Source organism: Streptomyces sp. NPDC020801 (genome assembly GCF_044334385.1).
Lineage (GTDB): Bacteria > Actinomycetota > Actinomycetes > Streptomycetales > Streptomycetaceae > Streptomyces.
In genome coordinates, this window is record NZ_JBIRST010000013.1 from 1 (window position 1) to 115343 (window position 115343).

Genomic DNA, 115343 nt, shown 5'->3' on the forward strand with positions numbered 1-115343 from the left:
CGTGGTGGCGACGGTTTCTTCGGTGGTACCGGTGGTCAGGGAGGTAACGGCTTCTTCGGCGGCACGGGTGGTCAGGGAGGTAACGGCTTCTTCGGCGGCACGGGTGGCCAGGGCGGTAACGGCTTCTGATGCCCAACGGGGGCGGGGGAGGTTTCACGACCTCCCCCGCCCCCCTTCACATGGATCGGTCATCACGACCGTCGCCCGGCCGCCGCAGCCGTTGACCCGACATACGACACCCGCAGATGAACCCCCAAGAACCTGACACACGACACCCGCAGACGAACCCCCAAGAAACGGAGTCCCCCATGACCAGAAGTCTCTGGCAGCGCCCCCTCACCCTGGCGCTGGCCGCGGCAGCCCTCGCCGCCGGCACCGCGTGCGCCGCACCCGCAATGCACGGCGCCGGCACTCACGGCGCCGACACGCATCGCGCCGACACACATCGCACCGCGGGCGCCGGCAGCCACACCGGCTCCGGCGACAGCCACTGCTGGCGAGCGGAAGGCGGCCGTGGTGGCTCACCGGGCCAGCCCGGCCGGCCCGGTGAGCCGGGCAAGCCCGGGCAGGGTGGCCGTGGCGGTGACGGCGGCCGTGGCGGTGACGGATTCTCGGGCGGCACCGGCGGACGCGGTGGTGACGGCGGCTGGGGCGGCACGCCCGGCCGGCCCGGTGAGCCGGGCAAGCCGGGGCAGGGTGGCCGTGGTGGTGACGGTGGCCGTGGCGGTGACGGATTCCTCGGTGGTACCGGTGGCCGTGGTGGTGACGGCGGCCCGGCGGGCTGTCTGCGCTTCAGCGATCTGCCGGACAAGCCGAAGAACGATCTCACCGTGGCTGACAAGGTGCGGATCGTGATGGTCATGCTGTACGGCGACACCTCGAGCGCCGACGTCGCCAGGAAATACCGGATCCCGCAACACGAGGTCGACACCTGGAAGCGACAGGTCGTCGACGGTGACTGGCTGGCGCTGACGGGAGTGGACCTTCCTTCGCTGGACGACTCCTGGCCCGGACCCAGCGGCTGAGGAACCCCGCTGCGTCCGGGTGTCCCGGCCCGATGGGGGCCGGGACACCCGGGCGCGCACGGCGGGTCCGGCCGCTGCACCGTCACGCACCATCCGCCGAGCCCGGCCTGCCGGCGAGGCCGAGGCCCCGCGGGCGCGGGCGCGGGGGAGCGGGGCGCGGGGAGCGGCAGTGCGCTGCCGGTGTGTTCCAGGCGTTGTCAGTGCTGTGCTGAACAATGCGCGAAGATGCGAGATCGACATCGCCCGCGCTGGGTACACGGTCTCGAGTCCCCTGCACCAGGAAGGCCACCGCTGATGCAACCCCTGCCCGGCCCGGCACAGAATCTCGTCGTCCTTCCGGCCGCGCGCGGGCAGCAGCAGGCCGAAGGCACGCCGTCCCCTGTCACAGCCGATGCCGACGGCGATGCGGATGCCCATGCCAAGGCCCGTACCGATGTCGTGCCCGCACCGCACCCGAGCCGCGGATCCGCCCTGCCGGCCCGGAGCGTCTTGCGCGCTCCTCAGCCACCGCCGGGCCCGGCACGCCCCGACGGGCGCTCCTGCGGAAGACGCGGAAGACACCGACAGGTGACGCCCGCCCCCCGTGGGTCCCGGCCGGGGAGGACCGCACGATGATCCTGCCCCACCGCACCCGTGCCGCCGCGCCGATCAGCTCCACGGCCGCCGACGTCCTGCGCATCGTCTCCGACCCCGCGACCCCCGTTTTCCTCACCGTGCACGCGGGCGGACGCCGCAGATACGGCTACTGGCAGCCGCTCGACGCCAGCACCGGCCGCGGGGGCTGCTACGTCGCCCTTCCCACGGCGGCATGCGATGCCCTCCACTCCGCCGGGCGGGTCGTGCTCGGCGAACCCCTCGTCGACCCCACCAGGACGACTTACCGCATCCAGCCGGCGCACACCCGGGCCGGATCCCGGAGCCCGTCCCGCGCGGCATGACCTGGTCCCGGGCGGTCAGTCGTGGCACCCCGGCGCGGACGGTGTGTCACGGCACACCGCGTCTTCGTGGGATTGCACCGCGGCCCCGCCGAAGAGGAGAACGCAGATCAGGGCGGCCATGACGCCCTGGCCGACGACGGTGACGACGGCCCCGGCGCGGGCGGCGATCGCGGCCGCCACGACGGTGAGGGCGCCCACCGCGCCGGCGCCGGCCAGGTAGGCCCACAACGAGTCGGCCTCGACGGTCTTGGCCGGATCGAGGTTGAACCCGGAGAGGAACCAGAGCCCGAAGATCACCACCAGGGCGATCAGCTCCAGGAACACCAGACCGCACCCGGCTCCGATGTCGGCACCCCGGTCGGCGCGGCGGGGCTGCTCGGGGCCGTCGGTGGCGTCGAAGGCGGGTGGGGCAACGGGCAGGTTCATGCCCGCCACCTTGCCCGTGTGGGCGAGGCGGGCGCATGAGTACGGGTACTCAGCTCCGCCGGCAGAGCGGCGGAGGACCACCGGACCACATCCGTGGCATGCGTCAGGGAAGCGTCAAATGACTGCTCGGAAGCCATACTTGAGCAGCGGGCGCATGTCCCGCGAGGGCTTGGTGCGGGAGAGGGAGTGTCGGGTGAGCGGCATGGGCGAGGGGCTCGGCAAGGTCGAAGTCAGGCTCAAGTGGGACCCGAGTCCCTACGGCGAGCCGCCCCGGCATCTCGACGTCATCGCCGCGACGTACGCGGCAGACGACCCTTACGGGCGGCCGGTCTACGTCGTGCACCACGACAGCCGGTCGCCGGACGGCACGATCAACATGAGCCGGCACAGCGAGACCGGAATGGGGTTCGGATTCGTCGAGGTGATGGTCCTGGAGTTCGACCGGCTGGCGTCCTCCTTCGGACGGGTGGTCGTGGGGGTGGCCATCCATCAAAATCATGGCGTCCGGACCTTCGGCGACATGTCGAACGCCGGGGTGGCCGTCGTGGAGAGATACACGGAGCTGCTGGCGGACGACTTCGCAGAGGTTGCCGACGCCACGGCCGCCACGGTCGCGGAGTTCACCAGGGATGCTTCCGGAGCCTGGCGGTTCGGCAGGATGATCCGGGGGTTCGACAGCGACCCCGTGGGCTTCACGGCGGAGATGGGCCACGCCCAGCAGGTCTGAGCCGCCTGCACGACACCGACGGCCGGGGCACCACTCTGGAACGGCGCGGCAGGGACCGGTCACAACCGGACGTGTCTCCTTCACAGTACTTAAGCTGTTTCGTACCGATGAAGGCATTCATCCAAGAAGATGAGATCGCGGTGACACGTAGAGAGTGGCAGGTGCCCGATGTGCCTGGCACCCCCCTGGCGGTGCAGGCCGAGGGTCTGCCGTTCCAGAAGTCCGCCCTGGACGCCGCCCGTGCCGCAGCGCAAGGGGCGGCCCTGGTGGCCGCCGCGCTCGGCATGCTGGGCCTGTCCGGCTGGATCCTGCGCAATGACTTCCTGGAGAGCCTGCAGCCCGGTGTCGCCGGGGCCATGAAGCCGAACACCGCCGTGGCCCTGCTGGCGCTGAGCCTCTCCTTGTTCCTCGCGGCCCGCAGACCCCGCAGCGCGTCGGGGGCGGCTGTGGGCCGCGCTGCCGCTGCCCTGGCCGCCCTGATCAGCGGGCTCACCATCGTGGAGTACTTGGCCGGGGTGAACCTCGGCATCGACGAGCTTCTCTTCAAGGACATCGCGCCGGAGGTGGCAACGGCGCCCGGACGGATGGCACCCAACACGGCCGCGGCACTGGCGCTGGGCAGCGTGGCGTCGCTGTGCGCGAGCACGCCCCGGCTGCCCGCCTGGACGAGCCAGGTCCCGGGCCTGGCCGTGTTCGCCCTGGGCATGCTCCGGCTCTACGGGTTCGTCTACGACGTACCCGAGCTGGAACGGTTCGGCGGCTATACGGGCATGGCCCTGCACACCGCGCTCGCCCTCGTACTGCTGGGCATCGCGGCCTTCCTGGCCCGGCCGGACGAAGGCCCGGCGGGGCTGCTGATGAACGCGGGCACCACGGGCGCCCTGGGGCGCCGGCTGCTGGCCACCACCCTGGTCGCGCCGCTGCTGCTGGGCTGGGTCGTCCTGGCCGGTGAGGACGCGGGGCTCTACGGGGGACGCCTGGGCACCGCGTTGCTGGTGTGCGGCCACGTGGCCGTGTTCACCGTGGTCCTCTTCAGCGCCCTGATCGTGGGCCGCCGCATCGAGGTGGCACACGCCCGCGCCGAATGGCGGGTGAGGCAGAACGAACTGCTGCAGGCGTTCATGGACCACACGCCCGCAGTGGTGTTCGTCAAGGATCTGGAAGGCCGCTACCTGGCAGTCAACACGCGGTTCGAGGAGAGCCTGGGTGTGCGCCGTGACCGGGTCCTGGGCCGCCGCGACCGGGAGGTGATGCCGCCGGACTTCGCGCGTCAGGCCCGGGCAGCCGACCTCGAGATGCTGGCCCGGCGCACCGCCGTGCAACGGCAGGAGCATCTCGTCCTGCCCGAGGGCCCCCGCGACTTCCTCACCAGCCTTTTCCCACTCAAGGACCGGACCGGCAAGCCGTACGCGGTGTGCGGCGTGGTCACGGACATCACCGCAAGGGTCGCGGCCCAGCGCGAGATCCAGCGGGCCAACCGGCGCTTCTCGGCGCTGCTGGAGTCCGCACCCGACGCCACCTTGATCACGGACGGGGACGGCGTCATCATCATGGCCAACGCCCAGGTGGAGTCGGTCTTCGGCCACGCGCCGGCCGACCTCGTCGGCACCAGGGTCGACGATCTGGTGCCCGGCCCGCGGCGCCCCCGGCACAGCGCCCTCCTGCGCCGTTACCTCCGGTTGCGCGATCCGAAGCCGATGGTCCTGGACAGCGGTTTGTACGGACTGCACGGCAATGGCAGTGAGTTCCCCGTCGAGGTGAGCGTCAGCGCCTTCCAGGCCGAGCAGGAAACGCTGGTGTTCCTGACGGTACGGGACATCACCGAACGCCGACAGGCCGAGGCACTCCGCGCGGAGCGCTACGAGGAGCAACGGCACATCGCCTACACCCTGCAGCACAGTCTGATGGGTGAGCCGCCCCGCCTGGCGTACCTGCCCAGTGCCCACCGTTACCTGGCGTCCGTCCAGGATCCCGGCGTCGGCGGCGACTGGTTCGACATCATTCCCCTGGACAAGGGCCGTACCGGCGTCGTCATCGGCGACGTGATGGGCCGGGGCCTGGAGGCGGCTGCCGTCATGGGTCAGCTGCGAGCCGCCTCCCACGCGCTGGCCCGCACCGGCGTACCACCGTGCCGGCTCATGACCGGGCTGGACGCGTTCGTCGGCGATCTGGCGGACCAGCTCGTCACCTGCGTCTACCTGGTGATAGACCAGGACGCCCGCGAGGTCACCCTGTGCTCGGCCGGACATCTGCCGGTCATCGCACTTCTCCCCGACGAGCCCGCCCGCCGGTTGCCGGCACCGGTCGGCGTCCCGCTGGGCGTCAACGATCCCGACGGCAGCGGGGCGTCGTACCAGCCGTACCGGGAGACGACCCACCCGCTGCCGCCGGGCAGCACCCTCGTCCTCTACACCGACGGACTGGTCGAGAGGCCCGGTGCCGACATCGACGTCCGGATCGACGCCCTCACCCACACCCTCGATGGCGTGCTGATGGGTGCACCCCCGGACGAGGAGGTCCTCGACCGGGCCGCGGCCGGGCTGGTGCGGACCCTCATCCCGGACACGGCCGCCCATGACGACGATGTGACGCTGCTCCTCGTCGGTCTGCCCGAGCCCGACGCCGCCGGGGGCCCGACCTGAGCGGTGCCCAGACCTCCGTCCCCCGAGGCCGAGCCGCAGGGCAGCGTACGAGGAAGCAGCGTACGAGGGGGCAGCGTACGAGGGGGGCCGAAGCAGCCGGCCGCTTCAGTGACCGTTCGGCGTCTTCACGCCGCGTGGCCGGCTCACCGGTGCTCGGGGTTCTCGTAGTCGTGGCGGCACCCGGCGTCCCAGGCGGCGCGCTGGTTGCCGTAGGCGGGGACGCCGCCGGCGTCCTTCAGCATCCTGGCCAGGTGCAGAAGGTTCCAGGTCATGAACGTGGTGTTGCGGTTGGTGAAGTCGTTTTCCGGGCCCCCGGAGCCCGGGTCCAGGTAGGAGGGGCCGGGGCCTGCTTCGCCGATCCAGCCGGCGTCGGCCTGCGGGGGGATGGTGTAGCCGAGGTGCTGGAGGCTGTAGAGGACGTTCATGGCGCAGTGCTTGACGCCGTCCTCGTTGCCGGTGATCAGGCAGCCGCCGACCCGCCCGTAGTAGGCGTACTGACCCGCGTCGTTGAGGAGGCTGGAACAGGCGTAGAGGCGCTCGATCACCTGCTTCGTCACCGAGCTGTTGTCGCCCAGCCAGATCGGCCCGGCCAGCACGAGGATGTCCGCCGCGAGGACCTTCTCGTACAGTGCCGGCCACGCATCACTCTTCCAGCCGTGCTCGGTCATGTCCGGCCAGACGCCCGTGGCGATGTCCTGGTCGACGGCGCGTACCACCTCGACCCGGACCCCCTGCGCCTCCATGATCGCCGTGCTGCGGTCGATGAGTCCCTGCGTGTTGCTCGGCTCCGGTGACCGCTTGAGCGTGCAGTTGAAGACGAGCGCGCGCAGGTCGTCGTAGCGCGCGGGCGGCGTGTCGGCGGTCGGCGGCTGGGCGGTCACGGGCCCTCCCGGAGTTCAGGTCACCGTGGCCTTCACGGTGGCGCAACGCCGACATCCTGCTGGTCGGGCAGCGGTCACGGCGGCTGCGGCACAGCCGGCCGCCGACAACCACCCCGACAGCCGAACCGTCCGAGGACAGGCAGGGACCTGGCACGCGGCTGCCACCCGGCCGGGCCGGGCGAAGTGCCGGAAACCGAAGCGGAGCCTACGTTCGGACCATGGACAGCCAGCGCGGTGACGGCCGCCGCAACGAGAGCCCCGCGACGGACGACGTCGCCCACCTGATCGTCCAATGCCTCAAGGCCGAGGGGGTGGAGTACGTCTTCGGGATCCCCGGTGAGGAGAACATCCGCCTGGTCGACGCTCTGAACGGCTCGGGCATCCGGTATGTGCTGGTACGCCATGAGCAGGGCGCGTCGTTCATGGCGGAGATCTACGGGCGGCTGACCGGCCGGGCCGGGGTGTGCTCGGCCACGCTCGGCCCCGGCGCCATCAACCTGCTGCTGGGCACCGCCGACGCGCACACCAACAGCACGCCCCTGGTGGCCCTGGCGGCGCAGGGGGCGCTGAGCCGTGTGCACAAGGAGTCCCACCAGGTGATCGACCTGGTGTCGATGTTCGCTCCGGTCACGCAGTGGGCGGCCCGCATCCAGGGCTCCGACGCGGTGCCGGAGATGGTGCGCAAGGCGTTCAAGACCGCGCAGAGCGAGCGTCCCGGAGCCGTTTTTCTGGCGGTCCCGGAGGACATCGAGGCGGCACGGACGACCGTGCCCCTGGCGCCCCTGCAGGTCGACACGGTGCGCGCCGATGCTCCCTCGCCCTCCCAGATCGCGCGGGCGGCCGAGGTACTGGCGCAGGCCCGCAGACCCGTCGTGCTCGCCGGCCACGGCGCCGCCCGGGCACGGGCCAGTGGGGCCCTGGTGCGCTTCGCCGAGCAGCTGAACGTGCCCGTGGCCACCACCTTCCACGGCAAGGGCGTCTTCCCGGACGACCACCCGAACGCACTCGGCGCGGTCGGCTTCATGCGGCACGACTACGGCAACTTCGGCTTCGACGCCGCCGACGTCCTGGTCTGCGTGGGCTACGAGCTGCAGGAGTTCGACCCGGTGAAGATCAACCCGGACGGCGACAAGCGCATCGTGCATCTGCACCGATTCCCGGCCGAGGTGGACGCCCACTACCCGGTCACGGTCGGGGTGCAGGGCGATCTGTCCCAGGCCCTCGACGCGCTCGCGGCCGCCGTGCCCGGCAGGTTCACATGCGAGGCCGGCGCCGGAGGGCGTATCCGGGCCCTGCTCGCGGAGGAACTGGAGTACGGGCGCGGCAACGGCGCGTATCCGTTGGTGCCGCAGCGCGTGGTGGCCGACGTGCGCGCCGCACTGGACCGCGGTGACATCGTGCTCGCCGACACCGGGGCGGGGAAGATGTGGATGGCACGCCTGTATCCCGCGTACGAGGCGGACACCTGCCTGGTCTCCAACGGCCTGTCCACCATGGGGTTCGCGTTGCCGGGGGCCATCGCCGCCAAGCTCGCCCGCCCGGAGCGGCGGGTGCTGGCGATGATGGGCGACGGCGCGTTCCTGATGAACTCCCAGGAGCTGGAGACCGCCGTGCGCGAAGGCGTCCCCCTGGTGGTCCTGGTCCTGGTGGACGAGGAGTACGGCCTGATCACATGGAAGATGGAGCTGGAGCTCGGCCGCCACAGCCACACCCGCTTCACCAATCCCGACCTCGTCGCCTACGCCGAGAGCTTCGGCGCGCGCGGTCACCGGATCGAGGCGGCGGACGAGCTGCTGCCGACGCTGCGCCGCGCCCTGGAGGAGGACGCCGTGTCCGTCATCGCCTGCCCCGTCGACTACTCCGAGAACCTTCGGCTGACCGACCGCCTCGGCGCACTCCACGACCCGTTCTGACCGGCGGTCCCGCGATTCCCGCCGAGACCGGCCGGCACGGCGGCCGGGCCGCCCACCGGGCAGGGCCGGGGCTGCTGAGCGGTGCCGGCCGGCCGAGCCGTGCGCCCGGCCGGGGACACGGAAGGTCCGCCGGTACCAGGACAGCCAGTTCCCCACGACGGCGCCCGTCGTCTCGAGGGCGCCGATCTGCGCCGGGGTGAAGCCGGCCAGCGGGCGCGCGTGGTGGGAGGAGACCACGCCCGCCAGGCCGTGGCGGGTCACCAGCGGAACGCTGTGGCACGCGCGGCTCCCGGCGTGCAGGATGACCCGCCGGGAGTCCTCGTCGAACACCGTTGCCGTGGCCACGTCCTCCACGGTGACCTGCCGGCGCTGCTCGGCGGACTGCGCGCAGGATGTGGTCGAGGACTCGACGAAGGCGAAGAAGTCGGTGAACTGCCGGTTCAGTCCGTTGTGTTTCTCCAGCCTGAGCAGGCCGCTCTCGGCGAGCTGGACATTGCCCATGTCCGTCTGCGTGATCTCCAGCACGCGGTCGAGCGCTGCCCGGAGAACCGAGGACTGCACCGTGTGCTGGTCCGCGGCCAGGCGAAGGTGCGGCAGGGCGGGCGGAGCGCTCTGCCGGAGTCCCGGGAACCATTCGGCCGCGCCCCGGTCGGGACCGGGCACGCGCACCACGGCGTCGGCGATGGTGTGCAGCTTGACGTTACGGCGTTGCGATGTGTCGCGCAGCAGGTCGAACGCCACCCGCAGGGAGGGGAGACGGTACCGTTCGAGCAGAACGCCCTGTGCCACCGACACCGCGGTGCGCGACAGCAGGCGGTTGCGCAGTTCCACGTTCCGCTCTTCGAGTCGCCCGATCGCCTGCTTAGCCCCGGCCTCGAGGCCGGGGCCGGGGCCGGGGCGGTGATGGATCTCCTGGCGCACGGTGCGGTACCTCCACGAACATGAGACAGCTGGGGCCCCGCGGCCGCGGCCGGTTTACGGCCGGCCGCGGAAGGGCCTGCTTCCCAAGCACCTCGTGCGACCCTATCCGACCGCCACCGTGCACACCCCGGAGGAGCCGGACCCCTGCGGGGGAGCGGTCCGCGGGCCTCCAACGCGACGGCATGAGCACGTTGCCGAGGTCGGCCTTGATACGACCGTTGCGCCGGCGGTTCGCGATCTACGGCGGGCTGCGGCCCGCGCCGTCCCTCTGGGTCGGCCCGGCTCAGGCCGGGTTGTCGATGCCGGTGACCGTGGTCGGGCCGAGCCGGGCGTCGTCCTCGCCGAAGCCCGTCTCCCGCAGTGCGGACGCGGCCGTCTGCCTGGCTCGGCGTTCAGCCGTGCTGCGGTCACCGGCCTGCACTCCCAGGCGAATGCTGAACGTGTTGTCGTCGTTGACGGTGAGCAGGTCGAGGTCCTCCTCCCGTCCCAGTGAGGTGTGGTGCGGATCGGCTCCGCGCAGTCTCCGCGCGAGGTCGGCTCGCACATCCTCGTCGAGCCGGCACAGGAATGTGCCCGGGATGGTAATGACGTAGGTGGTCATGTGATCGCTCCTCCTCGGCATCGGACCGGCTCCCGGCCCCCGACGCGGGAGCCCGGCCATGCGCATGCCCCCGCACGCGGACCGTCGAACCGGCCAGGGGGGAGACAGCACCCGGGTGGCCCAGTCCTGTGCCGGCTTCGCTGGACGGGAGGGGACAGGACGAGGCAGGACAGGACGAGGCAGGACAGGATGGGGCAGGACGGGGGTGAAACGCGGCCCCGGCCGCACGCACGCCCCGTGCGCAGTCACCGATTTCCGCGCTCGATGCCGATGTTCAACGCCGTGGCGAAGGCGCACCACGCGGCATAGGGGGCGAGCGCGGTCGCCGCGGCGGCATCGATGCGGGCCGTACGCCGGATCAGCTCGGCGTTGCTGAGATTCAGCAGCAGGATGCCGGCCGCTCCGGCCCGGGGATCGCGCAGGCCGAAGAACAGCCAGCTCCACGCCGTGTTCAGGCCCAGGTTCACGCCCAGGCTGACGGTCAGCGCCCGTCGTTCACCCTCCTGCGCCTTGCCCAGTGCATGACCTCCCGCCCAGGCGATCGAGGCGTACAGCGGAGTCCAAACGGCCCCGAACGCCCAAGCCGGTGGCTGCCAGGAAGGCTTGGCCAGGGAGCGGTACCAGGTACTGTCCGGGTCCACCGCTCTCGCCCCTGCGGCCGCGCTCACCGCCACAGCCGCGGCCATACCGGCATACCTCGCGCACCGGCCGCCGCCTTCGCCCTGCCGTGTGCCCATGAATCTCACGCAACCTCGTCTTCCCCGACTCGGTCCGTCCGAACCGACGACCTCACCTTCACCACTGAGCCATTCGGCCGGTTCCCCCGGTACGCCGGGTGCCGATCCCGGCGTACGGTCCGCCATGGCCTCTCAGGGCTGCTCGGGCCGCTCGAAGAGCTGAAGCACACCGCCGAGGGAGAAGCACACAGCGCCCGTGAGGGTGCCCCAGTTGGCGATGGTGACGTTCACGAGGCTTCCGGTCTCGGGGCGGGTGAACGCGGCCAGCGCCGAGATCAGGAACAGGGTGGACCCGACCTGGTTGATCGCGACGATCCACCAGCCAAGACTCCCGGCGTGGAGGCATGGCCGGCCGTGGCAGACCTCGACGAGTGCGAGATGTCCCGAGGCCAGGAAGAGGAAGCACCCCACCATGTCGGGTGCCCAGATCAACCTGTTCATCTGCGCGACAGTGAGTCCCTGCAGGAACGAGTCCAGCAGATTGACACCGAACACGAGTGTGCCCGCGAACAGCGTGAAGGTACTCAGCCAGTCGATCCGGCCGGGCTCGTAGCTCCACCACCTCCAGCGTCCCGCGGTCAGCGCTCCGGCCCTGCTGTCGCGTTGCGGACTGTTGATCGCCTGCAGCAGTGACGCGTATCCGCCGGTGTTGAAGAACAGGCCTCCGGCGAAGTAGATGTAGGCGCTCGTCGGCGCACCCGCCCCGAACTGGGCGATGGCGGCCCCGAGCGCGAAAAGGGCGCCCCCGACGGTGAAGGCAACGCCGGCGATGGCGTTGAGCCTTCGCAGCCGCCGCACCGACACACCGTCCGCCCTGCGCCACCGGGACTCCGTCTCGTCGGCGGCACGGACGGTGAGCACCCCGCGCTTGCGGGCCGGACGGGACTCCCAGACAGCGATGCGACCGTCGGCCGCGCGCCAGGTCAGCCGCGTCGTGAACGGTCCTGCTCCTTCGGCGTGCTCCTCGAATTCGCTCACTGGCCAACTCTAGCTTTACGTATGGAAAGTTGAGGAAATGGGATGATTGCCCCAAGCGTGTCGGCGGCGCCACGCCGGCGTTCCGTGCTGCCGGGGTGCGTTCGTGGAGGCCCAGTGCCTGCTGGGGCACCTGGGCTTCGATCCCGGGCGGGCCCGCACCGCGGCGCGGGCCGCGACCCCGGCAGCGGCGCCGGTGGGCGGTGACCGGTCCACCGCCGGTGACCCACCCACGGATCTGGCCGAGAAGAGCACCCGGGGCGGCAGGCGCACCGCGCGGGTCGAGCTCAGATACAGCGCGAGCTGCGGCGCCGCATGGGCGCGGATGTGGCGCTCGCGCGTCGGGGACCACGTGCAGGTGTGGGTCCCGGGTAGCGCGCCGCAACGGGTCGGGACCGCCGACGGCTACGACGAGGAGGGCTACCTCTTCACCCCCGTGATCGACGGCACGGATCTCACCGGTGTTCGGATTCGGATCTGCTTCGAACCGGCGCGCGGCACCGGCCAGGAGTGCTTCCGGCGCTGACCGGGCGACGCCCGCGTGCCGGTTGCGGCCGGCGGCCGGCCCCCCGACCTTGTCAGCGCCGCCCGAGAGGGACGAGGGCACGCAACCGCGGCGCCACGGGCGGGAGGCCGCAGCCGCTCCGTGCGTGACTACTGGCAGAGGGCAAGGACATCCGCGTGCCCGTGCTGCCCCAGGTACCCCTCACCGACAGTGGTGGTCTCACCGGGCGGCAGGGTGTAGCAGAGGCCCTCGGCGCCGTCCACATAGACGACCTTCACGGTCATCGTGGTGGCGCAGTTGTTCCCGGCGGCCGTGTACCGCCAGCTCTCGTACAGGGCGACGCAGGGCGGGGCGGGAACGACGGCGGCCGGAGCCGCACGGGCTGATCCTGTCAGGGAGGGCGAGAGGATCAGCGCCGCTGTGGATCCTGCGCACGCGATGAGGCGGATGAGGTGTGCCCGCATTGCCTGTCTCCTTCACCTTGTGAATGGTCTCTCCGGCTGGACGCCTTGCCGTCATTGAGCCGAGACGCAGGCCGATGACGGCTGAAGCAGGGAGTTTTGCCGACGATCGCGTGGATGCATCGGGGGCGGCGTCCCGGGGTTGGCGTTCAAGAGTCGAAGTATTCAGTGCGGCGGGCCGAACGCAATGTGGGGCACTCGGTTCCGGTCGGGTGGGTGCTTTCAACGCTGTGCCGCCGAGACCAGGACGGATGCGTCGCGACCGGCGTTCGGGCGAAGGTGACGGTTCAACGATTTCACCGGCTGGCCTAGGGGCGCTTCCCCCTCGGCAGGCGGATGGCGGGCTCCCGCCGAGGTCACGGCACGTGGGCGGCTGCAAGGCGCGCCGCCGTGCATCGTTCCGGTTCTCGCCTCCCTTGCGGGTCACCAGGCCGCGGTCACCAGGCCGGGGACGCGCTGGACCGGCTGGGCTGGAAGCGGGAGCCCGGCTCACCGGCGCTGGAGCGCTTCCACGCCGCCGAGGTCATTGCGGGGGCCCGGGCGGGGGCCCGCGCGGGGTCAGTCCGCGAGTTCGGCCTTGCCGAACAGCACGGCGTAACCGGACGGGAGCTGGCTGATGATCTGGTTCAGTTCACCGCCGGAGATGGCCTCGCCGACCGTGGTCAGGACCGCGCTGGCGTCCCACTCGGCGGTGCGCGGGCGGGGCCTCGTGCCCTGGGAGACCCGGCGGTAGAACTCCTCGACCCCGAAGCTCTCGGCCTGCTCGTGCCGCATACCGGCCACGGTCTGTCCGAGCGGCGGGGGCAACTCGGACGCCAGTTCCTGAACCTCTCCTGGGCTGATTCGCTCTGCCAGCACGCCAAGGACCGTCTCGCTGACCGACGCGGCTTCGTTCGGTGTCTTGAATTCACCACGCTCACGTACTCGGGCGAGAAACTCGTCGTACTTCATCGTCGCCTCCGCTGCTTGGCGCTGCTGCCTCGGCCCACAGGCCCCCGTAGAGCCGCTTTGTTCCCAGTACCCCTATTGCGGCCCACGGCCCCTGTCGAGGGCCACGGCCACGGGTATTCGATTCGCCGTGAGGAATCGCTGACGACCGGCGATCGCCCGTCCGGTGGGTTGGCTTCCACGTGCGCAGGAAGGACGCGACCCGGGCAGCGGTGCAGCGCGGGTCGTTCAGCTCGTGCACGAGAGCGGTGAGCTGCTCACGGGTGGGATCGACGGGGATGTTCGCGGCCTCGAGGTACATGACGGCGACCGCGCAGGCGACCGTGAGGTTGGAGCGCTCCAGCCGGCGGCAGCGGCCCAGGGTATGCACCAGGGCGGCGGCGCGTGCGTAGGGGCCGTCGTGGACGGGTTGGCCGAGGAGTTCGCCGCGATGGCGTGCGACCGCGGCGACGGGCACCAGCCGGGTTCCGTTCGGAACAGCACGAGGGCCGCCCGAAGAGCGGGCGGCCCTCGCAAGGTCCGAATTCCGGTGCGCTGTTCGATCAAGGACGTGCGGGCGAGCCGGACGGCCGCGGTGCCGGGACCCGCTCCAGGACGCCGCCTGCGAACACGTCGTACAGCGGCAGCGTCTCCAGGTGGACGTAGCCGATGTGGCAGTCGCATTCGGTGCGGGGGCAGGGGCGCGGGCGCAGGGCCCGGCGGTAGGTGCCGTCGTAGAGGTTGCCCAGTTCGGCGCGGACGAAGTGGCAGCGGCGGACCGTGCCGTCGCCGTCGACGGAGATCACGGACTCGCCGGTGCGGCAGGGCAGGCCGGCGCTCGTGTGAGGGTGCCGGCTGTAGGGGAAGAGCGGGTCCAGGGCGGTCCACCGGCCGGCCTGAGCGTCGTCGTAGCCGTGCCCTTCGGCGGCGTTGACCCAGAGGTACACGTGCTCCGGCAGGTCGACGCGCAGGCGCCGGGCCACTTCGAGGTGTTCGGGCAGGCCGACGATGCCGACACTGAAGCGGACCCGGCGGTCGGCCAGCTCCCGGCACTTGGCCAGGAAGCGGTCGTACGGGGTCTGCCCCGGGTGGTACGTGCACCACAGGGCGAGGGTGTCGAGGTCGGCGTCGGCGAGCCAGTCGGTGCGGCAGCTGAGGTTGGTCTGTATCGCGACGCGGCGTATGTGGGAGTGGTGGGACAGCCCGGCCAGGGTGTCCCGGTACCACGAACGCACCAGGCCCTCGCCCCAGGGGGTGAAGAGGATCGAGAGGCGGTCGGTGGTCTGAGCCGCTGCCCACTGCGCGAATCTCTCCAGGCAGGCGCGGTCCGCGCGGAGTTGCTCCCGGCTGTCGCGGCGCTTGGCGAAGGGGCAGTAGGGGCAGTCGTAGTCGCACGAGGCCAGCGGACCCCGGTAGAGGAGGGTCAGGTCCATGGGATGGGCCCTCACTTCCGGTCGTAGGCGGCCATGGCCGCCCGCACGGCCGGCGAGAACAGCTCCGGGCCGATGGCGTCGGAGTGGGCCAGTCCCTCGGGGGTCAGCCGGAGGGCCGGTGCCCGCGGGTCCCCACCTTCCAGCCAGCCCCGGTGGGCGAATCGGGTCAGTTCGTGTCCGAAGTCGTCCGCCGGTGTCCGGCCGCCGAAACGGGCACGGTAGCCGCTGACGTCGAGCCCGTCCGACTGGAGGAGCGACTGCAGCAGGTGGCGGCGCCGGGCCTCGTCCGTGTCGATGCGCCGTCCGTACTCGGCGTGCGCGAAGTCCCGGGCCGGGCGGGAGACGTAGTCGTCGATGATGGCGCGGATCTCGTGCATGCCGACGGCGTAGTCGAAGGAGTAGTGCAGGCCCGCGGTGTAGGAGCGGGCGCCGCAGCCCAGGCCGATCATCCCGTCGGTCTGGCAGGCGTAGTCGTCCGCCGTCTGCGGCGGTGCGTCCGTGCGGCGGAACATGCGCATGGACTGCTGTGCGTATCCATGGGCGAGGAGGTGGTCGCGGCCCAGGCGGTACAGGCGCAGCCGCTGCTCGTCCCAGGCCGGGTCGGTGTCCGCGGCGCGGCGGCCGAGGCCGGTCAGGGGACGGATGTAGAGGGGGTAGAGATACAGCTCCTCTGGCTGCCAGGCCAGGGCCGCGTCCAGCGAGCGCAGCCAGCTCTCCTCGGTCTGCCCGTCTATGCCGTAGATCAGGTCGATGTTGAGGACGGGGATACGTGCGTCACGGACACGGCCGAGTGCCGCTTCGACTTCGGCGCGGCGCTGCGGCCGTACGGCGGCGCGGGCCTCGGTGTCGTCGAAGCTCTGCACGCCGAGGCTCAGGCGGGTGGTTCCGCGTGCGGCCAGGACCTCCAGCCGGTCGGCGGTGGCAGTGGCGGGGGAGGCCTCCACCGACAGGGGGACGGCCCGCAGGTCGGCGCCCATGCGGTGCTCCGAGATGTCGCACAGCCGCTCGAGTTCGCCGGCCGTGAGGAAGGTGGGCGTGCCGCCGCCGAAGGCCGCCGTGGCGAACCGCACCGGTTCCCGTTCCGCCAGTGCCTCCCGTACGGCCCTCGCCTGCCGGTCCAGGGCGTCCAGGTAGGCGCCGGTCAGTCCGTCGGGGGCGCCGATGCGGGTGAACAGGTTGCAGAATCCGCAGCGGACCTCACAGAACGGAATGTGCAGGTAGAGGGAGAGCGCGTCCTTGGGTTCGGCGGCCCACAGCGCGCTCAGCAGCGGACGGTCCGGCAGCCTCCGGTAGGAGGTCTTGTGCGGGTAGGCGTAGACGTAGCTCTGGTACGGGCTCACGGGCCGCGGGCGGTCGCCGCGCGGGTGCCGGCTGGTCGCGGTGGTCATCGGGCGGCCTCGGTGGCGGGGACGGGGGTGCGGTCCAGGAAGAAGTGGGCGTAGGGCACGGTCCACACGGACTCGTGGCCGATGCGGTGACCGGTGTAGCCGTCGTCGCCGTAGGCGGTGCCGTGGTCGGAGCAGACGATGGCGAAGCAGCGGCGCCTGCTGCTCACGGCGGCGAACAGGCGGCCGATGTGCCGGTCGACGTACTCGAGTGCCGCGGCGTGCGTCACGCGCGAGTCGCCGTCCTCGGGTATCGCGCCGGGCAGGTGGAACCAGTTGGGCTGGTGCAGGGCGGCGACGTTGACGAAGAGGAACAGGCGCTGCTCGTGGGGCAGTCGGCGCACCACTTGCTCCGCGCAGGCCACCTGCGACTCGAACGACGTGCGCGAGGCGACCCCGAACTCCGGCTCCCAGTGGGACTCCTGGAACAGCCCGGGGAGCGCCGAGCCGAGGGCGCCCTGCTTGTTGAAGAAGCCGACCCCGCCGATGCACACGGTGTGGTAGCCCGCCTTCGCGAGGCCGGAGACCAGGTCCGGGGTGTCGTACACGTAGGTACGATCCGCCGTGGTCTCGCTGCCCGCGAAGGCGGCCGCGAACAGGCGCGGGTGCGGGCCGGGCGCGGCGGGCGTGGGCAGGAAGCCGGCGAAGATCGCCTGGTGGGAGGCGTAGGTGAAACTGCCGGGGGCGTGCCGCTTCTCCCAGTGGCCGCCGGGCAGATGGCGGGCCAGGTGGGGGGTGCGACCGGCCGCGGCCAGTTCGGCGGCGACGTCGTGGCGCAGTGTGTCGAGCGTGATGAAGAGGATGTCGTGGCTGCCGACGATCTCGTTCATGTCGGGTTCGCCCGCCGCGGGGGAGGGGACGGGCGCACCGAGCCCGCCGCGCGGGTGATGCGGCAGGGGCGTCGGTTCAGGCGCTGACACGATGGTTTCCCGTTCTGTGCTGGTGGTGCGGGGCGGTACGGCGCGGGTCCGGGCGGGTGCCGTGCGAGGCGGCGGCGGTGGTGGTGCGGTGCAGGACGGCGGACACCTGGGCCGCGTAGGTGTCGAGGCCTTCCGCTCCGCTGCCCGGCAGTCCTGTCAGCCGGGGCAGCAGGTCGCCGAAGGCGTTGACCTCGCCGACCGCGACCCGGCGCCAGCCGACGGCGGGCAGCAGGTCGACGCCGACGCACAACGTGCGCGGGAAGCAGGTCGCCGCCCGCTCGCAGACGGCGAGGACGTCGGCCCAGCGGCCGCCCGCCGCCTCGACGGCCTCCCGCGCCGCACCGAGGTCGCCCCGGCTGCCGCCGAGGTGGAGGTTGGTCAGGGGCGAGGCACTGGTGCGCACGACCGCGTGGGTGGCCCGGCCGTCCACGACGACGACCCGCAGGTCTGCCGCGCGGCCCTGCTGGGAGGCCTTGGGCAGCCAGCGCTCCAGGTGCAGGCCATCGGGGGCCAGCGCGTCCACGATCGCCGCGACGTCCTCCTCCCTCTCGTAGCGGCGCACCTTGAGGGAATTGAACAACCGGCCGTCCGGGGCGAGTTCGACGGAGGTGGTGGCCCGGACACCGCCGCTGCCCGACGACTCGACGGCCAGCACCCCGGACGCCGACGAGCCGTGCGCGAGCTTGACGAAGAGCCGCGGCATCCGGTGTTCGCGCATCAGCGCGCGTACGTCGTTCCAGCCGCCCACTGCCGCCACGCCGGACCCCGAGGTGGGGGATGCGGGTACCGGTACCCCTGCCGCGGTGAGGACGGCGTGGCACAGGCGCTTGTCGAACAGGACCGCCAGGTCGTCCGGGTCATCGAGGCGGACGCCTCCCCGCAGGCTGCGCATCGCCTTCATGAGACGCGCGTACCAGCGAGCCGACCCCTCGACCCTGGTGGGGTCCTGCGCACCGCGCAGCAACTGGTCGACGCGGGGGTTCTCGCCGGGCGAGTCGACCCGGACGACCTCCCCGTCGGCGAAGTCGGCTCCGCCCGAGCGCAGCACCCGCTCCCACGAAACGACACGGGGCGCGGGCAGGCCGGCCGCGCGCACGGCCTCCCCGAACAGAGCCGTCCGGCGGTTCTCCGGGTTGCCGACCACCGCGAAGCGCACCCGGGCCTCGCTCGCCTCCGCGCTGCCGAGTCGCCCGGCGGCGGCCGGCGTGGCACCGGGCCTCGTGTCACTCGCCGACGGCGACATGACGCGTCTCCGGGCGGTGCTTCTGGCGCCGGGCCGGCGTGAGGTCGAGGCTCACTCCGTGCGGCTCCAGCGTGTCACGCAGGCGGTGGGCCAGTCGATCGCTCATGAAGTGGTGCGCGAGGTTCAGCGAGCCCAGGTGCGTCAACGGCCGGCCCGACAGGAGCGCGGTCCCTCCCTCGTCGCTCAAAGCGCCCATGCTCAGGTCGAGGGACTCCAGGCCCGCGACGACGGGGGCGGCGGCCACCGCCCCGGCGATGTCGTCCTGGATGTCGCTGTTGCGCAGGCCCAGGTACCGCAGGCCGCCCCAGTTCCCCGCCGCGGTCAGCAGCGGTTCGACGTCGTCCGCCGTGCAGTCGCCGCCGTACCAGGTGGTGCCCAGCCACAGTTCCAGGTGGCGCAGGGCGGGGAACTCGCAGGCGCCCAGGGCACGTACGGGCTCCGGAGGCAGGCCACCGGACTCGACCCGCAGCGTACGCAGCCCGTCGTGGCGCAACGGCTCGATCAGCAGATCCTCGGAGCCGCGCACGCCCAACTCCCGCAGCCGGGGCCAGGCCCGCAGCACGCGAGTGACGTCGCCCTGCTTGATCCATGAGAGCTCCGACTCCTCGGACTCGACGTCCCCGAGGAACACGGCGGCCAGCCGTGGCAACCGATGCGCTTCGGACGTGAGCAGATCCAGGACCGGGCCGATGCCGTCCTCGTCCCACTCCTGCCACCAGGCCCCGACGACGAGCGCGGTGACCTCCTCGGTACGGACCTCGTCGAGGAACCGGCGCCAGAGCCCTTCGAAGGACTGCTCCCAGTCGGCGGTCAGCTTCCAGGCGGCCGCTGCCGGTGCGGGTTCCGGCTGACGCCGCTCCCCGGCGCGACCGGGGAAGGAGTGCACGGGCAGGCCGTGAAAGCGCGTCAGGTGCGCGGGGTAGTAGCCCATGAGGTGCTCACTCGCCCACGGCGACGTAGCGCTGGACCGAGCCGTCGTCGTCCTGGTCCTCGTCGGCGTCGTCCCGGTCGAGGTCCACTGCGACGCCCCCGGGTTCGAGTGTCTCGCGTATGCGCTGCTGCAGGGGCTCGCTGATGTAGTGGTGGTGCAGGTCGAGCGACTTCAGATGCGTCAGCGGCTGGCCCGCGAGCAGCGCGGCGGCGCCCTCGTCGCTCAGGGTGCCCATGGACAGGTCCAGCACCTCCAGGCGGGCGACCACGGGGGCGGACGCGACGGCCGCGGCGATGTCGTCCTGGATCTCGCTGTTGCGCAGGGCGAGGTGACGCAGGCGCGGAAGCCGCGCACCGGACAGGATCGGTTCCAGGTCGGACGCCTCACTGTCGGCGCCGTACCACGAGGTGCCCAGCCACAGGTCGAGGTGTTCCAGCGCGGGCAGCTCGCTGCCGCCGATGCCGCGCACGACGTCGACGGGCAGACCGCCGCTCTCCACCGTCAGTTTGCGCAGCCCGTCGTGGCGCAGCGCGGGGAAACGCAGTCCCGTTCCCCCGCGCACACCGAACTCCTCCAACTCGGGGAAGCCGGCCGGCAGTCCGGTGACGTCCGTCTGATGGATCCAGGAGATCTCGCACTCCTCGTAGACCATGTCGCCGAGGAACAGCGCCCGCAGGGCGGGCAACCGGTCACGGGCGGCCAGCAGTGCCTCGATCACGGCGGACGGGTCCGTGTCGTACGCCTCCTGCCAGGCGCCGACGATCAGGGCACGCACCCGCGAGGTGTCGACCGCGGAGCAGAAACGGGCGAAGGCCTCCTCCCAATCCTCGTCGGCGTCGTACACGTCGCTGGTGATCCGCCAGGCGACGGCGTCGGCCTCGGGCAGCTCGGTCGTCACGTCGGGCCCGGGGAAGGTGAAGGCGGGCAGGCCGTACAGCTCCTGCAGGTGGCTACCGATGGTCATGCGGGCTGCTCCTGACGTGCAACGGGTGCGGTTCGGTGGGGCGTCGAGCACGGCGATCCCAGGCGCCACGTGCGGCGCGGGTTCGGCCGCGTGCAGCAGTTCTAGCAAGAGCCACTGACAACGCCCGCCGGCGGGGCATGGTCCCGGCCCGATGTCAGTGGCGGTTCCTACTGGCCGGACGCCAAGAAGGGCATCTCGGGGTCGTCCCCGCGCCCGCGGGGGTAGCTCCCCGGACCCCGACTTCCGCGAGACCCTCGCCGGGTCGTCCTCGCGCCCGCGGGGGGTAGCTCCCGCTTCCGGCGCGGGTTTTCCTCGTCGCAGAAGTCGTCCCCGCGCCCGCGGGCGGCCTCTATGTCCTTCGTCAAGCCTGAGTGGCTCATGCGAGGGCCGGTTCGGGGACTCGTGGTTCGTAGAAGGTGCCGTCGCGGAGCATGGCGAAGAGCACTCTGATGCGGTGGCGGGCGAGGCGGAGGAGGGCTTGGGTGCGTCTTTCCCCGGGCCCGGCATTTGTCGTAGTAGGTGCGGGAGGCGGGATCGTGCAGGGCAGCGAACGCGACCAGGAACATGGCCGTTTGAGCTGCCGGTTTCCGCCTCGTGGTGCGTGTTCGCCGTGGATCGAGGTCCCCGAGGACTTCGTTGTCGGGGCCAGGCCGGCGTATGAGGCAAGGTGGGCGGCGTTGGGGAAACTGGTGCCGTTGCCGACGGTGACCAGCAGGACCGCGGCGGTCCTGACCGCGATCCCCGGCATCGAGACATCCGATGCGAAAGAACTGTCAAGCGGCCTCGACGGGTTGAGTGTCTCGTGGGGCGGGGAAGACGATTGTTTGGCGGCCTGGGTGCGGTCCCATACGGCGTCCTGCTGGGCGCGGGCGAGGACCGCGATGGCCTGGGCGAGCTCGGAGTCGGCCGGCAGCTTGCGGTGGGCGGCGGCGTCGGTGCGCAGGATGTTCGCGAGCACCATGGCGTCGAGGTGGTCGGACTTCTCGCGTGAGACCGCATGCCGGTCGCGGTAGCGGGCGGCGGCCATCGGGTTGATCGCGTAGATGGGGCGGCCGGTCGCGCGCAGGCAGGCGACCAGCAGGCCGCGGGAGGTCTCGATGGCCACCGGGATGGGGTCTTCTGCGGTGTCGCCGTGCTTGGTGAGCATGTGCAGGAGGTGGGCCACGCCGTTGGCGTTGTCGTCGATGCGGGCCTTGTCCAGTAAGGATCCGGTGTTGTCGACCAGGACGACGTCGTGGTGGTCGATGGCCCAGTCGATGCAGCAGAACACGTCCAATACGGTTCACGTCCTCTCGGGTGAGTCGCGTATTTCGACCTGGTCACAGCCGCGCGGGGGCACGCGTCTCCCTAATGGCAGGGCTCGATGGCCCGTCATCCGATTAGCCGTTCGTGACCCCAGCGACCCTCAGGGCCTCAGTCTTGAGAAGAGCTCGGTGGCTCTCGAACAGGTCAGAGGTGATCCCTGCGAGCGGCTTGGACCATGAACATCAACGGTCCGATCATGTGATCGGTCACGCTGCCGACCACGAGCGCCAGCACCCGTCAGTCTTCTCTGAGGGCTCAGGCCCTGATCGTGGGCGGGCGTCGTACTGACGCCGGTGCTCGGCAACGTGACCGGGACGGCGGGAGAGATAGCGGGTTCCCAGACGGCGCAGCGCGAGTGTTCTGTGCCTGTCGTATGCCGGGGGGGCGTAGCGCAGAACGGCGATTCGAGCACCGGGACGCTAACGGCGGCGACCCCCTCGGTGCGCTTTGGCTTCACGCGGAGATGAGTGCGCAGCGCTACGAGCCGACTTGGTTCGAGCTGAACAACCCTAACGACCTGCTCAGTTGTGTGCACGTAGACTGCGCGTCAAGACTGCCAAGTCCACAGAACGGGGGTTCGGGGTTGCTGGCCTGGGACGAGTGGGAGCAGCTAAAGGGCCGGGCTGCTCACAGGAACACGGCACATCTGCAACTGAACCATGCAGCGGATACCGCTGCCGGTGCGGGCGGCGCGGATCTCGTCGTCCATCAGGACGACCTGGGCGCCGTTGGCCACGAGGCTTTCCAGCTTCACGCTCGCCTCCACGACCAGGTCGACATCGCTGGAGCCGGAGCCGACGACCAGGGTGCCGGGATGACAATGCAGGCTGCCGCCGAACTGAAGAGTCACCAATTCGCGATGGGAGCAGGGCTGGAGACGACTGTTTCCGTCTGGACATCTCAGGTCAAGGTGGTCCTGCAGGCGCTCGCCCATATCTCGAACCACCTGGACTACTCCAAGAAGCTGCATGCGCGCGACGACGAGACGATCGCCGCCGAGATGCGCAGCCGGGACGGATCCGCGGTTCGGGTTTCCGTTTTGAACAGCTACTTCAAGTGACAGGGGCGGCACCGTGAACTACCGCGATCTGCTGGACGTGGACCTGGGCAAACTCGGTACGGCAGCAGGCACCTGGGAACAGGCCGTCAAACACCTCCAGACGCTGTCCAAGGATGCCCACGACGGGTTGAAGACCAAGGCTGACACAGCCCGTTGGGCCGGGGTCAACGCGACCGTGACCCGTGAATTCGTGGACAAGACGGCCAAGGAGTGCGCTGACCTGCACAGCGAGGGGGCGTCCTGGACGACGCCCACCAGGAGCTCGTCGGCCTGCAGCGCAGGGCAAAAAGTCTCGAAGCGCAGGCCCGTGAACACGGCTACCTGGTCGTCGCCGGCGAGAACGGCTCGGTGAAGGTCATGCCCAGCATGTGCACCGTCGATGGGAAGGAGGAAGATGAGAGAGCCAAGGAACTGATGCAGTGGTACGCCAACACTCTCACCGACCTCGTTCGTCACGCTGAAGAGATCGACGCCGCCGTCGTGCGCTCGCTTACCCGCAGCCACGGCAACGACCCCTACAACGCAGGCCATGCCACGTACACCTCCCTCGACGAGGACATGCTGCCGCGGGCCCAAAGGCTCGCGGAACTCGGCGATGGTGCCAACCCGCAGCAGAGAGCAGAACTGCGGCGGCTGTGGGAGTCGCTGAGTCCCCAGGCACGAGGCGAACTCTGGTCCCTTCAGAAGGACGACCTGATCTCTGCCGGGATCCTCAGCGTTACGGTCAAGCAGATATCACCCGACGATGGCTCCGGACCGTACAACGTCGAAGACCCGACCGCGCACGATTACTGGATCCTGTCCGAGGCCAAAGCCATGTCGACCGGAGGCGACTTCATCAGCTACACCGACGCCGCCCACAACATGGACCACTACCTCCGAGGCACCGGGACGACGCTCGACCTCGACGTGGACAGGATGATGCGCGACGATTCCACGCTCCATAACGTGGCTGACAAGTCGATCACGGATCATCAGGACGAATGGCAGCAGGAAGCGCTGGACGCTTACCGGAAGTCGGGCGGGAAGCCTGTGACGATTCCCGTGGAGACCCAAGGCGTTGGGTACACGCATACCGACCAGAATTGGTTCTTCGCAGTCGGCAGCGCCGTCACCAACACCACGGGCGCGGTCACCGTGGTGCCAGGAGCCGATGGAAAGCCGAAGATCAGTCTCGACTACCAGGTCAACGTCTGGGACCGGTACAACTGGGATCCCGGCAAATCAACCCATGTTGGACCCACAACCATGACCGACGCGGACATGGCCCGTCTTCACAGGACAGGCCTGGCCAAGGAGTACGACATGAGAGGCAGCGGGACAATGCGGCACTACGACCTTGGAACCAGCTCCGGCTCCCTGCCTTCCCCAGCCGACCCCGGACGGGACGGTACGCGTACGGACATCGGACGCGACGGAGACGCCCGGTGATGTATGCACGCACCCCCAGGTCAGCACGCCTTCGTACTAGCCTCCTGAGCGCCCTGTGCGTCGCCCTGGTCTGCTCGCTGGCCGCCTGCTCGTCTCCTGCTCCAAGCTCGTCGGCGCGCGAAGGATCAGGAAAGCGGATCCCGTATTGGGTCGAGGCGACCACTCCGGCACAGGTCGCCCGAGACATGAACCTGAAGGTCCCGGCAGAGGCCACCGATCTCAGGGCCGCTTACCAGAGGAGGTTCCAAGACGACGGAGTGCTACTCGCCTTCACGCTGCCCACAACCGACGTCAAAGGGTTCATCCGAAAGCTGGATCCCGAAAACCCCCTGTCACACCGAGCGCACCCCCTTCCCTCGGCGAACAAGGGCAAGCCGCCCATCACACCGTTCGCCCACCTTGGCCTGAAGGAACCAGAAGCGCTTGCCGACGTCACCGAAGGGCCGGTCTGCTTGCCCTGTGACGGGGAGCTCAACTGGCTGAACATTGCTGTGCATCCTCTCGATGCACAGCACAGCCGGGTATACCTCAGTGGCGCCGTCTGACCGCACCAGCTCTCCCACCTGGAGCTCTGCCGGATCGCGATGAGTGGTGCCAATGGCTCGGCCCACAGCCGATCGATCGCGAGGCGATTCGGCAAGTTCAAGCATCATTTGAGCCAGGCGAGGTGGGAGCACGACGGGTTTATGAGGAACTGTCAAGACTTGTGGATGAGGAGTGGTTGCCTGCTGGCAGGCGAAGGGACTTGAGTCTCCAGTAGGGGGAGACACGAAGGTGGGGTCATGGATGGCAACACGCTCTACTCGATCGGCGAACTCGCTCGACGGACCGGTCTCACGGTCAAGACCATTCGGTTCTACTCCGATCGCGGAATCGTGGCGCCGACGGACCGCAGCCCGGCCGGCTACCGCCTCTACAGCATCGACGCCGTCGCACGCCTGGACCTCGTGCGGACCCTGCGCGATCTGGGACTGGACCTTCCCACGATCCGCAAGGTCGTGGACCGCGAGCTCTCGCTTCCCGAGGTCGCCGCGGCGCACGCCGAAGCACTGACAGCGCAGATCCGCGTCCTGCGCCTGCGGCGCGCGGTGCTGATGACGGTGGCCGAGCGCGGGTCCACACCTGAGGAGACGGAACTCATACACCGGCTGGCACAGCTTTCCGAGGACGAACGCAGACGTCTGATCGGCGATTTCCTCGACGCCGTCTTCGGCGGTCTTGACGCCGCCCCCGCATTCGCGGGGGCCATGCGCTCGATGACCCCCGAGTTGCCCGACAACCCGGAGGCAGAGCAGGTCCAGACGTGGGTGGAGTTGGCCGAAATGTCCCTAGACCCGGGTTTCCGCACCATGGTGCGGCGGATGGCCGAGGACCAGGCAGCCGAGCAGACCCGAAGCGACATGATGGGCCCGCGCCGCGACATTGCCGCAGCCGTCCGTGACCAGGCCGGGCCGGCCCTGACCGCCGGCATCGACCCGGCCTCGCCCCAGGCCGATCCGATCGTCGCGGCGTTCACGGCGCACTGCGCGCACATCCTCGGCCGCCCCGACGACGTCGAGCTTCGCCGCCGGCTGGCGACTCGGCTGGAGAGCGTGAATGACCCCCGCAGGGAGCGGTACCTCCAGCTGCTCGCAGTGGTCAACGGCTGGCCGGCCCCGGAGAGTCTGGCTCCAGTGTTCGATTGGTCCGTCCAGGCTCTGCGCCTCCGGACACAGCAATGACGGGGCGGTCGCAAGGCGGCATGGGGCGGACGCGGCTGGCGTCGGGTGAAAACGCCGCCGCATATGACCAGTTGATGAGTGCCCCGGTCGTACTTCAGGTGGCCGCGTCGCCGGTCTCTCCCGCTCTCGTTCTTCGCCCCTGGCGCATGGAGGACGTTGCCGCATTGGTCGAGGTGAGCCGGGATCCCGCACTGCGCCAGTGGGCGAGCTCTGTCGTGGACGACGATGCCGACGGGGCACGCTGGGTGCAGGCTCAGCCGCAGGGCTGGGCAGCGGGGGACCGGTTCGGCTTCGCCGTCCTTGAGACACAACCCGGTTCAGTTCGCGAACGGTTGGTGGGCAACGTGGTCCTCAAGGAAGTCACCTCCGGCAAACCGGCGGCCGAAGTGGGCTACTGGACCGCGGCGCACGCTCGCGGGCGGGGAGTGGCCTCCCGCGCTCTGGAGGCACTCACCAGCGGGGCCTTCGACACCTTCGAAGCCGACGGGCTGGAGCGTCTCGAACTCCTGCACCAGGTGGACAACCTGGCATCGTGCCGGGTTGCACAGAAGAGCCGCTACGACTTCGACACCATCCTGCCCCCGGCACCGCCCTCCTTCCCCCGCGATGGCCACCTGCACATACGGCGCACGAGTGCCTGAGATCCTCCCGGCTTCTACGGAACGGCTGGGGCTGCTCACGCCGAGAGGATCTCGGAGCGTTCGACGAGGTGGCCGCGTTCGAAGCGAGCCCCGGCACGGACCAGAGCGACGAGGTGGGGTGCGTTCACAGCCCGCCAGCGGGCCTGGGCTGACTCGACCAGCTTGAAAACCATTCGCCAGCCCGGCGGCCCGGCTGCCGGCACCCTTCGTCACCTTGGTCCGCAGCCGCACGGTGGCGAACGTCGACTCGATGGGATTCGTGGTCCGCAGATGGATCCAGTGCTCGGCGGGGAAGTCGTAGAACGCCAGCAGCTCGTCCTCATCGTCCACGATCTTCTTGACCGCCTTGGGGTACTTCGCGTTGTACTGCTTGGCGAATATGGCGACAGCTTTGCGGGCCTGTTCCTTGTTCTCGGCGTTGTAGATGTCCTGGATGGCGCGCTTGGCCGCGGGCTGGGCCGACTTCGGCAGGGAATCGAGAACATTTGCGGTTTTGTGAACCCAGCATCTTTGTTCGCGGGTGTCGGGGAACACCTCGGCCAGGGCCTTCCAGAAGCCGAGCGCGCCGTCCCCGACGGCCAGCACCGGGGCGCGCATGCCCCGGCGGGCACAGTCGCGTAGCAGGCCCGCCCACGCCTCCGTCGACTCGCGATAACCGTCGGCCAGCGCGCTCAGGGTGACCAGGATGTCGGCGAACCGCTGGCGGCGCGCGTGGCTTCGGGCGGCCGGCAGGCCCTGGCCTCCAAAGGGCCCGGCGGTGCCCGATGCAAGCTCGATGCGAGTCAACTGAGTGTGCTGGAGGCGGTATTGGATGCCGGACCGGCCGAGGCCATCATGCGGGTGCCCATGCCTCTACCTCGGCGTCGTCCAGGAGGAGGTGCTGGACGGCGGTGCCGAGGGTGGGGTGTTCGATCCCTGAACCAGCTCAGTAAGCAGCGACCCGTAGCCAGAACGGTGCCGGATCGTGAACGACAGAACCCCCTACTGACTTCAGCTCGTCAGGGTGAGGGTGGGTCGTCGAAGGTCAGGCCGGTGCCCGCTATGAAGCCGTCGAGAGTGTGGGGCCTGTACTGCAGGCGCTTGAGCCGGTTGCGGACGAGGACTTCGAGCCGGTCGAGGGCCATGACGGCGAGGTTGGCCAGGCTGCGTTTGACGTGTGCCCACACGCCCTCGACGGGGTTGAGGTCGGGTGAGTAGGCGGGCAGCAGGAACACCGTCCATTCACGTTGGGCGATCAGTTCGCGCATGGCGTGGGAGAGGTGCGTGTTGAGCCGGTCCCACACGAGGACGATCGGAGCCTTGAGGAGCTGGTGGACGCCGTCGATCAGCTACGAAACAGCCACAACACCGCCGAGGGCCCTGACAGCTTTGTCTGCACCGGCTGCCTACCGCTGTCCACCGCCACCCTGAATTAGCTCGCGGACCTGCCGCGCGGGTATCTGAAGAGGCAGAGTCAGGCAGAGCGCCCAGACACCTCTCCACCACCGTGGCGAACTCAACCGCCATGCGGGGACGCTGGGCCCGGGAGCGACGCGAACGAGTTATCGGCACCTCCAGCCAACGAGCCACATACGCTGAGGCGTTGGCGGCCCAGCGGCGCCCGCCCTGGTGGCCCCGGCTGCGCGTGGGAGGCGCAAAGAAGCGGTCGAAGAGCAAGGTTGCCTCCTGCTCCTGACCCTGGACTGCCGGCTGCTCGACGGGTGTCTCCCCCGCACGGGTGAGGTGAGGATTCCCCTGGTGGGAGGGATCCGGAGGCGTGGTTCTGAGCGGCAAGCTCTGTGGTGTCAAAGACAAGCGTCGGCAGAGCAGATGTGAGGAACAGAAGATGCGCGCGATGAACCGCCTGGTGATCACCGTTGCTGCCTGCGGTCTGGCGGTGGCGGGACTGTCAGCCTGCTCCTCCACGAAGCCGCACAAGAACAAGACGGTGAGCTACCAGGAGAACGCGCCGGTGCGCACGCTGGTGATCAAGGGAGACGTCGGCGACATCGAGGTGAGCGGTGGAGGGACCTCGGTGAGCGTCACCGAGAAGCATCGCTTCCAGAAGGTGGAGCCGGTCACGTCCCACACGGTGGCCAACGGCACGCTCACCTTGGGCTATAGCTGCAACGATCCACAGTGCGGAGTGGACTACATGGTGAAGGTGCCGGCAGGTACGGCAGTACAGATCAGCGACAGTACCGGGGACATCAAGCTCTCCCAGCTGTCCGGAGCGGTCGAGGCGACCACCGGCTCCGGCAAGATCGCCGCAGATGGCCTGTCGTCGCCACAGGCCCAGTTCACCACTGACACCGGCGATGTCGAGGCCGGCTTCGCCAAGAGCCCGTGGGCGGCGAGCGTCAAGGTGTCGACCGGCGACGTTACGTTCACCCTGCCCACCTCGACCAAGTATGCGGTGGACGCGCACTCCACCACGGGTGAGGTGCACGTGGAGGTGCCTCAGGACGCTGACGCCGCCAACCGCATCACCGCGAAGGTCGGGACCGGTAATGTGACGGTCTCGCATGCCTGAGCAGGCGGATGATCCAGGATTTCGGGGGTCCTTGAGCCGTCCGGCGGGCTATCAGCCGCACGGGGAAACCAGGGACATGATCGATTCTGTGGAGAGCCTGTCGAGCCTTCAGGCACGCGCCGTGGCGTTTGGCGACTCGTTGCAGAGTCGCTTTGTGGGAGTGGACCCCCGAATACTGGACACTCTGCTCGCCATGATCTCCGCCGCGTACTCGATATGGTTCGTTGCGGCGGACGGGGTGCTGTGGAACTGGTGGGTCTACGTGCTGGCGATTGCCACCAGCCTTCCACTCGTCTGGCGCCGTCGGCTGCCGTTCACCACCTTCCTGCTGTCCGGTGAGCCCTCGTTGCTGATGGCGCTGGTGCCGACCGCAAGGACAAACTCGCCCAGACCCACACCGCGCAGATGCAACGCCTCCTCAACGAGGCCGACGGCATCGCAGCCTCCGCGCGCAAGGACAGCTGGCTGGCGGCCAAGGCCGCCGCGACCGCCAAGAACGCCAAGGACGAGGCGAACAAGGCAGCCGCCCAGGCGCAGAAGAGCGCCGACCAGGCAGGCAAGTACGCCGCCGACGCCAAGAAGTCCGCCGACCAGGCACAGGACAGCGCCAACCAGGCGGCCACCTCGGCGAAGACCGCCCGCAACGCCTCCGACCGAGCCGACCAGGACGCCGCCGACGCCGACGAATCGGCATCCCAGGCGGAATGGTCCGCAACCTATGCGCGGGACTCTGCCCATGCCGCCGACGATGCCGCCGACGACGCCCAGAATGAGGCCGTCGCCGCAGGTAAGAGCGCCGAAGAGGCCAAAACCGAGGCGTCCAAGGCCTGGTCGGACGCGGTGACCAAGCGCCGGGCCGAAGAGGCTGCGGCTCGCAGGCAGGCCGAGGAGCAGCGCAAGCAGCAGCGCGAGAAGGAGCAGCAGGCAAAGAACAAGAAGCGCTGCGTCGCCTACATGACCCGTGACAACCTGCCGCCCTGCGCGCTGGCCGGCCAGCGCCTCGAATTGCCCGAGACATCACCGGACCTGGCCAAGCTGTTGCTCCAAGGCGGCATGGAAGTCCTCGGCATCACCGACCTCCTGGACTGCGCCAAGAACCCCACACTCGGCAAGCGTATCCTCGCGGTCGCCGCCGTCCTCCCGATCGGCAAGCTGAGGCTGCTCAAGAAGGCCGCCGATGGTGTCGAGGACATTGCCGAGGCCTCCCGCGCCGCGAAGGCCGCGGAGGCCGCGGAGAAGTGCCTCAAGTGCTTCCTCGCCGGGACCAAGGTGCTCATGGCCGACGGCTCGACCAAGAACATCGAGTCCGTCAAGGTCGGCGACTCTGTCACCGCCACCGACCCCCTGACCGGAGTTACCGGGCCGCGGGCGGTGACCGACACAATCGTCACCGAGCACGACAAGCAGTTCGACGAACTGACCCTGCACACCCGACACGGCACGGAACACCTCACCGCCACCAGCCAACACCCGTTCTGGTCACCCTCCTCCCGAAACTGGGTGAAAGCCGGGGACTTGTCCGCGGGAGCAGCACTTCGAACTGTGGACGGCACTCAAGTCACCGTTCAGAGCAACCGCTTCTTCGAGGAGACGGCCCGGACGTTCAACCTCTCTGTTGCCGGCCTGCACACGTACTATGTACTTGCGGGCGAGACGCCGGTCCTCGTTCACAACAGCGGCGGATGCCTGGTCGTTCTGCGAAACTGGCAAAGTCAGCGATTCCAGTTCGGCAGTGAAACTTTCTTGCTGGACAAGAAGGGTTTCGAACACATCCTCACTCGCCATCACCCGAAGTACTGGGACGGTTCAGTGAAGCAGGCACAGTCCTTCTTCGATCCAAACATGAGCGTCGAGGACGTCCAGAATGCGATCGGAGAAGTCATGAAGCAGAACCGCGATGTGCTTATGCAGCGAGGCAGTAAGGGCATGTATCAGATCAGTGGCGAGGTGAACGGTGTTGAGTACGTACTCGGCATGAACAGAGGCCGGGTGGGCCAGCTCTACCCGAAAAGTTCATAGCGAGAGGGACTGTGACATGGTTGTAGTGGAGACGTTTCTGAAGGGGTCGGACGGCGAGTTCGTGCCACTGGAAGCCTGCCGCACCCAACCGAACGATCTCGATTACATCGAGGGTGCCATCCGGGTGTCCATCGACGGGCTGCCGATCATAGGCCTTGAAGAATGGGATTATGTTGACCAGCTCTGGTGCTACGTCGCCGACATGGTGACGCAACTGACTGCGACAGGCTACGCCGAGACGTATTTCCCGGACCAGCCCATCAAACTTCTCTTCCGGTCCGCGGGGAAGCGCGTCTTGGTAGCCGCCGAAATCGGCCATGAAGTCAGGCAGGCGAGCACTTCGACTGTCGACTTCCTGGAGGCTGTCAAAACGGCCGGGACGCGATTCTTCGATAGAATGTTCGAACTGGCCCCAGGTAATTCTTACGCCGAGGCACGTCGGGAGCTGTCGAACTGAAGCGATGAGACTTTGCCGATCGTACTCAGCGGAGCCTCGAAGAATCGCATGCTTGGTGCGACGGGGTCATCTTCGACGGATCCCCTCAGAGGGTGCGTGAAACATTTCGTGTCTCCTGTTCATGTTTGCGGTGGTCGGCATGCAAAGAAGGGAAACGGAGTGCCAAGGCGCTTGTCTCAGACGCCATCCGCTTACCGCTCGGCGGGCTTGATCAGAGTTCCTGTTCGGGTGATCTGACGGTGGTCGGGGCATAACAGGAGGGCCCCTTGGCAGCTCGTGGTCGCGATCCCAACCGAGCTGCACCAGGGGCCCTGTTGTCACAGTTTTTCGTACTTGGTGCATGGAGTCCAACGCGCCGTCTGCGTCGTGTGACTGCCTCGCGTACACCGCAGCGCTCCGGGCGCGAGCCGCTTCTTCCTGCCCGGCAAGGCCCTCGCTTCCACCGGCGTCGCCGTCCGCCGGGCGGGGTCGGCCTGCGGGGCGGGGGCGTCCTCGGCGTCTGCGACGTCGTTGTTCTGCGTGTGATGCGGGTCCTCGTCTCCGCTGCCGCCGTCATCGCTCTGCTTGGCGTCCGGCGCAGGAGCGTCCGGGGATGCGTCCGCTACCGGCGCGCCGGTAGTTTCCGTCCTGTCGTCGACCGTCGCGGCGGAGGTGTTCGGCGTGGCCTCGTCGGCCGGGGTGTTCTCGCTGTCCGTGTTGTCGGCGCTCGACTCCGGGGCGTTGGCGGTGCAGCCGGTCGGCTCCGCGTTCACGGGTTCCTGGCCGTTCTTGGCGGCGTCCTCGGGGGTGTTCTCGCCGGTGGGTGCGGCGCGCCAGCGGTCGGGGGTGCGGCGGGGGCCGTCGTGGCGGCCGGGGGTGCGGACGGCCAAGCCGTGTTCCTCCAGAGTGACCAGGCCCTTGCCGGTGGTGGAGCGGCCCAGGCCCGCGACGAAGGCGAGTTCGGCGACCGTGGCCCCGTCGTCGCCGGTGTGGTTGCAGTTCGGCGTAGATGGCGGCCGACGTGCCGGTTAGAGCGGCCAGAGGCTCGGGGCTGGGCACGGCGCGCAGCGTACGAGTGTCGTTCGTCGTGGTGCCGGACATGAGGGGAACCTCGATTCCGTCGGATGTCGGTGGGTGAGGTCCCCGGCCGGGGCCGAACCGCACGGGTGCGGGTCGCGGGTACCCCCGGGCGCGTGCGCATCGCGTATCTCCCGGGCGGTCATAGCCGTGGCGCGGGCGTCCACGGATCCCCCGTCGATCCGCCGTGTGCGTCGGCCACGACCATGGACGCTCCGCTCCGCCGGGAAGTCAAGCGGGACGATCATTCCCGGATCGATCCAGCTCGGAGCGGTGATACGACCGTCGGACGCATACGGTGTGCCCCACACCAGCCGAAATCCGTCGTCTGCTGGCAACTGAACACTGTCGCCATGCTGCACGCCGCGACCACGCGGTGAACTGGTCCCGATGGAGGCGCCGCCACCAAGCACGTGCCCGACGCTGCCACTACATGCGGCGCGGGCACTCGTTGGTGGGACGGTCAGCCCAAGACCGCCCCACCCATACTGAGCCCCCGCTACACTCCCCACCGCCAGGCCGTTGACCAGGAGAAATACAGAAGTCCGGCTGGAGTACTAGGCCGCGACGGGCGTCGTCCGCTCGCGGTGCTGCTTGAGCTGATCGCGTGCTGATGTCTTCGGCCGCGATGTTCTTCCAGAAGCAATGGCCGACGATCAGAGCGGCGAGTTCGACTTCCCGCGCTCGTAGCGTGCCGATGCGCTGCTGGTCGGCAGACTCCCAGCCGGGGGAATCGGGGCGGGAGGAAGCCCGCCAGGCGTTCTCGTGGGTCGTCCACGCAGGCAGCTTGTCATGGGCTGCGGTGCAGGGTGCACCGCGGCGGAGGGGAGATCCATGTACCGGCAGGGAGACGTGCTGATCGTGCCCGTCGCGGACGAGGCGGTGCCGCCGCACGTCCCGCATGCGCCGAAGGAGACCCGTGACGCGCGGGGCCGGCTCGTGCTGGCCCTGGGCGAGGTCACCGGCCATGCCCACGCGGTCGTCGGTCCGGGTGAACTGGTGCGTGAGCCGGGACCGTTCGGTCCGCTGCTGCTGCACCTGCCCGAGGGCGGGCGGGTCGTCCACGAGGAGCACGCGGCGATCCCTCTGACCAAGGGGTGGTACCGCGTGATCCGGCAGCGGGAGTACGTCCCCGGGTCCGTGCGGATCGTGGCGGACTGACGAGCGTGGTGACCGGGACGAGTGACGAAACGGACCAGAGGGAAGGAACCTCGGCGATGTACACGGCTCAGCAGATGACCGGAGCGGCGAGGGCCGGCGGACTCCGCGCCGAGGAGGGCGGAGCCCGTGCGGACGTGGTCCAGCGCTGGCGGGAGTGCGCGGTGGCTGCCCTGCCGGCCGACCGCGCCGAGGCGGAGGCCGGCATCCGGCTGGCGTACCGACGCGCCGGGCTCGCCGAGCCGGAACGCATGGTCTGGGCCGGGTCGCCGCGGGAGGGCGTGACGCTGGTGCGGGGTCTGGCGGACGCGGGGCCGAGCGTGCGTGAGGCGGTGCGGACCGAGCCGTGGGCAGCCGAACGCCGCCGCTTCCACGAGGAGTTGGGTGCGGCAGGCTGGTCGGGGCACTGGTCGTCGACCGGTGGTCGTCTGTGGGACACCACGCAGGCGCTGGTCGACCGGATCCGCCAGGGCGTGCTCGACGACCTTGCCGCCGACGACCGGAGCGCCGCGACCGAGGTCCGGCTGGTCCTGCTGGACGCGGTGCTCGGACAGCACGACGCGCCGTGGCTGGCGGCCCTGGCCACCAGTCGGTCCCCGCTCGACGGGCTGGCGCAGGTGTGCCGCAGCGCCGGCTGGTGGTGGCCGTTCGAGAAGGCGGCGGTGGTGTGCGAACGTCCCCTCGCCCTGCACCGAGACGAGGCCGGCCGGCTCGGCCACGGCGACGGCCCCGCCCTGGCCTTCCCCGACGGATTCGCCCTGTACGCCTGGCGCGGTATGCCGGTGCCGAGCGCTTTTCTCGAAGAACTGCGCACGCTGACCCCGGAGCGGATCCGGGCCGAGGAGAACGCCGAACTGCGGCGCGTCATGCTCGAGCACTACGGCTACGACCGCTACTTGACCGAATCCGGCGCCCGGCCCGTCCACCGGGACGAGTCCGGCATCCTCTGGCGCATCGAACTGGCCGGTGACGAGCCGGTCGTGATGGTGGAGGTCCTCAACTCGACTCCGGAGCCCGACGGCACCCACCGCACCTACTGGCTGCGAGTACCGCCGACGACCCGGGAAGCCAGAGAGGGAGTCGCCTGGACGTTCGGACTGAGCTCCGGGACGTACGCACCGGTGCGGGAAACATGAACCGGCCGCAGCGTCCCGGCGCGCTGCTGTGGGACGGCGTTGCGCACACCCCGGGCCGGTCCGCCGCCTCGGAGGTGGCAGAGCCGTACATACGGTAGGGAGGCCCTGTTAGCCCACCTGGCCGCACGTGACGGTGCAGATCACCGATCCGCGCAACCTCCCGTGCTTCCATCGCGCCAGGAGGCATACGAAATGGCTGACGACCGACAGCAGGAAACCCACTCCCCACCCGCCACGCCGCGGCGCCGTCTGCTGGCCGCGGCGGCCCTGGCGCCCGTACTCACCGGGGTGCCGACCGACGCCCACGCCCGGTCCGCCGGAACGGGACACCGCGCACTGGTCCAGCCGGTGCTGACGACGCTGGCGGACTGGACGGACGTGGGCCAGGCCCTCGGTCGGCAAGGTGACATGAAGCGGTTCATGTACCACACGGGCCTGCCGCGCCGGGACCTCAGGGTCTTCTCCCACGGCGTCCGGATCAAGCCCGAGCTGGCCCTGGGCACGCACGTGTCCTTCGTCCGGTACGCCGACAGCAGCACGCTCCTGATGGGCGACGCCGTGGTCACCGAGCGCGAACTGCAGCGTTTCATCGACGTCCTGCAGGAGCACGGGATCATGCAGACCGCCATCCACAAGCACCTGCTCGCCCACGAGCCGGACGTCTGGTGGGTCCATCTGCACGCCCATGGCCACGACCCGGTCGCCGTCGCCCGCGGTCTGCGTGCCGCGTTCGACTGCACCGGCACCCCGCCCGCCGAACCCGCCGTCCCCGCGCCGCCCGTCGATCTGGACACCGCCGCGATCGACGCGGCGCTGGGTGTCAAGGGCTCCGCCGACGGCGAGATCTACAAGTCCACCTTCAACCGCCGCGAGACCATCGCCGACGGTCCTGTCATCCTGCCCCCCGGACTGGGCTCCACCACCTCCGTCAACTTCCAGCCGCTCGGTGGCGGAAGGGCCGCGCTCAGCGGCGACCTGGTGATGATCGCCGAGGAGGTTCAGCCCGCTCTCGTGGCCCTGCGCCGCAGCGGATTCGAACTCGTCGAGGTGCACCACCACAACCTGACCGACGAACCCCGCCTGTTCTTCGTCCACTACTGGGCCGTCGGCGACGCCGTGCGGCTCGCCGCGGGCCTTCGCCACGCCGTGGACGCCACCAACGTCGTACCCATGCCCGGAGGACCCGGCTCATGACCGGTGACAATGAAACGATCACCTGCCCGTTCGACTTCAGCGAAGCCCTGGAGTTCGATCCCGTGCTCGCGGAACTGATGTGCCGCGACACCCCCTCACGGATCCGGCTCCCCTACGGCGACGCCGACGCCTGGCTGGTCACCGGCTTCGACTCCGTCAAGCAGGTGACCACCGACAACCGCCTCAGCAGGGCGGGCATCATCGGCCACGACTATCCCCGGATGACGCCCGAACCCATCGTCTCGCCCGAGTCGATCAACGTGATGGACCCGCCGCACAGCAGCCGCGTCCGCCACCTGGCCTCACAGGCCTTCACCCAGCAGCAGGTCGAGAGGATGCGGCAGCGGATCGTCCGGCTCGCGGATCTCCTGCTGGACGAGATGGAGAAGAAGGGGCCGTCGGCGGACCTGGTCCAGCACCTCGCCGACCCGCTTCCCCAGCACACCGTCCTGGACCTCCTCGGCATCGATCAAGAGGAATGGCCCCGGATCCAGTACTCCGTGCACCAACTGCTCGTCGTCGGTGCGGACAACAAGGAGGCCGCCGCGAACGCGAAGGCCGAGTTGACGGACTACTTCGGCGAACTCGTCAAACAGCGGCGGCACTCGCCCGGCACGGACCTCATCAGCGCGATGGCCGCGGCGCGGGACGGTGAGGAGCAGCTGGACGACAGGGAACTCGCCGTCATGACGCTGATGCTGGCGCTCAGCGGCCAGGACACCGCGACGTGCCAGATCAGCAACATCGTCTATCTGCTCCTGACCCGTCCCGAGCTGGCGGACCACCTCCGGAGCCGGCCCGAGACCCTGACCGACACCCTGCACGAGATGCTCCGCTACATCCCGTTCCGCAAGGGGGTCGGAATCCCCCGGGTGGCTGTTGAGGACATGGAGCTGGACGGCGTGCGGATCCGGGCGGGTGACTTCGTCCACGTGTCGTACCTGACGGCCAACCGTGACCCGGAGCGCTACCCGGACCCGCACCTCATCGCCCCGGACCGGCCCAACCGCCCGCACATGACGTTCGGCTGGGGCGGCCACCGGTGCATCGCCGTGCCCTTGGCCATGGCGGAACTCGAAGTGGCCATCGGACGGCTTCTGGAGCGCTTCCCCGGGCTGCGGCTCGCGGTGCCACCGGAGGAGGTGCGGTGGGACACCAAGACGATCCGGCGGTTCCCGCTGGAGCTGCCGGTGGCTTGGTAGAACGCCTGACATGCCATGGCCGGTGAGCGGACCGGTGCGAGTCCCGGGGCCACGGACCTGTCCCGGCCCCGCTGCGCCGACCGGCCGCCGCCCGGCCCGGAGCCGCCGCCGACCTCCGGCGGCGGCTCCCGGCCGCCCGTGCCGTGCCGCTGCGCCGCTGCCGGGACGGACTGAGCACGCGCCTGCCCCCTTGATGCGCCGCGGCGTTCCCATGCCCGCAGAACGCGGGGGAATCCCCCTGGGCCGCCTCCGGGCGGCCGTCCGCCCATGCAGGTAACTGCGTGCGTCTGCACGGAAGTTGATGTGGGAAGCTGTCACCGTTCGTCCAGGGGCAAGAGACCCTGCCGGGCAGCGGGAGGAGCAGAGCGTGATACAGGACGGCCACCGTGCCGAGGAGATCGACACCAGCAGGCCGCACCCTGCGCGGATCTACGACTACCTGCTGGGCGGCAAGGACAACTACGCGGTGGACCAACGGGCCGGCGACGAACTCGCGGCTGTGGCACCCGAGGTGCGGATCGGTCTGCGGGCCAACCGCGCCTTCCTGCAGCGCGCCGTACGTCACGTCGTCAACGGCGGCGTCCGCCAGATCCTCGACATCGGCACCGGACTTCCCACCTCACCGAACGTGCACGAGATCGCCCACGAGGTGGCGCCGGAGGTACGCGTCGCATACGTCGACAACGATCCGATCGTGAAGGTGCACGCCGACGCGCTGCTGAGCCGTTCCGGCACGACCGGCGTCGTGCTCGCCGACCTGCGTGACCCGCAGGCCCTCCTGGACCACCCCGACGTCCGCCGGGTCATCGACTTCCAGGAGCCTGTGGCCGTGCTCCTTGCCGCCGTCCTCCACTTCCTCACCGACGCGGAGGAGCCCGAGCGGGTCGTCGCAACCCTGCGCGACGCCCTGCCGGCCGGCTCCTTCCTGGTGCTGTCGCACGCCACGGGCGACTTCGCCGACCGCAGTGACGCCCAGGCCGTCTACAACAGAGCCACCGCCACCCTGAACCTGCGGTCCCGCACCGAGGTCGAGCGCTTCTTCTCCGGCCTGGAGCTGGTCGAGCCCGGCCTGGCCCAGGTGCCGTTCTGGCGCCCGGACACTGCGCCTGCGGCCGGATCCGAGGAGATCGGTATCTACGCGGGTGTGGCCCGCAAGAGCGGCTGAACAGCCGCTGGAAGCGTGCGCGTCACGCAGCACGGGGCCCGCCGGGCAGTGCGCCGCGTACGGGCGACCTGCCCAGTACAGCCGGTGACGGGTCCGTCCGTTCTCGTCGACTCCGCTGACGTGCTACTGCACCTGGGCTCCGGCGGCGCGCAGCAGCTGGTGCCAGGCGCGCATCCGGCCTGCCGCGCCCCCGTTGAACAACTGGTCCACCGCGCCGCCAGCCACGGCCGGAACACAAGGGCCGCGGCGCTGCGCGAAGTCGGCCAGGGCCTGCTCCTGTCCGGCGCTCGGGCCGGGGGAGGCGGAACTGCCCCTGCCGACGAGATCGTACCTTCGCCCGTCCACGGTCAGCAGGAGTGTGCCCAACCTGGTCAGCCGGCCGGTGACGGTTCGCGGGTCCGCCTCGAAGACCACCGCCAAGGCGCGATCGCCGGCCCACAGGGCGCCGGGGACCAGGGAAACCAGCACGGGCTCGCACCGGGCGCCGTTCCACCGGCTGCGCCGCCAGTAGACGATGCCGGTGTGTTCCGCGTCGGTGTTCATGGAGCCGATCATGGCATGGACGCGGCCAACCGGGAGTCTCGATGCCTCTCGCCCGGGCGGCCGGGACGGTGGTCCGCGCGGCCCGGGGGTGTTGGCCGCCCACAGCCAGCTGCCGTCGTGCCAAGGGCCTCGCTCCGGGCGGAGGCTCAGGACCCGATGTGCGTACTCGACGGCTAGTGCGTCCGGCGGGTGGTTGCACCGCCCATGCCGGGGAGAGAGAGCTCGGTGGGCGGGATGCCGGGCAGCGCCTCATCGCAAGCAGTCGCGAACCGGCCGCGCCCCGGCCGATCACCTCAGGCTCTCGATTCGACACGGCTCTATGTTGACGTTCTTCGATTCAGGGCGCAAGGTTGTATCAACGAATATCAATGCAGGCCGCTCCGGGCATGTAGCCATGCCCCGTCATCCAGGAGTCCGATATGAGCCAGCAGCCCACCGACCTGCGTGAGAGTGTCCGCCGGCGATACGCCGCCGCAGCCGTGAAGGTCACCGAGGGCGGCACCGCCTGTTGCGGGCCGCGGCCGGTCGAGGTCGACGAGAACTTCGGCTCCGCCCTCTACGCCGCCGACGAACGCGACGCCCTGCCGGCCGAGGCGGTCGCCGCCTCTCTCGGCTGCGGCAACCCGATCGCCGTAGCCGACCTGCGCGAGGGCGAACGCGTCCTGGACCTCGGCTCCGGTGGCGGCATCGACGTCCTGCTCTCGGCCCGCCGCGTCGGCCCCACCGGCAAGGCGTACGGGCTCGACATGACCGACGAGATGCTCGAACTGTCCCTGGCCAACGCGCGCAAGGCGGGCGCGACGAACGTGGAGTTCCTCAAGGGCACCATCGAGGCCGTGCCGCTGCCCGCGAACACCATCGACGTCGTCATCTCCAACTGCGTCATCAACCTGTCCACCGACAAGCCGGCAGTCTTCGCCGAGACCTTCCGCGTACTCAGGCCCGGCGGCCGGTTCGGCGTCTCGGACGTCGTCGCCGACGACACCCTCACCGCCGAGCAGCGGGCCGAGCGCGGCGATCACGCCGGCTGCATCGCCGGCGCGCTGTCCTTCGCCGAGTACCGGGCGGGCCTGCGGGCCGCAGGCTTCACCGGTGTCGAGATCACCGCGACGCACCCGGTCGCCGACGGCATGCACTCCGCGATCGTCCGCGCCACCAAGCCCCCGGCCGCCGAGACGTCCGCCGCGACGACCGAGGCGGCCGGCAGGTGTTGCGGGGTCGACGACTGCTGCTCCCCGGCCGAGACCTCCGCCGACCCCGCGCTCACCGTCACCGACGCCAAGAGGGCATCGGGCTGCGGCTGCCGGAACTGAGCCACGGGCGGCCCTACGAACGCCGACGACCGGCCCTCGGGAGGCGGCCTCAGCTCACCGCCTTCTTGACGAGTGCGCCGATCCGTGCCTCGTCGGCGGCGGTCAACTCCTTCAGGGCGAAGGCGGTCGGCCACATGGCGCCTTCATCGAGGTTCGCCTGGTCGCTGAAGCCGAGCGTGGCGTACCTCGACTTGAACTTCTGGGCGCTCTGGAAGAAGCAGACGACCTTGCCGTTCCTGGCATACGCGGGCATCCCGTACCAGAGCTTCGGCGCGAGGTCCGGCGCGCTGGCCTTGACGATGTCATGGACCCGCTCAGCGAGGACGCGGTCGGCCTCCGGCATCTCGGCGATCTTCGCGAGCACCTCGCTCTCCGGGTCCGCCTTGGCCGCGCGCGAGCCGCGGCGCGTGGCCCCCTTCAGCTCCTGGGCGCGCTCTTTCATCGCGCTTCGTTCCTCGTCCGTGAATCCGTCGTACTTCTCGTCGGCCGTGCTGGTGCTCTTGGCGGACGTCTGTGTGCGCTTCATCGCGGGTTTCCTCTCCGGCGGGACTTGGCGGGGCCATCCCATGCTAGGGATCTGCCGCGGCGGTGGCTTCTCCGAAACTGATCGGATGTGGCCCGGGTGGGACCCGGCGGTGATCGTGTCTACCGGCTCTCAGGCTCGACCGGCCTTGTGGAGGACGGTGGCCAGACGCGCCGGGCCCGGTGCCGAGGACGGTCACGGGCGCGAGTCGGGTGTTGTCATCGGAAAACGCTGTCACGCCCCGAACGCCGGACCTTCCCACTGAGGTCAAGGTCAAGTCCTGCTGGAGTCCTCCTCGTGAGGATCGGTGGACTCTCACCGACACACCGGCGTGAGCCCGGCGCTCCCTGCGTCACTCGGCCTCGGCGGGCCCGTTCAGGCCGCTCCGGCAAAAACGGGAAGGTAGCCGCGGGACTGTCCCAGTGCCGTGGGATGGTACGACTCCGAGGGGGCAAGCCAGCTGATGCTGCGCAGCCAAGGGCTGGCGGAGCAGATCTCGTGTTCGCGGAAGGCGGCCCGGACATCGGCGAAGGCGAACCCGTGGTCGGCGGCGCGCTTTTCGATCACGCCGTTCAGGTGGTCCACGGCGTTGTTGAGCGCGGCCCGCTCGGAGTCCGACAGGCCCATGACACAGGTGCCGTTGAGCTTGTACAGGTGCGGGTAGCCGAGAACCACGACATGGGCGGCCGGGGCCTTCCTCGTGATGGCCCCGTAGAGGCGGTCCAGGTCGCGCGGAAGGATCGTGTCGCTGTACGAACGCGCCTCGGCGACGGCCGACAGGCATTCGTTGTTGCCTTTCAGCACACACGTCATCATGAGGTTGCCGAAGCCCGAGTCGATGCCGCCGACCGTGAGGCTGACCAGGCCGGTACGGGAGCTGAGCGCACCGAGCTGGTCCGCCATGACATCACTGGTGCGAGCGCCGTTGCAGGCGGTGAAACTGAACGACGACGGTGAATGGGCCGCGGCCCACAGCGCGGGATACGCGAGGCTGCTGCGCAGGCAGCTCGCGCTGGAGCCGAGGTAGCCGCCGGCTCCTACTCCTGCGGAGTAGGAGTCACCCAGGGCCACGTAGCCCGTGGCCGCTGCTCGTGCGCTCGCCTGCACCGTCGCGGCACTGCTGAAGCAGGCGGTGAGGAGCAGCGAGGACGCACATGCCACTATTCGGGACTGTCTCATAGCTCTCGCTTAGCACGGCTCGCGCTGCCCTCGCCGCCGCGGCCCGCCTCCCGTGCGCGGTCGCCTTGAGATACGCCCACGACTGTGCCGTTGCGGAGGGCACCCCGCCCCGTACGGCTTGAGCCGGACTCCAGGTCCCATGGGGGCGTGGAGTTTTCCCGGTCGGATTTCACCCGGAAAGGCGTCACCCGTTCGGCGGCGCCCGAATCGCGGTTCAGCCGGCCTGTTCGGCGCCCCCGAACACCGGTGGAACCGGGCCCGGGACGACCGGACCGCGTGTCCGCCCGGTACGGAACATGAACTCGTGATGTCGGGTTCCTCGGAGCCGGCCTTTCAGGCGGCACGGTCCGGCCCCGTCCTCGCTTCACCGGCCCTTTCGGCCCGCCCGGGACCCGCGCCCCGTCCGTGTGCGCGGCTGAGGCGCCTCCTGCCCGGTCACCGTCCCCGGGTGCCCCACCGTGCCCAGACTGAGCAGGACGTGACGCTGGGCGACCTCCTCGGCGGTCAGGGGGCCTTCGGCGCGGTACCAGTTGGCCACACCCTGGCACATGATCAGTACCGCGCGGACGGCGTCGGCCGGGATCGGGGTGGTGAAGACCTCCTGCGCGATGCCCGCCTCGACCGTGTCCAGCAGCATGTGTTCGAGGTAGTCGCGCAGGGCCACGTACCGGGCGCGGTTGTCGGGTTCGAGGCTGCGGATCTCGGTGTCCAGGAAGGCCAGTCCCTTGCGGTGGGCCATGTAGAGCACGATGGACTCGACCATCGCACAGAAGCGGGGCAGCGGGTCGTCGCCGGCTTCTGCGGCGGCGGCCCGGCAGCGGTCGAGGACGTCCTTCATGGACGTCTCCAGCAGTGTGGTGAGCAGCGCCTGCTTGTTCTCGTAGTGGTAGTAGAGCGCGGGGACGGTGACGCCCACCCGGCCGGCGATGTCCCGCACCGAAGTGCCGTGATAGCCGTGCTCGTTGAACGCCTCCATGGCGTGCACCAGGATCGGATGCAGGTCCAGCGGCCCGTACGTGCGCCAGTGCCGTGCGGCAGCAATCTCCTGGCTTGACTGCGTGCTCAACGGTGCTCCTCCGGTGCGTCGCCGACAAGGGGCATCCTACGTCCGTCTGACGCGGACACCTCCTCATTGGTGGTTATCTTCCGTTCAGTAAGTGCGAGGAAGGTAGGGGTCCGAGTTGGTGTCAAAGGGTGGATCGTGGTGCGTTCAGGGATGATTTATTGGGTTTCATCTGGCCCTCGTTCACTGAATGAGCAGTCCCGTTGGGGCTATTGACCCTTCCTGTGGTCACCCCTACCTTCTTAGCGAGCGCTAAGTAGAGTCCAGTCCAGGGCGACAGCTGACGCCCAGTGGGAAAGGGACCGATGAGCCCCATGAGCCCGATGAGCGACACCACGGCCTGTGGCACGAATCCGGCGGACCGCGACAGCGCCCCACCGTCCCGCCGCGCCGGGCCGCTGGCGGACGTGCGGGTGGTGGAGCTGGCCGGGATCGGGCCCGGTCCCTTCGCCGCGATGCTCCTCGGCGACCTGGGCGCCGACGTCGTACGCGTCGACCGGCCCGGATCGCCGGTCCTGCCGATCGATCCCGCCTGCGACGTCACCAACCGCAACAAGCGCTCGGTCCTGGTCGACCTCAAGTCGCCGGACGGGCCGGCCGTGGTGCGCGCTCTCGCCCGGCGCGCCGACATCCTGATCGAGGGGTACCGGCCAGGTGTCGCGGAGCGGCTGGGGGTCGGGCCGCAGGAGTGCCGGCTGGTCAACCCCGCTCTGGTGTACGGGCGGATGACCGGCTGGGGACAGGACGGGCCGCTGGCGCCCCGCGCGGGACACGACATCGGGTACATCGCGACGGTCGGCGCGCTCGGCATGATCGGCGCCCCGGACGGCCCGCCCGTCATCCCCGCCAATCTGCTCGGCGACTACGCAGGCGGCTCCCTGTACCTCGTCGTCGGGGTGCTCGCCGCGCTGCTGACGGCCCGGCTCACCGGTCAGGGACAGGTGGTGGACGCCGCGATCGTCGACGGCACCGCGCACCTGACCGCCGTCGTACAGGGCATGCTCGCCTCGGGGGCCTGGCGGGACGAGCGGGGCCGCAACCTGCTCGACGGCGGCTGCCCCTACTACGGTGTCTACGAGACGGGGGACGGCGGCTGGATGGCCGTCGGGGCTCTGGAACCCCGGTTCTACGCCGAGTTCGTGACGCTCCTCGGACTCGAAGGCGGGGACCTGCCGGACCGGAGTGATCCGCGTGAGTGGCCGCGGCTGCGGACCCTGTTCGCCGAACGCTTCAAAACCGCCGGCCGCGACGCGTGGACGGCCGTCTTCGAGGGCACGGACGCCTGCGTCGCCCCCGTGCTGTCCCTGCGTGAGGCCGCCCGCCATCCGCACCTCACGCACCGCGGCACCTTCACCGAGGCGCACGGGCTCGCGCAGCCCGGTGTGGCCCCCCGCTTCTCGGCGACTCCCGGCGCACTGCGGCTGCCGCCCGCCGGTCCCGGGGCGCACAACGACGAGGTGGCCCGCGACTGGCTCGTCGACGGACTGACCCGAGCGCCGGCGACCGGCGACCGAGGGGACCGAGGCTGATGGAACTCTCCACCCCGTTGCAGTACGCGGCCGACCCCCGCGCGGCCGCCGACCAGGCCGCCGCTCTGGAGTCCGCGGGGCTCGACGCGGTCTGGGTGGCCGAGGCGTACGGCTTCGACTCCCCGACCGTCATGGGATACCTGGCCGCCCGCACGGAGCGGATGCGCATCGGCTCGGCGGTGCTCAACGTCTACTCCCGCACCCCCGCGCTGATCGCCCAGACCGCCGCCGGACTCGACGCTCTGACCGGCGGGCGCGCGCTGCTCGGAATCGGAGCGTCCGGCCCCCAGGTCGTGGAGGGCTGGCACGGCCGCCGCTACGACAAGCCCCTGGGGCGCACCCGCGAGACGATCGAGCTGGCCCGGCGCATCTGGCGGCGTGAGGTGATCGAGCACCACGGGATCACGGACCTGCCCCTCCCCGCCGGCAAGGGCGGCACGCTCGGCAAACCGCTCAAGCTGCTCACCCGTCCGGTGCGCGATGCGATCCCGGTGTACGTGGCCGCGCTCGGCCCCGCGAACGTCCGGATGACCGCCGAACTCGCCGACGGCTGGCTGCCGTTCCTGTATGTGCCGGAGCACGCCGGCAAGGTCTGGGACAGGCCGCTGGCCGAGGGTGCTGCCCGGCGCGATCCCGCCCTGGGGCCCCTGTCCGTCGTGGCCGGCGGCCTGCTGGCCATCGGCGACGGGGCCGAGGACGTGCGCGACCTGATGCGGCCGGTCATAGCCCTGTACGTCGGAGGCATGGGCGCTCCGGGCCGCAACTTCTACCACGATCTGGTGTGCGCCTACGGCTACGAGGCCGAGGCAGCCGCCGTCCAGGAGCACTACCTGGCGGGCCGCAAGCGGGAGGCGGAGGCCGCGGTGCCCGCCGAACTGTGCGAACTCGTCTGCCTGGCGGGCCCCGAGAGCCATGTACGGGAGCGGGTCGAGGCGTTCCGGGAGTCGGGCGTGACCATGCTCAACGTCACCCCCGTGGGCCCCGACCCGGCCCGGCTCGTCGAGCGGGTCAAGAGCTGGCTGTGAACGACGGCCCGAGCCGCCTGGCCCGGACCACCACCCGACGACGCGGAGGCGACATGGAACGGGACATCTACACGCCGGAGCACGAGGCGTTCCGCGACACCGTGCGTACCTTCCTCGCCAAGGAGGTGCTCCCCCATCATGAACGGTGGGAGCGGGAGGGCGTGGTGGGCCGCGAGGTCTGGCGCGCGGCGGGCCGCCAGGGCCTGCTAGGCCTGGCGATACCACAGGAGTACGGCGGCGGAGGCACCGAGGACTTCCGGTACAGCGCCGTGCTCATCGAGGAGTTCGCCCGCGCCGGGGCGTCCGGCGTGGCGCTGAGCCTGCACAACGACATCGTCGGGCCCTACCTGACCCGGCTGACCAACGAGGACCAGAAACGGCGCTGGCTGCCGGGCCTCACTTCCGGCGAGATCATCACAGCCATCGCGATGACCGAACCGGGCGCGGGCTCCGACCTGCAGGGCATCCGCACCACGGCCATCGATCGGGGCGACCACTACGTCCTCGACGGCGCGAAGACGTTCATCTCCAACGGCATCCTGGCCGACCTGGTCGTCGTCGTGGCACGCACCACCCCCGAGGGCGGCAGTTCCGGGCAGAGCCTGCTGGTCGTCGAACGCGGCATGCCCGGCTTCGAGCGTGGCCGCAATCTGGACAAGATCGGTCAGAAGGCGCAGGACACCGCCGAGTTGTTCTTCGACGGCGTACGGGTGCCCAAGGAGAACCTGCTCGGTGAGGAGAATCAGGCGTTCTCCTACCTCATGGCCAACCTCGCCCAGGAACGGCTGGCCATCGCCGTGGGCGCCGCGGCGGCCGCCGAGCACGTCCTGGGCCTCACCATGGAGTACGTCAAGCAGCGCGAGGCGTTCGGGCGCCCGCTGGCCCGGCTCCAGCACATCCGCTTCGAGATCGCCGAGATGGCCACCGAGTGCGCGGTCACCCGCAGCTTCGTCGACCGCTGTGTCACCGAGCACAGCCGGGGCCGGCTGGACGCCGTACACGCCTCGATGGCCAAGTGGTGGGCGACCGAGCTGCAGAAACGGGTCGTCGACCGCTGTCTGCAACTCCATGGAGGCTACGGCTACATGACGGAGTACCCGGTCGCCAGGGCTTTCCTCGACAGCCGTATCCAGACCATCTACGGCGGCACCACGGAAATCATGAAAGAGATCATCGGCCGCTCCCTGCTGGGCTGAGCGTGCCCGGCAACCGCACCCGCGCCCGGCATCCCGCGCCCGGCATCCCGCGCCCGGCATCCCGCGCCCGCGTCCCGTGCCCGGCCGCCGTGCCGCCGCACGAGATCTGCACCCCTTCCCTCAGCACTCGACCACCCCGACACGACCGGAAGGTTCCCGTGACCACTGAGGCATACCTCTACGAGGCGATCCGCACCCCGCGCGGTCGTGGCAAGGCGAACGGCGCACTGCACGGCACCAAACCCGTCGACCTCGTCGTCGGACTGATCGACGAGGTGCGCCGCAGGTTCCCCGGCCTGGATCCGTCCGGCATCGACGACATCGTCCTCGGCGTCGTCAGCCCGCTCGGCGACCAGGGAGCGGACATCGCCAGGACCGCCGCCATGGCCGCCGGGCTGCCGGACACAGTCGCCGGCGTCCAGGAGAACCGCTTCTGCGCCTCCGGTCTGGAAGCCGTCAACCTCGCCGCCGCCAAGGTCCGTTCCGGCTGGGAGGACCTGATCCTGGCCGGGGGAGTGGAGTCGATGTCCCGGGTCCCGATGGGAAGCGACGGCGGCGCCTGGGCGATGGACCCCCTGACCAACCACGGCACCGGCTTCGTCCCGCAGGGCATCGGCGCCGATCTCATAGCCACCCTGGAGGGGTTCACCCGGCACGACGTGGACCTCTACGCGGCCGAGTCCCAGGCCAGGGCCACCGAGGCGTGGAAGGAAGGCCGGTTCGCCCGGTCCGTCGTCCCCGTGCGGGACCGCAACGGCCTGCCGGTCCTGGACCGGGACGAGCACATCAGGCCCGGCACCACCGCCGACTCCCTGGCCGCGCTCAAGCCGTCCTTCGCGGACATCGGCGAGATGGGCGGCTTCGACGCAGTGGCCCTGCAGAAGTACCACTGGGTCGAGCGGATCGACCATGTGCACCACGCGGGCAACGCCTCCGGCATCGTGGACGGGGCCGCGCTCACCCTCATCGGCTCCGCGGCGGCCGGCGAGCGGCACGGTCTGCGGGCACGGGCCAGGATCGTGTCGGCCGCCGTCTCCGGCGCCGACCCGACGATCATGCTGACCGGACCCGCGCCGGCCTCCCGCAAGGCACTGGCCAAGGCGGGGCTGACGGTCGGTGACCTCGACCTGGTGGAGATCAACGAGGCGTTCGCGGCCGTGGTACTGCGCTTCGTGCGGGACCTGGACCTCGACCCGGCGAAGGTCAACGTGAACGGCGGCGCCATCGCCATGGGGCACCCCCTGGGCGCCACCGGGGCCATGATCCTCGGCACGCTGGTCGACGAACTGACGCGCCGGGACAAGCGGTACGGCCTCGCCACACTCTGCGTCGGCGGCGGCATGGGTACCGCCACCGTCGTCGAACGTCTCTGAGCGGCCCGCACCGGCGCGACCGACCCCCGAGCCGCGCCCGCACATCTCGCCCGCACTCCTCCCGAAAGAGGCAGCCCCCCATGGCCCCCTGTGCCGAAAGCCGCACCATCCGCTGGGAAGAGGACGCCGACCGCGTCGTCACCCTGGTCCTCGACGACCCCGACCAGTCCGCGAACACCATGAACGCGGCGTTCATCGACTCGCTCGACGCCACCGTCGACCGGCTGGAATCCCGGCGTGACACCCTCAAGGGAGTCATCGTGGCCTCCGCCAAGAAGACGTTCTTCGCCGGCGGCGACCTGCGCGACCTGATCGCGGTCACCCCCGAGACCGCCGAGCGCTCCTTCGAGGCGGGCATGCGCGTCAAACGCGCCCTGCGCAGGATGGAGACCCTGGGCGTGCCCGTCGTGGCCGCCATCAACGGCGCAGCCCTCGGCGGCGGTTACGAGATCGCGCTCGCCTGCCACCACCGTGTCGTACTGAACCGGTCCGCCGCCCGCGTGGGCCTGCCGGAGGTGACCTTCGGGCTGCTGCCCGGCGGCGGCGGAGTGACCCGCACGGTACGGATGTTCGGCGTGGCCGAGGCGCTGCAGAAGGTGCTCCTGGAGGGGAGGCAGTACGCCCCGGCCCGCGCGCTCGCCGCGGGCCTGGTCGACGAGATCGCCACCGACCCCGAGGACCTGCTCACCAGGGCCAGGTTCTTCATCGACGCCCATCCCCGCTCCGCGCAGCCCTGGGACACCCCGGGCCACCGCATTCCCGGGGGCGCTCCCGCCCACCCCGCGCTCGCCGCCCAGCTGCCCGCTTTCCCCGCCGCCCTCCGCAAGAAGCTGGGCGGCGCCCCCTACCCCGCACCGCGCAACATCCTGGCCGCGGCGGTGGAGGGCGCCCAGGTGGACATCGACACCGCCTTCGAGATCGAGGCCCGTTACCTCACCGACCTGCTCACCGACCAGACCACCAAGAACATGATCCAGGCGTTCTTCTTCGACCTTCAGGGCGTCGACTCGGGCGCCGGCCGGCCGCGGGGCGTGCCCGCCCGCACCGTGACCAGGGTCGCCGTCCTGGGCGCCGGGATGATGGGGGCGGGCATCGCGTACTCCTGCGCGGCGGCGGGCGTCGAGGTCGTGCTCAAGGACGTCACCGTCGAGGCCGCCGAGCGCGGTAAGGCGTACTCCGCCGGGCTGCTGGACCGCGCCGTGGCCAGGGGCCGCAGGACCGGGGCGGAACGGGACGCGTTCCTCGCCCGCATCACGCCCACCGCCGACGCCGCGGACCTGGCGGGCTGCGACGCGGTGATCGAGGCAGTCTTCGAGGACCCGCGGCTGAAGGCCGAGGTCTTCCGGGAGGCCGAGAAGCACCTGGCCGCCGACGCCCTGCTGTGCACCAACACCTCGACCCTGCCCGTCACCTCGCTCGCCGAGGCGGTGCAACGGCCCGAGTACTTCATCGGACTGCACTTCTTCTCCCCCGTCGACAGGATGCGGCTGGTGGAGATCGTCAAAGGCGGCCAGACCGGTGAAGAGACGCTGGCCCGCGCCTTCGACCTCGTCCGGCAGATCGGCAAGACGCCCATCGTCGTCAACGACAGCCGGGGCTTCTTCACCTCCCGCGTCATCGGCCACTTCATCAACGAGGGCGTCGCCATGGTCGGCGAGGGCTACGACCCCGCGACCGTCGAACAGGCGGCGGCGCAAGCCGGCTATCCGGCCAAGGTGCTCGCCCTCATGGACGAGCTCACCCTCACCCTGCCGCGCCGGATCCGGGAGGAGACCCGCCGTGCCGCCGAGGAGACGGGCGGTACCTGGCGGCCGCACCCCGCCGACGTCGTCGTCGACCGCATGATCGACGAGTTCGGGCGTCCCGGCCGCAGCGGCGGCGCCGGCTTCTACGACTATGCAGACGGGCGCCGGACCGGGCTCTGGCCCGGGCTGCGCGAGCACTTCGCCGACCCGGCCCTGCGCGAGGCCGATCTGACGGAGCTGAAGGAACGGCTGCTGTTCGTCGAGGCGCTCGACTCCGTGCGCTGCCTGGAGGAAGGCGTCCTGGTCTCCGTCGCGGACGCCAACGTCGGCTCGCTGCTGGGCATCGGCTTCCCGGCGTGGACGGGCGGCGTCCTCCAGTACATCAACGGCCATCCGGGCGGCCTGCCGGGGTTCGTGACGCGAGCACGTGAACTCGCCGACCTGCACGGGGAGCGTTTCGTCCCGCCCGAGCTGCTGATCCGCAAGGCCGGGCGCGCGGAGACCTTCACCGACCGCTGACGTCCGGCGCTCTCCGCCCCCGACCGTACGGCACCCCGTTCTTCCGACCCCGATCCGCCCCAGCCCGCCAGGAGGCCGTCATGACACCAGCCCCGCGCACCGACGGGGAGCAAGCGCCACGATCGACGCTGCCGCTGCTCGTGGAACGCAACGCCCGGCTGTATCCGGACCTGCCCGCCCTGTCCTGGCGGACACCCGACGGCGCCGGATGGACCACGCTCACCTGGGCGCAGGTCAGGGCACGCACCACCCGCCTCGCGGCCGGGTTCGCGGCGCTCGGCGTGGGCCGCGGCGACCATGTGCTGCTGATGATGGCCAACCGGCCCGAACACTGGCTGTCCGACCTCGCCCTGGTGCGCCTCGGTGCCGTACCGGTCAGCGTCTACGGCACCGCCGCGCCCGAGCAGATCACCCACATCGCGCGCAACTGCCGGGCGGAGCTGTCCGTGGTGGAGGGCGCCGGGCAGGTGGCGGTGTGGGCTCCGCTGCTGGACGACGACACCACCCCCCTCGACCGGCTCGTCGTCGTGGCGGACGGCGAGGAGGGACCACACCTGCCCTTCGCGACGCTCGAGCGGGAGCCGGTTCCGGAACGGTTCGAGAAGACGCTGGACACGGCCCGCCCGGAGGACCCGCTGACCGTCGTCTACACCTCCGGTACCACCGGTGAGCCCAAGGGCGTGGTCCTGACCCACCGGCAGGTGTTCGCCAACGCCCACGCGCTCGACGAGGTGGTGGAACTGCCGCCGCACGTCGAGCACATCTGCTACCTGCCGTTCGCCCACATCGCGGAGCGGATGCTCGGCATCTACCTTCCCTGTCACCGCGCCGCGCACGTCCATCTGTGCGCCGACCCGACCGCCGTGGCCGACGCGGTGCGCGAGGTGCGTCCCCGGCAGTTCTTCGGTGTGCCGAGGATCTGGGAGAAGCTGGCCGCCGCGGTCCGCGCCGGGCTGGCCCTGCTGCCGGCCGAGCAGCAGCAGGCCGTCGAGGAGGCGGCGCGGGTGGCCCGCGAGTACGTCGGTTTCCGCGAGCGGGGCCAGCAGCCGCCCGGCGAACTGGCGGCGGCGTACGCACAGTCGCGGGAGAAGGTGCTGCTGCCGCTGCTGGCGGCGGGCGGCCTCGACCGGGTCACGTGGGCAGGCAGCGCATCCGCGCCGATGCCCCTGGACGTGGTGCGGTTCTGGGCCGGTTTCGGGATCGTCGTCATGGACGCATGGGGTCTGACCGAGACGACGGGAGTGGCGACGTCCAACAGCCCTCGCACCGGATTCCGGCTGGGCTCGGTGGGGCGTCCGGTGCCCTTCGTGGAGGTGCGGACCGCCGAGGACGGGGAGATCGAGGTGCGGGGCGAGACCGTCTTCTCCGGTTACCTCGAGCAGGACGGGTCGGTGCGCTCGGCGCTGGGCGAGGAGGGGTGGCTCCGCACGGGCGACATCGGCCGGCTCGACGAGGACGGCTATCTCTGGATCACCGACCGGAAGAAGGAGATGATCGTCACGTCGACCGGCAAGAACGTCTCCCCGGCGCTGGTGGAGAACGCCCTGAAGGAACATCCGCTGATCGGGCAGGCACTGGTGCACGGCGACAACCGCTCTTATCTCGTCGCGCTGCTGGTGCTCGACCCCGAGGCGGCGCCCGCCTGGGCCGCGGCCCACGGCATCCAGGCCGGTGACGATCCGGCGGCCCTGGCCGGACACCCAACCGTGCTTGAGGAGGTGGACCGGGCCGTGGCCGCCGCCAACAGCCGGCTCAACCGGACCGAGCAGGTCAAGCGGTACCGGTTGCTGGCCCAGGAGTGGGGACCGGCGACCGGCGAACTCACCCCCTCGCTGAAGATGCGCCGCCGGGTCATCCGGGACAAGTACGCAGACGAACTGGCGGATCTGTACGCCGGTTGACCACCGCATCGCACAGGCCGACGGCCGCCCCGCCCGAGCAGGCGGGGCGGCCGTCGGCGCAGCGCGGTCCGCGAGCGGGGAAGACCGGGCTCACAGGCCGTAGCTCCTGCCGATGATGTCGCGCTGGATCTCACTGGTTCCGCCGTAGACGGTGGAGACGACGGCGGCCCGCAGGTGGCGTTCCATGCCGTACTCGGTGGCGTAGCCGTAGCCGCCCATCATCTGCATGCACTCCAGGGCGACCCGCTTGGCGGTCTCGGTGGCCTTGAGCTTGGCCATCGACGCCTCGCGCGGGAAGAGCCGGTCCGGTTCGGCGTCGCAGTCCGACGCCACCTCGCGCACCAGCAGCCGGGTGCACTCGATCTCCGTGGCCAGGTCGGCGACCCGGTGCCGCAGCGCCTGGAAGGAGCCGACCGCTCGGCCGAACTGCTCGCGCCCGCGAACGTAGGCGACCGCGTCGTCGAAGGCCCGCCGGGCCAGGCCCAGCATGCTCGCGGCCAGGAAAAGCCGTTCGTGGTTCAGCCCGGCCATCAGCTGCCGCCAGCCGTTGCCGACCTGCCCGACCACGGCGCCGGCGGGCAGCCGCACCCGGGTGAGGAAGACGTCGTTGACCTCGCGTCCCCCCATCGTCTCGATGCCCCGGACCTCGACGCCCGGAGTGCTCATCGGGACGTGGAACATGGTGAGCCCCGCGTGCTTGTCCCCGCCGGTCCGTGCCACGAGCAGCATGCTCTGGGCGATGTGGGCATTGGAGATCCAGGTCTTCTGACCGTCGATCAGCCAGTCGCCGTCCGCCTGCCGTTCGGCGCGGCAGCGCAGGGCGCCCACGTCCGAGCCGGCCGCGGGTTCCGACATGGCGACGGCGAGGACGGCGCCGCGCACCGCGCCGCCGAGCACCTCGCGCCGCTGGTTCTCGGTGCCGAACCGTTCGTACGCCTTGGCCGTGATGACGGTGGTGACGAATCCACCCGCGGGCACCAGGCCGTGGGCGACCTCCTCCAGGAACACGCAGGCGTCGGCGAGGCCGCCGCCGGAGCCGCCGTACTCCTCGGGCAGGCAGACCCCGAGCCAGCCGAGGTCGGCGAGCCGTCCGTACAGCTCCTTGTTGTGCGGTTCGCGGCCGCCGTCGGTCAGCGCCTCCCGCTGTTCTCGTGTCCCGCACTCGCGCTTGGCGAAGTCACGGACGGCGGCGGCGAAATCCGCCTGCTGCTCGGTGAGACGGCTTCCCATGGAACCCTCCAGGGTCGATTGAGATACAGATGTATCATTTATGTATCAGTGTCGCTTCGAGCGGGTGTGCCGGTACGGTGGGAGGCACCATGACGACTTCTGCGAACGACTCCCTCCTCGCCCGGGCGGCCGCCCGGCCGGAGACGGAGGAGAAGGTGGCGCGGCAGATCCTGGACGCCGCACTGGAGCAGTTCACGATCTTCGGCCTGCGCCGTTCCTCGGTTGACGACGTCGCCAAACGGGCCGGGGTCTCGCGAGTGACGGTGTACCGCCGTTTCCAGACCAAGGACGGGCTGGTCGAGGCGTGCCTGCTGCGCGAGGGCAGCCGCTTCTTCCAGAAGCTGGACGCCGCCGTCGCGGCCCTGCCCACCATGGAGGACCGGGTCGTCGAGGGCTTCGTGGTCGCGCTCCGGTACACCAGGGACCACCCCCTCTTCGGCGGTCTGCTCCGGCTGGAGCCCGAGGTGGTGCTTCCCCATCTGACCGTGCAGGGCGGCCCCGCCCTGGCCGCCACCACCGAGTACCTGACGGCGCATCTGCGCCGGGCCCAGCAGGCGGAGGGCCGGCCGGACTCCGACCCCCGCCCGGTGGCCGAACTGATGGTCCGGGTCGCGGTCTCCTTCCTCCTCAACCCGGCCGGCTGCATCGCACTCGACGACGAGGAACAGACCCGGGCCTTCGCCCGCAGGTACCTCGCGCCCCTGATCGGCGCCTGACCGGGGCGGCCGGGCCCCAGCGGGAGGAGACGGAGCCCGGCCACCCCCTCAGCGCCGTCGATGGAGCCCTCGCACAAGGGCGACGGCGCGAGCCTTCGCGGCGGCCGGGGCGCTGAAGGACGTCAGGTCGACCGGGGCCGCGAAACGCCGGACCGTGACCGACTGCGGCGCGGTGAACGCCCGCAGCCCCTCCGCCCCGTGGATCCGGCCGAAGCCGGAGTCGCCGGACCCGCCGAACGGCAGAGCGGGAACCGCGGCGAAGCCGAGCACCGAGTTGACGGAGACCGCGCCCGCGCGCAGCCGGGAGGCGATCGCCGCGCCGGTGCGCCCGCTGCCGCAGAAGACCGCGGCACCGAGCGCGTAGCGGGACGCGTTGGCGCGGCGCACCGCCTCCGCCACGTCCGGCACCGCGTTGACCGCGACGACCGGCCCGAAGGTCTCCTCGGTCATGGCGGGCGAGTCCTCCGGCACGTCGGCCAGGACGATGGGTGCCACGAAGGGCCCCACCGACGATTCCGGGCCACCGAGCGCAGCCCGCGCTCCGCCCGCCAGGGCGTCCCGGACGTGCCGCTGCACCACGGCCGTCTGGGCCGGCGTGGTCATCGGGCCGTAGGAGGCGCCCGGTCCGGGACCCGGACGCAGTGCGCGGGCCCGCTCCACGATCCGGCGGCACAACTCCGCGTGCACCTCCCGTACGGCGTAGACGCGTTCGACACCCGCGCAGGTCTGCCCGGCGTTGCCCATCGCCCCCCACACGATCGCGTCCGCGGCGGTGTCGAGGTCCGCGTCGGCGGCGACGATCACCGCGTCCTTGCCGCCGCACTCGGCCAGGAACGGTGTGAGCGACCGGGCGCACTCCGCCATCACCTTCCGGGCGGTCCCCGGTGAGCCGGTGAACGCGACCTTGTCGACACCGGACCGCGCCAGCGCCGCGCCCGTGCCGGCCGCTCCCGTGACGACGGTGAGCAGACCGGCGTACTCGGGCACCGCCGCGTCGAACAGCTCGGCGAGCAGGACACCGGTGTCCGGTGTGTACTCGGACGGCTTGAACACCACGGCGTTCCCCGCTGCCAGCGCATAGCCGATCGAGCCCATCGGTGTGTGGACGGGGTAGTTCCAGGGCCCGATCACGCCGACGACACCGAGTGGGCGGTGCACGAGCGTCGCCGCCTGGTTCGCCGCCAGGAGCCCGGTGCTCACCCGGCGCCTGCGCAGCACCCGGCCGGCGTTGCACGCCGCCCAGGACAGGTGCCCCAGCGTCAGCAGCACCTCGAGGTCGGCGTCCCGGCGCGGCTTTCCCGTCTCCGCCGACACCGCCCATGCCACAGTGTCCAGCCGGTCGGCCAGCTCCCTCTTCCACCGCAGCAGGTGGGCGCGGCGCCGGCCCGCCGGGAGCGCCGCCCAGCGGGCCCCCACCGCCCGTCCCCGGTCCACCGCCCTCGCGATCTCCTCCGGGCCGTGGACCGGATGGTGGGTGAGCGGCCTGCCGGTGACCGGGTCGCGGGAGGTGAAAGTGGCCTGTTGCGGGGTGGTGTCGGTCATCGCTGCTCCTGCGATGCCTGCGATGCCTGCGATTCCGGCGGTTCCTGCTGCTCCTGCTGCCCCTCCGGTGAGGTCTCCCCGGCGAGGGGGGCCAGGGGCCTGCCGTGGGCCCAGTGCGGGCCGAGGTCGTCGAGTGTCCAGCCGAAGGGGTAGCTGCGGGGCCGAGGGCGGTGGGGCCACCAGCCGGGCCGGGCCGGCAGCCGGCGTACCAGCACGGCGCGGGCCCGCAGGGCGCGGTGGGTGGTCGCGCGCAGCAGGCGGGACCGCGGACGGAACCCCAGTGCGGCCAGCAGCGGCTCGTCCAGGAGGGCCAGCAGGACGCGCGAGACGAGCGGGCGCAGCGGCCGCGGGTACCAGCCGGTGATGACTCTCAAAGTGGCCGCGGCCACCCTGCGGTTGGCGGGGTCATGGGCGAACATCTCTCTTTCGAAGGTGTCGTGGAGCTGCTCGAAGCCGGCGTAGTCCGCGGGCAGCCCGGTGATCCCCATCAACTCGCCCATGCGCCGGCCCACCAGCGCCAGGCTCTCGGTCTCCTGCGCCGACAGGGGCCGCCAGCCGTACCGGTCGATCCATCGTTTCGGCCCGACCACTGTCGTGGCCAGCACGTACAGATAGTCCTCGTTGGGTATGCGGTAGCGGCCGTGGATGCGGTTGAGGTGACGGGCGGTGGCCCGCCCGTGCTCGGAGTCCATGCCGTCGCGGACCATCTCGTACGCGAGCAGCACCGTGTCGTCGTACCGCTTCTGGCCCGCCCGTTCGAACTCCTGTGTGCGGTCGAGGAGCCGGGAGATGCGCGGTACGCCGTAGTCGCGCAGGAAAGCGACCGAGACGCCCTGGAGGTAGTCCCAGGGGAACTCGTACCGGGTGAGAAGCCGGAAGATCTGCTCGTAGTCCCGCTGGGGGTCCAGTCGCCCGATGCGGTGGAGCCGGCTGAAGCGGCCCATGGGTGATGCCTCCTATCGCTGCCCGCTGTGCGCGCTCAGGTCGCTGAAGTCGACGGTCTCGGCGTCGACCAGCACCTGGCCGGCCTCCACCGCGGTGACCGACAGCTTCGGAAGCTGCACGGCGATCGGCAGGTTGGCCGGCACGACGTCGGCGCCGATGCAGATGCGGGGCGTGCTGACGCCGATGACGGGGATGGTGAGGGATCCGGTGAGCCGGGTGACGTAGACATCGACCTGGGGGATGTCCAGGTCCACGTCGATGGTCTGCGTCTGCCCGTCGGTCTCCAGACGGAAGGTGTAGTTGTCCGCGACCAGCCGGTCGGCGTGCATCCAGAGGACCTTGAGCTGCCCGCCGTCGGCCGTTCTCAGGTAGGTCGCGCCGTGGATGATCGCCCCGTACGCGGTCAGGCTGTCCGAACCGACGGTGGGGTACACGGTGTTGACCGGATAGGCCGCCCGGGGGCGGCCCGGCCGGCCTCCGATCACGACCGGCGGGCGCAGCGCCGTCGGATCGTCCGGGTCCTCGGGCATCTTGCCGGGCTCGGCCTCGGCGGGGGCCGTGCCCGTTCCGTCCCCCTGGCCCGGGTGGGGCAGTTCTCCGGTGTCGATGCCGGCCGGGCAGGGGAGGGCGACCTGGGCTGCGCCGCCGGGCGCGTACTGCTCCCGGCCCTTCGCGCTCTCACCGCCGGGGTCCGTCCCTCCACCGGACGGCGTGTCGTGGCGTGGTGCCGGCAAGGGGGAGGGGAAGGCGCCGGTACCGGGTGCCGCCGTGGCGGTGCCCGCGGCGGCCGGCAGGGCCGAGGCCGCCAGCACCGTGCTCACGGCGAAGAGGATCGTGCTCCGGGCGCGGCCAGGGCGAAGGTCCGAACGGGCCCTGTCCTCGCGGCCTCTTGGGATACAGCCGGCATGCGCACGGCCCGCCGCATGCGCGTGTGCGTCGGCTGCACACTCGGCGTCATGCGTGCGTGCGTCGCCCTCGTGCCAGGTCGCACGCGTAGGTGTCTGCGCGGGGCCGACTCCCGCGCGGCCGCCGCCGATGTGGTCGGCTTCCGCGGTGGCCGGCATGTGGGTGGGCGGACCGGGGTCGTCCTCGTCCCGCGGCCCGTCGGGAGGGTCCGGCATCCAGCCGAAGGCCATGGAGGAGCCGACCAGGCCCGCGAGCATCCCGATGCCGAAGCCGCCCAGGTTCGTCGTCGCCATCGAGGTCAGCGACGCGACCGCGGTGACCACCGAGACGAACATCCGCTGGTCGGGCTTGAAGAGGAAGAACAGCCCGCCCGCGACCAGGACGGCGGCGATGCCGACGGCCGACATCGCGCCGACGCCCACTTTGATCATCAGGGGGAGCGGGGCGAAGGGGATGGCGGCCATCTCCAGTCCGCCCGCGATCACCCACATCGCGGCCCAGAACGGCCGCCTCCGGCGCCAGCGGCGCAGGGGACGCCGCAGCCGGGGTACGGGCAGGATCCGGTCGAGCCAGGCACCGATCTCGCGGCCGAGCTCCGACAGGAAGCCGAAGAGGAAAACGAACATGGCGTCGCGTCCGCCTCTCGCCGTCAGAAGCACTGCTTGCCGGTACGGCTGAACTCGATCTCCAGCTTTTCCAGCGTCATGGTGCCGCCGTTGGCGGAGTAGGCGGTGCTCTTGACGTCGTGGGCCACGGCCGTGCCGGCCTGGACGCCGAAGACACCCCTGGGTCCGGTCACGCCCGGCGCGCCGGTGAGCGTGGAGGCGTCCCGGCCGGCCTGGACGCCCGTGACCTTGCCGCCGCCGCCGGTGAGGGCGTCGGCGTTCACCACGAGGTTGCTGCCCTCGAGCGGCTTGTCCGTGCCCGAGCGCACCAGCATGGTGATGTCCCCGATGACGGGCAGCTTCTGCCTGAGCGAGACGCACACGTCGGAGACGGTGCCGTTCCTGACGGCGGTCAGCAGGACCGGCTTGGCGTCGCCGGTGCCGCCGATCGAGGCGGGGAAGGACGACACGCCGTCCGCGGTGACCTCCGCGGCGGAGACCTTGAACGCCGCGCCCGAGACGGCGAAGGAGGCGGCGAGGGCGCCCTGTGCCAGGGCGATGCCCAGCGAGCCGACGGCCAGCATGCAGGGGACGAACAGGACGGCGCTGCGCTTCCAATGGGTTCGGCCCTCACCCGGAGGGTTGCTCGCGTGATGTGCCTCTCTGTCCCTCATGAGGTTCCTTCCCGACAGGGGTGTGGTGCCGATGGGAGGTGGTGGTGCCTTGGCGGAGCGGATCGTCGAGAGAGTCGAAGATACAAAAACTATTGACTTGTTTCACGGGGCGCGTCAATACTCCGGACGCGACGGAGAAACGGAGGCGTCATGACAGGTCTGCCGCACACGTCCGCCGATTCAACTTCCCATCAGGCAAAGGGAGTTGCGGTGGCTTCGAGGATCCGGGCACCCCGCAGAGGCGGAGTCGTCTGGCGTTGCTTCGGGGACGCCCGTGCCACCCTGATGGCTCCCCAACTGCTGCTCCTGCAGGTCTCGCACCCCATCGTCGGCGCGGGCGTCGCGGACCACAGCAACTTTCGCGCCGAGCCCTGGCCACGCCTCGTCCGGACGCTGCTCTCGCTCACCACGGTCATCTACGGCGGCCAGGAGGCCGCGACCGCCGAGGCGCGCCGACTGATCCACGTGCACGCGCCGTTGAAGGGCGTCGACACGGCGGGGCGCCGCTACCACGCCCTCAACCCCGAGGCGTACCACTGGGTGCACGCGACGCTCGTCAAGGGTCCCGTCGACGCGCAGAGGCTGTTCGGCAAGGGCATGACGGAGGACGAGCTGGAGGAGTACTACCGCGGGATGCGGGACGTGGGCCGGGTGTGGGGCCTGAAGGACCATCACATGCCGCCGGACTGGCCGTCGTTCCTCGCCTACTACGACGACATGGTCGCCAACCGCCTGGAGTGCAACCAGTCCGTCCAGGACGTCCTGGAGGAATTCGCCCGGCCCGCCAAGCCGCTGCGCTGGCTCCCCGGCCCGCTCTGGTGGCTGCTCGCCCGGGTCGGCGCGCACTACTCGCTCCTGGTCACGGTCGGCACGCTGCCGCCCGGGCTGCGCGAGCGCCTCCAGCTGACCTGGACCCGCCGGCAGGAGCGCAGCCTGCGGCGCTTCACCCGGCTGGTGCGGTTCCTGACGATGCTCGTCCCGCCGCCACTGCGGATCACCGTCTCGCTCGCCATCGCCTACTGGGCCACTCACCGGCCGGGCACCGATCCGGCCGCGCGGCGGCCGCTGGGAGCCTGGTGACACATGGAAACGAGGTGCGAACCCGTGTGCGGTACACCCTCGGTCGTACCGGTCGGTCCCACCGGGGCCTGCTTCCGCGGTGGTGGGCGCGGGCTTCCTCGTCGGTGACCTCGGTGAACGGCACGGTGTTGCCGAGAGGCGGGTAGCGATCGCGCCCTGGGCGTGGGCGTGGGCGTGGGGCATCGCTCCACGCCGAGGGGCACGGACGGCTCAGTTGTTGATGCGGCTCATCAGCTGCTCGGGGTAGCGGGGGCCGCTGGCGGCGCCGGGCGGGAGGGCCTCTTCCAGCGCCGTGAGCAGGCGTTCGTCCAGCCGGACGGATGCTGCGGCGGTGTTCTCCTCGAGGTAGCCGATCCGCTTGGTGCCGGGGATGGGAACGATGTCGTCGCCCTGGTGCAGCAGCCATGCCAGCGCAAGCTGGGTGGGCGTGATGCCGACTTCGGCAGCCAGTTGGCGAACCCGGTCGGCCAGGCGGAGATTGGCGCGCAGGTGATCGCCCTGGAAGCGGGGGTCATGGCGACGATAGTCGTCGGGGGCCAGGGAGTCGATGTCGGTGATTGCGCCGGAGAGGAAACCACGGCCCACGGGGGAGTAGGGGACGAGAGCGATGCCGAGGTCACGCGCGGCGGGCAGGATTTCGGCCTCCACGCCCCGCTCCCACAGGGAGTACTCGGTCTGAAGGGCGGCGACGGGATGCACGGCGTGGGCGCGCCGAAGGGTGTCAGCGCTCACCTCGGACAGCCCGATGTGGCGTATCTTGCCCGCGCGGACCAGTTCGGCCAGAGCGCCGACGGTGTCCTCGATGGGCACCCCGGGGTCGCGGCGGTGGAGGTAGTAGAGGTCGATGTGGTCCAGGCCGAGGCGTGCGAGCGAGGCGTCGACGGCCTGGCGTGCGTACTCGGGGGTCGAGTCCACGAAGAAGCTGCCTTCGTGGAGACGGGAGCCGAATTTCGTGGCGACGACCACGTCGTCGCGGCGACGCCCCGTCAGTGCCCGGCCCAGGAGCTGCTCGTTGTGGCCGCCACCGTAGATGTCCGCGGTGTCCAGGAGGTTCACCCCGAGGTCGAGCGCGCGGTGGATGGTGGCGACGGACTGTGCGTCATCGGTGGTTCCGTAGATCGGGGACATGCCCATCAGGCCGAGGCCGACGGGAAACACGGCCGGGCCGGCGGTGCCCAGAGTGCGCTGCTCCATGGGGATTCCTTTGGTCGGGGGCCGGCCGTGTGCCGACCACCCCTAGAAGTTATGATGCATAACCATCATTGTCAATTCTTGTGGTTGTCTGTAACAGAACTTAGGGTGGCTTCGTGATGAGTGCCGATGACCCCCTGTCTTCCGAGGTGATAGTCCTCTTTGCGAAGATCACCGACCGGTACACCCGGGAGTACGAAGCTGCCGCGGCCCACCACGGCCTCACGAAGCAGCAGGTGAAGGCGCTGCTCGCGCTGGACGAGGGCGAATTGCCCATGCGGCGAGTCGCTGAGCGCCTCGGAGCCGAACCGTCGAACCTCACCGGGGTCATTGACCGCCTCCAGGCCCGCGGCCTGGTCGAACGGCACTCGGATCCGGGCGACCGACGCGTCAAGCTCCTCGCCCCGACGGCCGCGGGCCGCACCGCGGCCGCGGACCTGCGGGCCCGGCTGCGCTTCGCCCTCGATCCGCTCGCCGCCCTGGCCGAGGAACAGCGACGTGACCTTCGCGATCTGCTGGCGCTGATGGCCGGATCGTAGGGCGGTCGAGAATCGAGGCCGCTCGCCGAATCTGCCGCCGTGCCACGGGTGGCGCGGCGGCAGACTCAGGGAGCAGGCGCCAGGCCCTGGCGGATCGCCCACAGCGCCGCCTGCGTCCGGGAGGCAACCCCGATCTTGAGGAGGATGTTGCTCACATGGGTGCGTGCCGTTCGTTCGCTGATCGTCAAGGCCTCCGCGATCTCTCGGTTGCTGCAGCCGTCGGCGACCAGCACGAGCACCTCACGCTCACGCCGGCTGAGGGACGACGCACCACCGGACGCACCGGTCAGCACGCTGGTGACCTTCCGGGCCACGGCGGTGTCCAGGTGGATCTCGCCGGCCGTGGCGGCCCGGATCGCGGTCGCCACCTCGTCCGCCTCGGCGTCCTTGAGCAGATATCCGGATGCGCCGGCGGCCAGGGCGGCACGCACCCGCTCCGTCTCGCCGAAGCTCGTCATCGCCACCACTTCGACGCCGGGGTGGATCTTCTTGATCGCCTCGATGCCGGCAGCCCCGTCGAGGTTCGGCATCACCAGATCCATGAGAACCACGTGCGGTAGGAGGCCTCGCAGCGCGGCCTCGGTGAGGAAGTCGAGTGCGGCCAGGGCATCCCCGGCCTCCGCGACCACCTCCATGTCGGACTGCATGGACAGGAAAGCCCGCATCCCCTGCCGTACGACGGAGTGGTCGTCCACCACCAGTACCCTGATCGGCTCCGGTTCCGGCTGCCCGCTCATCGCGCCGCTCCTTCCCTCGTCCCGCTGTCCGCGGGCCGCAGCGCCCCTGGCACTTCGGCCCGTACCGTGGTCGGCCGCCCCGGTGCCGAGACGACCGAGAATGTGCCACCCAGCTGCGTGATCCGCTCGGACATGGAGACCAGTCCCAGATGGCCGGGACGGGGCGTGTCAGGGTTGAAGCCCTTGCCGTCGTCGCGGACTTCGATGAGCAGGTCTCGTCCGTCCGCGCCCTGGCACCGGATGTGAACGTCGAGCCGCCGGGCCTCGGCGTGCTTCACTGCATTGATCATCGCCTCGCTGACCACGCGGAAGAGATCGGTCTCCTGCTGCGGGGTCAGCGGCAACGGGTGCTCGGGGCTCTCCACGACGACGGGCAGGTGGTGCCGGGTCTCCATGGCCGCGGCATGCCTCCTGACGGCGGAGACCAGCCCCTCTTCGTGCAGTGCCTCGGGGCGGAGCTGGAAAATCAGCGCCCGCATCTCCGCCAGTGCCGCCCGGACGAGGTCACGCAGTTCGGCGAGGCCGGCCGCAACCGCCGGCACGGGAGGCGATGCCTGTTCGGCCAGCAGCTGCACCGCCCGGCTGCGCAAGGTCATCGAGAACAGTGCCTGGCTCACCGAGTCGTGCAGGTCGCGGGCCAGCCGGTGCCTCTCCTCCAGGGCGGCCTTCGCCTCCAGTTGGAGCAGCATCCGGGCGTTGTCCACGGCGACGGCGGCCTGGTCGCCGATGGCAGACAAAAACGCCAGGTCGGACTCGGATGGCTGACTGCCCCTGAGATAGAAGCCGTTGAACACCCCGACCGTACTGCCGCGCGCGATGAGCGGCAGTACCGCTATGGTGTGCCAGCTCTGCCGGTGGCTTATCCCGTGCAGTGGCGCGAAGCGGTCGTCAGTGAGGGTGAGTTCTCGCCATCCGTCGACGACCACCGGTTCGCCGGTCTCGAAGACCCTGGCCGACAGCAGCGGAGCACCCAGCGCCCGGCAGGCGTTGAGCCGGTCCGCGTAGTCGGCAGCGCCCGGGTAGTCACCACTGGCGCCCACCCGACGCAAGCCGCCGTGCTCGTCCATGAGCAGGAAAGTGCACGCTTCCATGCCTGACGCGTGCCGTACGTCCCGTGCCAGGGAATCCAGTTCCGTGGTGAGCGACTCGGCGAAGGCGATACTCGCCGAGACCCGGCTGAAGGCCTTCAGCCGGCGCTCCTGACGTCGAGAGTCGGTCACGTCGCGGAACCGGATCACGCGTACGCGGCTCGACGGGGTCGATACCGACGTGCGGACGCACTCGATCTCCTGGTCGCCGACGGCAACGACGGTCGTGACGTCAGGCTCGGTGCCGGCCAAGGGCAGCGGGATGCCGGTCGTCGGCAGGGCACGCAGTTCGTCGAGCCGGCGGCCCAGAATGCGGCAGCCGGCCCGGTTGACGTGCTGAATGCGTTCGCCGTCGGTACTGAGTACGGCGATTCCCTCCGCGGCGCTCTCGACCAGTTCGGCAAGTAACGCAAGACCCATGTTCTCCAGGGACACGATCGAAGCGTGCCCCATGTTCGTGCAATTCGCATAGGGCAAATGTCCTGTCCGAAGTCGCCCGCACGGCAATGCAACCTGGCCAGGTCCACCCATGCCAGTGGCGTCGGACGTCAGATGCGCAGGGCAGCCGTCAGGCCGGAGACTTCGCGTCACGGCAGGTACGTGACGCTCACGCTGCGCGACCTGCGGTTCCCCCTCCCACCCTGAAAGGCTTCCCATGCGGTTGGCGAATCCGTGCGGAGATGCACCCCCTCGTACACGCCAGTGGTCCGGAGGACGTCGAGCAGCTGAGCAGAGAGCGCTCCGGCCCCGAGCCGTACGAGGCGACGCGGACCGGACCGGATGTCGTTGGTCCCCGTGGCTGCGGCACATGGCGATAGCCCGACTCGAGGCGGCTGATCGGCGCGCCCTGAGCTGAAGCGGGTCGTGCGCCGCGGCCGTCGGCGATTTCGCCGAACCCGCCGTCCTGCCCGAAGGGGCTCGGGTGGGTGGCAGCGAGCTCGCCCGATCACAGGCTCCGGCGACGCGCGCACCGAGCCCACCTCGCGCAGGCGTCCCAGCATCCGCTGACCGGCCGGACCGGGAGCGAAGCGCCGTTTCCACCGTCCTCCCCGGCACGCGCGCTGAGCGGGCACGGCGTCTGCTGTCCAACCTCGGCACTCAGCGCTTCGACGGGTGGTTGACCCACGGCCCTGGACGCCGCCCGTTAGCCCGAACCAGAAGGTCAACATGACAACATCCGTAACGTATGCCCATGACGGAGGCGATGTGATCGCGCCGAGCCGTTGGAGGGCCCGCGCTGTCCTGCTCCTGGGCACCTTCGTCTTCTTCGCCTACGGCTATGACCTCTACGCGCTGCAGACCGTCGCGCCCTCGCTGCTGAGCCACCCCAGCTGGCATGTCACGCCCGGCACCTTGGGCATGCTGGGCAGTGTCACTGCGCTGGGCGAGATGATCGGCGCCTTCGTGGCTGGTCCGCAGAGCGACGTCCACGGCCGCAGGACCCCCATCGTCATCTGCGTCGGGTGGATATCCGGCTGCATGCTGTTGAGCGGCCTCGCCTCCAGCCTCCTGGTTTTCGGCCTCAGCCGTTTCCTCCTCGGTATCGGCCTGGGCGCTCTGTGCCCACTGGTCTGTGCCCTCGTCGTGGACTGGGCACGGGTGCGGCGGCGCTCGCTGTACTGCGGCTTCGCCCTGTCGGCCATCCCGCTCGGCGGTGTGGCGGCGGCGAGCGGCGGCCGAGCCTTCCTGACCGGTGTGGACTTCCGGTGGATGTTCCTGATTGGTGTCCTGCCCATCCTGCTGGTGCCGGTCTACTGGAGTCTGATTCCGGTCGACGTGCCTGCGGAGGCCTCTCTCCCGGACCGGGCCACGCGCCGGGACGCGCCGGTGGTCTCCAGGGAGTGGTGGGCGCTCTTCGAACCCGGATGGCTGTTGGCCAGCGTTCTGTTCTGCATCGCGTCCTTCATCGGGATGCTGCTGATCTACGGGACGAGTTCCTGGCTGCCGACCCTGATGACCGAACAGGGCTACGACGTGAGTTCCACCCTCGAAGTCGTCATCGCGTTCAACTGCGGAGCTGTCGTCGGCACGTTGCTCTTTTCCATGGCCGCCGACTGGATTCCCGTCAAGTCGTGCGTCGCTGTCCTGTTTCTGTGCAGCATGACGGGGCTGCGTGCCCTGACCGCCGTTGAGGGTCACCTCGCTCTCCTGGAGACGGCGGCTCTGGCCGGGGCGGGGATCATGGGCGCGCAGAACGTCATCGACTCCTACGTGGCCCGTTACTACTCGTACGAAGTACGCGGCACAGCCCTCGGCATGATCCTCGGAGTCGGCCGTTTCGGGTCTCTCATAGGCCCCAGTTTCCTGACCGTCCTGACCGCAGTGAACTCCGACCCCAAGGCGGGCTTCTTTCCCCTCGTCACGCCGGCCCTGATCGGTGCGGTCGTCATCTTCTTGGTTCCCCGCGGGCGACGACGGTCCAAGAGGCTCAAAGCAGCCTGACGCCTTTCGTGTCACTGCCGCTCGCAACGGCCGGTTCGCCCGACGGGCGAACCGGCCTGATCGGTGCGGGGAGTGCTGCCGTGGTTCCGGTCCGCCGACGCACTGCAGGGCCGAGGGTCTGCCGTGGGAGTCCGGGAATACAAGTATGCTATCTCGCATGTCAGGACGTACAGCGGGGACGAGCTCATACCGTGAGCGCAATTCCACGGCCGATCGGGCCCTGGACATCCTCTCCATGTTCAGTGAGGACCTGCCCGTGGTTTCGGGGAGCGAGGTTGCGACCAAACTGGGGGTCGCGCGCTCCACGGCGTACCGCTATCTGCAGAGCCTGGTGACCAACCGCTTCCTGGAAGAGGCGCCCGGCGGGGGTTTCCGGCTGGGCCTGCGGGTCATGGAACTGGCTCGGGTGGCGCGCAAGGCCTACGGGTTGTCGGAGATCGCCGCACCCGTGATGGCTCAACTGGCCGATGCGGTGGAGGAGACGGTTCTGCTCACCCGGCGTACGGGTGGCCTGGTTGTCTGTGTGGACCGTGCGGAATCACTCAGCCGCCCCGTGCGTATCTCCTACGATCGCGGAAGCGTGCTGCCGGTCAACGCGGGTGCCTCGGCCCTCGTCCTTTTGGCCTGGACCGATCCGGATGAGGCGCGGAACCTCCTTGAGACCTCTGACCTGCGCAGTTTCACGTCCGCGACACTGACTGATGTCGACGCGCTGATGGACAGGCTCCGTGATATCCGCCAGAAGGGCTACTCGTTGTCCCGGGCCGAGCTGGATCGCGATGTGCTCGGCATAGCGGCTCCGGTCCGTGACGGAGCGGACAGAGTGATAGCTGCCGTGAGCGTGGCGGCCGTCGCCTCACGGGTCAGCCGGGAGCGTGAGCAGGAAATCATCGATCGCGTTTGTGGAGCCGCTCGAGAGATCAGTGAACGGATCGTCCTCGTCGAGGGCTGATGACAGGCAGACGCCGGCGGTCCGCCGTTGCGGTCCGCCGGCTTCGATGACTCACTGATCATCGCCGGTATTGCCCATCGAGCTTCTTCAGTGGTGCTCCTCCAGGTGCACGGGTGCACAACTCCGTCGGCACCCTCATGGGGCCTGCCTGCCCGAACCATGAATCCGTGGCTGCGCGCAGTCGGCGACGGCGCGGCGTGCGCGGGGCGCTGAGCCCACGCTGCGGACGGGCAGGATTCGCCGGCCCGGTTTGCCCTCGGCGAGGCCACCGTCAAAGATGTGCCCGCCCAGGTTCCCCCTGCCTGCCGGACACGCCGGGACGGCTGGGCCTTGCGATGTGACGGCTGGGCCCTGCAACGGCGATCACACGCGCGGATGACGACGAGCGCTGCTTCGTCCAACGCGGGCCGGCTCGTATCCGGGAAACCCCGCCTCGCCCACTGCCTGGGACTGGACGTCTCGCCGCGCAGGGCGGGTGTGCGCCCATTCCTCCTCGCCGTGATGGCGGCGTACCCGAGGCTTCCCGACCCAGGAGCGCCACGCTGGCCTGCGCTTTCCTTTCCGGTGCCCCTCTGCGTCCAGTGATCCGGCAGTCCCGCTGCGCGGTGCTCGGTGGCACCGGTCGGAGAAGCCGGGCGCATCCATCGAGCATGTCCTGCTTTTCAGGTATTGACTCCTGAGAAACAGGAACTAATCTGGCTGCAATCCGCCGGCGGCCCGCGCGTTGCGCCGCCTTCTCCCTCCGACTTCACGGAGCGCACCATGGCGACACCCCCTGAAGTTCTGACCGCACCATCCGGTTCGAAGAGCCGGCACACCTCCTCATCCGCCTTCGTCATCACGATTTGCGCCCTCGTCACGGTGATGGAGGGCTACAGCCTGATCGTGTACGGCTCAGTCGTGCCGCTGCTGCTGGCCGACGCCCACATGGACATCCAGCCCGACATCGCCGGCGTCATCGGCAGCGTCGTGTACGCGGGCATGCTCGTCGGCGCCTTCGGGGCGGGCGTGGTGGGAGACCGCATGGGCCGCAAGCCCGCACTCGTGGCGTCGGTGACTCTGTTCATGCTCGGTGGGGTGGCCTCCGGCCTTTCACAGTCGGCCCTGACTCTTGGCCTTGCCCGGTTGCTCGCCGGGCTGGGTGTCGGAGGGGCGGTGACATCGGCACTCGCGCTTGCCAGGGACCACGCCCCGCGAAACCGTTCCAGCCTGGTCGTCAACGTCACCATGGCCGGCATCCCACTCGGCGGTGTGCTCACAGCCTTCATCGGCATGGCGGTCCTGCCGCGGCTCGGCTGGAGAGCGATGTTCTTCATCGGCTCGGCGCTGACCCTGGTCATCCTCCTGGCCACGCTCACCCTCCGTCCGGGGAACGTGCCCGAGACGGCCGCAGCAGCGCGTACCAGGTCAACGTTCCGCGAAATGTTCACGGGGCGGGGGCTGCTCATCGCGGTACTGATCGCAGCCGCAGCGATACCGAACATGTTCACCTGGTTCGGGCTGAACATCTGGCTCACCGAGATCATGAGCCGACTCGACTACCCCCTCACCTCGGCGCTGATGTTCTCGATGACCCTGACCGGCGGAGCCATCGTCGGCTCGCTCCTGACCTCTTGGTGGGCCGATCTCTGGGGCGCCGCCAAGGTCGGTGCGGTGACGGCTGCCTGCACGCTCACCGGCCTGCTCGGAGTCATGCTCGGAATACGGTCCCTGCCGTTCCTGGTCGTGTGCATCGCCCTCATGGGAGCCGGAGCGCACACTACGATGAACCTGATCAACGCTGCGGCAAGCAACTTGTTCCCAGCGCACATGCGAGGCACCGCCCTGGGGTGGGCCAACAGCTCGTCCTACGTCGGCGCCCTCGGCCCGATCGCCGCAGGGCTTCTGCTGCAAGCGGGCCTGGGCCCCTACAGCGTCTTTCTCCTCTATGCCGTGTCCGCCGCCCTGTGCACGGCGGTGATGACCACCTTCGCGATCACCACGAGACGCGACGCGTAAGCCGTCCCCCGGCGGAGTATCCGCTCCGCCGCGGTCCCCGATCCCTTCGAAGAACTGGAGCATGACCATGACCGGCACCCAGGGCGGTCCACAGGACGGCTGGACCCGCTTCACCCATGGCCACTTCGAGTGCACCGTGGTTTCGGACGGACCCCTGCACCTCGGTCCCGCCCGTGGGACCTTCCCCGATGCCGATCCCGGCGAGATCGACGCGCTTCTCGGCAGTCACGGCCTCCCGGCCGACCAGGTTACGCTCGACCAGAACCTGCTCATCGTCAACACCGGCGAGCAACTCGTCCTGTTCGACACCGGAGTCGGCATCAACGCCGCGCTGGGCCGAGCCACCTTCGGCTCTCAGACCGGCCAGGCGATCCCGCGGATGCGCGCGGCCGGCATCGACCCGGCCGACATCGACATCGTCGCCATCACCCACACCCACCCCGACCACTGCTGGGGCCTCGTGGATGACGACGACCAACTGCTCTACCCCAACGCCCAGGTGGCACTGAGCGAGGCCGATTTCGCCTACTGGACCGACCTGTCGCGTGTCGGGACCGCGCCGAACGAACACATGAAGGACCACTTCCGCGGCGCCCACAAGAACCTGATGCCTTACAAGGACCGGCTGCGCTTCCTCTCCGACGGTACCGAACTGGTGCCCGGCATCACCGCCGTCGCCACCCCGGGCCACAGCCCCGGTCATCTTGTCTACCGCATCACGAGCGCCGGCCGGACGATGATCTGCTGGGGAGATCTCTGCCACCACCAGGTGCTCCTTCTGAAGCGCCCCGAGTGGGGATTCCTCTTCGACTACGACCGCCCCGCGGCCACCCGGCAGCGTGTCCGCATCTACGACCAGGCCGTGAGCGAGGACCTCACTGTCTTCGCCTACCACTTCCCCTTCCCAGGGCGCGGACACCTCGACCGGGACGGCGAGGAATACACCTGGGTGCCCGACGCGGGCAGCCAGAACTGAGCGCAGACACCATTCCCGAGGAGAAACGATGCCCAGCCCGCGCACCGATGTGCACGCCCACTTCATTCCGGACTTCTACCGTGACGCCCTCGCGAGCGCGGGCCACACCCGGCCCGACGGCATCAAGGCCATTCCTGAGTGGAACGAGAACCAGGCAATCAAGGTGATGGACGATCTGGGCATCGTCTCCCAGATCCTGTCCATCTCCTCGCCGGGTATCCACTTCGGAGACGCACACCAGGCCGCCGGACTGGCCCGCGCCGTGAACGAGGAAGGGGCGCGTCTGGCCGCGGCGTATCCGGGCCGGTTCGGCTTCTTCGCCTCCCTGCCCGCTCCCGATGTGGACTCCTCCGTGGCCGAGCTGCGCCACGCCCTGGACGTGCTGCACGCGGACGGTGTCGTGATGCAGACCCACCACCACGGTGTCTACCAGGGCGACAGCCGATTCGAGGAGATCTACGCCGAGCTGCACCGGCGAGGGGCAGTGCTGTTCATCCACCCGACCTCGCCGTCGTGCGACACCGATCACTCCCTGGGATATCCGCGTCCCATGCTGGAGTTCATGTTCGAAACGACCCGTTCGCTCACCAACATGGTCCTCTCCGGCGCCCTCGAGCGGTACCCCGGAATGCGGGTGATCGTGCCACACGCCGGTGCGGCGCTGCCGGTCCTGGCGAATCGGATCGAACTGCTCCTGCCGCTGCTGACAGCGCCCGGCGGAGCCAAGCCGCCCAGCGTCCGCGAGGCCCTGCGCGGCCTGTACTTCGATGTGGCGGGGGCACCGGTTCCCGAGCTTCTCGGAGCTCTGCTGCAGGTCGCCGATCCCGCCAACGTCCTCTACGGCAGTGACTGGCCGTTCACGCCGGCGGGAGCCTGCGCCGAGCTGGCCGAGCGCCTGGACGACACCCCCGTGATGAGCCAGGAACTCCGCGACGACGTGTACCGGCTCAACGCAGCCCGGCTCTTCCCACGCTTCGGCCGTCCCGACTCCGCGCCGGGGGCGGTGGTCGGCCCGTGACGTCGCACGCCGAAGCGGCAGCCGAGCAGTTGCCGGTGCTCGTCGTCGGAGGCGGTCCGGTCGGGCTGACCATGGCCAACCTCCTCGCGGCGCGGGGGGTGTCGGTCGTGCTGGTGGAACGGAACTCGACCACCAGCGACGAGGCCAAGGCCATCAGCCTGGACGACGAGTCCCTCCGCACCCTGCAGGCCGCCGACCTGGCGGGCCGGGTGCTCGACATCGTCGTCCCGGGTACCGGGACTCTCTACTACGACCGCCACGGGCGGCCCCTGGTCCACGCTCGTGGCCCCGGCGCCTACCGCCTGGGCTTCCCGTTCAAGAACCAGTTCGCCCAACCGGAGCTGGAACAGGTGCTGGTCAAGGCCCTGCGTGAACGACCGCAAGCCGATGTCCGGTTCGGCACCGAGCTGCTCTCCCTGACCGAAACAGCCGATGGGGCCCTGGCAACGCTGCGCACCGCGGGAGCCGACGACAGCACCCGGATCCTGGCTGGCTGGGTCCTCGGCTGTGACGGCGGCCGCAGCACCATTCGCCAGGCCAAGGGCATCGGCATGACGGGAACCAGCCACGGCCACACGTGGCTCGTGGTCGACACGGCCGGCGACCCGCACGACGAGCGGTACGGCATGCACTACGGAACCCCCGGCCGGCCCACCGTCGTCGTTCCCGGCCGCAGCGGCCGTTGCCGGTACGAATTCCTGCTGCACCCCGGAGAGGGGGAAGCGGGTACCAAACCGGCCTTCGAGACCATCCGCCGTCTGGTGGCCCCGTACCGCGACATCACCGAGGACCAGGTCGAGCGAAGTACGGCCTACACCTTCAATGCCGTGCTCGCCGACCGCTGGCGGGACGGCCGGTGCTTCCTGCTGGGCGACGCGGCTCACATGATGCCGCCCTTTGCCGGGCAGGGCCTCAACTCCGGTGTACGCGACGCCGCGAATCTTGCCTGGAAGATCAGTGAGGTGTGGCACGGCCGGGCCGCGGAGCGGCTCCTGGACACCTACGAAGTCGAGCGCAGGCCCCACGCGACGCACACGGTGCGCTTCTCCGAGCAGCTGGGCGAGATCGTCATGACGACCAGCCGGACCCGGGCGTTCGTGCGGGACATGGCGGTCCGTGCGCTCCTGCGCCTGCCGGGCGGGCGCCGCTATCTGTCGGAGATGCGCTTCCGGCCGTCGGCCACGCACACCGACGGAGTGATCATCCGTACGGGGAACGACCCGATGGTGGGGGCCCAGCTTCCCCAGCCCCGCGTTCTGGTGGCGCCCTCCCTGAGACCGGAGTTGCTTGACGTCGTCCTGGGCGACGGCCTGGCCCTGCTCGGGATCGACGTCGACGCGGCAGCATGGCAGCGGCTGACGGCCCACCGGGCCTGGCAGGACCTCCCGAACCCCATCCGCATGGTCGATGTCGCCCTGGGCGACCGGATGCCCAGGCCCGAAACCGGCCGCCAGGCCGTCGCGGACGCGGACGGTCAGCTGGAAGCAGCGACGGGAGGAATGCGCGGCCGCTTCGTGCTGGTCAAACCGGACCGCTACATCGCAGCCGCCTTCCTCCCCGACCAGGCCGGGTCGGTGGGCGGGCACCTGGCGGCACTCATGGCACGGGCGGAACCAGTGCCCCGCGCCGCCGGCAGCAGCCGTACCGCCGTGCCGGCCGACAAGGCCTGACGTGCTCACCCGAGGCTCAAGGAGAACCGATGCCCACGACCACCACTGCCGCTGTCGCCCGTCCCGGTGCGGACACCTTCTCCTGGGAGACGGTCCATCTTGAGGATCCCAGGCCGGACGAGCTCCTTGTCCGACTGGCCGGGGCCGGCCTCTGCCACACCGACCTCTCGGTCCTGGCCGGAAAGCTGCCCACCGCACTTCCCGCCGTCCTGGGACACGAGGGCGTCGGCGTGGTCGAGGCCGTGGGATCACGGGTGACAGCCGCTCAGCCGGGCGACCAAGTGCTGCTCACCTTCACATCCTGTGGCCACTGCGCCGGCTGCCGGCGCGGACGGCCGACCCAGTGCAGCACCTTCTTCCTGCGCAATTTCAGCGGTACCCGAGAGGACGGCAGTACGCCCATCCACGGCGCGGACGGCACACCGCTGGGCGGCCAGTTCTTCGGACAGTCCGCCCTGGCCCACCACGCGGTGGTCAGTGAACGCAGCGTGGTCCGCGTGACGGCCGACGACCAGGAACTGCCACTGCTCGCGCCGATCGGCTGCGGTGTCCAGACCGGTGCCGGAGCCATCCTCAATGTTCTCAAGCCCGCACCGGGCGACACCGTGGCGGTCTTCGGCGCCGGCGCCGTCGGCCTGTCCGCTGTCATGGCGGCACGGCTGACGGGCGCATCTCGCATCGTCGCCGTCGACATCGTGCCGGCCCGGCTGGAGCTCGCCCTGGAACTGGGGGCCAGTGATGCGATCAACAGTGCGGACGAAGACCCTCTCAAGCGGTTGGCGCAGTTGTGCGGGGAGACCGGGGTGACGCAGGCGGTGGAGACCACTGGCGTACCCGCCGTGCTGGAACAGGCGATCGCCGCCATTGCCTCCAATGGCACGGTCGCGGTCATCGGCGCGCCCGCGGCCGGCAGCCGGGCGTCGTTCGACATCAACGCCCTGATCGACGGCCGGACGATCCGGGGAGTCACCGAAGGCGGCAGCGACCGGGTCACCTTCGTCCCGGCGCTGCTGGACCTTCACCGGCGTGGCCGCCTTCCCTACGACAAGCTCGTGCGGTTCTACACCCCCGAGCAGATCGACGACGCCGTCGCAGACGCCCGATCCGGGCGCACGCTCAAACCCGTCATTCGTTTCGCGGACTGATCCGCTCGGAGGAACCATCGTGAACACGGACACAGCGTCCGCACGCCCGCACGCCCGGAACCTGATCGGCGGCGCCTGGGCGGACGGACAGCCGGGCGGAGTGTCATTGAACCCGGCGAACGGAGCGGTCATCGGCACCTACGCCGACGGGGGAGCAGCTGAAGCGCGGGCCGCCATCGCAGCCGCGCGCAGCGCCTTCCTCGGCACCGAGTGGCCCCGTGACCGGGAGCTGCGGGCCAGGGCGCTGAACCAGATGGCGGACCGCATGGAGGAACGGCGCGACGACCTGGTCGACATGCTGACACTGGAGAACGGCAAGAAACGGGCCGACGCCGCCATGGAGGTCGACTCGACGATTCCCAAACTCCGCTACAACGCGGCCCTCGCCCTCACCGACTCGGGCCGGTCCGCCGAGGTCAAGCCCGGCATGTACTCCATGACGCTGCGTCAGCCCAGCGGTGTGGCGGGGGTGATCGTGCCGTGGAACTCGCCGCTGATTCTGGCGGTCCGCTCCTTCGCCCCGGCGCTGGCCGCGGGCTGTTCCGTCGTCATGAAGATGCCCGCTCAGACGGCCCTGACGAACGGTCTTCTGTACGAAATCATCGCAGGCACCGATGCCCTGCCCGCCGGGATCGTCAACGCCTTCACCGAGTCGGGCAACGACGGTGCACCGATCCTGGTCGCCGATGCCGGCGTCGACGTCATCAGCTATACGGGCAGCACACGCGTGGGCAAGCAGATCATGGCGGAGGCCGCCCGCCACCTCAAGCCCGTCTCTCTGGAGCTGGGCGGCAAGAGCCCCATGCTCGTCTTCGACGACGCGGATCTCGAGGTGGCCGTGCCGGTGCTGACCGCGGCCGTGACCACCTTCGCCGGCCAGTTCTGCATGGCGGGCAGCCGGATCCTGGTCCAACGAGGTATCGCCGACGAATTCCGAACCCGCTTCGTCGCGGCACTGCAAGCAGTGGGCGTGGGCCCGGGAGACGACCCGGACAGCGGGATGGGACCCGTGATCGACCGGGCCAACGCCGTGCGCATCGACGCCTTCGTGGAGGACGCGTCGCGCTACGGCGAGATCTTGGTGCGCGGCGGCCTGCTGCATCGTGGCGACGAGGCCCGGGACGCCTTCGTGCGCCCCAGCCTCGTGGAGGTGCACGACGTGCATGCTCCTATCGTTCAGGAGGAGGTCTTCGGTCCTGTCGCGTCGCTGGAAGTCTTTGAAGACGAGGCCGAAGGCGTCGCCAGGGCCAACGCGACCGAATACGGTCTCGCGGCTTCCGTCTGGACCAGGGACGTGGACCGCCCGCTGCGGGTGGGGCGGGAGATCGACGCGGGCACCGTCTGGATCAACAACTGGGGAGTCATCCACGACCAGATGGAGGAGGGTGGGTTCAAACAGAGCGGTGTCGGACGTCTGAACGGCATCCGCGGTCTGGAGGAGTTCCAGGAGATCAAGCACGTCGTGCACCACGCTCCGCGCCTTTGACGCCTGTGCCCCGCTCCTGGCGGAGCAGCCAGTGCGGCCGGGCCCCGGACCGATCGGTCCGGGGCCCGGCCGCACATTGCCGCAGAGGGCTACTGGACCGGCTGGTAGGCGGCACCGTCGTCCGCGAGCAGCCGCTCGGCTTCGGCGTAGATCTCCTCGCGTGGCTGGTCGAGGTTCAGGGTCTTGCGGAACGGCTGACGCACGTCCCGCTCGATGCGCAGGTACACCTCATTGCGGTTCCCCTCGGGGTCGAAGAAGTAGATCCCGAAGGCATTGCCATGGGTCACCTCCTGCTGCACGTCCACGCCCTCCTCCCGGAACCGCTTGTGGAAGGCCAGGATGTCGTCGAGGGACTCCACGCGCCAGGAGATCTGGTGCTGCTGCTTGTCCCCGATCGCAGCCGTCCGGCCCGTCTGCAGCACGAACTCGTGGTGCTCCTCGGCCGGGCGGGCGCTGAAGAAGACGATCTCCAGCCCTTCGTCCTCGTCCGTGACGGTCAGCCCCATCACGCGCTCGTAGAAGTCCCTCATCCGGGGGAGGTCGTACACCCAGAGTCCGGTATGGCCCAGTTTCGCGATCGCCATGCGATCCTCCTTGAAGAGCATGTTGTCCTGGTTAACAGGAATGCTATCCTGCAATACAAGACACCCTAGGAGTTCATGCGGCAGCGGTCAACGAGTGCAGGCCGGTTGCACGGCATGGCGGAGGAAAGAAGGCGGACGTCGATGAGGCTGGCAACGGTTCGACACCTGACACAAACGCGTGCGGCTCGCCAGGAGGGCGACGAGTACGTCCTGCTGCCCTACGGTGACTTGGGCGCCCTGCTGAGTAGCGGAGAGGACTGGCGGGCCAGGGCGGAACGGGAGACGGGGGAGCGCATTGCTGTCGGTGACGAGATCCACGCCCCGCTGGTGCCGCACCCGAACAAGATCGTCTGCCTGGGGCTCAACTACGAGACGCACATCCGGGAGATGGGACGGGACCTGCCCGGCTACCCGACACTGTTCGCGAAGTACGACGGCTCACTCATCGGTGCCTACGACGAGGTGACCCTGCCGACCGTCAGTGACCAGGTCGACTGGGAGGCAGAGCTCGGCTTCGTCATCGGCCGCACGGCGCGTCACGTACCGAAGGAGAAGGCGCTCGACCACGTTGCCGGCTACACGGTGGTCAACGACGTGACCGTCCGGGACTACCAGCACCGCACCCGGGAGTTCCTGGGAGGGAAGACGTTCGAGGCGACGACGCCGGTGGGCCCCGTCCTGGTCACCCCCGACGAGTTCGGTGGGGGAGAACCCGACTGTGAAATCCGCTGCGAGGTCGACGGCGAGGTGATGCAGCGCTCGCGCACGTCCGACCTGCTCTTCGGCGTCGCCGACATCGTCTCCTACGTGAGCGACATCATCACTTTGCTGCCGGGCGATCTGATCGCCACCGGCACCCCCGGCGGCGTCGGCGCCGGCCGCACGCCCAAGGTCTTCCTGAGGCCCGGCCAGGTGCTGCGCACCACCATCGAAGGCATCGGCGAACTGCGAAATGCGTGTGTCGAGGAACGCATCGGCTGAGCCGGCGCGTCGCCGGCGCCTGCACATCGGCACGACATGCTCGGCTTCGCCGCCGGGAAGTCGGGAAGTTGCGGTACTCGCCCGGTCCGCCGGCCGACAGGCCGGCGGACCGCGATCCCTTCTCCGTGACGGAGCGGGACATCGTGCACAGGCGTCATGGGAGTGGGGCAAGGGGCCGGCCGCGCATGGCCGGCCGGCCGGCTGGATCGGACGCGGCCTTGTGTTCTCCGGCCTCATGCGTTGGTCAGAGACTGCTCCGTCCAGATGGTCTTGCCGGTGGACGTATGGCGGGTGCCCCAGCGTTCGGTGAGCTGCGCGACGAGGAGAAGACCCCGGCCGCCCTCGTCGGACAGCCGGGCCCGGCGCATATGAGGGGTGGTGCTGGCACCGTCGGAGACCTCGCAGATCAGAGAGGACTGATCCTTGATCAGGCGCAGCCGGATGGGGCCCGTCGCGTAGCGGATCGCATTGGTCACCAGTTCGCTGACCACCAACTCGGTGACGAACGCGGCATCCTCCAGCCCCCATTCGGTGAGCTGACGGCAGGCACTCCGGCGCGCCTCGGCCACGACTGCCGGATCACTCGTCAGATCCCAGGAGGCCACTTGGTCCTGGTCCAGGGCTCGTGTACGCGCGAGCAGCAGGGCTATGTCGTCGCCCTGGGGTTCGAGGTGCAGGGTCTCCAGCACGCTGTCGCAGACGGTCTCGAGCGACGCAACAGGCCGGCAAAGAGCGCCGCACAGCTGGGCAAGGCGGTCGTCGAGGTCGTGGCGACGGGATTCGACCAGGCCGTCGGTGAACAGCGCCAGCATGCTGCCGTCGGGCAACGTCAGGTCCGTGGCTTCGAAGGGCAGGCTGCCCAGGCCGAGCGGTGGGCCGGCGGGCAGGTCGACGATCCGGGCGGTCCCGTCGGGGGAGACCAGGATCGGCGCGGGGTGGCCGGCCCGGGACAGGGAGCAAACGCGTGAGACCGGATCGTATACGGCGTACAGGCAACTGGCTCCGATGTCCCCGGGGATCTCATCGGTGCCGTCGCTCGTTTCGTTCCGGTCGCGGCTGGAATGGGTGACGATGTCGTCGAGATGGGTGAGAAGCTCATCGGGCGGCAGATCGATGTCGGCCAGGGTACGCACCGCGGTGCGCAGGCGGCCCATGGTGGCCGAGGCATGGACACCGTGGCCGACGACGTCGCCTACGACAAGGCCGACCCGCGCGCCGGGCAGGGGGATCACGTCGAACCAGTCACCGCCGGCCCCGACAACGTCACCCGCGGGCAGATACCGAGCAGCCGTGTCCACGGCACTGTGCAGGGTAGGTCCCTGGGGCAGCAAGCTGCGCTGCAGGGTCAACGCGACGCCCCGTTCGCGGGTGTAGCGACGGGCGTTGTCCACACAGATCGCAACCCTGGCCATCAGGTCCTCCACGACGGCCAGGTCATCCGGGGTGAAGGCCTGCCGGGCCACAGGGTCGCGGAGCAGGAGCGTGACACCGAGGACGGTGCCCCGGGCCCGGATCGGTGCCGCGATCGCAGAGTGCGGCTTGTCCCCGTGGGCCTGACCGGCATGCGGAAGTCCCGCGGTGAGCTGTCGTACGAGTGCCGGTGGGACGGGGTCGTAGAGTTCCGCCCGTCCCGTGACCAGGCATCGGGTGAGGGGCGAGGACTCCGGGACTGCCGGCGGTACTCCGGTGGCCGGACAGGGCTCGGCCTCCTCGTCGTACACGGACCGCTGAGCCGCTCGGCGCAGCACGGCGGGACCACGCAGGACCGGCGCGGGCTGGTCTCCCCGGAACACGGCTTCCAGCAGATCGACGACGATCAGGTCGGCGAAGCGAGGGACGGCGACATCTGCCAGTTCTCGAGCAGCGCCCGATACGTCCAGACTCTGCCCGATGCGGGTTCTGGCCTCGCCCAGCAGCGCCAGCCGTTCCCGGGAACCCTGCACCTCCGAATAGTCCCGGACAACCATGCTCACGGCCTGTACGCGTCCCGCCGAGTCCCTCAGCGGGAATATGTTGATGGCCCAGTCGTGCGCCCACGGCTGGCCAGGTATGTTCAGGGGGAACTCCGCGTAATCAGGCCTTCCGGTGGTTGCCACCCGCTCGATCCGTCGCTGGGCGTCCTCGTACTCGGGGCCGTGAAGGAATTCCGTCATGCGCTTGCCGAGGATGCCGGCTGCCGGACGGCCGAGTGTTCTTGCCGCGGCGTCGTTGAGCTGGATCAGCCTGCCGTCCTTGTCGAAGACCGACAGCAGGGTCGGACTCTGCTGAAACGCCCATTCCATGGCCGACGTGCCGTCCGGCGCCTTCGCCTCCTGGCACGGTTCGGCCGCCACGAGGAAGCCCGCCTCGTGCTCACCACCCACCAGCGGACATATCCGGCCGACCGCTGCCAGCGGCTGTCCGTCGCGGTGCCTGAGCGAGGCGCTGCGGCCGGGGGCCGTGAACAGATCGGCGACAGGTCTGCCTATGACCTCGCCCGGAGCGTATCCGAACTCCTTCTGCGCTCCGTCGCTCCAGCAGGTGACGCGCCCGTCCCTGTCGACCAGAGCGACGGCTGCGGAGCCATCCAGTGGCACTCCCGGCAGCCCTGGAATCATCCCGTCGGAGTCGGGCGCACCCATGTGGCCACCTTGCTCTTCCTGCATGTCGGCAAGCCTTTCCTGCGCTTCAGTAAGAATTACATATTTGCCTTATGTCGACACGTATCCGGGCAATCCGCGAATCCTGTCCGGTCGCAGGGTCTGCTGGGTCTTCATCGGCCGGCGCCGGCTCCTTCCGGCACAACCGGGTGGTGCACCCGTTGTGTCCCACCCGCGCTCAAGACTGTGCCCGGGGAGCAGACGGCTGGTGGAAGAAGGCGTGGGGCGGCCGGGGGAGTGCCCGGCCGCCCCACGCCTGGGAAGGGGACTGTCAGTCCTTCGCCGGGTGCACGGTGAGGAGATCGGCGAGGCCGACGCGGGTGAGGAACTCGCGGCGGATGCGGTCGGCGACGTCCGAGACCTCTTCGGAGCCGTCGTTGGCCGGGTCGATGGTGACCCGGTACGGGCGCTGCCCCGCGGGAAGCCCGACGATGCGGGCAATCTCGTCGGAGACCAGAGAGGCGTCCGCGTCCTCGGGCGCCAGCGCCGCCAGTTTCTCGGCGACCTGGGTCATCAGACCGGTGTACTTGGTCTCGTACTCGGCTTCCGTCTCCGTGTCGGCCGGGCGACCGGAGTGGGTGAAGTGGTTGGTGCCACTGGTGAAGGCTCCGGGAACCACGATGGACGTCTCGATGCCCCAGCGGGCCAGCTCGGCCGCGTAGCTGACGGCGAGGGAGTCCATGGCGGCCTTGGCCGCGAAATACGGCGCGAGGTACGGCGGAGTTCCGCCCTTGACGCTCGTGCTGGACACCCAGATCACCAGACCTCGGCCTGCGTTGCGCAGGTGGGGCAGGGCGGCCCGGTTGACGCGCTGCGTGGACAGGACGTTCACGTCGTACAGGTCGGCAAGCTGCTCGGGCGTGAAGGCCTCGGTGGGGCCGGTGACCATGTGACCGGCGTTGTGGATGAGGACGTCGATACGGCCGTGGTCGGCGAAGACCTGGCTGATGGCGGCGTCGACGGACTCCTGCGAGGTGACGTCGAGCTCGATGGAGCGCAGGTCGACGCCGTGTTCCTTGCTGTAGGCGCAGGCGGCCTCGACCTGGGGTGCGTTGCGGGTGGCTGTCTGGCGCATGCCCGCATAGACGGTGTTGCCGGCGTCCGCCAGGGCGCGGGCGGTGAGGGCGCCGAAACCGCTGGAGGCGCCCGTGATCACGACGATGTTGCTCATGACTTCTTCTCTCTGGCGAGGTGGCCGGCCGGCGTCCGGGCCGGTGCCGTGCCGCTGATGAGTGCCGAGTGGGATGGCGCGGGGGTCAGGCCAGGCCACCGTTGGCGTAGAGGATCTGGCCGTTGATCCAGCGGGCCGGGCCGGCGAGGAAGGCGACCGTTTCGGCGATGTCCTCCGGCGTTCCCAGGCGCTCGAGCGGCGCGGCCTTGGACAGGTTGTCGATCGTGGTCCGGTCCTTGCCCTCGAGGAACAGTGGTGTGGCCGTGGGGCCGGGGGCCACGGCGTTGACGGTGATGTTCCTTCCGCGCAGTTCGCGGGCGAGTACCGGAGTCATCGCCTCGACGGCACCCTTGCTCGCCGCGTAGGCGCCGTAGGTCGGAAACCGCAGGCGGGTGACCGAGGTGGAGAAGTTGATGATCGCGCCACCGTCGCGCACCCGCCGTGCCGCCTGCTGGGAGACCACGAAGGTGCCGCGGATGTTGGTGCGGTGCATCCGGTCGAGGTCGTCGAGGTCGAGTGTCGCGATGGGGGAGAGCAGCATGATGCCGGCCGTGTTGACGACGACGTCTATGCCGCCGAACTCCCGCTCCACTGCCTCGAATGCGGCGGACATCGCGTGCTCGTCGGCGATGTCGCCCCCCACCGCGATGGCCCTGCCTCCGGCGCGGGAGATCGCGGCAACGGTCTCGTCCGCCTTGGCCTTGTTGCCCGCGTAGTGCACGCCTATGGCTGTGCCGGTCCGGCCCAGGCGCTCTGCGACCGCCCTGCCGATGCCGCCGGAGCCGCCGGTGACCAGGGCAACGCGTGTGGTGTTGCTGTTCATCATGCCTGTCCTTCGATGAGTCAGTGAACGGGGTGTGGGGGGTGGGCGCCCGCCATTTGGGCGCACTCGGCCGACGCCATGACCCGGTGCGGGCCTCTGGCGTGCGGGTGTTGGGTCTCAGCCGATCGGGCCGGATTCGGTGATCTGCGACAGCCACTGCCTGAGCAGTGCCGACTCGGCGGGCGTGAAGGGCTGCGGTGTGAGCTCGTCCAGGGAGGACAGCAGCGTGGTGGCGGCAGCCTTCCGTACGTCGTGCTCCGCCGTGTCCGAAACGGGATCGAACAGGATGGCCCGGTGGATCGCGTCGCGGACGGCGACCGACACACTCACGTCCGGATAGAGCGTGGGACGAGTGATCAGGGCGAGCGCGACCCCGGTGTTCGAGGTCATGACCATGTGTGCGGCCACTTCCGGGGTCACCCGGAGTCGGCCCTGCGCGGCCAGCCGCTCCAGAACCTCGCGCAGGATGCGCAACGCCTCCTCGGCCGCCTCGGGCACGGAGCGCAGTACCGGGGAGAACATCAACTTGTACGCGTTGGGGTTGGCCAGCGCGAATGCTGTGTGACTGTCCCAGCCCGCCCGGAGGTCCTGCAATGGATCCTCGGACTTCTCGGCGGCCCGTTTGCTGCCCAGGTACTGGTCCCAGACGTAGTCGACGGTGGCCGAGAGCAGTCCGTCCTTGTCGCCGAAGATCCGGTAGAGCACAGGCTGCTGCACGCCGGCCGCCTCGCACACCGCCCGGGTGGACACGTCACCGCTCGGGGACTGCGCCAACAGGGCTGCCGTAGCTTCGATTATCGACGATCTCGTATCCATGTAATCAACGATAGCGCCACCACCGTACCGATGACAACATCTGATTGTTATCGATGATTCGCCCAGCTGGCGGCAGGCGGTCGAACGTGAGCGGGTTGCGGCAGCCCTGGGTGGGCATGGCTGGGCCGCCCCGCATGGATCCGGCTCGTGCACACGGTGCGGCCGCTCGAGGTGCCGCCCGGAGGGGCCGGCACGTTCGGCACTTGGACGGAACTGGGGCTTTCCCCGGTCCGGGTCGGCCCCGCTGTGCCGCACCTGGGTGTCGCCACGGCGGTGAGCGGAGGCGCAGTGCTCCGTCGGTCGCTGCCGTGCTGCCCGGCCGCCGGCATGGTTCTCACCCGGTCGCGTTGTGATCGCGTTGTGCACCGCACCGCGTCAGACGGTGCCTGGATGGCACCGGCCGGCCGGATCCGATTCCTCTGCGGAGGAGCCCACCGCGGCGAGCCGCGGCACCCGCGCCATTCACCCGGAGGGGGAACACGGCACATGGGCTGGCCGCGAGATCACCCGGAGAGGATGGGCGGCCCACCGGTTGGACATTCACCTCCAATCCGTCGCCATGGACCAGCCGGGTTGTGTCACTTGATCATGTGGGCCTAGTTTTCTGCCTCATGATCATGTCACGGAGAACGATCCTCAAGGGCCTGGCCGCCGCGCCGTTCGTCGGAGCCGCGGGGAGCCTGCTGTCTCCCACCGTCGCCGAGGCGGCCACCATCGACGTGGGCCAGTTCGCCCTCACCAGCCGATCCGCCAACGCCCACGGTGAGTTCGCCGACCTGGCCGCCGGCCTGGCGTCCAAGCTGACCAAGGTGGACGCGACGACCGTCATCGCCGACACCAACCGCAGTGCCACCCACCTCACCAGTGCCCCCAGTACCGCCGAGGCGTTCGCGACCGGTTTCGCCTGGGACAGCGGCGACCAGACGGTCGACTACTGGATCCCGCAGGGGGTCACGACCAGTGCCGACGCCTACGGCAACGGTGTCTATCCGGCCGGCGGCAACAAGCGGGTCGTCCTCGCCTCCTGGTACTTCGAGACCGACCCCGACAACGACGGCGTCGACGAGTACGCGCTCGACAAGGGCCAGCGGCTCACGTTCGTCGACTACACCACCGCTTCCGCACCGACTTACCGGCACATCCTTCTGGTCGAGCCGGTCAGGACCGGCACCGGGGAGTACTCCTTCGACCCCATCCGCAAGCACGCCGGCGGCATCATGTGGTACGGCAACCTTCTCTATGTCGTCGACACCTACAAGGGGTTGAGGGTGTTCGACCTGAACACCCTCTTCAAGGTCGACACCGCCCAGACGGAGGTGTGCGGTCTGCACACCGACGGGTCGTACTACGGCTACGGGTACCAGTACGTCCTGCCGCAGAGTCACGCCTACGACAACGCGGGGACGTACCTGCGTTACACCACGATCGGGCTCGACCGGGCCAGTACCCCCGACAGCCTGGTGGTGAGCGAGTACTCCCTGTCGGGCACCGTCGACTACACGGACGGCACCTTCAACGGCACGGGCCCCGGCACGACCACGCCCAAGGTGGTCCGCTGGAACCTCGACTACACCAACCGGCAGGTGGCCTCGCTCACCGCGTCCGAAGCCGTGACGGTCGCCCAGCAGAAGATCCAGGGGGTCGTCTCGCGCAACAGCAAGCACTACCTCTCGACGAGCGCCGGCCCGTCCAGCAAGGGTTCGCTGCGCACCTTCACCTCCGGCGACTCGACCGCGACCACCGTCTGCGACCTGGCCGTCGGCTGCGAGGACCTCAGCTACCACAGCAGCGGTGCGTCCGGCTGGGCCTACAGCGAGTCCGTGATCTGGAACCTCAGCGAGTACGTGGGCAAGCGGTACGTCTACGCGGTCCACGCCGACGGTTCATAGCCGCGCCGGGCGGCACGGTGGCGTCTCAGGCCCCGGCCTTCGGCGACCACCCGGGCGGGCCGAGCAGATGGCCCGCCTTGTCGCGCCAGCGCCGCGCACCGCGCACGTCGCGCCAGGCGGCCGTGTACTCGTGGAAGGCGACCCGCAGCGGGTTGTAGGTGTCGATGTTCTTCGTCAGTCCGTACACGACCCGCTCGCCCTCCGGTTCGAAGGAGCCGAAGAGCCGGTCCCACACGATCAGGACGCCCCCGTAATTGCGGTCCAGGTAGACGTTGTTGGAGGCATGGTGCACACGGTGGTGCGAGGGGGTGTTGAGGACCCATTCGATCGGTCTCCACAGTCTGTCCACCCGCTCGGTGTGCAGGAAGAACTGGTAGACGAGACTGATCGACTGCTGCAGCAGGATCATCCAGGGCTGGATGCCGAGCAGTGCCAGTGGCAGCCAGAAGGGCAGCGTGGTCATCGGCGTCCAGCTCTGGCGGAGCGCGGTGGACAGGTTGAAGCGCACGCTGGAGTGGTGCACCACATGGCCGGCCCACAGCACGCGGACACGGTGGTGCGCGCGGTGGAAGGCGTAGTACGCCAGGTCGTCGGCGAAGAACAGCAGGATCCACGTCCACGCCGAGGAGGTCGGCAACTTCCAGGGGGCGTGGCTCCAGACCACGGCGTACGCCAGGACCGCGAGCACCTTCCACGGCAGTCCGATCACCTGGCTGCCCGCGCCCATGGACATGCTGGTGACCGTGTCGCGCAGTTCGTAGCCGCGCTCTTCGTCGTCGGGGAGGAAGCGGTACGACAGCGCCTCCACCACGACCAGCAGGACGAAGAACGGTATCGCGTACACGACGGCGGGGATCATGTCAGCCCGCCCTCCTCTCCGAAACGGCGGGCACGCTGCGGGAGAGCAGCTGCCGGGCCAGGCGTTCGGCACCCTCCTCGTCCCGCGCCGCGATCAGCTCGGCAAGCCGCAGATGGGCCGCCACATCGAGCAGTTCCTCCGCTCGGCGGTCCGGCGGTACCTCGCCGGCGGTGAGCGTGCCGCCCACGAGAGTGTTGAAGGCCAGCACATAGGCGAGATTGCCGGAGCCTTCGACGATCAGCCGCCACCAGGCGATGTCCGCCGACCCGAGAACGGACAGGTCCGGGCCTGCTTCGGCGTAGTCGGCGGCCGCCTTCTCGATGGCCGCCGCCTGCTCGCCCGAGCAGCGGGCCGCGCACAGCCTGGCCGCGTCCGCGCCGATGCACGCCCGCATCTCCAGGGCGTCACGCCTCAAGTCGTGGGAATGCAAAGGCCGTTCGGCCTCGGCCATCTGCACCGCCAGGTCCAGCCCGGCGGTGCGCCGCCAGTCCAGCACCATGGTGCGGCCGCCGTGGCTCACCTCGACCAGCCGAGCCTGCTGCAGGCGTTTCATCGCCTCGCGGACGGCGTGCCGGTTGACCCCGAACTCCGCGGCCAGTTCCCGTTCCGCCGTCAGAGCGGTGCCGGCGGCCAGGACTCCGCTCAGGATGCGGTCCCTGAGCAACACGAAAAGCTGGTCGGAGACCGCCTCCCGCCGAATGCGTTCCGCTGCCATGGCGCTCAGCGTGCACCCGCCAGGTGTACTGGTCAACTGGTTGGACCAGTGGAGTTGAGGGGAGACCGCCCAGTCGCGCCGCGACATGGGCCTGATTCGCGTCTTGACGCCGGGTACCCGGCGGATGCTGGTGCCTCCATCGGCGAAAGGGCTGGGAACGCGTGATGACGAGGAAGGACCCCTGGGTCCTGGAACTGTGCAGGACAAGGCGGGCGGCGGCACACGTGGTGCTCTTTCCGCACGCGGGCGGCGCCGCCACGTACTACGCGCCGTTCGCCCGGCGGCTTCCGGGGGTACTGGACGTCTCCGCCGTCCAGTACCCCGGACGGCAGGACCGGTTCGACGAGCCTTTCGTGACGACCGTCGAGGGACTCGCGGACCACGTGGCGCGATCCTTGCGCCGCTACGCGGGCAGCCCCGTACCGCTGGTCCTCTTCGGGCACAGCATGGGAGCGAGCGTGGCCTTCGAGACGGTGGTCAGGCTCGCCGCCGAGGGCGGCACGGCACCGTGCCGGCTGATCGTCTCCGGGCGGGCCGCGCCGTCGGCGCTCCGGGCAGGCCGCGGAGCCGGTGACACGGACGAGGAACTTCTGCGCCGTCTGGCCGAATTGGGTGGTACCGACCCCGAGATCGTCCGCAGCCCCGACCTCATGGACCTGTTCATGCCGGCCATCCGCAACGACTACCGCGCGGTCGAGCTGTACCGGCCGACGGAGCACACGGTGGTCGACGTGCCGGTGCTGTGCCTCGTGGGGGAGCAGGACCCGCAGGTGTCCCTCGACGAGGCCGCCTCCTGGAAGGACCACACGAAGGCTGAATTCCGGTTGCGCAGCTACCCCGGTGGCCATTTCTTTCTGCTCGACCATCTGGCGGAGGTGACCCGGATCGTTGTGGAATGGGCGGGTTCGGGAAACGGTGGTCCGGCCCCGGTGTCCGACTGGTGAGGTGCGCGGGCCGGGAAGGGCGCGGACTGCCGTACCGGGCCCGCCGGATGGCCGTCCCGTGGCCGAACCGCTCACCGGTGGGTGCATGTACCGCGCACGCTGCGTGACCGTGCGCCCCGTGTGCTCTCCGGGTGATTTCGGCCTCTGCGCGCCCTGGGCGCGCCCCAGTCCATGAGTGACGTGCGCGCGGGCACTTGGGGTCCGGGCGAAGTTGGCCGAATCGGTGCGGCGGCCGTCATGGCCCGGCCGGCAGAGGAATCGACAGGACGTCCGCCTCCGGGTCGTCGCGTTCCACCAGGTCACCGGCGTGCTTCCGGAGGGAGCGGAACTTTTTCCGGCGAGGGCGGGTTTGACGTCGAAGCGCTGGGGCACACGCCGGGGCGACGATCCGGCCGGACCGTTGCGCAAGGCGAGGACCCCGCGGCAGCCACTCGGTGGTCACGGCGAACACCCGAAAGGGCACGCGCCGTTCAACCTCAGGGGGTTGCTATCGAGTGACTCACCGTGAAGACTGTGGCCGAGTTCGACTGGGACGAAGGTGTTCTGGAGTGCGCACTGTGCAGCATGTGCCCCGTGTGCGTATTGCCTCGCCTCGTTCCGGGCGCTCGGGCCCGTGGGGTTCTGCCGAACGTTCGTGTGTGCCGGGGGAAATGTCCTGTGCAGGGACTGCGCGGGAGACAGCACTGGGGGATTGCGATGTCGGGTTGGCATGCGCCGCGGAGACCGAGTGGGGCCATCCGCGGAGGGCGGCGAAGGGGTCTGCCGGTGGACGCGTCGAGGCGGTCCGACGACCTCGATGACAGGCGGACCTCGTCCGTCCTGCGGGACACCGCTCACCCAAGCCACGTGGATCGTTCGTGGTGCTGACCGGCCGTCAAATCCATGGCGTCGGGTGTCGTACGGCTTTCTGTACGTGTTCCGGGCCAGGAGCGCCCCCAGGACGTGGCGGTGGGGCGGGATTTGGGTTGGCGCCCTGTGCGGCGGCCCGGTCCGGCCGCCGGGCTCGCGTCCGTGCCGCGGCGCCGCCCGTCGTCGGGCTCAACTCGCAGGCGTGGTGGCAGCACCCGTGCGCCGCCGGCAAGGAGAAAAGGTGATCAGTGACCAACTGACGGGCGCCTTGGTGCTCCTGGAGACGTTACCCGACCGCTGGCGTCTCTTACGCGAGGCCGGGCCGGTGCGGTACGACGAGGTCCAGGGCGTGTGGCAGGTCCTGGACCACGAGACGGTCGCCACCGTACTCGCCGACCCGGCGACGTACTCCTCCGATCTTTCCCCCATCGCCCCCACCCAGCAGGACTTCGAGGCCTTGCGGCAGGGCAACTTCGTCGGCATGGACCCGCCCGAGCACCGCAAGCTCCGCACTCTGGTGAGCCAGGCGTTCACCCCCCGGGTCGTCCAGGGCCTCGGCCCCCGCATCGAGGACGTCTGCAGGCAGCTGCTGGACGCCGTCGACGGCCGGGACAGGTTCGACCTCGTCGACGCGCTGGCCTACCCGCTGCCCATCATCGTGATCGCCGAACTGCTCGGTGTACCGGCCGGGGAGCACAGACTCTTCCAGGATTGGGCGAGCGTGCTTTTCGGCGGCGACCAGCTCGGTGAGGCCCCCGGCATGGCCGACCTGGAGCGGGCCCTCGAGGCCATCGCCCCCACCGTGCGCGAGATGAACGGGTATGTGCTGGAGCACATCCGCCGCCGCCGTGCGAACCCCTGCGGGGACCTCACCAGCAGGCTCATCGCCGCAGAGGTCGACGGTGCGCGGCTGGCGGACCAGGAGATCGTCGGGTTCGTCGCCCTGCTGCTGGTTGCGGGGCACATCACCACCACCGCCCTGCTGGGCAACGCCGTCGTGACCTTCGACCGGCATCCAGGCGCCACCGCCCCCCTGCGCGCGGATCCCGGCCGGCTCCCCGAAGCTGTCGAAGAAGTGCTGCGCTGGCTGCCGCCCTTCCCCGAACTGGGGCGTCGCACCACCCGGCCCGTGACCCTCGGCGGTCACGACATCCCCGCCGACGCGCTCCTGATGGCCCATCTCGGTGCCGCCAACCGGGATCCGGCCCGCTTCGAGGCGCCGGACGTCTTCGACGCCAGGCGCAGCCCCAACCCCCATCTGACCTTCGGCCACGGGATCCACTTCTGCTTCGGGGCACCCCTGGCCCGGCTGGAGGCGCGGATCGCGCTGCGCATGCTGCATGAACGTTTCCGCAGGCTGACGGTGCCCTCCTACGAGGACGTCACCTTCCAGAACCCGGCCGTCATCGTCGGCGTACGCCATCTGCCGATCGAGGTCGACAGGCCGTAGCGCGGGCTCACCCGCCCACGACCGGTCCCGCCACCGCTCACCCGCGGACCGGTCCGTCATCCCGCACATGAGACCCAGCCAACGGGAGTCCCCTTCTCATGCCGTACACCCCCACCGCTCCGGTCACCGATCGGGGGCCGTCCCTCTTACGCCAGGAGATCCAGGACCGTCTGGACACCCTCGCCCGCACCCACCGGGTTCCCGGTGCCCAACTGGCCGTCGCCACCGGCACGCACACGCTGAGCGTGCACACCGGCACGGCCGACGCCGCCACAGGCGCTCCCTTCTGTCACGACACGGCCGTGCCCCTGGGCTCGCTGACCAAGCCCTACACCGCGGCCCTCGTGATGCTGCTGGCCGACGACGGCGACCTCGACCTGGACGACCCGGTCCGCGTGTTCGTCCCGGAGCTGCGCGAGTTACCCCATGTGACGGTTCGTCACCTGCTGAGCCACACCGCCGGGCTGCCCACCGGGCCCGACTCCGACACCGCCGCCGGCATGACCGCCTCCCGCTACCTGTCGGCGGTCTGCACCGCGCGGGACGCGCTGTTTCCCGCGGGAACCGACTTCTCCTACTCCAACGCCGGATACGTCGCCGCCGGACGCCTGGTGGAGGAGGTCACCGGGATGTCATGGCAGGAAGCCGTCAGCGTGCTGCTCCTCGAACCGCTCGGCACCGCACCGGCGTTCCTGGGCGACGGTCCCCGCGCACGGCAGGCCGCCGCCGGACACGCACGCAACACCGCTTCCGGCCGGGTGCGTACGGCCCACCAGAATCTTGCCCCCGTCGAGGCGCCGGCCGGTTCCCTGCTGGCGAGCGCCGCGGAGCTGACGGTTCTCGGCAGGGCTCTGAACGGGAGGTCCGCGGTCCTGCCGGCCACCGTCGCCGAGCACATGCACCGGCCCCAGCCGGCCGCCGACGCGGGTGCTCTGGCCGACGCGTGGGGGCTGGGCCTGTCCCTGTACCGGCAGGGCGACCGTGTCTGGTGCGGCCACGACGGCAACGCGCAGGGCACTTCCTGCCATCTGCGGGCCGAGCCGGACAGTGGCGCGGTCGTCGCCTTCACCGGCAACTCCAGCGGTGCGACCGCACTCTGGCACGACCTCGCCGACGACCTGGCCCGGCTCACCGGTGCGGCCGTGCCGACCGCACCGGCTCGCGCCCACCGCGGCAGCGCCGTCGCCCTCCCGGAGTGCGCGGGCACCTACGCCAACGGGCAGACCGAGTACCGGATCACGCTCGCACCGGACGGCTCGCCGACGCTCTCGGTCGACGGTGACCTGCCGATACCCCTCGTCTGTTATCCGGACCTGACCTGCGACCTGGTCGACCCGGCCACGGGCCGAAGGGAGCCGGGCGGGAGGTTCCACCGCGATTCCACCACCGGCCGGCTGGACCGCGTGCAGATCTCCGGGCGCACGGCCCGCCGTACCGGCGCCGACTGATCCGGGAGCGCCGCCGCCCCGGCACGTCCGGCCCGGTGGCGGTCGTACCGGCATGGTCCGGCCCGGTGGCCGTCGTACCGGCGCGGTCCGGCCTGGTGGTGGCCACCCGGCAGGTCCGGCGCGGTGGCCGCCGTACCTGCAGGGTGCGGTGGCCGCCGCCGAACCGCGGTGTGTGATCGGGTGCATGCCGCCGGGCCGGAAGCGCCGGGCGAGGTGATCGCGGCCGGGCGCACTGCCTGCTCCACCGGGAGCCGCCGCGCGGGCACCGTCCGCTCCGGCGGACGCCGAGGCACCGGCACTGCCCGGCACCGGCACCGCCGGGCCGAAGCCACGGCTCCGCTTCCCGTCCGCAAGACCCACCGCACCACTGCCGGTGGGTTCGAGCGCTGTCCGCCGCCCCGGGCCGCCGCCGCTCACGCCGCATCGTTCCCACCCCCAGAAGGACTTGACCATGACGGACCTGCACCACAAGCCCACGCCGGCGTCCCCCGTGCCGCAGTCCGACGACACGGCGCGCCCGGACGGCGCCGGCCACCGGACCACGGCGCATCCGCCGCTCGGTGAGCTGTTCGGCGCGTGGGTGGCCCGCACACCGCAGGCGCCCGCGATAACGGACGGCCTGCGGACCTGGTCCTACCGGGAACTGGCGGCACGGGCCGACCGTCTGGCCGGCGAACTCGTGCGGCGCGGAGCCGGGCCCGACCGGACGGTGGCGCTGGTCCTGCCGCGCTCGATGGAACTGGTCGCCGCGCAGCTGGCCGTGGCCCGGGCGGGTGCCGCCTTCCTGCCCGTCGACCCCGGCTATCCCGCCGAGCGGCGCGCCCTCATGCTGACGGACGCCGCTCCCGCCGTGATCCTCCACGACCTCGCCCAGGTCGGCGACCTCATGGCGCGGGACGCCGGACCCGAGTCCGGCCCGCGCCGGGTCGAGGCGGTCGACGCCGACCACGCCGCGTACGTGATCTACACGTCCGGCTCGACCGGGACCCCCAAGGGCGTGACGGTCACGCACCGGGGCATCGGCGGCTTCACCGCGGCCGCCGTGGAGCAGTACGCCGTCCGTCCCGGCGACCGCGTCCTGCAGTTCTCCTCGCCGAGTTTCGACGCCTCGGTGCTGGAGCTGTGCATCTCCGTGCTGTCCGGCGCCACCCTGGTCGTACCGCCGGACGGCCCCTGGCTGGGCGACGAACTCGCCGCCGTCCTCGACGGGCACCGGATCACCCACGCCCTCATCCCCCCGGCGGCACTCGCCACGCTTCCCGGCCCGGCGCGGGACGGCACTCCCCAGCTGCGCACGTTGATCGTGGGGGCCGAGGCCTGCCCGGGCGCACTCGTCGACCGCTGGGCCCCCGGCCGCCGCATGATCAACTCCTACGGCCCCACCGAGGCCACCATCGTCGCCACCTGGACCGGCCCGCTGTCGGCCGGCGCCGGAACTCCGCCGATCGGGGCCGCGCTGCCCGGCACACGGGTGCATGTGCTCGATCCGGCCATGCGGCCGGTACCGCCCGGATCCGACGGCGAGCTGCATGTGGGCGGCGACGGCCTGGCCCGCGGCTACCTCGGCCGCCCGGGACTGACCGCCGCACGCTTCGTCGCCGACCCCTTCGGGCCGTCCGGCGGCCGGCTCTACCGCACCGGCGACCGGGCGCGCTGGACCGCGGCCGGGGAACTGGAGTTCCTCGGCCGGGTGGACCGCCAGGTGAAGGTCCGCGGCTTCCGTATCGAGCCCGAGGAGGTCGAGGCGGCCCTGCTCCGCCAAGACTGCGTCGACGAGGCCGTGGTGGTGGTGCGCGAGGACGAGCCGGGCGGAAAGCGGCTGGTCGGCTACGTCACGCCCACCGACCGCGCACGGCAACCGGAACCCGCGGCGCTCCGGGCGGCGGTCGCCGCCGTCCTTCCCGCCCACATGGTCCCGTCCGCCCTCGTCGTCCTGGACGCGCTGCCCCTGACACCACAGCACAAGATCGACCGCGGTGCGCTGCCCGCACCCGCCCGCACGGCCGCCGCGGCTCACGTCGGGGCCCGCACCCCGCGGGAGCGCGCCCTGGCCGCCATCTGGGCCGACGTACTGGCGGTCGAGGCCGTCGGCGTGACGGACGACTTCTTCGATCTGGGCGGCGACTCGATCCTCGCCGTCCGCGCACTGGCCCGGATCCGCGACGAACTGGGCTTCCGGCTGACGGTGCGCGACGTCTTCACGGCGCGGACCGTAGCAGCCCTCGCCCCACTGCTGCGGGACCCGGCCGCCGCCGCCCCGCCCGAGCCGATCCCGCCGGCCCCGCGCGAGGGGCCCCTGCCGCTGTCCAGCGCACAGCGGCGGTTGTGGTTCCTTGACGACCTCGGCGTCGGCGGCACCGAGTACAACACCGGCGTCGCCCTGCGGCTGCGCGGGCAGTTGGACTCCGGCGCCCTGGACCGTGCCCTGCACCGTCTCGCCGCCCGTCACGCCTCCCTGCGGACCACGTTCATCACGGTGGACGGTCAGGGCGTGCAGCGGGTCGGTGCCGTGCCCCGTGTACCGCTGAGCACCACCGACCTCGCTGACCTGCCGGCCGGAGAACACGCCGAGGCGGTCGAACGTGCGCTGACGGAGGAGCTGAACCGTCCCTTCGACCTGGCCGAGGGCCCGCTCACCCGAGCGCTCCTCGTCCACTGCACGGCCGAGGAGCACGTCCTGCTCCTCGCCCAGCACCACATCGTGACCGACGGCTGGTCGGTGGGCGTCCTGACCCGCGAGCTGGCCGCCCTCTACCGTGCGGAGGTCTGCGGGGAACCCGACTGCCTGCCCGCCCCGGCCGTCCAGTACCCGGACTTCGCCGTATGGGAGCAGCAGCGCGCCGCGGACGACGACGCGGCGGACCTCGCGTACTGGAAGCGGCACCTGTCCGGACTGCAGCAGCTGGAACTTCCCACGGACCGGCCTCGTCCCGCCGTGCGCACCACCGCCGGTGCCGCCCATCGCCACCATCTCCCCGAGGATCTGCTGGCGCGGCTGCGGCACCTGGCCAAAGGCCGCGGAACGACCGCCTTCACCCTGTTCGCCGGGGCGGCGGCCGTGCTGTTCTCCCGGTACTCCGGGCAGCGGGACGTGGCGTTCGGCACGGTCACCAACGGGCGGGGCCGCCGGGACCTGGAGGACGTGACGGGTTTCTTCGCCAACACCGTGGTGCTGCGTGGTGAGGTGGACGACGCGGCGACGGTCGACCGGTTCGTCGAGGGCATGCGCACCACCGTGCTGGACGCCTTCGCCCACGACGGGGTGCCGTTCGACCGGGTGGTCGAGGAGCTGGCGCCGCCCCGCGACCCCAGCCGGACGCCGCTGGTGCAGGCACTCGTCGTCCAGCAGACGGCCGCGGCGGACCCGGCGCGGGCCGGCGGGCTGCGCTTCGAGGAGCATCCCCTGCCCCGCCCGGCCGCCCGCTTCGACCTGGTGCTGGAGTTCACGCCGCGCGCCGAGGGCGGTTGCGACCTGACGGTCGAGTACAACACGGACCTGTTCCAGGCTCGCACCGTGGCCCGGATGAGCCTTCATCTGCACCGCCTCCTGGAAGGCATGGCGGACGGCCCGCAGCGGACCCTGGGCGAGCTGCAGATGCTGTCGGAGGACGAGCAGCGCACACTGATCGACTCCTGGAACCCGCCTGCGGACGCGGTACGCGACGGCGGCGACGCCACGCTCCCGGCGCTGTTCGAGGCCCAGGTGGCCAGGACTCCGGACCGGACCGCCGTGGTCTGCGGTGCCGAACGGCTGGACTACGCCGGGGTGAACCGGCGCGCCAACCGCCTCGCCCGGCTGCTGGTGACCCGCGGCGCCGGCCCCGAGACGCTGGTGGCGCTGTGCCTGCCGCGCTCCGTCGACCTCGTGCCGGTGCTGTGGGCGGTGCTGAAGTCGGGCGCCGGGTATCTGCCGGTCGATCCCGGCTATCCCGCGGAGCGCGTGCGTTTCATGCTCGCCGACGCCTCTCCCGCGCTGGTCCTTGCGACCCGGCAGACCGCCCAGGTGCTGCCCGAGGGCTGCGACCCGCTGATCCTGGAGGATCACGCGGACGGCGCGGACGGCGCGGACGGCGCGGACGGCGCGGACGGCGCGGACGGCGCGGACAAGTCGCACGATGGGGACGAGACGTGCGCCACCGCCGATCTCACCGACATCGACCTCAACGAACCCGGCCTGACCGGCACCGGCCTGACCGACGCCGACCTGACCGACGCCGACCGGCTCCGGCCGCTGGACCCCGACCATCCCGCCTACGCCATCTACACCTCGGGGTCCACCGGACGGCCCAAGGGCGTAGTGGTCACCCACCGCAGCGTCGCGGCGCTGGCGGCCTGGGCAGGGGAGCGGTTCGGGCCTCGTCGGCTGGCGCACGTCGTGGCCTCCACCTCACTCAACTTCGACGTCTCGGTCTTCGAGTTGCTGTGCCCCTTGCTGGCCGGCGGCAGCGTCGAGGTGGTGGCCGACCTGCCGGCTCTCACCGACGCGCCGGGCCCGCGACGGGCCGGGCTCGTCAGCGGCGTGCCGTCAGTGGTGTCCCGCGTGATCACCGCGGGCGGCGCCGCGGTGGAGGCGGAGACGGTCGTGCTGGCCGGTGAGGCGCTGTCCGCGCAGACCGTGCGCGACCTGCGCGAGACCATGCCCGCCTGCGAGGTCGCCAACATCTACGGCCCCACCGAGGCCACCGTCTACGCCACCGCCTGGTTCGCGGGCGACACGCCACCTGGCCAGGCCCCGCCCATCGGCAGGCCGCTCGCCCGCACCCGGGCCTACGTACTGGACCGCCTGCTGCGTCCGCAACCTCCGGGCGTGACGGGGGAGTTGTACCTGGGCGGCGGTGGCCTCGCGCGCGGCTACCTGCACCGGCCCGGCCTGACCGCCGCACGGTTCGTCGCCGACCCCTTCGGTGCGCCGGGGGACCGCATGTACCGCACCGGGGACCTGGTGCGGTGGTCCGCCGACGGTGAGCTGGAGTACCTCGGCCGCATTGACCGGCAGGTCAAGGTCCGCGGCTTCCGGATCGAACTGGGCGAGGTCGAGGAGGCGTTGCGCCGTAGCGAGGGTGTGTCGGAAGCGGCGGTCACCGCCTCCGAGAGCGACGGACACAGGCGTCTGGTCGGCTATGTCGTCCCCGCCCCCGGAGAACAGGTCGAGTCCGAGGCGGTCCGCCGGGCATTGGGGCGCACACTCCCCGACTACATGGTCCCCTCCACCGTCGTCGTGCTGAGCGCCCTGCCGCTCAACCCCAACGGAAAGCTCGACCGCGGCCGGCTCCCGGAGCCGGGTCCGGCGGTGTCCGCCGTCCGCCACGTGGCGCCGCGCACTCCGACCGAGCTCACCCTGGCCGCCATCTGGGCGGACGTCCTGCGCATGGAGCGGGTCGGGGCGGACGACAACTTCTTCGAGCTGGGTGGCGACTCCATCCTGAGCATCCAGGTGGTGGCCCAGGCGCGGCGCGCCGGTCTCGCCCTGACCTCCCGCGACGTCTACCGGCACCAGACGGTCGCCGCTCTGGCCCGGTGCGCGGACGCGGCCGGGAGCGTGCAGGCGGCCACCCCGGCGGTGGAACAGGCCACCGGGCACACCCCGCTGACGCCCATCCAGCACTGGCTGTTCGAGCACGCCGGACAGCGGGCCGGGCACTACGCCCAGACACTGTCCGTCCAGGTACCGGACGACCTGGACGAGGCGGCGCTGGAGGACGCGCTGAACGACGTGGTCGCCCACCACGACGCACTGCGGTCCCGGTTCCTCGCCGGGGACCCCGACCACGCCGTACCCGTCGGCGGCACCGCGCCGGCCGCCTCCGCCGCCCACCCGGACACCGGCACGGGCGAACCCACGGGCACGGGCGAAGGCACCGGCACCGGCGAAGGCACCGGCACCGGCGAAGGCACCGGCACCGGCGAAGGCACCGCGACCGGCGAAGGCACCGCGCCCGACGACAGCGCCCGGAGCGGACCGGACGCCGACGGCGCCGGTGTGAGCGGTGCGAGTGGTGCGAGCGGTGTGAGTGGTGCGAGCGGTGTGAGTGGTGTGCGGTGGCACATCGACGACCGGATGCCCCGCCTCCGCCTGGCCCGCCACACAGGTCCGGACCGCGACACACCGCACCACGGCCCCTTCGAACTGGACCACGGACCGCTGCTGCGGGCCGTGCTGCACGACCGCGGACCCGGCCGGCCCCGCGTCCTGCATCTGGCCGTGCACCACCTGGTGGTCGACGGGGTCTCCTGGCGTCTGCTGCTGGAGGACCTAGACCTGGCCTACCGCACCCGCCGTCAGGGCGGGGACGGGGCGGCGGCGCTGCCGGCGAAGTCGTCGGCGCTGCGCCACTGGGCCCGGCGGCTGACCGCGCACGCCGCCGACGGCGGCTTCGACGACGAGGTGGCGTACTGGCAGCGCGCCACCGGGGATGCCCGCACCGTCCTCCCGACCGACCTCCAGGGCACCAACACCTATGCCTCGGCCCGCTCGGTGACCGTACGTCTGACCCCACAGGACACCTCCGCCCTGCTGCGCACCCTGCCGGAGACCTACCGCACGCGGGTCAACGACGTGCTGCTGAGCGCCCTCGGCCGGGTCCTGTGCGGCTGGACCGGACAGGACCGGGTGGTGGTGGACGTCGAGGGCCACGGCCGCGAGGAGCTCTTCGCGGACATGGACACCAGCCGCACCGTCGGCTGGTTCACCACCCGCCACCCCGTGGCCCTTGCCGTATCCGGGGAGGCGGACTGGGACACCGTCCTGAAGCAGGTCAAGGAGCAGCTCCGCGCCGTGCCCCGGCACGGCCTGGGCCACGACGTCCTGCGGCATCTGTCCAGGACCGGATCGGCGCCGCGCACCGCGGCCGCGCAGATCGGCTTCAACTACCTGGGACGGATGGCGCTGCCGGACGGGCCGGACGGGCCGGACGGGCTGTACCGCGGCCCCTTCCGTCCGCTGGAACTGGACGCCGACCCGGAGGCGCCACGTCCGCACGCCCTGGAGGTCGTCGGCCGACTCGACGGCGAGGCCCTGGAGTTCACCTGGTTCTACTCCGAGCGGCTGCACCGTGAGGCCACCGTCGCCGGCCTGGCCGAGCGGTTCGCCGAGGCGCTGGCCGGCATCGCGCGGCACGCCGCCGCGCCGGGCACCGGCGGCCGCACGCCGTCGGACTTCCCGCTCGCCCGGCTGGACCAGGTCACCGTGGACCGTATCGCGGGAGACGACCCGGGCGCGGTGGAGGACGTCCATCCCCTGACGCCCACCCAGTCCGGCATGCTCTTCCACGGGCTGTCCCAGGACGACCGCGGCGTCTACTTCCAGCAGTTGACGTTCGTCCTGGACGGTGTACCGGACACCGGCGCGCTGGCCGCCGCCTGGCAGCACGTGACTGACCGCACCCCCGTGCTGCGCAGCCGTGTCCTGTGGCAGGACGTGCCCGAGCCGCTGCTGGTGGTGCAGCGCCGCGCGACCGTGCCGGTCACCCACCTGGACTGGAGCGGGCTGCGGGACGACGAGCGCGAGCGGCGGCTGCGGGAACTGCTGGACCGGGACCGCGCGGACGGCATCGACCTGGCGCGGGCGCCGCTCCAGCGCCTCGTGCTCGCCCGGCTCTCCGATGACGCCGTACGTGTCGTGTGGTCCTTCCACCACCTCGTCCTCGACGGCTGGAGCCTGTTCCAGGTCCTCTCCGACGTGTTCGCCCGCCATGCGGCGCTGCGCGGACAGGCCGGAGCCGGGGGCGGACGGGCATCGGACGCTCTGCCCGACCGTCCGCCGTTCAGGGACTACGTGGCCTGGTTGCAGGAGCGCGACTGGACGCAGGCCGAGCGGCACTGGCGAAACCGCCTCACCGGCCTGACCGAGCCCACCCCGCTGCCCTACGACCGTGAGCCCTGCGAGACCCACCGGGCGCAGTCCACGCACGCGGTGCGCGCCGCGCTGCCCGCCGGCTCCACCCGGAGGCTGGAGGAACTGGCCAGGACGTCGGGCCTGACGCTCAACACCCTTGTGCAGGGCGCATGGGCTCTCCTGGTGAGCCGTCAGGCGGGCAGGCGCGAGGTGGTCTTCGGTACCACCGTGTCCGGACGCCCGCCCGAACTGCCCGGCGCCGAAGCGATGACGGGCCTGTTCATCACCACCCTGCCCACCCGGCTGACGGTGCCGGCCGACGGCACCCTGCTCGACTGGCTGCGCCGGGTGCAGCAGGAGCAGAGCGAGGACCGCCGCTTCGACTACGTTCCGCTCACCCGGATGCGGACGTTCACCGAACTGGCCGACCGGGTAACGCTGTTCGACAGCATCGTGGTCTTCGAGAACTACCCGGTCGACGACGGCCTGGCCGCCGCACACGGTCTGCGGGTGAGCGGCCTGGACGGGATCGAGACCACCAACTACCCGCTCAGCCTGGTGGCCTACCCCGGACCGGAGCTGGCCCTGCGCCTGGGATACGACCCGGAGCTCTTCGACGCCGGCACGGCGGAACGCATGGCGGAGTACCTCACCGTACTGCTGGAAGGGATGACCACAGGTGCCGGAAGGCCGCCCGCCCGGCTGCCGTTGCTCACCGGGGACCGGCGCGAGGAGGTGCTGCGCGCCTGGAACGACACGGCGACCGGCCTTCCGGAGACCACGGTGGCGGCCCTCTTCGCCGACCAGGTGTCGCGCACCCCCGACGCCGTCGCCCTGGAATCCGGCGACGAGCGCATCACCTACCGCGAACTGGACGCCCGTGCCGCGGCGCTGGCCCACCGGCTGGCCGCACTCGGTGTGCGGGCCGAACGGGCGGTGGGCGTGCTGATGGAGCGCTCGGTGCGGCTGATCGTGGCGCAGCTTGCCCTGGTCCGTACCGGCGGAGTGTGCGTACCCCTGGACGGCAGGGCGCCGTGCGACCGGCTGCGCCGGATGCTGGCCGAGGCCGGTGCGGACCTGCTGCTCACCGACACCACGTGGGAGGAGACGGCCCGGACCGTGCTGCCCGGCCCCGGCGTGCTGCGCCTGGACGGCGCGGACGCCGCCGCCCCCGGGCCGGCGGATCCGGTCACCGGAAGGCATCCGCGCTCCGAGGTGACGGATCCGGTCACCGGAAGGCACCCGTGCTCCGAGGTGACGGATCCGGTCACCGGAAGGCACCCGTGCTCCGAGGTGACGGATCCGGACACAGCACCGCATCCGAAACCGGCGCCGGCCCGGCCCGCCGCCGAAGTGCACCCCGACAACGTCCACTACCTCATGTTCACGTCCGGCTCCACCGGTACCCCCAAGGGCGTCGCGGTGCGGCAGCGGGACGTCGTAGCCCTCGCCCTGGACCGTGCCTTCACCGGCCACGACCGGGTCCTCGTGCACTCTCCGCACGCCTTCGACGCCGCCACCTACGAGGTGTGGGTGCCCCTGCTGCGAGGCGGCACCGCCGTCCTGGCCCCGCCGGGCGAGCTGGACGCCACCGTGGTCCGCCGTGCCGTCACCGATCGGGGCGTGCGCCACCTGTGGCTGACCGCGGGACTGTTCCGGCTGCTCGCCCAGGAGGATCCCAGCTGCCTGCACGGCGCACACGAGGTGTGGACGGGCGGCGAGGCCGTGCCGGGCGCGGTGGTGCGCCGGGTGCTCGACGCCTGTCCGGGCCTGACCGTCGTCGACGGCTACGGACCGACCGAGACCACCACCTTCGCCACGCGGCGCCTCTTCCGCACCGGCGATCGGCTGCCCGCGGTCCTGCCCATCGGGCGCCCCCTGGACAACACGCGCGTGTATGTGCTGGACGGCGCGCTCCAGCCACAACCCCCTGACGTTCCGGGCGAGTTGTACATCGCGGGGGCCGGGGTCGCCCGCGGCTACCCGGGCCGGCCGGGAGCCACCGCCGCGCGCTACCTCGCCGACCCGTTCGGGCCGCCCGGCGGCCGGATGTACCGCACCGGCGACATCGTGCGGTGGAGCGCCGACGGCGAACTGCATTTCGTGGGCCGCGCGGACGACCAGGTCAAGATCCGCGGCTTCCGCATCGAGCCCGCCGAGATCGAGGCACGGCTCACCGCTCACCCGGACGTCGCCGAGGCGGTCGTATCGGTGTACGAGCACGGCGGCCGCAAGCGCCTGGCCGCCCACCTGGTGACCGCGTCTGCCGTCTCCGGCCCACCGTCCGCCACCGCGCTGCGCGCCCATCTGGCCGCGGACCTGCCCGACTACATGCTGCCCGCGGCATTCGTCACGGTGCCGGAACTTCCGCTGACGCCCAACGGCAAGGTGGACCGGCGCCGGCTGCCCGCCCCCGACTGGTCGGCGACCGGTGACAGCGCCTACCGGGCACCGCGCACCGACGCCGAGCGCGTCCTCGCCGGCATCTGGGCGGAGCTGCTGGGAGTGGAGCGCGTCGGCGCCGACGACAACTTCTTCATGCTGGGCGGCGACTCGATCCTCAGCATCCAGGTCGTCTCCCGGGCCCGCGCGGCAGGGCTCGCGCTCACCCCGCGCGACCTGTTCCGGCATCCCACCGTCGCCGCCCTCGCCGCAGCCACCGGCACCGCCGTGGCCGTCGCCGGCACCGAGCCGGTACGCGGGGAGGTCGACCTGACCCCCGTCCAGCACTGGTTCCTGGACGCCCGGCCGCACCGGCCGGAGTTCTTCAACCAGTCCCTGGTCGTCGAGACGGCGGACGCGCCCGACCCGGACGCCCTGCGCCGCGCCCTGACGGCGCTGCTCGAGCACCACGACGCCCTGCGGTCCCGTTTCGCCGTCCAGGACGACGGATCCTGGCGCCAGTACTGCGACTTCCCCGACCCGGCCGCGGCCCCCGCGCTGCTCCAGGTGTGCGACCTGACCGGCCTGGACGCGGAGGCGGCCGAGGCGACCGAGGCCCGCGTCACCGCCGAGGCGCATGCCGGCTTCCGGCTGGACGTCGGGCCGCTGCTCACCGCGCGGCTGTTCACCGCCACCGCCACCGCCACCGACGCCCGGCCGGCGCGGCTGCTGCTGGCCGTGCACCACCTGGTGGTCGACGGCGTGTCCTGGCGCATCCTGCTGGAGGACCTGGAGAGCGCCTACCGGCAGGCGCTGCTCGGCCGGCGGGTGCGCCTGCCGGCCCGCACCACCTCCGTCCAGGAGTGGGCGCGGCGGCTGCACGCCCACACGCGTGACGGCGGGTTCGCGGACCAGCGCGCGCACTGGGAGTCGGTGGCCCGGCACTGCGCGGAACCGCTGCCCGTGGACGGCGACGGCGCCAACACCACCGCGGACGAGCGGGCGGTGACGGTCCGTCTGGACCGGCGGCGCACGGGCGATCTGCTGCGCATGGTGCCCGGCGTCTACCGCACCCGCATCGACGACGTCCTGCTGACCGCCCTCGGCCGGGTGCTCGCCGACTGGACCGGACGGCGCACCGTGGCCGTCGGACTGGAGGGGCACGGGCGCGAGGACCACCTGTTCGACGACGTCGACCTCTCCCGCACGGTCGGCTGGTTCACCACCCTGTACCCCGTGGCCCTCGACGTCCCGGACGGAGACTGGGGCGCCGCTCTGAAGGCCGTGAAGGAACAACTGCGGTCCGTGCCGGGCCGGGGACTGGGCCATGGAGCCCTGCGTCACCTCGCACGGGACGAAGGGCTCGCCCAGGCCCCGAGCGCGGGCATCGGCTTCAACTACCTGGGAAGGTTCGACTGGTCGGCCGACAAAGGCGCACTGGTCCGGGCCGTACCCGGCGGCCTCGACGGCGCCGAGGCGCCCGAGGCGGAGCGGCGGCACCTGCTCGACGTGGTGGCCCGCGTCGAGGACGGCCGCCTGGAGATCACCTGGCACTACAGCGGCGGCCGGCACCGTGAGCGGACCGTGGCCGGCCTGGCCGAGGGCATGCTGCGGGCGCTGGAGGACATCGTCGCCCACTGCGCCCGCCGGGACGCCGGCGGCCGTACGCCCTCGGACTTCCCGCTGGCCCGCCTGGACCAGGCGGCCGTCGACCGCGTGGTGGGGGACGGGCGCGCGGTGGAGGACGTGTACCCGCTGACGCCGATGCAGGCGGGAATGCTGTTCCACAGCCTGATGGACCCCGACGGCCGCACCTACGTCAACCAGGTGCAGCTGGTGCTGTCAGGCGTCACCGACCCGCGCCTGCTCGCCGAGGCGTGGCAGCGCACCGCGGACGCCCATCCCGTGCTGCGCACCCGGCTGGTGTGGCAGGAGACCGCCGAACCGCTCCAGGTGGTGCAGCACCGGGCCACGGTGCCGGTCGGCCACCACGACTGGTCCGGTTGGGCGGCCGACCGGTGCGAGCGGGAACTCGCCCGCCTCCTCGCGGAGGACCGCCGGGCGGGCGTCGACCTGGCCGCCGCTCCGCTGATGCGGCTGATGCTGATCCGGCTCTCGTCCGACCGGGTGCGGATGGTGTGGACCTTCCACCACGTCCTCCTGGACGGCTGGAGCGCGGCCCAGGTCTTCGAGGAGGTGTGCGAGCGGTACGCGGCCCTGACCGCAGGGCGCAGCCCGCAGGTCCCGGAGCGTGCCCCGTTCGGCGACTATCTGCGCTGGCTCGCCGGACAGGACGCGGCGCAGGCGGAGCGGTACTGGCGCGCCACCCTGTCCGGGTTCTCCGCGCCCACCGAGTTGCCACTGGACCGGCGGCCCGCCGAGGCGCACCGCACCTCCTCCTCCGGTTCGGTGCGGGTGACCCTCGACGCCGGCCTGTCGGCGCGGCTTCGGGAAACCGCGCAGCGGGCGGGACTGACTGTCAACACCGTCCTCCAGGGCGCCTGGGCGCTGTTGCTGTCCCGCTACGGCGGTGGCACCGACGTGGTGTTCGGCACGACCGTCTCCGGGCGCCCGGCCGAACTGGCGGGTGTCACCTCGATGGTCGGCCTGTTCATCAACACGCTTCCCACGCGGGCCCGGATCGACGGCGGGCGTCCCCTGCTGGAGTGGCTGGGCGAGCTGCAGGCCGCCCAGTCGGAGGCGCGGCGCCACGACTTCGTCTCCCTGGCCCAGCTGCGGGCCTGGAGCGAGGTGCCGGGCGGGACGAACCTGTTCGACAGCATCGTCGTCTTCGAGAACTACCCGTTCGACGAGGGCGCGGTGGCCCGGCACGGCCTGACCGTGGAACCGGAACGCGATCTGGAGCCGACGAACTACCCGCTCAGTGTGGTGGTCGCACCCGGTGACACCCTGTCGGTCTCCCTCGACTACGACCCGGCGGCCTTCGACACCGCGACGGTGGAAGGGCTCGCCCGTGGCCTCAGGACGCTGCTGGCAGGCATGGCCACCGACCCGGACCGCACGCCGGCGGAGCTGCCGCTGGCGGACCAGGCGGAGGGCCGCCGCCTCCTGGACCGGTTCGGCGGCCCGGTGACACCGGCCCCGCGTCGCACCCTGCCCGAGGTGTTCCAGGAGCAGGTGCTGCGCACCCCCGCCGCGCCGGCCGTGCTGGCCGGGGCACAGCGGCTCACCTACGAGCAGCTCAACGAGCGTGCCAACCGGCTGGCCCGGCTGCTGCTGGCGGCCGGTGCCGGGCCCGAGCGCTTTGTCGCGCTGGCGCTGCCGCGCACCGCCGACCTGATCGTGGCGCTCCTGGCGGTCCTGAAGACCGGCGCCGCCTACCTTCCGGTCGACCCCGGACACCCGGCCGAGCGCATCGCGTTCCTGTTCGACGACGTCCGGCCCGACGCGGTGGTCACCTGTGCGCAGACGTCGGCCCGGCTGCCCGGGGGCGCGTTCACCAGGATCGTGCTCGACGACCCCGCGTGCGCCGAACGTCTGGCCGCCGCCGGTGCCGAGGACATTGGCGACGACGAACGCCACGGTGCGCTGCTGCCGGACCATCCCGCCTACGTGATCCACACCTCCGGCTCGACGGGCCGGCCCAAGGGCGTCGTCGTCGCGCACGCGTCCGTGGTCGCGCTGACCGAGTGGGCCGCCGCCGAGTTCACCGGCCGCGGCCTGGCCCACGTGGTGGCCTCCACCTCGCTCAACTTCGACGTCTCCGTCTTCGAGATCTTCTCGCCGCTGCTGTCCGGCGGATGCGTGGAACTCGTCCGCGACCTGCTGGCGCTCGCCGAACGCCCCGGGCCGTGGCGCGCCGGACTGCTCAGCGCGGTCCCCTCCGCGCTGGGCCGGCTGCTGGCGGAGGACACCGTCCACGTCACCGCGGACACCGTGGTCCTGGCCGGCGAAGGGCTGCCTGCCCGCACCGTCCGCCAGGTACGGGCCGCGGTGCCCGGTTGCCGGGTGATGAACATCTACGGCCCGACCGAGGCCACCGTCTACGCCACCGCCTTCGCCTGCGACCCGGCGGACCCCGACCGCGACCCGCCCATCGGCAGGCCGGCCGGCGGCGCCCGCGCCTACGTCCTGGACGAGCGGCTGCGGCCGGTGCCGGCCGGCGCGCCCGGTGAGCTGTACCTCGCCGGCACCGGCGTGGCACGCGGCTACCTGGGCCGGCCCGGACTGACCGCCTCACGGTTCCTGCCCGACCCGTTCGGGCCGCCCGGCGGCCGCATGTACCGCACCGGCGACCTGGTGCGCTGGACGGCCGCGGGAGACCTCGTCTACCTCGGCCGCGGCGACGACCAGGTCAAGGTGCGCGGCTTCCGCATCGAACTCGGCGAGGTGGAGGCCGCCCTCGTCCGGCACCCGCAGGTGTCGGAGGCCGCCGCCCGCGTCGTGGAGCACGACGGCCACCGGCGTCTCGTCGGCTACGCCGTGCCCCAGGGCACCAGGCTCCCGGACCCCGCCGAACTGCGCGCCTACCTCGCGCGGACCCTCCCCGACCACCTCGTCCCGGCGCTCGTGGTGCCGCTGGACCGGCTGCCCCTGGGGGCCACCGGCAAGCTGGACCGGCGGGCCCTGCCCGCCCCGGTGTGGACCGCGCCGGCCGCCGACGGCGACCGTGTCCCGCGCAGCGGCGCGGAGAAGACGCTCGCCGCCATCTGGTCCCAGGTGCTGGGCGTGCCCGAGGTCGGCGCGCAGGACAACTACTTCGCGCTCGGCGGCGACTCGATCCTCGGCATCCAGATCGTCTCCGCGGCGCGCCGCTCGGGCCTCGCCCTGACGCCCCGGCACCTCTTCACGCACCAGACCGTCGCCGAACTCGCCGCTGCGGCCGAGGAGATGCCGGCCCCGGCGGTCACGGCCGAACAGGGCCCGGTGGTGGGCGACGTACCGCTCACCCCCGTGCAGCACTGGCTGCTCGACGGCACCGCCGGCGACCCCGCGCACTTCACCCAGGCGGTCGCCTTCGAGCTGACCGCGGACACCGACGAGACGGTGCTGCGCGCCGCGCTGGGCGCGCTGCTGAGCCGGCACGACATGCTGCGCACGAGGTTCGAGCAGGCCGGCGGGGGACAGTGGCGCCAGTACGGCACCGCCGCCGGCGCGGCACCACACCTGGAGGTCCACCACCTGCCCGCCGGCCCGCCCGGCGCCACCGACGCGGCGCTGCGCGAGGCGGCGGACCGGCTGCGCGGGGGCTTCGACCTGGCCGCCGGGCCCCTGTTCAAGGCCGCGCTGTGCCACCTCGGGGCGGACCGGCGCCCCCTGCTGCTGCTCGCCGCCCACCACCTGGTCGTCGACGCGGTGTCCTGGCGCATCCTCCTGGAGGACCTGGAGACCGCCTACCGGGCCCTGCGGCACGGCGACGAAGCGGACCTCGGGCCGAAGACCACCTCCTTCCGCGCCTGGGCGCAGCGGCTCGCCGACCACACCGCGGCCGGAGGCTTCGACGACGAACTCGCCCACTGGCGTGCCGCCGCCGACGCGGGCCTGCCGACCGATCTCGACGGCGCCAACACCGCCGCCAGCGAGGAGACCGTCACGGCCGTCCTCGACGCCGAGGACACCCGCCGGCTGCTCCAGGACGTCCCCGACGTCTACCGCACCCGCGTCAACGACGTCCTGCTGTACGCGCTTGGCCGGGTTCTGACGTCCTGGACGGGACGCGACCGGGTGGCGGTGGTGGTGGAGGGCCACGGTCGCGAGGAGCTGTTCGGCGACGTGGACCTCGCCCGCACGGTCGGCTGGTTCACCACGATGTTCCCGGTGGCGCTGGGGGTACCGCGGGAGGCCGGCACCGGGGCCGCGCTGAAGTCCGTGAAGGAGTGCCTGCGGGCCGTGCCGCGCGGCGGACTGGGCCACGGTGCCCTGCGCCACCTGCACCCCACGGCCGGACCCGGTCTGCCGGCGCTGCCGCAGATCGCCTTCAACCACCTGGGACAGCAGGACCGCGGCACCTCCCCGGGCGGGCTGCTGCACGCGCCGCACGGCGGACTCACCGGCGGCATGGACCCCGCCGCCGACCGCCCGTACCTCATCGACGTGCTCGGGCAGGTGACGGACGGGCGACTGGAGTTCACCTGGTCGTACTCCCGTCAGGTGCACCGGCGAGACACCGTGGCGCGGCTGGCCGCCGGGATGGCCGGGGAACTGCGCGCCCTGGTGCGGCACTGCGCCGAGCCCGGGGCGGGCGGCCGTACCCCCTCGGACTTCCCGCTGGCCCGGCTCGACCAGGCGGGCGTCGACCGTCTGGTGGGCACCGGACGGGACGTGGCGGACGTCTATCCGCTCACCCCCACCCAGACGGGCATGGTCGTGCACGGGATGGACGAGCCCGGCCAGGGCCTGTACGTCGAGCAGATCACGTTCGTGGTCGACGGGGTGCGCGACGTGCGCCTGCTGGCCTCCGCCTGGCAGCACGTGGTCGACCGCACCCCCGTCCTGCGCACCGCGCTCGCGCTGGACGACGTGCCCCGACCGCTGCAGGTGGTGCACCGCGGTGCCGTCCTGCCGGTCGCGGAACACGACTGGAGCGCCCTGACTCCCGAGCGGCGCGAGGCGGAACTGGAGCGGCTGCTCGGCGAGGAGCGGGCCCGCGGCCTGGCCCTGGACCGCGCCCCGCTGCTCCGCGTCGTCCTGGTCCGGCTCGGCCCGGACCAGGTGCGGGTGGTGTGGACCTTCCACCATGTACTCCTGGACGGCTGGAGCGTGTTCCACGTCCTGTCCGACGTGCTGGCCGCCCACGCGGCCCTGACCCGGGGCGAGGAGCCGCGTCTGCCCGACCGCCGGCCGTTCGCGGACTACGCCGCCTGGCTCGCCGTCCGAGACCCGGGCCGGGCGGCCGGCCACTGGAGGGCGGCGCTGGCGGGCCTGACCGCCCCGACCCCACTGCCCTACGACCGCAGGCCCGCCCAGGGGGCAGCCGCCCGCTCCGGCACCTGGCTGTCGCAACGGCTCGACGAGGCCGCGACGGCCCGGCTGCTCGACTTCGCCCGCCGGCACCGCCTGACCCTCAGCACCCTGGCGCAGGGCGCGTGGGCGCTGCTGCTGTCGCGCTGGAGCGGTGAGAAGGAGGTGTGCTTCGGCACCACCGTCTCCGGGCGGCCCTCCGACCTGCCGGGCGCCGACACCATCACCGGTCTGTTCATCACCACCCTGCCCGCGCGGGTCGCCGTCGACGGCGGTGCCCGGTGCGACGCCTGGCTGCGCGGGATGCAGCAGGCACGGGCCGAGGACCGCCGCTTCGACCACATGCCGTTGTCGCAGGTGCAAGGCCTGAGCCAACTGCCCGCCGGAACACCGCTGTTCGACAGCCTGCTGGTCTTCGAGAACTACCCGGTGGGCGACGCGACGGCCGGTGCGCACGGCCTGCGGGTGCGGGACCTGGACGCGAGGGAGGCAACCAACTATCCGCTCACCGTGGTGATCTCGCCCGGCGACCGGCTCGGTGTCGAACTCGGCTACGACCCGCGGTACTTCGACCGGACGACGGCGAACTCCCTGGCCGGCCAGTTGCTGCACACCCTGGTCGCCCTCGCCGACCCGGACGCCACCACCCGGCTGGACCAGGTGGACGTACTGCCGCCGAAGGCGCGCGACCGGCTGCTGCGCGGACCCGCCCGGCCGCAGCGCGGGCCGGTCGGGGCGGCCACCCTGGCGGCGCTGGTCGAGGCCGCGGTGGACCGCACGCCGACGGCACCGGCGCTGGGCGCACCGGATCTGCTGCTGACCTTCGCCGAGGTCGAGGCACGCGCCAACCGCCTGGCCCACCACCTGATCGCGCGAGGCGCCGGACCCGGCGACATCGTCGCCCTCCTGCTGCCGCGCTCGGCGGACATGGTGCTCGCCCAGCTGGCGGTCACCAAGGCGGGCGCCGCGTTCCTGCCCGTCGACCCCGCCCAGCCGGACGAACGGGTCGCGTTGATGCTGCGCGACGCGGCGCCCGCCCTCACCCTGGACACCAGGGAGGTCGCCGGCCTGCTCGCCCTGCCGCCCGACGGCGCCCCCTGCCACCGCCCCACCGACAGCGACCGGAGCCGCCAGCTCCACCTGGACGACCCGGCGTACGTCATCTACACGTCGGGCTCCACCGGCACCCCCAAGGGGGTGGTCGTCACCCACCGCGGGCTGGCGGACTTCTCCGCCGCGGAGGGCGAGCACTACCAGGTCGGCCCCGGGGACCGGGTACTGGCGTTCGCCACACCCAGCTTCGACGCCTCCGTGCTGGAACTGTGCATGTCGCTGCCGCACGGTGCCCGCCTCGTCGTCCCCGGGCCCGGGCCGCTGCTCGGCGCGGAACTCGCCGGCGTCCTGCGCGGGGAGCGCATCACCCACACCCTGCTGCCGCCCGCCGCGCTGGCCACCCTGCCGCCCGACGCCCCCGGCAGCCTGCCGGACCTCATGACCCTGGTGGTCGGCGCCGACACGTGTGGCGCCGAACTCGTCGCCCGCTGGGCCCCGTACCACCGTATGGTCAACTCCTACGGGCCCACCGAGGCCACCGTCGTCGCCACCTGGTCCGGGCCGCTGCGGCCGGACGGTGCCGCGCCGCCGATCGGCCGCCCCCTGCCCGCCACCGGCGCCTATGTCCTCGACCGGCGGCTGCGGCCCGTCCCCGACGGTGTACCGGGCGAACTGTGGCTCGCCGGGCCCGCGTTGGCGCGCGGCTACCTGAACCGTCCGGGGCTGACGGCGTCCCGCTTCACCGCCGACCCGTTCGGACCGCCGGGCACCCGCATGTACCGCACCGGCGACCTCGTACGGCGTGACGCACACGGGGAACTGCACTACCTCGGCCGCACCGACCACCAGCTCAAACTGCGCGGCCACCGGATCGAGGCCGGCGAGGTGGAGAACACCCTGGCGCGTCACCCGGCCGTCCTGGACGCCGTGGTGAGCGTACGGGAGGACGAGCCGAGCCTGCCGCGCCTGGTCGCCCATGTGCTCGCCGCACCCGGTGCCGAGCCCCCCACCGCCGTGGAGTTGCGGGCGCTGGCCGCCCGTACCCTGCCCGGCCACATGGTGCCCTCGGCCATCGTGGTGCTCGACCGCTTCCCGCTCACCGGGAACGGCAAGACCGACCGGGCCGCCCTGCCTGCCCCGGCCCCGGCGCCGGCCGGGGAGGAGCGCGGCGGTCACGTGGCTCCCCGCACCCCCACCGAGGAGGCCCTGGCGGCCATCTGGGAGGACGCGCTGACGACGGCGGTGGGTGCGGAGGACGACTACTTCCTGCTGGGCGGCGACTCGGTGCGCGCCCTGCTGATCGCCTCGCGCGCCAACGACGCCTTCGGCGTGACGCTCACGCCCCGCGACGTCCTGGTCTCCCGCACCGTCGCCGCCCTGGCGGACCTGGTGGAGGAGCAGGTGCTCAGCGAACTCGAAGAGGCCGTAAACGGCGACAGCGACCACGACGAACGGTGAGGACCCGACGACCATGACGTCTTCGAAGCGAGACCGCGCCGAGGCCCTGCCCCGGCACCTGCAGGAGGCACTGCGCCGGCGACTGGCCGGACGCGCCGGCGGGGCAGCGGGCAGCGCCGCGGCGCCGGGCATCCCGCGCGCCGACCGGACCCGGCCCGTGCCGCCGTCCTTCGCCCAGCAGCGGCTGTGGTTCCTGGACCGGCTGCGGCCCGGCGACGCGCGCTACAACAGCGCGGTCGCCCTGCGGATGAGCGGTCCGCTGGACCGCGAGGCGCTCGCCCGGGCACTGGCCGCCGTGGTGGAACGCCACGAGGCGCTGCGGACCACCTTCGACGAGGTGGACGGCCGCCCCGTGCAGACCGTGCACCCGGCCGGCCCGGTACCGCTGCCCCTCCGCGACATCGGCACACCACCACCCGGTCCGGAACAGGGCGGGACGGGATCCGGGACCGACGGGAGTGGGACGGGATCCGGGACCGACGGGAGTGCGACGGGATCCGGGCCCGGCACGGGTGGGACGGGATCCGGTCCGGCAGCGGTCACGGGGCAACCCGGTCAGGACGCGGGCATGCCCGAAATCGTCGGGGACCCTGGCACAAATCCGGCCGCACAGGCGTCTGTTCGGGCCGTGACCTCCGCGTCCGGGCCCGTGCCCGCGGACAGGAACCTGGAGGCGGCGCTGCTGGAGGAGTACTCCCGGCCCTTCGACCTGCAGGCGGGCCCCCTGCTCAGGGCCCTGCTGCTGCGCGAGTCGGCCACCGCGCACGTCCTGCTGCTGACCGCCCATCACATCGTGACCGACGGCTGGTCGATGGGCCTGGTGCTGGACGAACTCTGCGCCCTCTACGAGGCGTTGACCCGCGGGGACGCCCCAGACCTGGGCCCGGTGGCGACCCAGTACCCGGACTTCGCGGTGTGGCAGCGCGAGCGGCTCTGCGGTCCACGGCTGGAGCGGCAACTCGCCCGCTGGAAGGAGAAGCTGTCCGGTGCGGTTGCACCGGAACTGCCGCTGGACCGCCCGCGTCGCGGCGAGGAGTCCGGAGCGGGCGCGGTCCATTCCTTCCACGTCCCCGCGGACGTCACGGCCAGGCTGCGCCGGCTCGCGGCCGGGCAGCACACCACGCTCTTCACCTGCCTCGTAGCAGCCTGCCAGGCGCTGCTGGCCCGATGGTCCGGCCAGGGCGACATCACGGTCGGATCCCTGACGCCCGGACGCTCCCGCACCGACCTGGAGCGGGCCGTCGGCTTCTTCGTCAACACGATCGTGCTGCGCACCGTCGTGGAGCCCTCCGGATCCTTCCGGCAGCTGCTGACGGCCGCGGCCGACACGGTCAACGACGCCTTCGCCGACGGCGATACGCCGTTCGAGCGACTGGTGGAGGTGGTCGGCGCGCCCCGCGAGGCGGGCCGCAACCCCCTGTTCGACGTGATGGTCCTGCTGCATCCGGACCCGCCCACCAGCCCCGCCCTGCACCGGCTGACCACCTCCCCGGTCGCCGTGCCCCGGCAGGCGGCCACCTTCGACCTCAGCGTGGAGTTCGTGCCGGACGGCGAAGGGCTGACCGGCTTGCTGGAGTACCGCACCGACCTGTTCGACGAGGCCACCGCGCGGCGGATGACGGAGCAACTGCTGCGCCTGCTGGCGGGCGCGGCCGCCGAACCGGACCAGCCGCTGTGCACGCTGTCCCTGCTGTCGCCGCGGGAGGCCCGGCAGGTGACAAGGGACTGGAACGACACCGCCCGCCCGTTTCCCGGCGCCACCTGCCCGGAGACCTTCGAGGCGCGGGCGGCCCGCACCCCGCACGGCATCGCCCTCGTCGCCGGGGACGAGGATCTGGACTACGCGGCGCTCAACGCCCGCGCCAACCGGCTGGCCCACCACCTCATCTCCCTCGGCGCGGGCCCCGAACGCCTGGTCGCGCTGCGGCTGCCGCGTACCGCCGACATGATCGTGGCGATCCTCGCCGTCTGGAAGTCCGGCGCCGGCTACCTGCCCCTCGACCCCGCCCTGCCCGAGGAGCGCGTCCGGTTCCTGCTGGCGGACGCCCGTCCGGCCCTGGTACTGGACGAGGCCGCCCTGCGAGCGGTGCCCGAAACCACCTCCGACACCGACCCCCGCGATGCCGACCGCATTGCCCCGCTCCACCCGCTGAACACCGCGTACGTCATCTACACCTCCGGCTCCACCGGCCGTCCCAAGGGCGTCGCCGTGCCGCACCGCTCGCTGGCGAACCTGCTGGCCGCCCACCGCGGGGGTTTCGTCGCCGACGCGGGCGCAGACCCGTTGCGGGTGGCGCTGACCGCGTCCTTCTCCTTCGACACGTCCCTGGAAGGGGTGCTGCTGATGGCCGACGGCCACCGGCTGCACCTGGTCGACGAGACGACCCGCACGGACGCGTCCGCCCTGGTCGAGTACGTCGTCGCGCACCGTATCGACTTCCTCGACCTGACCCCCTCCTACCTGCGCCAGTTGCTGCCCGCCGGACTGCTCACCGACCCCCGCCACCACCCCCGGGTGCTGATGCTCGGCGGCGAGGCGGTCGGGCCCGCCCTGTGGCGGGAGCTGGCCGAGCAGCAGGACGTGGCCGCGTACAACTTCTACGGCCCCACGGAGTGCACCGTCGACGCCCTGGTCTGCCGCATCCGGGGCGACGGCCGCCCGCTGGTGGGCCGGCCGCTGCCCAACGTACGTGCCTATGTCCTCGACGACCGGCTGCGGCCGGTGCCGCCCGGTGTGGGCGGTGAGCTGTACCTCGCGGGCGAGCAGGTGGCGCGCGGCTACGCCGGCCGCCCGGGCCTGACCGCCGCCCGGTTCGTCGCGGACCCGTTCGGGCCGGCCGGCACCCGCATGTACCGCACGGGCGACCTGGCCCGCTGGACCGCCGACGGGCGGCTGGACTACCTGGGCCGCGCCGACGACCAGGTCAAGGTGCGCGGCCACCGCATCGAGCCGGGCGAGGTCGAGGCCGCCCTGCTGGACCTGGCGGACGTCGGCGCGGCCGCGGTGGTCGCGGTCACCGACGCCCACGGTCACACCCGGCTGGCCGCCTACGTCGTCCCCGCCGCCGGGGCGCCCCGGCCCGCGCCCCCGGAACTGCGGGCAGCCCTGCGGCACGTACTGCCCGACCACATGGTGCCGACCTCCTTCACCGTGCTCGACGCCCTGCCGCTGACCACCAGCGGCAAGCTGGACCGGCGGGCCCTGCCCGCTCCAGATCTCGAAGGGGCCCGACACGAGCGGGAGATCGTCGCCCCGCGGACGACTCAGGAGGAGGCGCTCGCCGGTATCTGGGCCGACGTGCTCGGCCTGGCCCGGGTGGGCGTCACGGACAACTTCTTCGAGCTGGGCGGCGACTCGATCCTCAGCATCCAGGCCGTCTCCCGTGCCCGCGCCGCAGGGCTGCGGCTGACTTCGGGCGACGTCTTCCGCCACCAGACCGTGTCCGCCCTGGCCGCGGCCGCCACACAACGCACCGCCGCCCTGCCCACGCCCCGGGGACCGCGCGAGGACGGCCCCGGCCCGCTGACGCCGGTGCAGGAGTGGTTCTTCGCCACGCACGGCCCACTGCGGCACTTCAGCATGTCGATGTTGCTCGACCTGCCGCGGGACCTCGACGAGCGGGCCCTTCAGCGGGCGCTGGAGGCGGTGGTGGCCCACCATCCCGCACTGCGTACCCGGTTCACCCGCGGGCGGGCCACGACGGACGCCGGTACCGCCGCCGTCCCCGTCGCCGTGCCGGACCCGGGCAGCGGCACCCCGCCGTACACCGGGACGGGCATCACCTCGGACACCGGGACGGGCAAGCCGCCGGACCCCGGGACGGGCATCACTTCGGACACCGGGACGGGCACCCCGCCGGACCCCGGGACGGGCATCACTTCGGACACCGGGACGGGCAAGCCGCCGGACCCCGGGACGGGCATCACTTCGGACACCGGGACGGGCACCCCGCCGTACACCGGGACGGGCATCACTTCGGACACCGGGACGGGCAAGCCGCCGGACCCCGGGACGGGCATCACTTCGGACACCGGGACGGGCACCCCGCCGGACCCCGGGACGGGCATCACCTCGGGCACCACGACGAGCGTCACGTCGCACACGGTCCCGGACACGGCGACGGACGCCGGGTCCGGCGCCTGGAAGCAGGTTCCCGGCGTGGGCCCCGGCACCGGCCTGATGTCCCGTCACGACCTGTCCGCGGCCGGTGCGGACCTCGCGACCGCCCGCGCCGAGGCCGCGGGCGCCGCCCGCGCGGCCCTGGACCCGGCCACCGGCGCCCTGCTGCGCGCGGCCCTGCTGCTGCCCCCGGACGGCGAGCGGCCCCAGCTGTTCCTGACCGCCCATCACCTGGCCGTGGACGGAGTCTCCTGGCGCATCCTCCTCGCCGACCTGGAGCGGGCCTACCGGCAGGCCGCCGCCGGCGGGACCGTCCTGCTGCAGCCCGAGCACACCCCGCTCGCGGACTGGGCCGCGCATCTGTCGGAGCGCGTGCGGGCCGGCGACCTGGACGACGACCTGCCGTACTGGACGGCCGAGACCGCCGCACCGCGCACCCCGCTGCCGGTGGACCGCCCGGGCATGCCCCTGGCCGGAACCGTGCGCACGGTCCGCGGCGCGCTGGACCGGGCCACCACCGGCGCCCTGCTGCGGCGGGTGCCCGGCGTCTACCGCACCCAGGTCAACGACGTGCTGCTCAGCGCGCTCGGCCGGGTGCTGTCCGACTGGACGGGCGGCGAGCGGGTCACGGTCGCCCTGGAGGGCCACGGCCGGGAGGACCTCGGCGGGCCGGCGCCCGACGAGGTCGACGTCTCCCGGACGGTGGGCTGGTTCACCAGTCAGTACCCGGTCACGCTCGCCCCCGTCGGCGCGCCCGGCGCTCCCGACTGGGGTGGCACGCTCAAGGCGGTGAAGGAACGGCTGCGGGCGGTGCCCCGGCGGGGCCTGAGCTACGAGGCCCTGGCCCGCCTGGGCTCACCCGACCCGGCGGCCCGGGCCCTGCGTGATCTGCCGCTGCCCCAGGTGTGCTTCACCTACCACGGGCAGTGGGAGGCGTCCGGGAACC

79 protein-coding genes and 6 pseudogenes (1 of these 85 running past the window's edge) are annotated in these 115343 nt (G+C 71.1%); 45 read left to right on the top strand and 40 right to left on the bottom strand.

The genetic code is table 11. From position 1 onward, the window contains the following. Positions 1 to 308: 308 nt before the first annotated feature. Together ACH4UM_RS25495 and ACH4UM_RS25500 are read left to right on the top strand one after the other, a co-directional pair. Positions 309 to 1025 carry a hypothetical protein gene (locus tag ACH4UM_RS25495; RefSeq protein ID WP_398183595.1) on the top strand — a complete coding sequence of 239 codons (717 nt, stop codon included), beginning with the start codon at positions 309 to 311 and terminating at the stop codon, positions 1023 to 1025. A gap of 611 nt (positions 1026 to 1636) precedes the next feature. Continuing rightward, a complete protein-coding gene (locus ACH4UM_RS25500; RefSeq protein ID WP_398183597.1) occupies positions 1637 to 1963 on the top strand; it encodes a hypothetical protein in 327 nt (108 codons plus the stop codon). Positions 1964 to 1978: 15 nt separating this feature from the next. Here the strand turns inward: ACH4UM_RS25500 and ACH4UM_RS25505 are convergent, their stop codons facing one another. Further along, entirely contained in the window at positions 1979 to 2389 is a 411-nt protein-coding gene (locus ACH4UM_RS25505) for a DUF6234 family protein (protein ID WP_398183599.1), read from the bottom strand. A gap of 154 nt (positions 2390 to 2543) precedes the next feature. On the opposite strand from ACH4UM_RS25505, the gene ACH4UM_RS25510 reads away from it, so the two are divergent. Beyond that, on the top strand, positions 2544 to 3116 hold the full coding sequence (locus ACH4UM_RS25510; RefSeq protein ID WP_398183602.1) for a TerD family protein: 573 nt from the start codon (positions 2544 to 2546) through the stop codon (positions 3114 to 3116). 170 nt (positions 3117 to 3286) lie between these two features. After that, positions 3287 to 5758: a SpoIIE family protein phosphatase gene (locus ACH4UM_RS25515; RefSeq protein WP_398183605.1), complete on the top strand. Its 2472-nt coding sequence runs from the start codon at positions 3287 to 3289 to the stop codon at positions 5756 to 5758. Positions 5759 to 5901: 143 nt separating this feature from the next. Here ACH4UM_RS25515 and ACH4UM_RS25520 read toward each other — a convergent pair whose 3' ends face one another. Next, entirely contained in the window at positions 5902 to 6639 is a 738-nt protein-coding gene (locus ACH4UM_RS25520; protein WP_398183608.1) for a flavodoxin family protein, read from the bottom strand. 218 nt (positions 6640 to 6857) lie between these two features. On the opposite strand from ACH4UM_RS25520, the gene ACH4UM_RS25525 reads away from it, so the two are divergent. Further along, the gene (locus ACH4UM_RS25525; protein ID WP_398183611.1) at positions 6858 to 8552 is read left to right on the top strand and encodes an acetolactate synthase large subunit; all 1695 of its coding nucleotides are present in this window, start codon (positions 6858 to 6860) and stop codon (positions 8550 to 8552) included. Between the two features lie 210 nt (positions 8553 to 8762). Here the strand turns inward: ACH4UM_RS25525 and ACH4UM_RS25530 are convergent. From ACH4UM_RS25530 to ACH4UM_RS25545, 4 genes and pseudogenes are all read right to left on the bottom strand, one after another. After that, positions 8763 to 9473 (bottom strand): annotated as a pseudogene (locus ACH4UM_RS25530) (GAF and ANTAR domain-containing protein); the annotation flags it as partial. Between the two features lie 283 nt (positions 9474 to 9756). Further along, positions 9757 to 10074: a hypothetical protein gene (locus tag ACH4UM_RS25535; protein ID WP_398183614.1), complete on the bottom strand. Its 318-nt coding sequence runs from the start codon at positions 10072 to 10074 to the stop codon at positions 9757 to 9759. Positions 10075 to 10319: 245 nt separating this feature from the next. Beyond that, positions 10320 to 10760 (bottom strand): TspO/MBR family protein, encoded by a 441-nt coding sequence (locus ACH4UM_RS25540; protein ID WP_398183617.1) that lies wholly within the window; start codon positions 10758 to 10760, stop codon positions 10320 to 10322. Between the two features lie 183 nt (positions 10761 to 10943). Next, the gene (locus ACH4UM_RS25545) at positions 10944 to 11789 is read right to left on the bottom strand and encodes a hypothetical protein (RefSeq protein ID WP_398183620.1); all 846 of its coding nucleotides are present in this window, start codon (positions 11787 to 11789) and stop codon (positions 10944 to 10946) included. Between the two features lie 103 nt (positions 11790 to 11892). On the opposite strand from ACH4UM_RS25545, the gene ACH4UM_RS25550 reads away from it, so the two are divergent. Beyond that, positions 11893 to 12312: a DUF2690 domain-containing protein gene (locus ACH4UM_RS25550; RefSeq protein ID WP_398183622.1), complete on the top strand. Its 420-nt coding sequence runs from the start codon at positions 11893 to 11895 to the stop codon at positions 12310 to 12312. Between the two features lie 128 nt (positions 12313 to 12440). On the opposite strand, the gene ACH4UM_RS25555 is transcribed toward ACH4UM_RS25550, so the two are convergent. From ACH4UM_RS25555 to ACH4UM_RS25610, 12 genes and pseudogenes are all read right to left on the bottom strand, one after another. Continuing rightward, complete coding sequence (locus tag ACH4UM_RS25555) at positions 12441 to 12755, bottom strand: alpha-amylase (RefSeq protein WP_398183625.1); 315 nt, start codon at positions 12753 to 12755, stop codon at positions 12441 to 12443. Between the two features lie 555 nt (positions 12756 to 13310). Next, a complete protein-coding gene (locus ACH4UM_RS25560; protein ID WP_398183628.1) occupies positions 13311 to 13703 on the bottom strand; it encodes a DUF2267 domain-containing protein in 393 nt (130 codons plus the stop codon). A 175-nt stretch (positions 13704 to 13878) separates the two neighbouring features. Then, positions 13879 to 14157, bottom strand: a pseudogene (locus tag ACH4UM_RS25565) (fic family toxin-antitoxin system, toxin component); the annotation flags it as partial. 85 nt (positions 14158 to 14242) lie between these two features. Beyond that, on the bottom strand, positions 14243 to 15112 hold the full coding sequence (locus ACH4UM_RS25570; protein WP_398183630.1) for an STM4011 family radical SAM protein: 870 nt from the start codon (positions 15110 to 15112) through the stop codon (positions 14243 to 14245). 11 nt (positions 15113 to 15123) lie between these two features. After that, the gene (locus ACH4UM_RS25575; protein ID WP_398183633.1) at positions 15124 to 16500 is read right to left on the bottom strand and encodes an STM4012 family radical SAM protein; all 1377 of its coding nucleotides are present in this window, start codon (positions 16498 to 16500) and stop codon (positions 15124 to 15126) included. Next, the gene (locus ACH4UM_RS25580; protein ID WP_398184055.1) at positions 16497 to 17327 is read right to left on the bottom strand and encodes an STM4013/SEN3800 family hydrolase; all 831 of its coding nucleotides are present in this window, start codon (positions 17325 to 17327) and stop codon (positions 16497 to 16499) included. The genes ACH4UM_RS25575 and ACH4UM_RS25580 overlap by 4 nt, the downstream gene beginning before the upstream one ends. Before the next feature lie 76 nt (positions 17328 to 17403). Then, positions 17404 to 18660: an STM4014 family protein gene (locus ACH4UM_RS25585; protein WP_398183635.1), complete on the bottom strand. Its 1257-nt coding sequence runs from the start codon at positions 18658 to 18660 to the stop codon at positions 17404 to 17406. After that, entirely contained in the window at positions 18641 to 19591 is a 951-nt protein-coding gene (locus ACH4UM_RS25590; protein ID WP_398183638.1) for an STM4015 family protein, read from the bottom strand. The genes ACH4UM_RS25585 and ACH4UM_RS25590 overlap by 20 nt, the downstream gene beginning before the upstream one ends. 7 nt (positions 19592 to 19598) lie before the next feature. Then, entirely contained in the window at positions 19599 to 20555 is a 957-nt protein-coding gene (locus ACH4UM_RS25595; protein WP_398183641.1) for an STM4015 family protein, read from the bottom strand. A 376-nt stretch (positions 20556 to 20931) separates the two neighbouring features. After that, positions 20932 to 21306: pseudogene (locus tag ACH4UM_RS25600) on the bottom strand (transposase); the annotation flags it as partial. A gap of 60 nt (positions 21307 to 21366) precedes the next feature. After that, positions 21367 to 21831 (bottom strand): annotated as a pseudogene (locus ACH4UM_RS25605) (transposase); the annotation flags it as partial. A 639-nt stretch (positions 21832 to 22470) separates the two neighbouring features. Then, the gene (locus tag ACH4UM_RS25610) at positions 22471 to 22710 is read right to left on the bottom strand and encodes a hypothetical protein (RefSeq protein ID WP_398183644.1); all 240 of its coding nucleotides are present in this window, start codon (positions 22708 to 22710) and stop codon (positions 22471 to 22473) included. A 9-nt stretch (positions 22711 to 22719) separates the two neighbouring features. On the opposite strand from ACH4UM_RS25610, the gene ACH4UM_RS25615 reads away from it, so the two are divergent. The 6 genes from ACH4UM_RS25615 to ACH4UM_RS25640 all read left to right on the top strand — a co-directional run bounded on the left by ACH4UM_RS25615 (position 22720) and on the right by ACH4UM_RS25640 (position 26713). Next, complete coding sequence (locus ACH4UM_RS25615; protein WP_398183647.1) at positions 22720 to 22920, top strand: hypothetical protein; 201 nt, start codon at positions 22720 to 22722, stop codon at positions 22918 to 22920. 13 nt (positions 22921 to 22933) lie between these two features. Then, complete coding sequence (locus tag ACH4UM_RS25620) at positions 22934 to 23272, top strand: hypothetical protein (RefSeq protein WP_398183650.1); 339 nt, start codon at positions 22934 to 22936, stop codon at positions 23270 to 23272. Positions 23273 to 23286: 14 nt separating this feature from the next. Further along, positions 23287 to 24351, top strand: a complete 1065-nt coding sequence (locus ACH4UM_RS25625) for a hypothetical protein (protein WP_398183653.1) — start codon at positions 23287 to 23289, stop codon at positions 24349 to 24351. Between the two features lie 185 nt (positions 24352 to 24536). Then, positions 24537 to 24896 carry a hypothetical protein gene (locus tag ACH4UM_RS25630; protein ID WP_398183656.1) on the top strand — a complete coding sequence of 120 codons (360 nt, stop codon included), beginning with the start codon at positions 24537 to 24539 and terminating at the stop codon, positions 24894 to 24896. A gap of 237 nt (positions 24897 to 25133) precedes the next feature. Continuing rightward, positions 25134 to 26072: a MerR family transcriptional regulator gene (locus ACH4UM_RS25635; RefSeq protein WP_398183659.1), complete on the top strand. Its 939-nt coding sequence runs from the start codon at positions 25134 to 25136 to the stop codon at positions 26070 to 26072. Positions 26073 to 26218: 146 nt separating this feature from the next. Then, a complete protein-coding gene (locus ACH4UM_RS25640; RefSeq protein WP_398183662.1) occupies positions 26219 to 26713 on the top strand; it encodes a GNAT family N-acetyltransferase in 495 nt (164 codons plus the stop codon). A 35-nt stretch (positions 26714 to 26748) separates the two neighbouring features. On the opposite strand, the pseudogene ACH4UM_RS25645 reads toward ACH4UM_RS25640, so the two are convergent. Beyond that, positions 26749 to 27406, bottom strand: a pseudogene (locus ACH4UM_RS25645) (IS256 family transposase); the annotation flags it as partial. Positions 27407 to 27711: 305 nt separating this feature from the next. Further along, positions 27712 to 28041 (bottom strand): annotated as a pseudogene (locus ACH4UM_RS25650) (transposase); the annotation flags it as partial. Between the two features lie 497 nt (positions 28042 to 28538). On the opposite strand from ACH4UM_RS25650, the gene ACH4UM_RS25655 reads away from it, so the two are divergent. The 3 genes from ACH4UM_RS25655 to ACH4UM_RS25665 all read left to right on the top strand — a co-directional run bounded on the left by ACH4UM_RS25655 (position 28539) and on the right by ACH4UM_RS25665 (position 31701). Further along, positions 28539 to 29225, top strand: a complete 687-nt coding sequence (locus ACH4UM_RS25655; protein ID WP_398183665.1) for a DUF4097 family beta strand repeat-containing protein — start codon at positions 28539 to 28541, stop codon at positions 29223 to 29225. A 405-nt stretch (positions 29226 to 29630) separates the two neighbouring features. Beyond that, positions 29631 to 31244 carry a polymorphic toxin-type HINT domain-containing protein gene (locus ACH4UM_RS25660; protein WP_398183668.1) on the top strand — a complete coding sequence of 538 codons (1614 nt, stop codon included), beginning with the start codon at positions 29631 to 29633 and terminating at the stop codon, positions 31242 to 31244. Between the two features lie 16 nt (positions 31245 to 31260). Further along, on the top strand, positions 31261 to 31701 hold the full coding sequence (locus ACH4UM_RS25665; protein ID WP_398183671.1) for a hypothetical protein: 441 nt from the start codon (positions 31261 to 31263) through the stop codon (positions 31699 to 31701). A 317-nt stretch (positions 31702 to 32018) separates the two neighbouring features. On the opposite strand, the gene ACH4UM_RS25670 is transcribed toward ACH4UM_RS25665, so the two are convergent. After that, a complete protein-coding gene (locus tag ACH4UM_RS25670; RefSeq protein WP_398183672.1) occupies positions 32019 to 32570 on the bottom strand; it encodes a hypothetical protein in 552 nt (183 codons plus the stop codon). 1021 nt (positions 32571 to 33591) lie between these two features. Here ACH4UM_RS25670 and ACH4UM_RS25675 point away from each other — a divergent pair. The 5 genes from ACH4UM_RS25675 to ACH4UM_RS25695 all read left to right on the top strand — a co-directional run bounded on the left by ACH4UM_RS25675 (position 33592) and on the right by ACH4UM_RS25695 (position 38612). Further along, complete coding sequence (locus tag ACH4UM_RS25675; protein ID WP_398183674.1) at positions 33592 to 33918, top strand: hypothetical protein; 327 nt, start codon at positions 33592 to 33594, stop codon at positions 33916 to 33918. A 56-nt stretch (positions 33919 to 33974) separates the two neighbouring features. Then, positions 33975 to 35051, top strand: a complete 1077-nt coding sequence (locus ACH4UM_RS25680; RefSeq protein WP_398183677.1) for a DUF6745 domain-containing protein — start codon at positions 33975 to 33977, stop codon at positions 35049 to 35051. Positions 35052 to 35243: 192 nt separating this feature from the next. Next, positions 35244 to 36245 carry a DUF1259 domain-containing protein gene (locus ACH4UM_RS25685; RefSeq protein WP_398183680.1) on the top strand — a complete coding sequence of 334 codons (1002 nt, stop codon included), beginning with the start codon at positions 35244 to 35246 and terminating at the stop codon, positions 36243 to 36245. Continuing rightward, complete coding sequence (locus ACH4UM_RS25690) at positions 36242 to 37447, top strand: cytochrome P450 (protein ID WP_398183682.1); 1206 nt, start codon at positions 36242 to 36244, stop codon at positions 37445 to 37447. The genes ACH4UM_RS25685 and ACH4UM_RS25690 overlap by 4 nt, the downstream gene beginning before the upstream one ends. A 367-nt stretch (positions 37448 to 37814) precedes the next feature. Further along, positions 37815 to 38612: an SAM-dependent methyltransferase gene (locus ACH4UM_RS25695; RefSeq protein WP_398183686.1), complete on the top strand. Its 798-nt coding sequence runs from the start codon at positions 37815 to 37817 to the stop codon at positions 38610 to 38612. 123 nt (positions 38613 to 38735) lie between these two features. Here the strand turns inward: ACH4UM_RS25695 and ACH4UM_RS25700 are convergent, their stop codons facing one another. Continuing rightward, positions 38736 to 39155 carry a hypothetical protein gene (locus ACH4UM_RS25700; RefSeq protein ID WP_398183689.1) on the bottom strand — a complete coding sequence of 140 codons (420 nt, stop codon included), beginning with the start codon at positions 39153 to 39155 and terminating at the stop codon, positions 38736 to 38738. Positions 39156 to 39574: 419 nt separating this feature from the next. Here ACH4UM_RS25700 and arsM point away from each other — a divergent pair, with 419 nt between their 5' ends. Continuing rightward, the gene (arsM, locus tag ACH4UM_RS25705; protein ID WP_398183691.1) at positions 39575 to 40468 is read left to right on the top strand and encodes an arsenite methyltransferase; all 894 of its coding nucleotides are present in this window, start codon (positions 39575 to 39577) and stop codon (positions 40466 to 40468) included. 49 nt (positions 40469 to 40517) lie between these two features. On the opposite strand, the gene ACH4UM_RS25710 is transcribed toward arsM, so the two are convergent. The 3 genes from ACH4UM_RS25710 to ACH4UM_RS25720 form a co-directional block, all read right to left on the bottom strand. Next, positions 40518 to 40994 (bottom strand): iron chaperone, encoded by a 477-nt coding sequence (locus ACH4UM_RS25710; RefSeq protein WP_398183694.1) that lies wholly within the window; start codon positions 40992 to 40994, stop codon positions 40518 to 40520. A 372-nt stretch (positions 40995 to 41366) separates the two neighbouring features. After that, positions 41367 to 42170, bottom strand: a complete 804-nt coding sequence (locus ACH4UM_RS25715) for an SGNH/GDSL hydrolase family protein (protein ID WP_398183697.1) — start codon at positions 42168 to 42170, stop codon at positions 41367 to 41369. Positions 42171 to 42534: 364 nt separating this feature from the next. Then, a complete protein-coding gene (locus tag ACH4UM_RS25720; RefSeq protein WP_398183700.1) occupies positions 42535 to 43236 on the bottom strand; it encodes a TetR/AcrR family transcriptional regulator in 702 nt (233 codons plus the stop codon). Positions 43237 to 43547: 311 nt separating this feature from the next. Here ACH4UM_RS25720 and ACH4UM_RS25725 point away from each other — a divergent pair, with 311 nt between their 5' ends. The 6 genes from ACH4UM_RS25725 to ACH4UM_RS25750 all read left to right on the top strand — a co-directional run bounded on the left by ACH4UM_RS25725 (position 43548) and on the right by ACH4UM_RS25750 (position 52521). Further along, complete coding sequence (locus tag ACH4UM_RS25725) at positions 43548 to 44762, top strand: CaiB/BaiF CoA transferase family protein (RefSeq protein WP_398183703.1); 1215 nt, start codon at positions 43548 to 43550, stop codon at positions 44760 to 44762. Continuing rightward, complete coding sequence (locus ACH4UM_RS25730) at positions 44762 to 45787, top strand: LLM class F420-dependent oxidoreductase (protein ID WP_398183705.1); 1026 nt, start codon at positions 44762 to 44764, stop codon at positions 45785 to 45787. The genes ACH4UM_RS25725 and ACH4UM_RS25730 overlap by 1 nt, the downstream gene beginning before the upstream one ends. 53 nt (positions 45788 to 45840) lie before the next feature. After that, positions 45841 to 46983, top strand: a complete 1143-nt coding sequence (locus tag ACH4UM_RS25735; protein ID WP_398183708.1) for an acyl-CoA dehydrogenase family protein — start codon at positions 45841 to 45843, stop codon at positions 46981 to 46983. A gap of 158 nt (positions 46984 to 47141) precedes the next feature. Then, a complete protein-coding gene (locus tag ACH4UM_RS25740) occupies positions 47142 to 48356 on the top strand; it encodes an acetyl-CoA C-acetyltransferase (protein WP_398183711.1) in 1215 nt (404 codons plus the stop codon). A gap of 80 nt (positions 48357 to 48436) precedes the next feature. Further along, entirely contained in the window at positions 48437 to 50620 is a 2184-nt protein-coding gene (locus ACH4UM_RS25745) for a 3-hydroxyacyl-CoA dehydrogenase NAD-binding domain-containing protein (protein WP_398183714.1), read from the top strand. Between the two features lie 80 nt (positions 50621 to 50700). Next, on the top strand, positions 50701 to 52521 hold the full coding sequence (locus tag ACH4UM_RS25750; RefSeq protein WP_398183717.1) for an AMP-dependent synthetase/ligase: 1821 nt from the start codon (positions 50701 to 50703) through the stop codon (positions 52519 to 52521). Positions 52522 to 52611: 90 nt separating this feature from the next. Here ACH4UM_RS25750 and ACH4UM_RS25755 read toward each other — a convergent pair whose 3' ends face one another. Next, positions 52612 to 53751 (bottom strand): acyl-CoA dehydrogenase family protein, encoded by a 1140-nt coding sequence (locus tag ACH4UM_RS25755; RefSeq protein WP_398183721.1) that lies wholly within the window; start codon positions 53749 to 53751, stop codon positions 52612 to 52614. Positions 53752 to 53840: 89 nt separating this feature from the next. Between ACH4UM_RS25755 and ACH4UM_RS25760 the strand changes: the two genes are divergently transcribed. After that, positions 53841 to 54467, top strand: coding sequence for a TetR/AcrR family transcriptional regulator (locus ACH4UM_RS25760; RefSeq protein ID WP_398183724.1), 627 nt, complete (start codon positions 53841 to 53843; stop codon positions 54465 to 54467). Between the two features lie 48 nt (positions 54468 to 54515). Here ACH4UM_RS25760 and ACH4UM_RS25765 read toward each other — a convergent pair whose 3' ends face one another. From ACH4UM_RS25765 to ACH4UM_RS25780, 4 genes are read right to left on the bottom strand one after another with little or no spacing between them, the layout of a single operon-like run. After that, the gene (locus tag ACH4UM_RS25765) at positions 54516 to 56009 is read right to left on the bottom strand and encodes an aldehyde dehydrogenase family protein (protein ID WP_398183727.1); all 1494 of its coding nucleotides are present in this window, start codon (positions 56007 to 56009) and stop codon (positions 54516 to 54518) included. Next, positions 56006 to 56953 carry an oxygenase MpaB family protein gene (locus ACH4UM_RS25770; RefSeq protein WP_398183730.1) on the bottom strand — a complete coding sequence of 316 codons (948 nt, stop codon included), beginning with the start codon at positions 56951 to 56953 and terminating at the stop codon, positions 56006 to 56008. Before ACH4UM_RS25770 ends, ACH4UM_RS25765 begins: the two co-directional genes overlap by 4 nt. Positions 56954 to 56965: 12 nt before the next feature. After that, positions 56966 to 58486 (bottom strand): DUF6114 domain-containing protein, encoded by a 1521-nt coding sequence (locus ACH4UM_RS25775; RefSeq protein ID WP_398183733.1) that lies wholly within the window; start codon positions 58484 to 58486, stop codon positions 56966 to 56968. Between the two features lie 23 nt (positions 58487 to 58509). After that, on the bottom strand, positions 58510 to 59139 hold the full coding sequence (locus ACH4UM_RS25780; protein WP_398183736.1) for a DUF6230 family protein: 630 nt from the start codon (positions 59137 to 59139) through the stop codon (positions 58510 to 58512). A gap of 210 nt (positions 59140 to 59349) precedes the next feature. On the opposite strand from ACH4UM_RS25780, the gene ACH4UM_RS25785 reads away from it, so the two are divergent. Further along, positions 59350 to 60219, top strand: coding sequence for an oxygenase MpaB family protein (locus ACH4UM_RS25785; protein WP_398183739.1), 870 nt, complete (start codon positions 59350 to 59352; stop codon positions 60217 to 60219). A gap of 210 nt (positions 60220 to 60429) precedes the next feature. Here ACH4UM_RS25785 and ACH4UM_RS25790 read toward each other — a convergent pair whose 3' ends face one another. Beyond that, the gene (locus tag ACH4UM_RS25790) at positions 60430 to 61413 is read right to left on the bottom strand and encodes an aldo/keto reductase (RefSeq protein ID WP_398183742.1); all 984 of its coding nucleotides are present in this window, start codon (positions 61411 to 61413) and stop codon (positions 60430 to 60432) included. 116 nt (positions 61414 to 61529) lie between these two features. On the opposite strand from ACH4UM_RS25790, the gene ACH4UM_RS25795 reads away from it, so the two are divergent. After that, on the top strand, positions 61530 to 61949 hold the full coding sequence (locus tag ACH4UM_RS25795) for a MarR family winged helix-turn-helix transcriptional regulator (protein ID WP_398183745.1): 420 nt from the start codon (positions 61530 to 61532) through the stop codon (positions 61947 to 61949). A 65-nt stretch (positions 61950 to 62014) separates the two neighbouring features. On the opposite strand, the gene ACH4UM_RS25800 is transcribed toward ACH4UM_RS25795, so the two are convergent. Continuing rightward, positions 62015 to 62686 (bottom strand): response regulator, encoded by a 672-nt coding sequence (locus tag ACH4UM_RS25800; protein ID WP_398183748.1) that lies wholly within the window; start codon positions 62684 to 62686, stop codon positions 62015 to 62017. Next, positions 62683 to 64209, bottom strand: a complete 1527-nt coding sequence (locus tag ACH4UM_RS25805) for a histidine kinase (protein WP_398183751.1) — start codon at positions 64207 to 64209, stop codon at positions 62683 to 62685. The genes ACH4UM_RS25800 and ACH4UM_RS25805 overlap by 4 nt, the downstream gene beginning before the upstream one ends. A 732-nt stretch (positions 64210 to 64941) precedes the next feature. Between ACH4UM_RS25805 and ACH4UM_RS25810 the strand changes: the two genes are divergently transcribed. The 8 genes from ACH4UM_RS25810 to ACH4UM_RS25845 all read left to right on the top strand — a co-directional run bounded on the left by ACH4UM_RS25810 (position 64942) and on the right by ACH4UM_RS25845 (position 75461). After that, complete coding sequence (locus tag ACH4UM_RS25810; RefSeq protein ID WP_398183754.1) at positions 64942 to 66216, top strand: MFS transporter; 1275 nt, start codon at positions 64942 to 64944, stop codon at positions 66214 to 66216. Positions 66217 to 66373: 157 nt separating this feature from the next. Further along, positions 66374 to 67168, top strand: coding sequence for an IclR family transcriptional regulator (locus tag ACH4UM_RS25815; RefSeq protein ID WP_398183757.1), 795 nt, complete (start codon positions 66374 to 66376; stop codon positions 67166 to 67168). Positions 67169 to 67780: 612 nt separating this feature from the next. After that, positions 67781 to 69166, top strand: coding sequence for an MFS transporter (locus tag ACH4UM_RS25820; RefSeq protein WP_398183761.1), 1386 nt, complete (start codon positions 67781 to 67783; stop codon positions 69164 to 69166). A gap of 67 nt (positions 69167 to 69233) precedes the next feature. Continuing rightward, positions 69234 to 70142, top strand: coding sequence for an MBL fold metallo-hydrolase (locus tag ACH4UM_RS25825; protein ID WP_398183764.1), 909 nt, complete (start codon positions 69234 to 69236; stop codon positions 70140 to 70142). Positions 70143 to 70170: 28 nt separating this feature from the next. Beyond that, positions 70171 to 71160, top strand: a complete 990-nt coding sequence (locus tag ACH4UM_RS25830; protein ID WP_398183767.1) for an amidohydrolase family protein — start codon at positions 70171 to 70173, stop codon at positions 71158 to 71160. Beyond that, positions 71157 to 72830 (top strand): bifunctional 3-(3-hydroxy-phenyl)propionate/3-hydroxycinnamic acid hydroxylase, encoded by a 1674-nt coding sequence (locus ACH4UM_RS25835; protein ID WP_398183768.1) that lies wholly within the window; start codon positions 71157 to 71159, stop codon positions 72828 to 72830. Before ACH4UM_RS25830 ends, ACH4UM_RS25835 begins: the two co-directional genes overlap by 4 nt. A gap of 29 nt (positions 72831 to 72859) precedes the next feature. Continuing rightward, the gene (locus tag ACH4UM_RS25840) at positions 72860 to 73975 is read left to right on the top strand and encodes an NAD(P)-dependent alcohol dehydrogenase (protein ID WP_398183771.1); all 1116 of its coding nucleotides are present in this window, start codon (positions 72860 to 72862) and stop codon (positions 73973 to 73975) included. 19 nt (positions 73976 to 73994) lie between these two features. Further along, positions 73995 to 75461 (top strand): aldehyde dehydrogenase family protein, encoded by a 1467-nt coding sequence (locus ACH4UM_RS25845; RefSeq protein ID WP_398183774.1) that lies wholly within the window; start codon positions 73995 to 73997, stop codon positions 75459 to 75461. Positions 75462 to 75550: 89 nt separating this feature from the next. Here the strand turns inward: ACH4UM_RS25845 and ACH4UM_RS25850 are convergent, their stop codons facing one another. Further along, positions 75551 to 76045 carry a VOC family protein gene (locus ACH4UM_RS25850; RefSeq protein WP_398183777.1) on the bottom strand — a complete coding sequence of 165 codons (495 nt, stop codon included), beginning with the start codon at positions 76043 to 76045 and terminating at the stop codon, positions 75551 to 75553. Positions 76046 to 76186: 141 nt separating this feature from the next. Between ACH4UM_RS25850 and ACH4UM_RS25855 the strand changes: the two genes are divergently transcribed. Further along, entirely contained in the window at positions 76187 to 77026 is an 840-nt protein-coding gene (locus ACH4UM_RS25855; RefSeq protein ID WP_398183780.1) for a fumarylacetoacetate hydrolase family protein, read from the top strand. Between the two features lie 233 nt (positions 77027 to 77259). On the opposite strand, the gene ACH4UM_RS25860 is transcribed toward ACH4UM_RS25855, so the two are convergent. The 4 genes from ACH4UM_RS25860 to ACH4UM_RS25875 all read right to left on the bottom strand — a co-directional run bounded on the left by ACH4UM_RS25860 (position 77260) and on the right by ACH4UM_RS25875 (position 82475). Next, a complete protein-coding gene (locus ACH4UM_RS25860) occupies positions 77260 to 79647 on the bottom strand; it encodes a SpoIIE family protein phosphatase (RefSeq protein ID WP_398183782.1) in 2388 nt (795 codons plus the stop codon). A 289-nt stretch (positions 79648 to 79936) separates the two neighbouring features. Next, positions 79937 to 80836: an SDR family oxidoreductase gene (locus tag ACH4UM_RS25865; RefSeq protein ID WP_398183785.1), complete on the bottom strand. Its 900-nt coding sequence runs from the start codon at positions 80834 to 80836 to the stop codon at positions 79937 to 79939. 85 nt (positions 80837 to 80921) lie between these two features. Continuing rightward, complete coding sequence (locus ACH4UM_RS25870; protein WP_398184058.1) at positions 80922 to 81659, bottom strand: SDR family oxidoreductase; 738 nt, start codon at positions 81657 to 81659, stop codon at positions 80922 to 80924. 117 nt (positions 81660 to 81776) lie between these two features. Continuing rightward, a complete protein-coding gene (locus tag ACH4UM_RS25875; protein WP_398183787.1) occupies positions 81777 to 82475 on the bottom strand; it encodes a TetR/AcrR family transcriptional regulator in 699 nt (232 codons plus the stop codon). A gap of 617 nt (positions 82476 to 83092) precedes the next feature. Between ACH4UM_RS25875 and ACH4UM_RS25880 the strand changes: the two genes are divergently transcribed. Next, complete coding sequence (locus ACH4UM_RS25880; RefSeq protein WP_398183790.1) at positions 83093 to 84364, top strand: hypothetical protein; 1272 nt, start codon at positions 83093 to 83095, stop codon at positions 84362 to 84364. A gap of 25 nt (positions 84365 to 84389) precedes the next feature. On the opposite strand, the gene ACH4UM_RS25885 is transcribed toward ACH4UM_RS25880, so the two are convergent. After that, positions 84390 to 85223: a sterol desaturase family protein gene (locus ACH4UM_RS25885; RefSeq protein ID WP_398183793.1), complete on the bottom strand. Its 834-nt coding sequence runs from the start codon at positions 85221 to 85223 to the stop codon at positions 84390 to 84392. A 1-nt stretch (position 85224) separates the two neighbouring features. Next, positions 85225 to 85938, bottom strand: a complete 714-nt coding sequence (locus ACH4UM_RS25890) for a FadR/GntR family transcriptional regulator (RefSeq protein ID WP_398183796.1) — start codon at positions 85936 to 85938, stop codon at positions 85225 to 85227. Between the two features lie 164 nt (positions 85939 to 86102). Between ACH4UM_RS25890 and ACH4UM_RS25895 the strand changes: the two genes are divergently transcribed. From ACH4UM_RS25895 to ACH4UM_RS25915, 5 genes are all read left to right on the top strand, one after another. Then, positions 86103 to 86882 (top strand): thioesterase II family protein, encoded by a 780-nt coding sequence (locus tag ACH4UM_RS25895; protein WP_398183799.1) that lies wholly within the window; start codon positions 86103 to 86105, stop codon positions 86880 to 86882. A 1090-nt stretch (positions 86883 to 87972) separates the two neighbouring features. Next, the gene (locus ACH4UM_RS25900) at positions 87973 to 89181 is read left to right on the top strand and encodes a cytochrome P450 (RefSeq protein WP_398183802.1); all 1209 of its coding nucleotides are present in this window, start codon (positions 87973 to 87975) and stop codon (positions 89179 to 89181) included. Positions 89182 to 89279: 98 nt separating this feature from the next. Continuing rightward, the gene (locus ACH4UM_RS25905; RefSeq protein ID WP_398183805.1) at positions 89280 to 90629 is read left to right on the top strand and encodes a serine hydrolase domain-containing protein; all 1350 of its coding nucleotides are present in this window, start codon (positions 89280 to 89282) and stop codon (positions 90627 to 90629) included. 451 nt (positions 90630 to 91080) lie between these two features. After that, complete coding sequence (locus tag ACH4UM_RS25910; protein ID WP_398183807.1) at positions 91081 to 110277, top strand: non-ribosomal peptide synthase/polyketide synthase; 19197 nt, start codon at positions 91081 to 91083, stop codon at positions 110275 to 110277. A 13-nt stretch (positions 110278 to 110290) separates the two neighbouring features. After that, positions 110291 to 115343 carry the 5' end (the start) of a non-ribosomal peptide synthase/polyketide synthase gene (locus tag ACH4UM_RS25915; protein ID WP_398183810.1) on the top strand. 15863 nt of this gene lie beyond the right edge of the window, so only the first 5053 of its 20916 coding nucleotides appear in the window; the start codon lies at positions 110291 to 110293; its stop codon lies off the right edge, out of view.

What these genes read in the sequence shown, in the direction of transcription:
- ACH4UM_RS25685 (WP_398183680.1), top strand. Translation starts at nt 35,244, where the DNA reads ATGGCTGACGACCGACAGCAGGAAACCCACTCCCCACCCGCCACGCCG.
- ACH4UM_RS25525 (WP_398183611.1), top strand. Translation starts at nt 6,858, where the DNA reads ATGGACAGCCAGCGCGGTGACGGCCGCCGCAACGAGAGCCCCGCGACG.
- ACH4UM_RS25790 (WP_398183742.1), bottom strand. Translation starts at nt 61,413, where the DNA reads ATGGAGCAGCGCACTCTGGGCACCGCCGGCCCGGCCGTGTTTCCCGTC.
- ACH4UM_RS25815 (WP_398183757.1), top strand. Translation starts at nt 66,374, where the DNA reads ATGTCAGGACGTACAGCGGGGACGAGCTCATACCGTGAGCGCAATTCC.
- ACH4UM_RS25500 (WP_398183597.1), top strand. Translation starts at nt 1,637, where the DNA reads ATGATCCTGCCCCACCGCACCCGTGCCGCCGCGCCGATCAGCTCCACG.
- ACH4UM_RS25875 (WP_398183787.1), bottom strand. Translation starts at nt 82,475, where the DNA reads ATGGATACGAGATCGTCGATAATCGAAGCTACGGCAGCCCTGTTGGCG.
- ACH4UM_RS25625 (WP_398183653.1), top strand. Translation starts at nt 23,287, where the DNA reads ATGTGCACCGTCGATGGGAAGGAGGAAGATGAGAGAGCCAAGGAACTG.
- ACH4UM_RS25700 (WP_398183689.1), bottom strand. Translation starts at nt 39,155, where the DNA reads ATGAACACCGACGCGGAACACACCGGCATCGTCTACTGGCGGCGCAGC.
- ACH4UM_RS25755 (WP_398183721.1), bottom strand. Translation starts at nt 53,751, where the DNA reads ATGGGAAGCCGTCTCACCGAGCAGCAGGCGGATTTCGCCGCCGCCGTC.
- ACH4UM_RS25615 (WP_398183647.1), top strand. Translation starts at nt 22,720, where the DNA reads ATGGGAGCAGGGCTGGAGACGACTGTTTCCGTCTGGACATCTCAGGTC.
- ACH4UM_RS25715 (WP_398183697.1), bottom strand. Translation starts at nt 42,170, where the DNA reads ATGAGACAGTCCCGAATAGTGGCATGTGCGTCCTCGCTGCTCCTCACC.
- ACH4UM_RS25535 (WP_398183614.1), bottom strand. Translation starts at nt 10,074, where the DNA reads ATGACCACCTACGTCATTACCATCCCGGGCACATTCCTGTGCCGGCTC.
- ACH4UM_RS25850 (WP_398183777.1), bottom strand. Translation starts at nt 76,045, where the DNA reads ATGGCGATCGCGAAACTGGGCCATACCGGACTCTGGGTGTACGACCTC.
- ACH4UM_RS25585 (WP_398183635.1), bottom strand. Translation starts at nt 18,660, where the DNA reads ATGTCGCCGTCGGCGAGTGACACGAGGCCCGGTGCCACGCCGGCCGCC.
- ACH4UM_RS25635 (WP_398183659.1), top strand. Translation starts at nt 25,134, where the DNA reads ATGGATGGCAACACGCTCTACTCGATCGGCGAACTCGCTCGACGGACC.
- ACH4UM_RS25655 (WP_398183665.1), top strand. Translation starts at nt 28,539, where the DNA reads ATGCGCGCGATGAACCGCCTGGTGATCACCGTTGCTGCCTGCGGTCTG.
- ACH4UM_RS25540 (WP_398183617.1), bottom strand. Translation starts at nt 10,760, where the DNA reads ATGGCCGCGGCTGTGGCGGTGAGCGCGGCCGCAGGGGCGAGAGCGGTG.
- ACH4UM_RS25895 (WP_398183799.1), top strand. Translation starts at nt 86,103, where the DNA reads ATGACGAGGAAGGACCCCTGGGTCCTGGAACTGTGCAGGACAAGGCGG.
- ACH4UM_RS25690 (WP_398183682.1), top strand. Translation starts at nt 36,242, where the DNA reads ATGACCGGTGACAATGAAACGATCACCTGCCCGTTCGACTTCAGCGAA.
- ACH4UM_RS25580 (WP_398184055.1), bottom strand. Translation starts at nt 17,327, where the DNA reads ATGAACGAGATCGTCGGCAGCCACGACATCCTCTTCATCACGCTCGAC.
- ACH4UM_RS25885 (WP_398183793.1), bottom strand. Translation starts at nt 85,223, where the DNA reads ATGATCCCCGCCGTCGTGTACGCGATACCGTTCTTCGTCCTGCTGGTC.
- ACH4UM_RS25860 (WP_398183782.1), bottom strand. Translation starts at nt 79,647, where the DNA reads ATGGGTGCGCCCGACTCCGACGGGATGATTCCAGGGCTGCCGGGAGTG.
- ACH4UM_RS25775 (WP_398183733.1), bottom strand. Translation starts at nt 58,486, where the DNA reads ATGTTCGTTTTCCTCTTCGGCTTCCTGTCGGAGCTCGGCCGCGAGATC.
- ACH4UM_RS25505 (WP_398183599.1), bottom strand. Translation starts at nt 2,389, where the DNA reads ATGAACCTGCCCGTTGCCCCACCCGCCTTCGACGCCACCGACGGCCCC.
- ACH4UM_RS25870 (WP_398184058.1), bottom strand. Translation starts at nt 81,659, where the DNA reads ATGAACAGCAACACCACACGCGTTGCCCTGGTCACCGGCGGCTCCGGC.
- ACH4UM_RS25865 (WP_398183785.1), bottom strand. Translation starts at nt 80,836, where the DNA reads ATGAGCAACATCGTCGTGATCACGGGCGCCTCCAGCGGTTTCGGCGCC.
- ACH4UM_RS25660 (WP_398183668.1), top strand. Translation starts at nt 29,631, where the DNA reads ATGCAACGCCTCCTCAACGAGGCCGACGGCATCGCAGCCTCCGCGCGC.
- ACH4UM_RS25510 (WP_398183602.1), top strand. Translation starts at nt 2,544, where the DNA reads ATGTCCCGCGAGGGCTTGGTGCGGGAGAGGGAGTGTCGGGTGAGCGGC.
- ACH4UM_RS25905 (WP_398183805.1), top strand. Translation starts at nt 89,280, where the DNA reads ATGCCGTACACCCCCACCGCTCCGGTCACCGATCGGGGGCCGTCCCTC.
- ACH4UM_RS25570 (WP_398183630.1), bottom strand. Translation starts at nt 15,112, where the DNA reads ATGGACCTGACCCTCCTCTACCGGGGTCCGCTGGCCTCGTGCGACTAC.
- ACH4UM_RS25880 (WP_398183790.1), top strand. Translation starts at nt 83,093, where the DNA reads ATGTCACGGAGAACGATCCTCAAGGGCCTGGCCGCCGCGCCGTTCGTC.
- ACH4UM_RS25795 (WP_398183745.1), top strand. Translation starts at nt 61,530, where the DNA reads ATGAGTGCCGATGACCCCCTGTCTTCCGAGGTGATAGTCCTCTTTGCG.
- ACH4UM_RS25735 (WP_398183708.1), top strand. Translation starts at nt 45,841, where the DNA reads ATGGAACGGGACATCTACACGCCGGAGCACGAGGCGTTCCGCGACACC.
- ACH4UM_RS25745 (WP_398183714.1), top strand. Translation starts at nt 48,437, where the DNA reads ATGGCCCCCTGTGCCGAAAGCCGCACCATCCGCTGGGAAGAGGACGCC.
- ACH4UM_RS25595 (WP_398183641.1), bottom strand. Translation starts at nt 20,555, where the DNA reads ATGACCATCGGTAGCCACCTGCAGGAGCTGTACGGCCTGCCCGCCTTC.
- ACH4UM_RS25730 (WP_398183705.1), top strand. Translation starts at nt 44,762, where the DNA reads ATGGAACTCTCCACCCCGTTGCAGTACGCGGCCGACCCCCGCGCGGCC.
- ACH4UM_RS25780 (WP_398183736.1), bottom strand. Translation starts at nt 59,139, where the DNA reads ATGAGGGACAGAGAGGCACATCACGCGAGCAACCCTCCGGGTGAGGGC.
- ACH4UM_RS25810 (WP_398183754.1), top strand. Translation starts at nt 64,942, where the DNA reads ATGACAACATCCGTAACGTATGCCCATGACGGAGGCGATGTGATCGCG.
- ACH4UM_RS25910 (WP_398183807.1), top strand. Translation starts at nt 91,081, where the DNA reads ATGACGGACCTGCACCACAAGCCCACGCCGGCGTCCCCCGTGCCGCAG.
- ACH4UM_RS25675 (WP_398183674.1), top strand. Translation starts at nt 33,592, where the DNA reads ATGTACCGGCAGGGAGACGTGCTGATCGTGCCCGTCGCGGACGAGGCG.
- ACH4UM_RS25800 (WP_398183748.1), bottom strand. Translation starts at nt 62,686, where the DNA reads ATGAGCGGGCAGCCGGAACCGGAGCCGATCAGGGTACTGGTGGTGGAC.
- ACH4UM_RS25590 (WP_398183638.1), bottom strand. Translation starts at nt 19,591, where the DNA reads ATGGGCTACTACCCCGCGCACCTGACGCGCTTTCACGGCCTGCCCGTG.
- ACH4UM_RS25575 (WP_398183633.1), bottom strand. Translation starts at nt 16,500, where the DNA reads ATGACCACCGCGACCAGCCGGCACCCGCGCGGCGACCGCCCGCGGCCC.
- ACH4UM_RS25640 (WP_398183662.1), top strand. Translation starts at nt 26,219, where the DNA reads ATGGAGGACGTTGCCGCATTGGTCGAGGTGAGCCGGGATCCCGCACTG.
- ACH4UM_RS25725 (WP_398183703.1), top strand. Translation starts at nt 43,548, where the DNA reads ATGAGCCCGATGAGCGACACCACGGCCTGTGGCACGAATCCGGCGGAC.
- ACH4UM_RS25665 (WP_398183671.1), top strand. Translation starts at nt 31,261, where the DNA reads ATGGTTGTAGTGGAGACGTTTCTGAAGGGGTCGGACGGCGAGTTCGTG.
- ACH4UM_RS25495 (WP_398183595.1), top strand. Translation starts at nt 309, where the DNA reads ATGACCAGAAGTCTCTGGCAGCGCCCCCTCACCCTGGCGCTGGCCGCG.
- ACH4UM_RS25760 (WP_398183724.1), top strand. Translation starts at nt 53,841, where the DNA reads ATGACGACTTCTGCGAACGACTCCCTCCTCGCCCGGGCGGCCGCCCGG.
- ACH4UM_RS25765 (WP_398183727.1), bottom strand. Translation starts at nt 56,009, where the DNA reads ATGACCGACACCACCCCGCAACAGGCCACTTTCACCTCCCGCGACCCG.
- ACH4UM_RS25710 (WP_398183694.1), bottom strand. Translation starts at nt 40,994, where the DNA reads ATGAAGCGCACACAGACGTCCGCCAAGAGCACCAGCACGGCCGACGAG.
- arsM (WP_398183691.1), top strand. Translation starts at nt 39,575, where the DNA reads ATGAGCCAGCAGCCCACCGACCTGCGTGAGAGTGTCCGCCGGCGATAC.
- ACH4UM_RS25750 (WP_398183717.1), top strand. Translation starts at nt 50,701, where the DNA reads ATGACACCAGCCCCGCGCACCGACGGGGAGCAAGCGCCACGATCGACG.
- ACH4UM_RS25890 (WP_398183796.1), bottom strand. Translation starts at nt 85,938, where the DNA reads ATGGCAGCGGAACGCATTCGGCGGGAGGCGGTCTCCGACCAGCTTTTC.
- ACH4UM_RS25825 (WP_398183764.1), top strand. Translation starts at nt 69,234, where the DNA reads ATGACCGGCACCCAGGGCGGTCCACAGGACGGCTGGACCCGCTTCACC.
- ACH4UM_RS25555 (WP_398183625.1), bottom strand. Translation starts at nt 12,755, where the DNA reads ATGCGGGCACACCTCATCCGCCTCATCGCGTGCGCAGGATCCACAGCG.
- ACH4UM_RS25770 (WP_398183730.1), bottom strand. Translation starts at nt 56,953, where the DNA reads ATGGGCCGCTTCAGCCGGCTCCACCGCATCGGGCGACTGGACCCCCAG.
- ACH4UM_RS25560 (WP_398183628.1), bottom strand. Translation starts at nt 13,703, where the DNA reads ATGAAGTACGACGAGTTTCTCGCCCGAGTACGTGAGCGTGGTGAATTC.
- ACH4UM_RS25830 (WP_398183767.1), top strand. Translation starts at nt 70,171, where the DNA reads ATGCCCAGCCCGCGCACCGATGTGCACGCCCACTTCATTCCGGACTTC.
- ACH4UM_RS25840 (WP_398183771.1), top strand. Translation starts at nt 72,860, where the DNA reads ATGCCCACGACCACCACTGCCGCTGTCGCCCGTCCCGGTGCGGACACC.
- ACH4UM_RS25855 (WP_398183780.1), top strand. Translation starts at nt 76,187, where the DNA reads ATGAGGCTGGCAACGGTTCGACACCTGACACAAACGCGTGCGGCTCGC.
- ACH4UM_RS25680 (WP_398183677.1), top strand. Translation starts at nt 33,975, where the DNA reads ATGTACACGGCTCAGCAGATGACCGGAGCGGCGAGGGCCGGCGGACTC.
- ACH4UM_RS25630 (WP_398183656.1), top strand. Translation starts at nt 24,537, where the DNA reads ATGAACCTGAAGGTCCCGGCAGAGGCCACCGATCTCAGGGCCGCTTAC.